This is a genomic window from Streptomyces eurythermus (genome assembly GCF_014649115.1).
Taxonomy (GTDB): domain Bacteria; phylum Actinomycetota; class Actinomycetes; order Streptomycetales; family Streptomycetaceae; genus Streptomyces; species Streptomyces eurythermus.
Map to the genome: position 1 here is coordinate 1 of NZ_BMSK01000013.1, position 112746 is coordinate 112746.

At 72.9% G+C, this 112746-nt stretch carries 103 protein-coding genes (1 of these 103 only partly in view); 50 read left to right on the plus strand and 53 right to left on the minus strand.

What is annotated here, in order from left to right; genetic code table 11:
• The 4 genes from IE251_RS24210 to IE251_RS24225 all read left to right on the plus strand — a co-directional run.
• The coding region (locus IE251_RS24210) for an alpha-glucosidase C-terminal domain-containing protein (RefSeq protein ID WP_189755108.1) at positions 1–678 on the plus strand (678 nt) is incomplete at its 5' end.
• A gap of 32 nt (positions 679–710) precedes the next feature.
• Positions 711–2075 (plus strand): maltokinase N-terminal cap-like domain-containing protein, encoded by a 1365-nt coding sequence (locus IE251_RS24215; protein WP_189755109.1) that lies wholly within the window; start codon positions 711–713, stop codon positions 2073–2075.
• Between the two features lie 3 nt (positions 2076–2078).
• Positions 2079–4280 (plus strand): 1,4-alpha-glucan branching enzyme, encoded by a 2202-nt coding sequence (gene glgB, locus IE251_RS24220; protein ID WP_189755110.1) that lies wholly within the window; start codon positions 2079–2081, stop codon positions 4278–4280.
• Positions 4281–4375: 95 nt separating this feature from the next.
• A complete protein-coding gene (locus IE251_RS24225) occupies positions 4376–5464 on the plus strand; it encodes a glutamate--cysteine ligase 2 (RefSeq protein WP_189755111.1) in 1089 nt (362 codons plus the stop codon).
• A gap of 19 nt (positions 5465–5483) precedes the next feature.
• Here IE251_RS24225 and IE251_RS24230 read toward each other — a convergent pair whose 3' ends face one another.
• Positions 5484–5717 (minus strand): DUF6480 family protein, encoded by a 234-nt coding sequence (locus IE251_RS24230; RefSeq protein WP_189755112.1) that lies wholly within the window; start codon positions 5715–5717, stop codon positions 5484–5486.
• 149 nt (positions 5718–5866) lie between these two features.
• Here IE251_RS24230 and IE251_RS24235 point away from each other — a divergent pair, with 149 nt between their 5' ends.
• The 5 genes from IE251_RS24235 (at position 5867) to IE251_RS24255 (ending at position 12530) form a co-directional block, all read left to right on the plus strand.
• The gene (locus IE251_RS24235; RefSeq protein ID WP_189755113.1) at positions 5867–7762 is read left to right on the plus strand and encodes an AMP-dependent synthetase/ligase; all 1896 of its coding nucleotides are present in this window, start codon (positions 5867–5869) and stop codon (positions 7760–7762) included.
• A gap of 132 nt (positions 7763–7894) precedes the next feature.
• A complete protein-coding gene (locus IE251_RS24240; RefSeq protein ID WP_189755114.1) occupies positions 7895–8329 on the plus strand; it encodes an ATP-binding protein in 435 nt (144 codons plus the stop codon).
• A gap of 213 nt (positions 8330–8542) precedes the next feature.
• Entirely contained in the window at positions 8543–9919 is a 1377-nt protein-coding gene (locus IE251_RS24245) for an NAD(P)/FAD-dependent oxidoreductase (RefSeq protein WP_189755115.1), read from the plus strand.
• A gap of 93 nt (positions 9920–10012) precedes the next feature.
• Complete coding sequence (locus tag IE251_RS24250) at positions 10013–10222, plus strand: DUF4287 domain-containing protein (RefSeq protein ID WP_030602646.1); 210 nt, start codon at positions 10013–10015, stop codon at positions 10220–10222.
• 64 nt (positions 10223–10286) lie between these two features.
• Positions 10287–12530, plus strand: coding sequence for an FUSC family protein (locus tag IE251_RS24255; protein WP_229896908.1), 2244 nt, complete (start codon positions 10287–10289; stop codon positions 12528–12530).
• A gap of 4 nt (positions 12531–12534) precedes the next feature.
• On the opposite strand, the gene IE251_RS24260 is transcribed toward IE251_RS24255, so the two are convergent.
• The gene (locus tag IE251_RS24260; protein WP_189755116.1) at positions 12535–13386 is read right to left on the minus strand and encodes an RNA polymerase sigma factor SigF; all 852 of its coding nucleotides are present in this window, start codon (positions 13384–13386) and stop codon (positions 12535–12537) included.
• Positions 13387–13714: 328 nt separating this feature from the next.
• On the opposite strand from IE251_RS24260, the gene IE251_RS24265 reads away from it, so the two are divergent.
• Positions 13715–13957, plus strand: coding sequence for a hypothetical protein (locus IE251_RS24265; RefSeq protein WP_189755117.1), 243 nt, complete (start codon positions 13715–13717; stop codon positions 13955–13957).
• 272 nt (positions 13958–14229) lie between these two features.
• Positions 14230–14688, plus strand: a complete 459-nt coding sequence (locus tag IE251_RS24270) for a cyclic nucleotide-binding domain-containing protein (RefSeq protein WP_030783714.1) — start codon at positions 14230–14232, stop codon at positions 14686–14688.
• Between the two features lie 23 nt (positions 14689–14711).
• Here the strand turns inward: IE251_RS24270 and IE251_RS24275 are convergent, their stop codons facing one another.
• Positions 14712–16013: an MFS transporter gene (locus tag IE251_RS24275; RefSeq protein ID WP_189755118.1), complete on the minus strand. Its 1302-nt coding sequence runs from the start codon at positions 16011–16013 to the stop codon at positions 14712–14714.
• Positions 16014–16121: 108 nt separating this feature from the next.
• Positions 16122–16736, minus strand: coding sequence for a LysE/ArgO family amino acid transporter (locus IE251_RS24280; protein WP_189755119.1), 615 nt, complete (start codon positions 16734–16736; stop codon positions 16122–16124).
• 66 nt (positions 16737–16802) lie between these two features.
• On the opposite strand from IE251_RS24280, the gene IE251_RS24285 reads away from it, so the two are divergent.
• Together IE251_RS24285 and IE251_RS24290 are read left to right on the plus strand one after the other, a co-directional pair.
• A complete protein-coding gene (locus IE251_RS24285; RefSeq protein ID WP_189755120.1) occupies positions 16803–17690 on the plus strand; it encodes a LysR family transcriptional regulator ArgP in 888 nt (295 codons plus the stop codon).
• A gap of 570 nt (positions 17691–18260) precedes the next feature.
• The gene (locus tag IE251_RS24290) at positions 18261–18515 is read left to right on the plus strand and encodes a WhiB family transcriptional regulator (protein ID WP_189755121.1); all 255 of its coding nucleotides are present in this window, start codon (positions 18261–18263) and stop codon (positions 18513–18515) included.
• Between the two features lie 75 nt (positions 18516–18590).
• Here IE251_RS24290 and IE251_RS24295 read toward each other — a convergent pair whose 3' ends face one another.
• Positions 18591–19040 (minus strand): DUF6098 family protein, encoded by a 450-nt coding sequence (locus IE251_RS24295; protein ID WP_189755122.1) that lies wholly within the window; start codon positions 19038–19040, stop codon positions 18591–18593.
• A 365-nt stretch (positions 19041–19405) separates the two neighbouring features.
• On the opposite strand from IE251_RS24295, the gene IE251_RS24300 reads away from it, so the two are divergent.
• Complete coding sequence (locus IE251_RS24300; RefSeq protein ID WP_189755123.1) at positions 19406–19756, plus strand: DUF488 domain-containing protein; 351 nt, start codon at positions 19406–19408, stop codon at positions 19754–19756.
• A 27-nt stretch (positions 19757–19783) separates the two neighbouring features.
• Here the strand turns inward: IE251_RS24300 and IE251_RS24305 are convergent, their stop codons facing one another.
• Complete coding sequence (locus tag IE251_RS24305) at positions 19784–21457, minus strand: FAD-binding dehydrogenase (RefSeq protein WP_189755124.1); 1674 nt, start codon at positions 21455–21457, stop codon at positions 19784–19786.
• 130 nt (positions 21458–21587) lie between these two features.
• Positions 21588–22217 (minus strand): TetR/AcrR family transcriptional regulator, encoded by a 630-nt coding sequence (locus IE251_RS24310; RefSeq protein ID WP_189755125.1) that lies wholly within the window; start codon positions 22215–22217, stop codon positions 21588–21590.
• A 117-nt stretch (positions 22218–22334) separates the two neighbouring features.
• Between IE251_RS24310 and IE251_RS24315 the strand changes: the two genes are divergently transcribed.
• From IE251_RS24315 to IE251_RS24325, 3 genes are all read left to right on the plus strand, one after another.
• Positions 22335–22964: an alpha-ketoglutarate-dependent dioxygenase AlkB gene (locus IE251_RS24315; RefSeq protein ID WP_189755126.1), complete on the plus strand. Its 630-nt coding sequence runs from the start codon at positions 22335–22337 to the stop codon at positions 22962–22964.
• Between the two features lie 84 nt (positions 22965–23048).
• Positions 23049–23801 (plus strand): MBL fold metallo-hydrolase, encoded by a 753-nt coding sequence (locus tag IE251_RS24320; protein WP_189755127.1) that lies wholly within the window; start codon positions 23049–23051, stop codon positions 23799–23801.
• A gap of 249 nt (positions 23802–24050) precedes the next feature.
• Positions 24051–25286 carry a DUF4032 domain-containing protein gene (locus IE251_RS24325; protein WP_189755128.1) on the plus strand — a complete coding sequence of 412 codons (1236 nt, stop codon included), beginning with the start codon at positions 24051–24053 and terminating at the stop codon, positions 25284–25286.
• A gap of 1 nt (position 25287) precedes the next feature.
• Here the strand turns inward: IE251_RS24325 and IE251_RS24330 are convergent, their stop codons facing one another.
• Positions 25288–26154, minus strand: coding sequence for a universal stress protein (locus tag IE251_RS24330; RefSeq protein ID WP_189755129.1), 867 nt, complete (start codon positions 26152–26154; stop codon positions 25288–25290).
• 147 nt (positions 26155–26301) lie between these two features.
• Here IE251_RS24330 and IE251_RS24335 point away from each other — a divergent pair, with 147 nt between their 5' ends.
• From IE251_RS24335 to IE251_RS24345, 3 genes are read left to right on the plus strand one after another with little or no spacing between them, the layout of a single operon-like run.
• Complete coding sequence (locus IE251_RS24335; RefSeq protein ID WP_189755130.1) at positions 26302–27978, plus strand: NAD(P)/FAD-dependent oxidoreductase; 1677 nt, start codon at positions 26302–26304, stop codon at positions 27976–27978.
• The gene (locus IE251_RS24340) at positions 27975–29426 is read left to right on the plus strand and encodes an ATP-binding protein (RefSeq protein ID WP_189755131.1); all 1452 of its coding nucleotides are present in this window, start codon (positions 27975–27977) and stop codon (positions 29424–29426) included. The genes IE251_RS24335 and IE251_RS24340 overlap by 4 nt, the downstream gene beginning before the upstream one ends.
• Positions 29423–29782, plus strand: a complete 360-nt coding sequence (locus IE251_RS24345; RefSeq protein WP_189755132.1) for a UBP-type zinc finger domain-containing protein — start codon at positions 29423–29425, stop codon at positions 29780–29782. The genes IE251_RS24340 and IE251_RS24345 overlap by 4 nt, the downstream gene beginning before the upstream one ends.
• Positions 29783–29854: 72 nt before the next feature.
• Here the strand turns inward: IE251_RS24345 and IE251_RS24350 are convergent, their stop codons facing one another.
• The gene (locus IE251_RS24350) at positions 29855–31642 is read right to left on the minus strand and encodes a M4 family metallopeptidase (RefSeq protein ID WP_189755133.1); all 1788 of its coding nucleotides are present in this window, start codon (positions 31640–31642) and stop codon (positions 29855–29857) included.
• A 309-nt stretch (positions 31643–31951) separates the two neighbouring features.
• Here IE251_RS24350 and IE251_RS24355 point away from each other — a divergent pair, with 309 nt between their 5' ends.
• The 6 genes from IE251_RS24355 (at position 31952) to IE251_RS24380 (ending at position 37498) form a co-directional block, all read left to right on the plus strand.
• Complete coding sequence (locus IE251_RS24355) at positions 31952–33235, plus strand: serine hydrolase domain-containing protein (RefSeq protein WP_229896909.1); 1284 nt, start codon at positions 31952–31954, stop codon at positions 33233–33235.
• A 71-nt stretch (positions 33236–33306) separates the two neighbouring features.
• Entirely contained in the window at positions 33307–33984 is a 678-nt protein-coding gene (locus tag IE251_RS24360) for an AIM24 family protein (RefSeq protein WP_189755134.1), read from the plus strand.
• Between the two features lie 145 nt (positions 33985–34129).
• Entirely contained in the window at positions 34130–35089 is a 960-nt protein-coding gene (locus tag IE251_RS24365) for a threonine/serine dehydratase family protein (RefSeq protein WP_189755352.1), read from the plus strand.
• 167 nt (positions 35090–35256) lie between these two features.
• A complete protein-coding gene (locus IE251_RS24370; protein ID WP_189755135.1) occupies positions 35257–36228 on the plus strand; it encodes an LLM class F420-dependent oxidoreductase in 972 nt (323 codons plus the stop codon).
• A gap of 106 nt (positions 36229–36334) precedes the next feature.
• A complete protein-coding gene (locus tag IE251_RS24375) occupies positions 36335–36763 on the plus strand; it encodes an SsgA family sporulation/cell division regulator (RefSeq protein WP_189755136.1) in 429 nt (142 codons plus the stop codon).
• Positions 36764–36880: 117 nt separating this feature from the next.
• Positions 36881–37498 (plus strand): DUF2238 domain-containing protein, encoded by a 618-nt coding sequence (locus IE251_RS24380; protein WP_189755353.1) that lies wholly within the window; start codon positions 36881–36883, stop codon positions 37496–37498.
• On the opposite strand, the gene IE251_RS24385 is transcribed toward IE251_RS24380, so the two are convergent.
• The 6 genes from IE251_RS24385 to IE251_RS24410 all read right to left on the minus strand — a co-directional run bounded on the left by IE251_RS24385 (position 37495) and on the right by IE251_RS24410 (position 43762).
• On the minus strand, positions 37495–37992 hold the full coding sequence (locus IE251_RS24385; RefSeq protein ID WP_189755137.1) for a DUF6328 family protein: 498 nt from the start codon (positions 37990–37992) through the stop codon (positions 37495–37497). The two genes, IE251_RS24380 and IE251_RS24385, sit on opposite strands and share 4 nt — an antisense overlap.
• Positions 37993–38038: 46 nt before the next feature.
• Complete coding sequence (locus IE251_RS24390; protein ID WP_189755138.1) at positions 38039–39022, minus strand: aldo/keto reductase; 984 nt, start codon at positions 39020–39022, stop codon at positions 38039–38041.
• 50 nt (positions 39023–39072) lie between these two features.
• Positions 39073–40617: an AMP-binding protein gene (locus tag IE251_RS24395; protein ID WP_189755139.1), complete on the minus strand. Its 1545-nt coding sequence runs from the start codon at positions 40615–40617 to the stop codon at positions 39073–39075.
• A gap of 88 nt (positions 40618–40705) precedes the next feature.
• Positions 40706–41593 (minus strand): LysR family transcriptional regulator, encoded by an 888-nt coding sequence (locus IE251_RS24400; protein ID WP_189755140.1) that lies wholly within the window; start codon positions 41591–41593, stop codon positions 40706–40708.
• A 92-nt stretch (positions 41594–41685) separates the two neighbouring features.
• The gene (locus IE251_RS24405; RefSeq protein WP_189755141.1) at positions 41686–42507 is read right to left on the minus strand and encodes a lipase family protein; all 822 of its coding nucleotides are present in this window, start codon (positions 42505–42507) and stop codon (positions 41686–41688) included.
• Between the two features lie 58 nt (positions 42508–42565).
• Positions 42566–43762 carry an FAD-dependent monooxygenase gene (locus tag IE251_RS24410; protein WP_189755142.1) on the minus strand — a complete coding sequence of 399 codons (1197 nt, stop codon included), beginning with the start codon at positions 43760–43762 and terminating at the stop codon, positions 42566–42568.
• A 330-nt stretch (positions 43763–44092) separates the two neighbouring features.
• On the opposite strand from IE251_RS24410, the gene melC1 reads away from it, so the two are divergent.
• Together melC1 and melC2 are read left to right on the plus strand one after the other, a co-directional pair.
• Complete coding sequence (melC1, locus tag IE251_RS24415) at positions 44093–44473, plus strand: apotyrosinase chaperone MelC1 (protein WP_189755143.1); 381 nt, start codon at positions 44093–44095, stop codon at positions 44471–44473.
• Positions 44474–44507: 34 nt separating this feature from the next.
• The gene (gene melC2 / locus IE251_RS24420) at positions 44508–45329 is read left to right on the plus strand and encodes a tyrosinase MelC2 (RefSeq protein WP_189755144.1); all 822 of its coding nucleotides are present in this window, start codon (positions 44508–44510) and stop codon (positions 45327–45329) included.
• Here the strand turns inward: melC2 and IE251_RS24425 are convergent, their stop codons facing one another.
• The 4 genes from IE251_RS24425 to IE251_RS24440 form a co-directional block, all read right to left on the minus strand.
• A complete protein-coding gene (locus IE251_RS24425; protein ID WP_189755354.1) occupies positions 45330–46043 on the minus strand; it encodes a ribonuclease H family protein in 714 nt (237 codons plus the stop codon).
• 34 nt (positions 46044–46077) lie between these two features.
• Complete coding sequence (locus tag IE251_RS24430; protein WP_189755145.1) at positions 46078–46872, minus strand: VOC family protein; 795 nt, start codon at positions 46870–46872, stop codon at positions 46078–46080.
• 104 nt (positions 46873–46976) lie between these two features.
• Positions 46977–47459 (minus strand): VOC family protein, encoded by a 483-nt coding sequence (locus IE251_RS24435; protein WP_189755146.1) that lies wholly within the window; start codon positions 47457–47459, stop codon positions 46977–46979.
• Between the two features lie 178 nt (positions 47460–47637).
• Positions 47638–48030 carry a helix-turn-helix domain-containing protein gene (locus IE251_RS24440; RefSeq protein WP_189755147.1) on the minus strand — a complete coding sequence of 131 codons (393 nt, stop codon included), beginning with the start codon at positions 48028–48030 and terminating at the stop codon, positions 47638–47640.
• 292 nt (positions 48031–48322) lie between these two features.
• Between IE251_RS24440 and IE251_RS24445 the strand changes: the two genes are divergently transcribed.
• Positions 48323–49213: an RNA polymerase sigma factor SigF gene (locus IE251_RS24445; protein ID WP_189755355.1), complete on the plus strand. Its 891-nt coding sequence runs from the start codon at positions 48323–48325 to the stop codon at positions 49211–49213.
• A 97-nt stretch (positions 49214–49310) separates the two neighbouring features.
• Here the strand turns inward: IE251_RS24445 and IE251_RS24450 are convergent, their stop codons facing one another.
• The 3 genes from IE251_RS24450 to mgrA all read right to left on the minus strand — a co-directional run bounded on the left by IE251_RS24450 (position 49311) and on the right by mgrA (position 51698).
• A complete protein-coding gene (locus IE251_RS24450; RefSeq protein ID WP_189755148.1) occupies positions 49311–49763 on the minus strand; it encodes an ATP-binding protein in 453 nt (150 codons plus the stop codon).
• 159 nt (positions 49764–49922) lie between these two features.
• Positions 49923–50333, minus strand: a complete 411-nt coding sequence (locus IE251_RS24455; RefSeq protein ID WP_189755149.1) for a hypothetical protein — start codon at positions 50331–50333, stop codon at positions 49923–49925.
• A gap of 372 nt (positions 50334–50705) precedes the next feature.
• Entirely contained in the window at positions 50706–51698 is a 993-nt protein-coding gene (gene mgrA / locus IE251_RS24460; RefSeq protein WP_189755150.1) for an L-glyceraldehyde 3-phosphate reductase, read from the minus strand.
• A 112-nt stretch (positions 51699–51810) separates the two neighbouring features.
• Here mgrA and IE251_RS24465 point away from each other — a divergent pair, with 112 nt between their 5' ends.
• Positions 51811–52692, plus strand: a complete 882-nt coding sequence (locus IE251_RS24465; protein ID WP_189755151.1) for a LysR family transcriptional regulator — start codon at positions 51811–51813, stop codon at positions 52690–52692.
• 58 nt (positions 52693–52750) lie between these two features.
• Positions 52751–53266 (plus strand): mycothiol transferase, encoded by a 516-nt coding sequence (locus tag IE251_RS24470; protein ID WP_189755152.1) that lies wholly within the window; start codon positions 52751–52753, stop codon positions 53264–53266.
• Here IE251_RS24470 and IE251_RS24475 read toward each other — a convergent pair.
• Positions 53248–54318, minus strand: a complete 1071-nt coding sequence (locus IE251_RS24475) for an adenosine deaminase (protein ID WP_189755153.1) — start codon at positions 54316–54318, stop codon at positions 53248–53250. The two genes, IE251_RS24470 and IE251_RS24475, sit on opposite strands and share 19 nt — an antisense overlap.
• A gap of 37 nt (positions 54319–54355) precedes the next feature.
• Positions 54356–54751 (minus strand): VOC family protein, encoded by a 396-nt coding sequence (locus IE251_RS24480; protein ID WP_189755154.1) that lies wholly within the window; start codon positions 54749–54751, stop codon positions 54356–54358.
• Between the two features lie 492 nt (positions 54752–55243).
• Here IE251_RS24480 and IE251_RS42325 point away from each other — a divergent pair, with 492 nt between their 5' ends.
• Together IE251_RS42325 and IE251_RS24490 are read left to right on the plus strand one after the other, a co-directional pair.
• Positions 55244–58135: an eCIS core domain-containing protein gene (locus tag IE251_RS42325; protein WP_200692160.1), complete on the plus strand. Its 2892-nt coding sequence runs from the start codon at positions 55244–55246 to the stop codon at positions 58133–58135.
• Positions 58136–58467: 332 nt separating this feature from the next.
• On the plus strand, positions 58468–58926 hold the full coding sequence (locus IE251_RS24490; protein WP_189755155.1) for a pyridoxamine 5'-phosphate oxidase family protein: 459 nt from the start codon (positions 58468–58470) through the stop codon (positions 58924–58926).
• Positions 58927–59076: 150 nt separating this feature from the next.
• Here the strand turns inward: IE251_RS24490 and IE251_RS24495 are convergent, their stop codons facing one another.
• The 3 genes from IE251_RS24495 to IE251_RS24505 all read right to left on the minus strand — a co-directional run bounded on the left by IE251_RS24495 (position 59077) and on the right by IE251_RS24505 (position 61100).
• Complete coding sequence (locus IE251_RS24495) at positions 59077–59610, minus strand: hypothetical protein (RefSeq protein ID WP_189755156.1); 534 nt, start codon at positions 59608–59610, stop codon at positions 59077–59079.
• Positions 59611–59742: 132 nt separating this feature from the next.
• The gene (locus IE251_RS24500) at positions 59743–60567 is read right to left on the minus strand and encodes a S1 family peptidase (protein ID WP_229896911.1); all 825 of its coding nucleotides are present in this window, start codon (positions 60565–60567) and stop codon (positions 59743–59745) included.
• Between the two features lie 308 nt (positions 60568–60875).
• On the minus strand, positions 60876–61100 hold the full coding sequence (locus IE251_RS24505) for a helix-turn-helix domain-containing protein (RefSeq protein ID WP_189755158.1): 225 nt from the start codon (positions 61098–61100) through the stop codon (positions 60876–60878).
• Between the two features lie 200 nt (positions 61101–61300).
• Here IE251_RS24505 and IE251_RS24510 point away from each other — a divergent pair, with 200 nt between their 5' ends.
• Positions 61301–62104, plus strand: a complete 804-nt coding sequence (locus tag IE251_RS24510) for an endonuclease I family protein (protein WP_189755159.1) — start codon at positions 61301–61303, stop codon at positions 62102–62104.
• Positions 62105–62317: 213 nt separating this feature from the next.
• Here the strand turns inward: IE251_RS24510 and IE251_RS24515 are convergent, their stop codons facing one another.
• From IE251_RS24515 to IE251_RS24525, 3 genes are all read right to left on the minus strand, one after another.
• Positions 62318–63223 carry an aldo/keto reductase gene (locus tag IE251_RS24515; protein WP_189755160.1) on the minus strand — a complete coding sequence of 302 codons (906 nt, stop codon included), beginning with the start codon at positions 63221–63223 and terminating at the stop codon, positions 62318–62320.
• 33 nt (positions 63224–63256) lie between these two features.
• Positions 63257–63922: a chitinase gene (locus IE251_RS24520; protein WP_229896929.1), complete on the minus strand. Its 666-nt coding sequence runs from the start codon at positions 63920–63922 to the stop codon at positions 63257–63259.
• 295 nt (positions 63923–64217) lie between these two features.
• Complete coding sequence (locus IE251_RS24525; RefSeq protein ID WP_189755162.1) at positions 64218–65540, minus strand: aldehyde dehydrogenase family protein; 1323 nt, start codon at positions 65538–65540, stop codon at positions 64218–64220.
• Positions 65541–65724: 184 nt separating this feature from the next.
• Between IE251_RS24525 and IE251_RS24530 the strand changes: the two genes are divergently transcribed.
• On the plus strand, positions 65725–66846 hold the full coding sequence (locus tag IE251_RS24530) for an acyl-CoA dehydrogenase family protein (RefSeq protein ID WP_189755163.1): 1122 nt from the start codon (positions 65725–65727) through the stop codon (positions 66844–66846).
• Positions 66847–66875: 29 nt separating this feature from the next.
• Here IE251_RS24530 and IE251_RS24535 read toward each other — a convergent pair whose 3' ends face one another.
• From IE251_RS24535 to IE251_RS42165, 3 genes are all read right to left on the minus strand, one after another.
• Positions 66876–68018 (minus strand): LLM class flavin-dependent oxidoreductase, encoded by a 1143-nt coding sequence (locus tag IE251_RS24535; RefSeq protein WP_189755164.1) that lies wholly within the window; start codon positions 68016–68018, stop codon positions 66876–66878.
• A 42-nt stretch (positions 68019–68060) separates the two neighbouring features.
• Positions 68061–68621: an NADPH-dependent FMN reductase gene (gene ssuE / locus IE251_RS24540; protein ID WP_189755165.1), complete on the minus strand. Its 561-nt coding sequence runs from the start codon at positions 68619–68621 to the stop codon at positions 68061–68063.
• A gap of 213 nt (positions 68622–68834) precedes the next feature.
• Positions 68835–68918: a putative leader peptide gene (locus IE251_RS42165; protein WP_350966843.1), complete on the minus strand. Its 84-nt coding sequence runs from the start codon at positions 68916–68918 to the stop codon at positions 68835–68837.
• Between the two features lie 366 nt (positions 68919–69284).
• On the opposite strand from IE251_RS42165, the gene IE251_RS24545 reads away from it, so the two are divergent.
• Complete coding sequence (locus tag IE251_RS24545; RefSeq protein WP_189755166.1) at positions 69285–69719, plus strand: SPW repeat protein; 435 nt, start codon at positions 69285–69287, stop codon at positions 69717–69719.
• Positions 69720–69835: 116 nt separating this feature from the next.
• Here IE251_RS24545 and IE251_RS24550 read toward each other — a convergent pair whose 3' ends face one another.
• Genes IE251_RS24550 through IE251_RS24560 form a run of 3 tightly spaced genes read right to left on the minus strand, consistent with a single transcriptional unit; the run spans position 69836 to position 72399 of the window.
• Positions 69836–70297 (minus strand): SRPBCC family protein, encoded by a 462-nt coding sequence (locus IE251_RS24550; protein WP_189755167.1) that lies wholly within the window; start codon positions 70295–70297, stop codon positions 69836–69838.
• A 33-nt stretch (positions 70298–70330) separates the two neighbouring features.
• Positions 70331–70897 (minus strand): GNAT family N-acetyltransferase, encoded by a 567-nt coding sequence (locus tag IE251_RS24555; protein WP_229896912.1) that lies wholly within the window; start codon positions 70895–70897, stop codon positions 70331–70333.
• A 56-nt stretch (positions 70898–70953) separates the two neighbouring features.
• Entirely contained in the window at positions 70954–72399 is a 1446-nt protein-coding gene (locus IE251_RS24560) for an APC family permease (protein ID WP_189755168.1), read from the minus strand.
• A 200-nt stretch (positions 72400–72599) separates the two neighbouring features.
• Here IE251_RS24560 and IE251_RS24565 point away from each other — a divergent pair, with 200 nt between their 5' ends.
• Positions 72600–75317 (plus strand): glycoside hydrolase family 2 protein, encoded by a 2718-nt coding sequence (locus tag IE251_RS24565; protein WP_189755169.1) that lies wholly within the window; start codon positions 72600–72602, stop codon positions 75315–75317.
• Between the two features lie 50 nt (positions 75318–75367).
• On the opposite strand, the gene IE251_RS24570 is transcribed toward IE251_RS24565, so the two are convergent.
• Positions 75368–76810, minus strand: coding sequence for a hydrolase (locus IE251_RS24570; RefSeq protein WP_189755170.1), 1443 nt, complete (start codon positions 76808–76810; stop codon positions 75368–75370).
• 212 nt (positions 76811–77022) lie between these two features.
• Positions 77023–77394, minus strand: coding sequence for a MerR family transcriptional regulator (locus IE251_RS24575; RefSeq protein WP_189755171.1), 372 nt, complete (start codon positions 77392–77394; stop codon positions 77023–77025).
• A gap of 60 nt (positions 77395–77454) precedes the next feature.
• Here IE251_RS24575 and IE251_RS24580 point away from each other — a divergent pair, with 60 nt between their 5' ends.
• Positions 77455–78720 (plus strand): MFS transporter, encoded by a 1266-nt coding sequence (locus IE251_RS24580; RefSeq protein WP_189755172.1) that lies wholly within the window; start codon positions 77455–77457, stop codon positions 78718–78720.
• Between the two features lie 4 nt (positions 78721–78724).
• A complete protein-coding gene (locus IE251_RS24585; protein ID WP_189755173.1) occupies positions 78725–79216 on the plus strand; it encodes a nucleoside deaminase in 492 nt (163 codons plus the stop codon).
• 4 nt (positions 79217–79220) lie between these two features.
• On the opposite strand, the gene IE251_RS24590 is transcribed toward IE251_RS24585, so the two are convergent.
• Entirely contained in the window at positions 79221–80075 is an 855-nt protein-coding gene (locus IE251_RS24590) for a GNAT family N-acetyltransferase (protein WP_189755174.1), read from the minus strand.
• Positions 80076–80471: 396 nt separating this feature from the next.
• Complete coding sequence (locus tag IE251_RS24595; protein ID WP_189755175.1) at positions 80472–81179, minus strand: chaplin; 708 nt, start codon at positions 81177–81179, stop codon at positions 80472–80474.
• A gap of 284 nt (positions 81180–81463) precedes the next feature.
• Between IE251_RS24595 and IE251_RS24600 the strand changes: the two genes are divergently transcribed.
• Both IE251_RS24600 and IE251_RS24605 read left to right on the plus strand, forming a co-directional pair.
• Positions 81464–83170: an alpha/beta hydrolase gene (locus IE251_RS24600; protein ID WP_189755176.1), complete on the plus strand. Its 1707-nt coding sequence runs from the start codon at positions 81464–81466 to the stop codon at positions 83168–83170.
• A gap of 206 nt (positions 83171–83376) precedes the next feature.
• The gene (locus IE251_RS24605) at positions 83377–83904 is read left to right on the plus strand and encodes a DUF4232 domain-containing protein (protein ID WP_189755177.1); all 528 of its coding nucleotides are present in this window, start codon (positions 83377–83379) and stop codon (positions 83902–83904) included.
• Between the two features lie 76 nt (positions 83905–83980).
• Here IE251_RS24605 and asnB read toward each other — a convergent pair whose 3' ends face one another.
• Positions 83981–85822, minus strand: coding sequence for an asparagine synthase (glutamine-hydrolyzing) (asnB, locus tag IE251_RS24610; RefSeq protein WP_189755178.1), 1842 nt, complete (start codon positions 85820–85822; stop codon positions 83981–83983).
• 414 nt (positions 85823–86236) lie between these two features.
• Between asnB and IE251_RS24615 the strand changes: the two genes are divergently transcribed.
• Positions 86237–87331, plus strand: a complete 1095-nt coding sequence (locus IE251_RS24615) for a baeRF3 domain-containing protein (protein ID WP_189755179.1) — start codon at positions 86237–86239, stop codon at positions 87329–87331.
• Between the two features lie 135 nt (positions 87332–87466).
• Positions 87467–88492 (plus strand): Gfo/Idh/MocA family protein, encoded by a 1026-nt coding sequence (locus IE251_RS24620; protein WP_189755180.1) that lies wholly within the window; start codon positions 87467–87469, stop codon positions 88490–88492.
• A 38-nt stretch (positions 88493–88530) separates the two neighbouring features.
• On the opposite strand, the gene IE251_RS24625 is transcribed toward IE251_RS24620, so the two are convergent.
• A complete protein-coding gene (locus tag IE251_RS24625; RefSeq protein ID WP_030783910.1) occupies positions 88531–88944 on the minus strand; it encodes an SsgA family sporulation/cell division regulator in 414 nt (137 codons plus the stop codon).
• A 349-nt stretch (positions 88945–89293) separates the two neighbouring features.
• Here IE251_RS24625 and IE251_RS24630 point away from each other — a divergent pair, with 349 nt between their 5' ends.
• On the plus strand, positions 89294–90703 hold the full coding sequence (locus IE251_RS24630) for a PP2C family protein-serine/threonine phosphatase (RefSeq protein ID WP_189755181.1): 1410 nt from the start codon (positions 89294–89296) through the stop codon (positions 90701–90703).
• A gap of 39 nt (positions 90704–90742) precedes the next feature.
• On the opposite strand, the gene IE251_RS24635 is transcribed toward IE251_RS24630, so the two are convergent.
• On the minus strand, positions 90743–92239 hold the full coding sequence (locus IE251_RS24635; protein ID WP_189755182.1) for a DNA-binding protein NsdB: 1497 nt from the start codon (positions 92237–92239) through the stop codon (positions 90743–90745).
• A gap of 334 nt (positions 92240–92573) precedes the next feature.
• Here IE251_RS24635 and IE251_RS24640 point away from each other — a divergent pair, with 334 nt between their 5' ends.
• The 4 genes from IE251_RS24640 to IE251_RS24655 all read left to right on the plus strand — a co-directional run bounded on the left by IE251_RS24640 (position 92574) and on the right by IE251_RS24655 (position 98766).
• Entirely contained in the window at positions 92574–93722 is a 1149-nt protein-coding gene (locus IE251_RS24640) for an aminoglycoside phosphotransferase family protein (protein WP_189755183.1), read from the plus strand.
• Between the two features lie 313 nt (positions 93723–94035).
• Positions 94036–95520, plus strand: a complete 1485-nt coding sequence (locus IE251_RS24645; protein ID WP_189755184.1) for an alpha/beta hydrolase — start codon at positions 94036–94038, stop codon at positions 95518–95520.
• Positions 95521–95726: 206 nt separating this feature from the next.
• Positions 95727–96452: a dienelactone hydrolase family protein gene (locus IE251_RS24650; RefSeq protein ID WP_189755185.1), complete on the plus strand. Its 726-nt coding sequence runs from the start codon at positions 95727–95729 to the stop codon at positions 96450–96452.
• A gap of 280 nt (positions 96453–96732) precedes the next feature.
• On the plus strand, positions 96733–98766 hold the full coding sequence (locus tag IE251_RS24655) for an N-acetylmuramoyl-L-alanine amidase (protein ID WP_189755186.1): 2034 nt from the start codon (positions 96733–96735) through the stop codon (positions 98764–98766).
• Between the two features lie 4 nt (positions 98767–98770).
• Here IE251_RS24655 and IE251_RS24660 read toward each other — a convergent pair whose 3' ends face one another.
• The 9 genes from IE251_RS24660 to IE251_RS24700 all read right to left on the minus strand — a co-directional run bounded on the left by IE251_RS24660 (position 98771) and on the right by IE251_RS24700 (position 107725).
• On the minus strand, positions 98771–99268 hold the full coding sequence (locus IE251_RS24660; RefSeq protein ID WP_189755187.1) for a hypothetical protein: 498 nt from the start codon (positions 99266–99268) through the stop codon (positions 98771–98773).
• 58 nt (positions 99269–99326) lie between these two features.
• The gene (locus IE251_RS24665; protein WP_189755188.1) at positions 99327–100757 is read right to left on the minus strand and encodes a 3-hydroxybutyrate oligomer hydrolase family protein; all 1431 of its coding nucleotides are present in this window, start codon (positions 100755–100757) and stop codon (positions 99327–99329) included.
• 133 nt (positions 100758–100890) lie between these two features.
• Complete coding sequence (locus tag IE251_RS24670; RefSeq protein ID WP_189755189.1) at positions 100891–102159, minus strand: extracellular catalytic domain type 1 short-chain-length polyhydroxyalkanoate depolymerase; 1269 nt, start codon at positions 102157–102159, stop codon at positions 100891–100893.
• A 194-nt stretch (positions 102160–102353) separates the two neighbouring features.
• Positions 102354–103256 carry a universal stress protein gene (locus IE251_RS24675; RefSeq protein WP_189755190.1) on the minus strand — a complete coding sequence of 301 codons (903 nt, stop codon included), beginning with the start codon at positions 103254–103256 and terminating at the stop codon, positions 102354–102356.
• A gap of 117 nt (positions 103257–103373) precedes the next feature.
• On the minus strand, positions 103374–103616 hold the full coding sequence (locus tag IE251_RS24680; RefSeq protein WP_030783943.1) for a DUF397 domain-containing protein: 243 nt from the start codon (positions 103614–103616) through the stop codon (positions 103374–103376).
• A 121-nt stretch (positions 103617–103737) separates the two neighbouring features.
• Positions 103738–104904 (minus strand): thiolase family protein, encoded by a 1167-nt coding sequence (locus IE251_RS24685; protein WP_189755191.1) that lies wholly within the window; start codon positions 104902–104904, stop codon positions 103738–103740.
• Entirely contained in the window at positions 104901–105971 is a 1071-nt protein-coding gene (locus IE251_RS24690) for a thiolase family protein (protein ID WP_189755192.1), read from the minus strand. Before IE251_RS24690 ends, IE251_RS24685 begins: the two co-directional genes overlap by 4 nt.
• Positions 105968–106909, minus strand: coding sequence for a Zn-ribbon domain-containing OB-fold protein (locus tag IE251_RS24695; RefSeq protein WP_189755193.1), 942 nt, complete (start codon positions 106907–106909; stop codon positions 105968–105970). Before IE251_RS24695 ends, IE251_RS24690 begins: the two co-directional genes overlap by 4 nt.
• Before the next feature lie 15 nt (positions 106910–106924).
• On the minus strand, positions 106925–107725 hold the full coding sequence (locus tag IE251_RS24700) for a crotonase/enoyl-CoA hydratase family protein (RefSeq protein ID WP_189755194.1): 801 nt from the start codon (positions 107723–107725) through the stop codon (positions 106925–106927).
• Between the two features lie 180 nt (positions 107726–107905).
• Here IE251_RS24700 and IE251_RS24705 point away from each other — a divergent pair, with 180 nt between their 5' ends.
• Both IE251_RS24705 and paaK read left to right on the plus strand, forming a co-directional pair.
• Entirely contained in the window at positions 107906–109522 is a 1617-nt protein-coding gene (locus IE251_RS24705; RefSeq protein ID WP_189755195.1) for an acyl-CoA synthetase, read from the plus strand.
• Positions 109523–109789: 267 nt separating this feature from the next.
• Positions 109790–111094, plus strand: coding sequence for a phenylacetate--CoA ligase PaaK (gene paaK / locus IE251_RS24710; RefSeq protein WP_189755196.1), 1305 nt, complete (start codon positions 109790–109792; stop codon positions 111092–111094).
• A gap of 681 nt (positions 111095–111775) precedes the next feature.
• Here the strand turns inward: paaK and IE251_RS24715 are convergent.
• Positions 111776–112746, minus strand: the 3' portion of a protein-coding gene (locus IE251_RS24715) for an acyl-CoA synthetase (RefSeq protein WP_189755197.1). Its footprint extends 547 nt past the window's final position; 971 of the gene's 1518 nt are visible here — the last part of the coding sequence; its start codon lies off the right edge, out of view; its stop codon occupies positions 111776–111778.

The following is a 112746-nucleotide window of genomic DNA, read 5'->3' on the forward strand; positions in this document are numbered from 1 at the left end:
GAGTACGCCAAAGACCCCCGCATGCGCGCCAACATCGGCATCCGCCGCCGCCTCGCCCCCCTGCTCGACAACGACCGCAACCAGATCGAGCTGTTCACCGCCCTACTGCTGTCCCTGCCCGGCTCCCCGATCCTCTACTACGGCGACGAGATCGGCATGGGCGACAACATCTGGCTCGGCGACCGCGACGCCGTCCGCACCCCCATGCAGTGGACCCCCGACCGCAACGCCGGCTTCTCGACGTGCGACCCCGGGCGGCTGTTCCTTCCCACGATCATGGACCCGGTCCACGGCTACCAGGTCACCAACGTCGAGGCGTCCATGTCCTCCCCCTCGTCGCTGCTGCACTGGACCCGCCGGATGATCGAGATCCGCAAACAGAACCCCGCCTTCGGACTGGGGTCGTTCACAGAACTGACGTCCTCCAACCCGGCGGTGCTGGCGTTCCTGCGCGAACACGGCGACGACCTGGTGCTGTGTGTGAACAACTTCTCCCGCTTCGCCCAGCCCACCGAACTCGACCTGCGGGCCTACGACGGACGGCACCCCGTCGAGCTGATCGGCGGGGTGCGCTTCCCCGCCATCGGCGAACTGCCCTACCTGCTCACCTTGCAGGGCCACGGTTTCTACTGGTTCCGGCTCACCCGAGTCGCATCCCGCATCGGCCGCCGCCGCTGACCCGTCCGGCGCCGAGGAAAGGACGCGTCACCATGCCGAAGACCATCACCCCCCGACCGCGTACCGCGACCGGGCTCGACGGGCCGCTGGACTCGCTCGGCGGGCTGCTGCGCGAATGGCTGCCGAGGCAACGCTGGTTCGCGGGCAAGGACCGGCCCGTCACCGAGCTGTCGGCGCTGTCCGTGACCGAGCTGTTCCCGGGCTGTCTGCACCTGCTGGTGCACGCCTCGCACGTGCCGGTGCCCACCCCCGGCGGCACACCCCCGCCCGGGGACTGCTACCAGCTGCTGCTGGGGCTGCGCCCGCACCTCGCGCCGCGCCTGGAACGGGCGTTCATCGGGCGGGCCGTGGACGGACCGCTGGCCGGCCTGGCGGTGTACGACGCGCTGCACGACCCGCGCTCGGCCCATCTGCTGCTGGAGCGGCTGCGGCACCCCGGGACGGTGGGCCCGCTGCGGTTCGAGGCGGACCCGGCCGCCCGGGTGCCCGGCGGACTGCCGCCGCGGCTGCTGGACGCCGAGCAGTCCAACTCCTCGATCGTGTACGGCGACGCGTACATCCTGAAGCTGTTCCGCCGGATCCAGCCGGGCGTCAACCCGGACCTGGAGGTGCCGGCGGCGCTGGCCGCCCTCGGCTGCGCCCGGGTGCCGGCGCCGGTGGCCTGGTTCACCACGGCCGATCCGCGCCCGGCCACCCTCGGGGTGCTCCAGCCGTTCCTGCCGGACGCCACCGACGGCTGGTCGCTGGCGCTGGGCGCGCTCGCGGCGGGCGACGACTTCACCGCCGAGGCCCGCGCGCTGGGCCGGGCCATGGCCGAGGTGCACCTGGCGCTGGCCGAGGCCTTCCCGCCGGCCGGGCCGGGCGAGAACGGCCGTACGGCCGAGGCGATGCGCGCGCGGCTGGACGCCGCCGCGCACGCCGTGCCCGGGCTGCTGCCCTTCGTGCCCGGTCTGCGGGCCGCGTTCGCGGCGCTGGCCACCTGCGACACCGGGCCGCCCGCCCAGCGGGTCCACGGCGACCTGCACCTGGGACAGGTGCTGCGGGCCGGCCGCGACTGGTTCGTCATCGACTTCGAGGGCGAGCCGTCCCGTCCGCTGGCCGAGCGGCGCACCCCGCAGTCCCCGGTGCGGGACGTCGCCGGGATGCTGCGCTCCTTCGACTACGCGGCCCGGCAGCGCCGCCCCTGGCGACCCGAGTGGGCGCGCCGCTGCCGGGAGGCGTTCTGCGCGGGCTACGCGGCCCGCGCGGGCTGGGATCCACGCAAGAAGCACGCGCTGCTGCGCGCGCACGAGACGGACAGGGCGGTGTACGAGGTGCTGTACGAGGCGAGACACCGGCCGGACTGGCTGCCGGTACCGATGGCGGCGATCAAGCGGCTCGCCGTGTGGGGAGGCTGACGCATGGCACTGCGCGACACCACGCGTCCCGAGGCCGCGGGCCCCGTGCCGCCCGTGGCCGCCCCCCTGGACCCGGCCGACCGCGGCCGGCTGCTGGCCGGGACGCACCACGATCCGCACGCCCTGCTGGGCGCGCACCCGGTCCCGGGCGGCACGCTGGTGCGGGCGCTGCGTCCGAACGCCCGCGCGGTGAGCGTCCTGGCCGGCGGTGACCGTACCGAGCTGCGCTCGGAGGGCGACGGGCTGTTCGCCGGCGTGCTGCCCTGCCCGGACGTCCCGTCGTACACCCTGCTGGTGGCGTACGACGACGGGGAGCGGGAGGTGCACGATCCGTACCGCTTCCTGCCCGCGCTGGGCGAGCTGGACCTGCATCTGATCCGGGAGGGCAGGCACGAGCAGCTGTGGCGGGCGCTCGGGGCGGAGCCGATGGTCCACCAGGGCGTGGCCGGCACCCGGTTCACGGTGTGGGCGCCCAACGCCCGGGGGGTGCGGGTGGCCGGGGACTTCACCTACTGGGACGGCACGCAGTACCCGATGCGCTCGCTCGGCGCGTCCGGGGTGTGGGAGCTGTTCCTGCCGGGGATCGGCGAGGGCACCCGGTACAAGTTCGAGATCACCTCCCGGTACGGCCACCGGTTCCTGAAGGCCGACCCGATGGCGCGGTGCACGGAGGTCCCGCCGGACACCGCGTCGGTGGTGACGGCCTCGCACTACGCCTGGGGCGACGCCGAGTGGATGGCGCACCGGGGTGACACCCCCGTGCACCAGGCGCCGTTCTCGGTGTACGAGGTGCATCTGCCGTCCTGGCGGCCCGGTGCCGGCTACCGGCAGCTCGCGGAGGAACTGCCCGCGTACGCGCGGGAGATGGGTTTCACGCACATCGAGCTGATGCCGGTGGCCGGGCATCCGTTCAGCGGCTCGTGGGGGTACCAGGTCACGTCGTACTACGCGCCGACGCCCCGGCTGGGTTCCCCGGACGACTTCCGCTACTTCGTGGACGCCTGTCACCGGGCCGGGCTCGGTGTGATCATGGACTGGGTGCCGGCGCACTTCCCGAAGGACGACTGGGCGCTGGCCCGGTTCGACGGGGACCCGCTGTACGAGCCCGGGAACGCCTCCCGTGCCGAGCACCCGGACTGGGGGACGTACGAGTTCGACTACGGCCGGACCGAGGTGCGCAACTTCCTGGTCGCCAACGCCGTCTACTGGTGCGAGGAGTTCCACATCGACGGGCTGCGGGTGGACGCCGTCGCCTCCATGCTCTACCTGGACTACTCACGCGACTCCGGGCAGTGGGAGCCGAACGTGTTCGGCGGCCGGGAGGACCTGGACGCGGTGGCCTTCCTCCAGGAGATGAACGCCACCGTGTACCGGCGCTGTCCCGGGGTGGTGACCATCGCCGAGGAGTCCACCGCCTGGGACGGGGTGACCCGGCCGACCGACGGCGGCGGGCTGGGTTTCGGGCTGAAGTGGAACATGGGCTGGATGCACGACTCACTGGAGTACATCCAGAAGGAGCCGGTGCACCGCAAGTACCACCACAACGAGATCACCTTCTCGATGGTGTACGCCTACAGCGAGAACTACGTGCTGCCGATCTCGCACGACGAGGTGGTGCACGGCAAGCGGGCGCTGGTGTCGAAGATGCCCGGCGACTGGTGGCAGCGGCGCGCCAATCACCGCGCCTATCTGGGGTTCATGTGGGCCCATCCCGGCAAACAGCTGTTGTTCATGGGGCAGGAGTTCGCGCAGGGGGCGGAGTGGTCGGAGGCGCACGGGCCGGAGTGGTGGCTGCTCGGTGACGACTACCACTCGGCGGGCGACCACCGGGGCGTGCAGTCGCTGGTCCGGGATCTGAACGCGGTGTACCGGGCGACGCCGGCGCTGTGGCAGCGGGACACCGACCCGGGCGGCTTCCGGTGGGTGCTGTGCGACGCGGCGGACGACAACGTGCTGGCGTTCCTGCGGTTCGCCGCGGACGGCGGCCCGCTGCTGGCCGTGTCGAACTTCTCCCCGGTCGTCCGGCACGACTACCGCCTGTGGGTGCCCGACGGCGCCGCGGTGTGGCGGGAGGAGCTGAACACCGACGAGGTGCGCTACGGCGGCGGCGGTGTCGGCGCCGGGGGGCCGGTCAAGGCCGAGGACGGGTTCCTCACCCTGACGCTGCCGCCGCTGGCCACGGTGTGGCTGGTGCCGGAGGGCTGAGGCGCCGCGCAGGTGTCGGTGGCCGTTCGAGGGGCATTCGGGGTCGTACAGAACCCGACTGCCCCTCGCGGCACGACATGGAAGGGCGGCACCACGTGCGCACCGTTGGAGTGGAGGAGGAACTCCTCCTGGTCGATCCGGACAGCGGCGACCCGAAGGCGCTGGCGGCGGCCGTCCTCGCCCGCGCCGCCCAGGACGATCCCGGACAGCAGGTCTTCGAGAAGGAGCTGTTCGGGCAGATGCTGGAGTTCGCCACGCATCCGCAGTCGGACATGGCCTTGCTCGGGGACGAGATCGTGCGCTGTCGCAAGGAGGCGGGCCGGCACGCCGGGGAGATCGGCTGCGGGGTCGCCGCGCTGGCCACCTCGCCGCTGCCGGTCAGCCCCTCGCTCAGTGTGAACGGGCGCTATCAGTGGCTGGCCGAGCGGTACGGGATACCGACCTGGGACCAGCTCACCTGCGGCTGCCACGTGCATGTTTCCGTGGCCTCGGACGAGGAGGGCGTCGCCGTCCTGGACCGGCTCCGCCCATGGCTTCCGGTGCTGCGGGCGATGAGCGCCAACTCCCCGTTCTGGCAGGGCCGCAACACCGACTACGCCAGCTATCGCAGCCGGGTGTGGAACCGCTGGCCGTCGGCCGGGCCGACCGAGCCGTTCGGCACCCCCGAGCGCTACCACCGGCGGGTGACCGACATGGTGGACACGGGGGTCGTGCTGGACGAGGGCATGGTCTACTTCGACGCGCGGCTGTCCGCCCGCTACCCGACGGTGGAGGTGCGGGTCGCGGACGTGTGCCTGTGCGCGGAGACCGCCGTCCTGATCGCGACGCTGGTCCGCGCCCTGGTGGACACGGCCGCGGCCGAGTGGCGGGCCGGCCGGCCGGTGCCCGACACCGGGGTGAGCCTGATCCGGCTGGCCGACTGGCAGGCCGCCCGGTTCGGCCTGGAGGAGAACCTGCTCGACCCGGTCACACTGCGCCCCCGGCCCGCCGCGCGGGTGCTGGAGTCCCTACTGGAGCACACCGGCGACGCGCTCAAGGCCAACGGCGACGCCGACCGCGCCGCCCGGGGCATGGAGGAACTGCTGCGCCGCGGCAACGGCGCGCGGGAACAGCGCCGGCTGCTGGAGCGCACCGGCAGCCTGCGGGGCGTCGTCACCGAGTGCGTGCGGCGCACCCAGGGCTGAGCGTCCCGCCCGGCGGCGGTCACAGGATCAGGCTCAGCGCGATGGCCAGGAAGAGCGCCGCGACCACGATCGTCAGGACCAGGATCACGGTCAGCGGCGCCTTCCCCCAGCCCTTCGGCGGATTGTGCGTCTCCTGGGGTCCGGCCTCGGGCATGCTGCTCTCGGCGGGCGGGGTCTCGCCGGGCGGGACCGAGCCGCCGGGTTCCAGCCCGGTGCTGCGCTCGGGCTCCGGATCGGGGTTCACATGACTCATGTCCCCCGAGTCCCCCGGACACGCCCACATCATCAGCCGATCACGACTTCTCCGATCCGGTCACCGAACGCTGCCCCCTGAGCTACATTCGAGCACCGCCGACACCGAGCCGTTCGGCGGAGTGACCCTCCGTACCCCGGGAGCAGCGCATGCGGAACGTCGCCCCCGCCCCGGCCGCCGCCCCGCCGCTCACCGGCGGCCTCGCCGACAGCGTCTTCGCCGCGGCGGAACGCGATCCCGCGCTGCCGGTGCTGGCGCGCCGGGCGGAGACCGCCGGCGGCTGGCTCACGGTGACGGCGGCCGGGCTGCGCGACGAGGTGGTGGCCGTGGCCAGGGGTCTGGTCGCCGCCGGGATCTCGCCCGGCCACCGGGTGGCCCTGATGGCCCGGACCCGGCACGAGTGGACGGTGCTGGCCCACGCGCTGTGGGCCGTCGGCGCCGAGCTGGTGCCCGTCCACCCGGCCTCCTCGCGCGACCAGGTCGAGTGGATCCTGCGGGAGACGGGCTGTGTCGCCGTCATGGTGGAGGACGAGCAGGGCGCCATGACCGTCGGCACGGTGTGCGCCCGGCTGCCCCGGCTGCGGTACGTCTGGCAGCTGGACGCGGGCGCCCTCGCCGATCTGGTCGCGGACGGCACGGCGGTGCCGTACACCACCGTGGAGTCGCTGCGCCGGCTCGTGCTGCCGGACGCCACGGCGGCCGTCGTGCACACCTCCGGCACCTCGGGCCGGCCGATGGGCTGCGCGCTCAGCCACCGCGGTCTGGCCTACCCGTGCGACACCCTGCTGGCCGGCTGGGCGCACACCGCCGCGCCCCCGGGGCAGCGGCCGTCCGTGCTGGCCTTCCTGCCGTTCTCCCATGTGTACGGCCTGATGATCATGCTGACGTGTGTGCGCGGCGGGGTGCTGCTGGCGCACGAGCCGGAGGTGACCGGGGCGGCGCCGGCGTCGGCACTGCGCACGTTCCGGCCGACGTACCTGTACGGCGTGCCGTCGGTGTTCGAGCGGCTCTACAAGACCTTCCTGCACACCGCCCGGCAGGCGGGCCGGGGCGCGCTGTTCGAGCGGGCCGCGCGCACGGCGCGGGAGTTCGCCGCGGCCGAGGAGCGCCGGCGGCTCGGTGCCGGGCCGGGTCCGGGGCTGGAGCTGAGACTGCAACACGCCCTGTACGAGCGGACGGTGTACCGGGGGCTGCGGGCGGCGCTCGGCGGCCGGGTGGTGCGCGGCGCCTCCGGCGGTTCCCCGCTCGGCCGCGAACTGGGCCTGTTCTACGAGGGCATCGGCGTGTTCGTGCACGACGGCTACGGACTCACCGAGACCGCCGGCGCGATCACCATGCAGCCGCTGGGCCGGGAGAAGGCGGGGACGGTGGGCACCGCGCTGCCGGGCACCGGGATCCGGGTGGCCGACGACGGGGAGATCCTGGTCCGCGGGCCCTCCGTGTTCCAGGGCTACACCGGCGACGAGCAGGCGACCCGGGCGGCGCTGCGGGACGGCTGGCTGGCCACCGGGGACCTCGGGCGGCTGGACGCCGACGGCTATCTGACGATCACCGGGCGCAAGAAGGACGTCATCGTCACCAGCGGGGGAAAGACCGTGGCGCCGGCCCTGCTGGAGGAGCGGCTGCGCGCGCATCCTCTCGTGCACGAGGCGGTGGTGATCGGCGACGGCCGGCCCTGCGTCGGCGCCCTGATCACCCTGGACCCGGACTTCCTCGCGCACTGGCGGACCGCGCTCGCGCTGCCCGGGGACGCGCGGGCCCGGGAGGCCCGGGAGGAGAACGCGCTGCGGGAGGAGATCGCGCGGGCGGTGGCCTGCGCCAACAGTGCGGTGTCCCGCGCGGAGTCCATCAGGGTCTACCGTGTCCTACCGGAACCGTTCGCGGCGGTCGCCGGGTTGCTCACGCCGTCCCTGAAGCCGCGCCGGGACGCCGTGGTACGGCACTACGCCGCCGAGATCGAGGCGATGTACGCGGCCCGGTCCCGGCCGCGGCCGGTGGTGCGGGGGCCGGCCGAGTGGGACGAGCCGGACGACGTGTTCCGCTGAGGAGGTCGCGCTCCCGGGGCGGGGAGGGCAGACGGATAGTCCGCGCGGGAGGGGGAACCCGCAGCGCAGCGAAGAGATCAGTTGACGACGACCGCCCGGACCGGCGGGGCCGGTCGGGGCCGGGGAAGCGAGATGGCGACGGAGCCGCGTTGGGACGACACACCACCGTCGGAGGAGAGGTACGAGCGTACGTTCTCCTTTCCCGGCGAACTGCGCAATGTCACGGGAGCGCGGCTCGCCGCGGAGCAGTTCCTGCGCGCCCTCTCCCGTGAGGCGCCGCCGGGCGCCCAGGAGTACTGGGACGACATCCTGCTGGTGGTGACCGAACTGGCCGCGAACGCCATCCAGTACGCGCCGGGCCCGTTCGACCTGCGGATGCGCCGCACCTTCGACGGGGTGCACGTGACGATGCGGGACACCAACCAGGCCCGCCCGGAGCCGCGGCCCTTCCATCCGCGCACCGGTGGCGGCGGGATCGGCTGGCACCTGGTGCACACGCTGTGCAGCCAGGTCAGCGTCGTCGTGCACGACAGCGGCAAGGACATCCACGCGTTCCTGCCCTGGTGACGCCGGGGACGGCGGACGGCCGTACGACGTGTAGGCGGGCCCGCACCGGTTACTCCACCGGGCAGCGGGGGCGAGGCCGCCCCCCACGCGTTCGTCTGCCTGCCGCACCCGGCTGGCGGGGTGCCCGCGGGCGCGGTGGGATCGGAATTGGCGCACGGCGATCCCGGGCATGCGAACAGCGTCGAGCCGGACCGCCCGGAGCCGCAGAAAGGGATGAACACCGTGACACGACCCAGGATCCTGGTGGTGGGCGCAGGCTTCGCCGGAGTCGAGTGCATCCGCCGCCTGGAACGGAAACTCGCCCCGGACGAGGCCGACGTCACACTGGTGACGCCGTTCTCCTACCAGCTGTACCTGCCTCTGCTGCCCCAGGTCGCCTCCGGCGTGCTCACGCCGCAGTCGATCGCCCTGTCGCTGCGCCGCAGCAAGAAGTACCGCACCCGGATCATCCCGGGCGGCGCGATCGGGGTGGACCTGAGGTCCAAGGTGTGCGTCGTGCGCACCATCACCGACAAGATCGTCAACGAGCCCTACGACTACATCGTGCTGGCCCCGGGCAGTGTGACCCGCACCTTCGACATCCCGGGCCTGACCGAGCACGCCTTCGGGATGAAGACGCTCGCCGAGGCCGCCTACATCCGCGACCACGTCATCTCCCAGCTGGATCTGGCGGACGCCAGCGACAATCCGGCCGAACGGGCCGCGCGGCTGCAGTTCGTGGTGGTCGGCGGCGGCTACGCGGGCACGGAGACCGCGGCCTGCCTCCAGCGCCTCACGCACGCCGCCGTGCAGCGCTACCCGCGCCTGGACCCGGGCCTGATCCGCTGGCACCTGATCGACATCGCGCCCAAGCTGATGCCGGAGCTGGGCGAGAAGCTGGGCCGCAGCGCGCAGGAGATCCTCGGGCGGCGCGGTATCGAGGTCTCGCTCGGGGTGTCGATCGACAAGGCCGGCGCCGAGGAGGTCACCTTCACCGACGGCCGGGTGGTGCCGACGCACACCCTGATCTGGACGGCCGGGGTGGTCGCCAGCCCGCTGATCGCCACGCTCGGCGCGGAGACGGTCAAGGGGCGGCTGGCGGTGACCGCCGAGATGTGCCTGCCGGGCCACGACGGGGTGTTCGCGCTCGGCGACTCGGCGGCCGTGCCGGACCTGGCCAAGGGCCAGGAGGGCGCGGTCTGCCCGCCCACCGCCCAGCACGCCATGCGGCAGGGCAAGGTGGTCGCCGACAACGTCATCGCGACGCTGCGCGGACAGCCGATGCGGCCCTACGAGCACAAGGACCTCGGTCTGGTCGTCGACCTCGGCGGCAAGGACGCGGTGTCCAAGCCGCTCGGTGTGGAGCTGCGCGGGGTGCCCGCCCAGGCGGTGGCCCGCGGCTACCACTGGTCGGCGCTGCGCACCAACGTCGCCAAGACCCGGGTGATGACCAACTGGCTGCTGAACGCGGTCGCGGGCGACGACTTCGTGCGCACCGGCTTCCAGGCCCGCAAGCCCGCCCGGCTGAAGGACTTCGAGTTCACCGACGCGTATCTGACACCGGAACAGGTGCGGGCCCGGGTGGAGGGCGCGGCCGTCGAACCGTCCTGATGTGACCGTGATCACCCGTGACCGCCGATGAGTCCGCCCGGGCCCGGCCGTCTACCAGGTGATCACGAACACTCCACGGAGGGACGCACCACCATGACCGAGAAGACCGTCAAGGGCCCGGCGAGCTACTTCCCCTCGATCGAGAAGAAGTACGGCCGCCCGGTCGGCGAGTGGCAGGAGCTGATCCGGTCCTCGCCGCTGACCCGGCACATGGAGCTGGTCGGCTGGCTGAAGTCGGCGCACGGGCTCGGCCACGGGCACGCGAACGCCCTCGTGGCCGCCACCCTGGCCGAGGGCAGGTAGTCCGGACGCGCGTGCGATGCTGGATCATGGAATCGATGGCTGGCACGGGAGAGAGCGCGGCTAAGTGAGGGCAGCGGGACGGTCGGGACGGGTACGGCTGTGGGACCGGCTCGCGGCGTCGGACCCCGGACTGCTCCGGCTGACGGCGGGACTGCGCACGGTCACCGCCATCGCCCTCACGCTCGCCGTCCTGGCCGCGATCGGCGTCCCGGTGCCCCGTCTGGTCGCCGGGGCCATGGCCGCGATGGTCGCCACCTTCGCCATCCGGGAGAAGCAGCCCGCCCGGCAGGCTGGCACGCTCGCGCTCGGCCTGCCGGTGGCGCTGGCCTCGGTGTCGCTGGGCGCGCTGCTCAACCAGCACGTCGTCGCCGGCGATCTGTTCTTCGTCGCCCTGATCTTCAGCGCCGTCTACGGACGCCGGTTCGGCGACCGCGGCACGGCGCTCGGGCTGATCGGGTTCCAGATCTACTTCCTGTCGCTGTTCGTGCAGGCCACGCCCGGCACGCTGCCCGCGCTGTACGGCGTCATCGGCGTGGCGTTCGCGGGCAGCGCCACCGCCCGGTTCGTGCTGCTGCCGCAGACCCCGGCGGGCACCCTGGACCGGCTGCGGCGGGCCTTCCGTGCCCGGCTCGCCCAGCTGATCGCCAGTCAGGCGAAGCTGCCGGACGCCGGGCCCGAGGAGGTGGAGAAGGTGCTGGAGGAGCTGCGCACCCGCACCGCCCGGCTGCACGAGACGGCACTGATGATCCAGGGCCGGCTGGAGGACGGCACCTCGGACCCGGCGGTGGCCCGGCTGCTCCAGCGCCGGGTCGCGGACGCGGAGATCGCGGCCGAGCGGCTGGGGCTGCTGCTGCTCACCGCGCGCAGCGCCGAGCGGACCGACACCCTCACCCTGCATCTGCCTGGCGCCCCGGTGCCCTCGGGGGTCGAGTCGCCGGTGCGGGACGGGGCGGCTTCCGCGCTGCGCCGGGACCTGCGGGCGCTGCGGGTGCTGATGCTGCGGCCGGCCGGAGAGGCGTCGGGGACCGCGCTCGCCCAGGTGCGCAACCGGCTGCTCGGCTATCGCGAGGAGGAGAATCTGCCCGAGGCGTCCCCGGCCGTGCAGGACGTCTTCCGGGGACTCGGCGAGGCGGCCCGCGCCTCGCTCGGTCTGCGGCTGGCCCTGGACGGCCCGCAGGACGAGTCCGCCGACACCCCGGCGACCACCCGCTCGCGCGAGGAGCTGGACGCGGAGGACGCCGCGATCGAGATCAGCGAGGAGCAGGAGCCGGAGGCGGAGCCGACCGGGCTGCGCCGGCCCACCACCCGGGCCGCCCTCCAGGTGGCCGTCGGCTCCTCGCTGGCCATCGCCGGCGGTGAGCTGCTGTCCAGCCAGCGCTGGTACTGGGCGGTGCTGACCTGCTGGATCGTCTTCCTGAACACCGCCTCCACCGGTGAGATCCTGGTGAAGGGCTACCGGCGGCTGCTGGGCACGGTGCTCGGCGTGGTGGCGGGCATCGGGCTCGCCGGGCTGGTCGGGCACCACACCTGGACGGCGTTCGCCCTGGTGCTGGTGTTCATCTTCGCGATGTTCTACAGCGCGCCGCTGTCGTACACCCTGATGTCGTTCTTCGTCACCGCGATGCTGGGGCTGCTGTACACGCTGCTGAACACCTACAGCGCGGAAGTGCTGGTGCTGCGGATCGAGGAGACGGCGCTGGGCGCGGCCTGCGGGGTGTTCGCCGCGGCGGTGGTGCTGCCGGTGCACACCGACCGCCGTACCAACGAGCTGCTGGTGGCGGTCCTGGACCGGCTCGCCGATGTCACGCGGGGCGCCGTCGACCAGCTGAGCGGCGGGACGGGCGGCGATCTGGTGGAGCGGGCGCGGGAACTGGACCAGGCGCTGGCGGACCTGAGGGCGGCCACCCAGCCGCTCACCCACCCGATCACGCCGCTGCGCTCGCGCCGGGACTCCGTGCGGTACGTGGTGGCGCTGCTGGAGACCTGCGCGTACCACGGGCGGTCCCTCGCGGCGACGGCGGAGCTGCTGCCGACGCATCCCTCGATCGCGGCCGATCCACGGCTGCGCGGGGCGTGCGGGCGGATCGTGCACAACATCGAGGCGATCGCGGCGCATGTCGCGGACCCGCGGGCCGCCGTGGAGATCGAGAGCGGCCCCAGCATCGCGTCGATGCTGGAGCCGGGAACCCTGCGCACCCCGCGCTACGGCCGGGTGACCGACCGGGTCCTGCGCCATCTGCAGCGGCTGGACGAGGCGGTCTCCGGCCTGGCGCGTCCGCTCGGCGTGACCGGGGGGCCGGCCCGATGAGCCGCTACCGCCGGGCCGGACCGGGCCGGCGGGTGCCGAGCGCCTCCTCGCGGATGCGGGCGCAGCTGCGGCTGATCAGCCGGGAGACGTGCATCTGCGAGATGCCGAGCCGGTCGGCGATGCGGCTCTGTGTCATGTCCTCGAAGAAGCGCATGTAGAGGATGGCCCGCTCGCGCTCGGGCAGCCGGCGCAGCCCCTCCTTCGCGGCCTCCCGGTCCACGACGACGTCGTAGGAGGTGTCCGTCTCGCCGAGGGTGTCGGCGAGGCTGTAGCCGTCGTCGCCGGCGGACAGCTCGGCGTCCAGGGAGAGGGTGCTGAAGCTCTCCAGCGCCTCCATGCCGGCGGCGACCTCCTCCTCGGTGAGCCCGGTGTGGGCGGCGATGTCGGCGACGGTGGGTTCGGGGCTGCCGGGGTTCTGGGTGAGTTCCCGCCGGGCCACCCGGACCCGGTTGCGCAGCTCCTGGACCCGGCGGGGCACCCGCAGGGCCCACATCCGGTCGCGGAAGTGCCGCTTGACCTCTCCCGTGATCGTCGGCACGGCGTAGCTCTCGAAGGCGCCGCGGGACGGGTCGAACCGGTCGATGGCCTTCACCAGTCCGAGCGCGGCCACCTGGCGCAGGTCCTCCACGGATTCGCCGCGGTCACGGAACCGCCCGGCGATCCGGTGGGCCATGGGCAGCCAGGCGGTGACGAGTTCGTCGCGCACGGCGTCCCGCTCGGGGCCGTCCTCCAGCTCCGCCAGCCGGGCGAACAGCGCCGCGGTGTCGGGGGCGTCGTCGTGGTTGCGGCGGGCGGACGTCCCGCCGGCGGCGGGGGCGGTCGTGCCGGGACGGCTTGTCGACATGTCGGTCAGCATGCGGAATCGCTCCTGAACGTGTTGCAGGGCACCTCCGGAAACAGGGGTTCCGGGTTCTGGCCCGAACGGTGGTGTCAGGGTTTCGCCGCGGGTTCGCCGCCGGGCCCGGCGGGAGGGGCCCAGGCAGCGGGTCTCTTCCCCGCTGGGCGCGCGCCTCCGGTCCGAAGCACGAGATTCCGCCTGCCCCCTCGCCCGGCGGGCAAACACCGCCGTGAGCGGAACTTCGCCGACCGCATCGCGCAAGCGGAACGCGGGCCGGGGCGCGTTCCGGGCCGGGAACGCTCGGTACGGGTGTCATCACCCGGCGGCTCGCGGGTACCCGCCGGACATGACGGATGTCGTGGACGCGGATGAGTTGTTGCGCCGCATCCGGCGCGGCCGGGAGCACGCGGCGGCGCAGGAGGAGGCATGGCGGGAGCGGGCCCGGAGCCTGGCGGCGAAGGATCCGGAGGGCGCCGCGGAGGCGGCCGACCGGGCGCGGGCCTTCGAGGCGGTGCTGCGGGTGCTGGAGGAGATCGTCAGCCCGGGCGGGGATCCCGTACGGGCGGACGGAGTGAAACAGGTCACCTGACCCGATATGGGCTATGGGGAGGCCCGGTAAATGGTTTATCGTTCATCCATACGTGATGCGGGAGCCGCGCGGGACCGCGCTGTGCTCCTCCTTGTGTCACCACATACGGCCCTGGCTGGTTTCCCCCGTCCAGCCAGGGCTTTTTCCTGCCCTCGTGCGGCCGGGGGACGGCGGGCGTCCCGCCTCGAGGTGCCCGGGGCGGCGGCAGCGGCTGAAATGGGGTTGAGCACAGCACCCGCACCGCAACCGCCGCCGGCGAGGAGCCCCGCGCCATGACCAAAGCGATCAAACTGCTCACCGCCCTCCCCCAGGCGCAGCGCGAGCGCCTGATGGAGGTGGCCGAGGAGGTCTCCTTCCCGGAGGACAGCCGCATCTTCGAGGCGGGCGGCACGGCCGACCGGTTCTGGGTGATCCGCTCGGGCGCGGTCCACCTGGACACCCAGGTCACCCCCCGGCAACGGGTGACCGTGGCCACGCTCGGCGCGGGCGACCTGCTCGGCTGGTCCTGGCTGTTCCCGCCGTACGAGTGGGACTTCGGCGCGGTGGCCTTCACCGACGTACGGGCCTACCAGTTCGACGGGCCGTCGGTGCTCGCGCTGTGCGTGGAGGACCCGCTGCTCGGGCTGTCGGTGGTGCGGACGGTGGCCGAGATCCTCGCCCACCGGCTGGAGACGACCCGCGGAAAACTGATGGAGCAGTACACGATGCGACGGCGGGTCGGCCCCCTCTAGGCCCTGGCGTCTAGGCCCTGGCGTCAGACGCGGTAGCGGCGCAGCGCCGGGACGGCGCCGGCCAGGGTCAGCATCGCCACCACGACCAGGGCACCGCCGCCCGCGACGGCGGCCCGCGGGCCGAAGGCGGCTCCGGCGGTGCCGTGCAGGACGTCGGCCAGCCTCGGCCCGCCCGCGACGACCACCGTGAACACCCCCTGCATCCGGCCGCGCATCTCGTCGGTCGCGGCCGACAGCAGGATGGCGCCGCGGAACACCATCGAGACCATGTCGGCGACCCCTGCCAAGGCGAGGAAGACCAGCGCGACCCACAGGTTGCCGCTCAGCCCGAACCCGGCGATGGCCACACCCCAGCCGACGACCGCACCGGTGACCATCCAGCCGTGCCGGCGGGCCCGCGAGAACGCGCCGGAGAACAGGCCGCCGAGCACCGCGCCGACCGGGATGCCGGCGAACAGCACACCGAGCGCCAGGCCCTCGCCGTAGGAGCCGTAGGTCTCCGCGGACAGCTGCGGGAAGAGGGCGCGGGGCATGCCGAACACCATGGCGACGATGTCGGCGAGGAAGGACAGCAGCAGCACCTTGTGCCGGGAGATGTACCGGAACCCGTCGGCGATCTCCCGCAGCCCGGCCCGGCGGGTGCCGCTCCCGCCGAGCGGCGGCAGGGCGGGCAGCCGGAAGACGGCCCACACGGTCACGCACAGCGCGAGCGCGTCGATCAGATACAGCTCCGGCAGCCCGAGGACCGGTATCAGCGCGCCGGCGAGCAGCGGGCCGGCCACCAGCGCGGTCTGCATCACGGTCGAGCCGAGCGCGTTCGCGGCCGGCAGTTGCTCGGCCGGGACCAGCCGGGCTATGGAGGCGCTGCGGGCGGGCGCGTTGAGCCCGAAGAACGCCTGTTGCAGCGCGAGCAGCACCATGAGCACGGGGACCGAGTCCAGGCCGGTGACGGCCTGCGCCCAGAACAGCAGCGAGGTCACCGCGATGCCGGTGTTGGTCACCAGCAGCAGCTTGCGCCGGTCGACGGCGTCGGCGACCGCCCCGCCCCACAGCGCGAAGGCGACCATGGGCACCAGCCCGGCCAGGCTCGCGTAGCCGACCCAGGCCGAGGAGTCGGTGATGTCGTAGATCTGCTTGGGTACGGCGACGGCGGTCAGCTGGCTGCCGACGGAGGTGACGATGGTCGACGACCACAGCCGCCGGTAGGCGGGGATGCGCAGGGGGCGGGTGTCCATCGCCCAGCGGCGCCAGCCGCGCCGGGGCGGTTCCCCGGCCGCCGGCGCGCCGGTCGTGGTCTCGGTGCTGCTGCTCTCGCTGGTGTCCACGGGTGTCCTGGTTGCTCGTTACATCTTTTCGCTTCGAGAGGCTAACTATCTCAGCGGCAACCGGCGGACATCGAACGGGTTCCGGTGTGGACGTCGAACGGGTTCCGGTCAGGCCCCGGCGACCAGGCTCACGCCGAGCACCAGCATGGTGGCGGCGACCAGCCCGTCGAGCACCCGCCAGGCACCGGGCCGGGCCAGGTACCGGCCGAGCAGCCGGGCGCCGAAGCCGAGGGCGGTGAACCAGCACAGGCTGGCGAGCGCGGCGCCGAGCCCGAACGTCCAGCGCAGCGGGCCCCGGTCGGCGGCCAGCGAGCCGAGCAGGAACACGGTGTCCAGATAGACGTGCGGATTCAGCCAGGTCATCACCAGGCAGGTGAGCACGGCCCGGCGCCGGGAGCCGGCCGTCTCGCCCTCCGTGGTGAGCCCGGCGCCCGGCCTGAGCACCCGGCGGGCGGCGAGGACGCCGTAGCACAGCAGGAACAGGCCGCCGACGACGCCGACCGCGCGGAGCGCGCCGGGCCAGGCCACGACCACCGCGCCGACCCCGCCGACGCCGAGCGCGATGAGCGCCGCGTCGGACAGGGCGCAGATGCCGACCACGGTGAGGACGGCGTGCCGGCGCACCCCCTGCCGCAGGACGAAGGCGTTCTGGGCGCCGATGGCGACGATCAGGGAGAGGCCGGTGCCGAATCCGGCGGCAGCGGCGGTCAGGGCGTGGTTCATGCCGAAGACGCTAGGGACAGCGCGGTCTCAAGTACAGCTAATGATTTTTACGTACCATTAGTACGTGTGATGACAGAGCTTCCCCTGGAACAGGTGCGGACCCTGCTGGCCGTGGTGGACGAGGGCACCTTCGACGCGGCCGCCGCCGCGCTGCATGTGACACCGTCGGCGGTCAGTCAGCGGGTCAAGGCGCTGGAACAGCGCACCGGCCGGGTGCTGCTCCAGCGCACCAGACCGGTGCGGCCCACGGAGTCCGGCGCGGTGCTGGTGCGGTTCGCCCGGCAGCTCGCCCGGCTGGAGCGGGACGCCTGGGGCGAGCTGGGGCTGGACGGCACCGGGGAGCCGACCCGGGTGTCGGTCGCGGTGAACGCGGACTCGCTGGCGACCTGGTTCCTGCCGGTCCTGACCCGGGTCGCGGACGTCTGCTTCGAACTGCACCGGGAGGACGAGGACCACACGGCGGCGCTGCTGCGCGAGGGCCTGGTGATGGCGGCGGTGACCTCCTTGCCCGACCCGGTCCCCGGCTGCGCGGTCCGCCCGCTGGGCCGGATGCGGTATCTGCCGGTGGCCGCGCCGGAGTTCGTCGCGGACCGGCTGGCGGGGCGGCCGCCGGCACAGGCACTGGCCGGGGCGCCCGTGGTGGTCTTCGACCGCAAGGACGACTTCCAGGACGGCTTCGCCCGCCGGCTCGGCCATGCCTCGGCGGGCCCGTTCCGGCATCAGGTGCCCACCTCGGAGGGGTTCCTCGACGCGGTCGCCGCGGGGCTGGGCTGGGGCATGCTCCCGGAGGCCCAGGCCGGGCCGCTGCTGGAGCGCGGCCGGCTGACCGTGCTCGTCCCGGGCGAGCACGTGGACATCGCCCTCTACTGGCAGCAGTGGAAACTCGACTCCCCCGCGCTGGCTGCCCTGGCCGACGCGGTGACGGCCGCGGCGGCGCGGGCGCTGCGCCACTGAGAGGCGCCGGGAGCCGTCCGAACCGCCTGGCGGAGGCTTCCGGCCAGGTCCGCCGGGAGTCGTCCGAACTGCCCGTCGGAGGCGGCCGGCCAGGTCCGCCGGAGGTCGTCCGAACTGCCCGTCGGAGGCGGCCGGTCACGTCCGCCGGGGGTCCTCCGAACTGCCCGGCAGGAGCGGCCAGTCACGTCCCCCGGGGGCGTCCGAACTGCCCGACGGGGGCGGCCGGTCACGTCCCCCGGGAGTCGTCCGAACTGCCCGGCGGAGGCCGCCGGCCAGGTCCGCGGGGGGCCTCCGAACTGCCCGGCGCAAGCGGCCGGTCACGTCCGCCGGAGGCCGTCCGAACTGCCCGGCGGGGGGCGACCCGTGGCGTCCGTCGGGCCCCGTCCGCCCCCGCCGCCCCGCCGGTCGGCCGCCAACGGCCGGACGCGCGGCCGGTGTCCAGGCCCCGGCAGGCCATCTTCCCCGGATCGTCCGGCGGTTGTGCCGTTTCACGTTCTCCCGACCGGTGACCCGGACGCGAGAACGCTTACGACAGGCACGGACGACTTCCACCGATCCAGGAGATTTCCGATGGAAAACTGGCGCGACCATGCCGCCTGCCGCCACGAGGATCCCGATCTCTTCTTCCCCGTCGGGACCACCGGCCCGGCGCAGGTCCAGACCGAGCGGGCGAAGGCGGTGTGCGGGCGCTGCCCGGTCCGCGAGCAGTGCCTGGACTGGGCGCTGGACACGAGCCAGACCATCGGCGTCTGGGGCGGCACCACGGAGCTGGAGCGCCGGGCGCTGCACCGGCGCCGGGCACGCTCCCGGCCCCGCTCCGGCTGACCCCCGGCCCGGCCGGTACCCGGCGGTGTCCGGGGGCGCCCGCGGCCTTCCCGCCGCGGGACCCCGCCGCGCGGCTCAGCTGCCCTTGCGGCGCAGGGTCCCCCACTCCCGCTCCTGGCGGGTCACCTCGTCCCGGGCCGCCTCGATCACGTTCTCGGCGATCCAGCACAGCGGCTCGACGTCGGCCACGAGCGGCTCGTTGTCGGGGCCCCGGCCGGTCTCCCGGCCTCTGAGGACCCAGGGCCGCACACCGGGCCCCTTGTCGTGCGGCAGGTGCGCGTAGTCGTAGAGCCGACGGGCCACCCACAGCTCGACCGACCGGCCGTTCCACCACTCCTCGACGTCGAGCGGATTGGCGGACAGCCCGGGCATGGGCACGCCGGTCAGCTCGTCGGTGCTGGACACCTTGTGGAGATCGGTGCCGGGCCCCTTGGACCACCGCACGTACAGGCCCTGGTGGCGTCGCACCAGACCCGCCGCGTCGGCGAGCGTGGTCACGACCGGCAGGTCGTCCGCTGCGCTCATGGCTTGACCTCCCTGTGCTGCGCGTACGCGACGCGACCGGAGTACCCCGGCCGGGCTCCGGAAATCGGACGTCGGCGTTCCGCCACGTCCCCGGGGCGCGCCGCCCGAAGCTCGCAGGGGTGGCGGAGCCGGTGCCGGTCCGGCTCTCGCAGGGGGTGCGGAACCGGTGCCGGTCCGGCTCTCAGGCGCCGTCCGGCTTGCCCGGCGCGTACAGCCAGGTCTGGGACAGCCCCTTCAGCCGCTTGCCCGGGGTCCGCTCGGCCGGCGTGACGAACTGGGCGGTGGTGCCGCGTCGCCGCCCGGTGGGCGGCGCGGTGCGCAGTACGCTCGCGGCACCGTCCCCGCCCCGGAAGGAGCCCCGTGCCGTGAGCGTGCGCCTGCGCCGGATCTACGAACCGCCCGAGCCCGACGACGGTCTGCGCGTGCTGGTGGACCGGCTGTGGCCGCGGGGCCTCGCCAAGGACGAGGCGCACGTGGACGAGTGGCCGAAGGGGCTGACGCCGTCGGCGGAGCTGCGCGAGTGGTACCACGCGGGCGAGGGGTCGTACGAGGAGTTCCGCCGCCGCTACGAGGCGGAGCTGGACGCGCCGGAGGCCGCCGGTCTGCTCGACGGCCTGCGCGCGTCGGCCCGAAAGGGGCACGTGACCCTGCTGACGGCGTCGAAGCGGCCGGAGGAGAGCCACGCGCGGGTCCTGCTGGAGCTGCTCAAGGGCTGACGGGCGGCCCCGGCGCGAGGCCGGGGGTCAGCCCGTGTGCCGGGCCGCGTGCCGGCCCGCCGCCCGGCCTGAGAACAGGCAGCCGCCGAGGAAGGTGCCCTCCAGGGCGTTGTAGCCGTGCACCCCGCCGCCGCCGAACCCGGCGACCTCGCCCGCCGCGTACAGTCCTTCGACGGGGGCGCCGTCGGTGCCGAGGGCCCGGGAGTCCAGGTCGGTCTGGATGCCGCCGAGGGTCTTGCGGGTCAGCACGTGCAGCCGGACGCCGATGAGGGGGCCCGCGGCCGGATCGAGGATGCGGTGCGGGGCGGCGACCCGGCCGAGCCGGTCGCCGATGTAGCGGCGGGCATTGCGGATGCCCTGGACCTGGGCGTCCTTGCTGTAGGGGTTGGCGATCTGCGCGTCCCGGGCCTCGATCTGGCGGCGCACCTCGGCGGCGTCCAGCAGCCGCTCGCCGGTCAGGCCGTTCATCTTCTCCACCAGCCGTTCCAGGCCGTCCGCGGTGACGAAGTCCTCGCCCTTGTCCAGGAAGGCGCGCACGGGCGCCGGGGCGCCCTTGCCGAGCAGCCGGTCGCGCAGCACGGCCTTGCGGTCCTTGGCGGTGATGTCGGGGTTCTGCTCGGAGCCGGAGAGCGCGAACTCCTTCTCGATGATCTTCCGGGTGAGGATGAACCAGGAGTGGTCGTAGCCGGCGATGTCCTCGGTGGTGCGCAGGTACTTCAGGGTGCCGAGCGTGTCGTAGCCGGGCAGGCAGGGGTCGGGCAGCCGGCGGCCGAGGGCGTCGAGCCAGATGGACGACGGGCCGGGCAGGATGCGGATGCCGTGGCCGGGCCAGATCGGGTCCCAGTTGCGCAGGCCCTCGGTGTAGTGCCACATGCGGTCGCGGTTGACGAGCCGTACCCCGGCCTCGGCACTGATGTCGAGCATGCGGCCGTCGACGTAGGCCGGGACGCCGGTGACCATCCGGGCGGGGGGCGTGCCGAGCCGCTCGGGCCAGTACCGGCGGACGATGTCGTGGTCCGCGCCGATGCCGCCGGTGGTCACGACGACGGCCTGGGCGGTCAGTTCGAAGTCGCCGGCGCGGTCGCGGCCGGAGGCGACGCCGCGCGGGGAGTCGTCGGGGGTGAGGAGGGTGCCGCGCACCCCGCGCGCCGTGCCTCCCTCGACGACCAGTTCGTCCACCCGGTGCCGGTGGTGGAAGGTCAGCAGTCCGTCCCGGGCGGCCTGCCGGGCGGAGCGGACGAAGGGCTCGACCACGCCGGTGCCGGTGCCCCAGGCGATGTGGAAGCGGGGCACGGAGTTGCCGTGCCCGTCGGCCCGCAGGTCGCCGCGCTCGGCCCAGCCGACGGTGGGCAGCAGCTCGATGCCGTGCCCGGCGAGCCAGGACCGCTTCTCCCCCGCCGCCCACTCGACGTACGCGCGGGCCCAGCGCACCGCCCAGGAGTCCTCGTCCGCGAGCCGGTCGAAGCGCGCGCTGCCCTGCCAGTCGCTCCAGGCGAGGCCGAAGGAGTCCTTGATGCCGAGGCGGCGCTGCTCGGGCGAGTCGACGAGGAAGAGCCCGCCGAGGGACCAGAACGCCTGGCCGCCGAGATTGGCGGCGTTCTCCTGGTCGACCAGGGCCACCCGGCGGCCCCGGCTGGTGAGTTCGTGCGCGGCGACGAGCCCGGCGAGGCCCGCTCCGACGACGATGACGTCGGCGTCCATGGTGTGTGTCCTTTCCTCGGGGGTGCTCGTCGGGGACCTACTCGTGGGGGACCTGGGGGCTCTTTCGGCGGGGCTCGGGGGCTGAGGCCGGCGGGCCTCGGGGGTGCTCGTCGGCGGGCTCGTTCCGGGGCTACGACGGGACGCGGCTGCCGTCCGTCAGCAGCGCGGTGAGCAGCCGTGCCAGCCAGACCCGGGCGGCCTCGACGTCCCGGTCCAGCAGCAGCTGGGTGGTGACGCCGTCGTAGGCGGCGACCACGGCGCGCGCGGCGGCGTCCGCGTCGCCGAGGACCGCGGGCAGCGCGGTGTGCCCCCGGGCCCGGGCGAGCCGGTCGGCGACGGCCGCGCGGAGCCGGGCCCGGTGGTCGAGCAGGGCGCGGGCGACGGCCGGGTCCCGGGCGGCGTGCACCAGGAAGTCGGTCTTCACCAGCAGCCAGTCCACGTCGAGCAGCAGCACCTCGGTGACCCGGTCCACGGAGGCGGGCACGTCCAGGTCCGGACCGTCCTGGGCGAGCGCGTCGGCGACCTGGCCGGCGATCAGGTCCGCGCGCTCCCGGTAGAGGGCGAAGAACAGCTCGTCCAGGGTGGCGAAGTTGGAGTAGAAGGCGCCCCGGCTGAATCCGGCCGCCTCGCAGACCTCCTCGATGGTGACCCGCCCGAATCCCTTCGCCGCGAACACGGCGAACGCGGCGTCGAGCAGCCGGGCCCGGGTGTGCGCCCGGCGCCGGGTGACGCGCGCGGGTGATGGTTCCGCCGGTTCCATCCGACCGTCCTCTCGTTCGATACGCGAATGTATCGAATACATCCATGTATCGAAAGGGCTCGAACGTCGCCGGTGACCGAATGGAACAGAGTTTCGATTACGGAGTAGGCTGGCCCCATGGCCACGCACCTCCAGGGCTCCCTGTTCGACCAGACCGACGAGCTGCGGCTCGGCCCGTTGGACGGGCTGCGCCGGACCGGGCTGGGCGCGGGGGCCTGGATCGACGTCCTGCCGGGCTGGCTGAGCGGGGCCGACGCGCTGTTCGAACGGCTCGCGGCCGAGGTGCCGTGGCGGGCGGAGCGCCGGAAGATGTACGACAACGTGGTCGCCGTACCCCGGCTGCTGGCCCACTACGGCGAGGGGGACCCGCTCCCCCACCCCGTGCTGGACGAGGCCCGCGCCACGCTCTCCCGGCACTACGCCGAGGAGCTGGGCGAGCCGTTCACGACCGCCGGGCTGTGCTTCTACCGGGACGGCCGGGACAGCGTGGCCTGGCACGGGGACCGCATCGGACGGGGCGCCCGCGAGGACACCATGGTCGCGATCCTCTCCGTCGGCGCGCCCCGCGACCTGCTGCTGCGCCCGGCGGGCGGTGGCGGCCCGACGGTGCGCCGGCCGCTCGGGCACGGCGACCTGATCGTGATGGGCGGCTCCTGCCAGCGCACCTGGGAGCACTGCGTGCCCAAGACCGGCCGGGCCGCCGGACCGCGCATCAGCGTCCAGTTCCGGCCGCACGGCGTACGGTGACCGGCCGGTGCCGCCCTTGCGCGGGGAGGCGGCCCGTCTGATTGGCTGTCCTTCCACCAACGATCACAGGGGCTCGGGGAGAACATGCGGGCAGAGGTACACCAAGTCGCCGACGGCACTTACCTGGTGCACGGCAACAACGTCAACTGGGTGATCCTCAAGGAGGGCGACGCCGTCACCCTCGTGGACACCGGCTATCCGGGGGACCGCCCGGCCCTGCTGGAATCGCTCGCGGAGGTGGGCGCCTCCCCGGAGGCGGTCGCCGCCGTGCTGATCACTCACGCGCACAACGACCACCTGGGCTCGGCCGAGTACCTGCGCGCGGCCCACGGCACACCGGTGTACCTGCACCCGGCCGAAGTGCCGCACGCGCGGCGGGACTTCCTCCAGCAGGCCACCATCGGCGACGTCATACGCAACGCCTGGCGGCCCGGGGTCGTGCCCTGGGCGGTGCACGTCATCAAGGCCGGCGGCACCGAGCAGCACCCGGTCACCGCGCCCGAGCCGTTCCCGGCGGCCGACGGAGCCCCGCTGGACCTGCCCGGCCGCCCCGTGCCCGTGCACACGCCCGGACACACCGACGGCCACTGCGTCTACCACCTGCCCGGAGCGGGCATCGTCATCTCCGGGGACGCGCTGGTCAGCGGGCACGCCACCTCGCGGATCAAGGGCCCGCAGATCCTGCCCGACTTCTTCCACCATGAACGCGCCCGGGTCGTGGCCTCCCTGGACCTGATCGGCGCGCTCGACGGGGACGTCCTGCTGCCGGGCCACGGACCTGTGCACCGGGGCCCGGTGCGCGCGGCGGCCGAGCGGGCCCGGGAACGGGCCTCGTAGAACAGCGCGAGCGGACCCCCTGGGAACCCGCGCGAGCGGGCCTCCTGGAAAAGCCGCGCGAGCGGGCGGCCCCGGAACGCCGGCGGGAGCGCGCCCCGGAGCCCCGGGAGCGCGCCCCTGGAACGCCCCCGGGGTGGGCTTCCGGACGCACCCGGGGCCGGGCTCCCGGCGCACCCGGGACGCGGCCTCCCGCGTCACCGGCGGCAGCGGCCTCCTGGAACACCCGTGCGGGGCCTTAGGGTTCGTGTCATGTCCTTGCAGATCAGCGCCACGAACCCGGAGCACCCCGCGCTCCTGCTCGCCCTGCCCTGGGACACCCCGCTGGAGGAGTGGCCCGAGGAATACCTCGTGCCGCTCCCGCGCGGCATCTCCCGCCACGTGGTGCGCTACGCGCACGCCGGTGACGAGGTGATCGCCGTCAAGGAGCTGGCCGAGCGGCCCGCGGTGCGCGAGTACGGGCTGCTGCGCGACCTGGACCGGCTCGGCATCCCGGCCGTCGACGCGCTCGCCGTGGTCACCGGCCGCACCGACCGCTCGGGCGCCCCGCTGGAGCCGGTCCTGATCACCCGGCATCTGCGCGGCTCGATGCCGTACCGGTCGATGTTCGAGACGACCATGCGCCCGGCGACCATGCACCGGCTGATGGACGCCCTCGCCGTGCTGCTGGTCCGCCTCCACCTGGCCGGGTTCGCCTGGGGCGACTGTTCGCTGTCCAACACCCTGTTCCGGCGCGACGCGGGCGCCTACGCGGCCTATCTGGTCGACGCCGAGACCGGCGAGCTGCACCCGCGGCTCAGCCCCGGGCAGCGGGACTACGACCTGGACCTCGCCCGCGTGAACATCAGCGGCGAGCTGCTGGACCTGGAGGCGTCCGGCGCGCTGCACCCGTCGGTGGACCCGGTGGAGTTCGGCCACGAGATCTGCACCCGCTACCAGGGGCTGTGGCGGGAGCTGACCCGCACCTCGGTGTACCCGGCGGGCAAGTACCACTACATCGAGCGCCGGATCCGCCGGCTGAACGACCTCGGTTTCGACGTGGCCGAGATGCAGATCGAGCACTCCTCCAACGGCGACACGGTCACCTTCGTGCCGAAGGTCGTGGACGCCGGCCACCACCAGCGGCAGCTGCTGCGGCTGACCGGCCTGGACACCGAGGAGAACCAGGCGCGGCGGCTGCTGAGCGACCTGGAGAGCTGGATGGCCACCCAGGACGACTACGCCCCGGACGATCCCCTCGCGGCCCGCCCGGAAGTACTGGCCCACCGCTGGGTCCGCGATGTGTTCCGGCCCACCGTGCGCGCCGTGCCCCCGGAGCTGCGCGGCACGATGGACCCCGCGGAGATCTACCACCAGCTGCTCGAACACCGCTGGTACCTGTCCGAGCGCGCCCAGCACGACATCGGGCTGGACACCGCCGTGAAGGACTACATCGAGAACGTCCTGCCCCGGGCCCGCGCCACGCTGGAGCCGGCCGAGCCCGAGTAGGTCAGTCGTGCGGGACGACGGCCACCGGGCAGCCGGCGTGGTGCAGCACCCCGTGCGCCACCGAGCCGATCCGGGCGCCGACGGCCGTACGGCGCGCCCGGCGGCCGACGACCATCAGCTGGGCCCGCTCCGCCGCCGCCAGCAGCACCTGCCCGGCGCTGCCCATCTCGACGTGCTCGGCGACGGGCACCTCGGGGAACCGCTCCCGCCAGGGCCGCACGGCGTCGGCCAGCGCCTGCTTCTCGTACGGTTCGAGCCCGCCCGCCTCGTCCAGCAGCCGCAGCGAACCCGGGCTGTAGGCGAAGACCGGCGGCAGGGTCCAGGCCCGGACGACCCGCACGGCGGCGCCCCGGGCCGCCGCCGCCTCGAACGCGAACCGCAGCGCCGCCGCGCTGTCCTCGGGGCCGCCCTGCTGGCCGACCACCACGTCCCGGCCGGCCGCCTCCGCCGCCGGTTCGTCCCCGGCCCGCACCAGCACCACGGGCCGGGCGGCCTCGGCGATCACCTGCTGACCCACCGAGCCGAGCAGGAACCCGACGACGGGCCCGTGCCCGCGCGAGCCGAGCACCAGCATCTCGGCCCCGGCCGCGGCCCCGGCCAGTGCGTCCGCGGCCCCGCCCTCCACCACGTCGGTGGTCACCGCGAGCCCCGGGTGCCGCTCCGCGACGGAGCGCACGGCGTCCTCCACGCCCTGCGCGACCCACCCGTGCTGGGTGTCCCGGTCGGCCGCGGCCAGCGCCTCGGCGTACCGCCAGGCGTGCACCACGCGCAGCGGCAGGCCCCGGCGCACGGCCTCCCTGGCCGCCCAGTCCAGTGCGGCCAGACTCTCCTGTGTACCGTCCACCCCTGCCGTGATCGGGCGTGTCATCCGTGGGCCTCCTCGTCGTCCCGCGCGCACGAGCCTGTCGTCGTGTGCTCATGATCATGGTGCCCGCTCCCGGCCCCGGTCACCGGAGCGGCCCGGGGCGATCGAACATACGATGGCCTGGTACCGGTGACATGGGTGGGGAGTCGTATGGCACAGGCCGCCGAGACCGCGCGGACCGTCATCCTGACCGTGGACGACGACCCGGGGGTCTCCCGTGCCGTCGCCCGCGACCTCAGGCGGCGCTACGGCGGGTCGTACCGCGTCGTGCGCGCCGAGTCCGGCGAGTCCGCGCTCGCCGCGCTGCGCGAGCTGAAGCTGCGCGGGGACCTGGTGGCGGTGATCCTGGCCGACTACCGCATGCCCCGGATGAACGGCATCGAGTTCCTGGAACAGGCCCTGGACGTGTACCCGGGCGCGCGCCGGGTGCTGCTGACCGCGTACGCGGACACGCACGCGGCGATCGACGCCATCAACGTCGTCGACCTCGACCACTATCTCCTCAAGCCCTGGGACCCGCCCGAGGAGAAGCTCTACCCGGTCCTCGACGACCTCCTCCAGGCCTGGCGCTCCAGCGCGTACAAGCCGGTGCCCAGCACCAAGGTCGTCGGGCACCGCTGGTCGGCGCGGTCCTCGGCGGTGCGCGAGTTCCTGGCCCGCAACCAGGTGCCGTACCGCTGGTACTCGGTGGAGGAGCCGGAGGGGCGGCGGCTGCTGGCCGCCGCCGGGCAGGACGGGCAGCGGCTGCCGCTGGTGGTGACCCCGGACGGCACGGCCCTGGTGGAGCCCGAGGCGCCCGAGCTGGCGGCGCGGGTGGGGCTCGCGACGACACCGGCGGCCGACTTCTACGACCTGGTGGTGATCGGCGGCGGCCCGGCCGGGCTCGGCGCGGCCGTGTACGGCGCCTCCGAGGGCCTGAGGACGGTGCTGGTGGAGCGGTCGGCGACCGGCGGGCAGGCCGGGCAGAGCTCCCGGATCGAGAACTACCTCGGCTTCCCCGACGGGGTCTCCGGCGCCCAGCTCACCGACCGGGCGCGGCGGCAGGCCGCCAAGTTCGGCGCCGAGCTGCTGACCGCCCGCGAGGTCACAGGACTCGAGGCGAACGGCGCCGCCCGGATCGTACGGTTCGCGGACGGCTCGGCGATCGCCGCGCACAGCGTGATCCTGGCGACCGGGGTGCAGTACCGGCAGCTGCCGGCCGCGGGCTGCGCGGACCTGACCGGGTGCGGGGTGTTCTACGGCTCGGCGCTGACCGAGGCCGCCTCCTGCGAGGGGCAGGACGTGTACATCGTCGGCGGCGCCAACTCGGCGGGCCAGGCGGCGATGTACCTGTCCCGGTTCGCCAAGTCGGTGACGCTGCTGGTGCGCGGTCCTGATCTGTCGGCGTCGATGTCGCACTACCTGATCCAGCAGATCGAGGACGCCCCGAACATCTCGGTGCGCTGCCACACGGTGGTCGACGAGGCGCACGGCACCGGCCGGCTGGAAGAGCTGACGCTGCGCCACACGGTGACCGGCGAGCGTGAACGGGTCGGCACCCGCTGGGTGTTCGTGTTCATCGGCGCCGCCCCACTGACCGACTGGCTGGGCGAGACGGTGCTGCGCGACGAGCGCGGGTTCATCCTGGCCGGGCCCGATCTGACCGCCGACGGACGGCCGCCGGCCGGCTGGGAGCTGGACCGGCCGCCGTACCACCTGGAGACCAGCGTGCCCGGCGTGTTCGTCGCCGGGGACGCGCGCGCCGAGTCCGCCAAGCGGGTCGCGTCCGCCGTCGGAGAGGGAGCCATGGCCGTGATGCTCGTCCACCGGTATCTGGAGCAGTCGTGAGCGGGCGGGCCCTGCCGTGCAGCCCCAGGGAGATCGGCTCCCTGTTCCTCTTCGAGAAGCTGAGCCCCGAGCAGCTCGGCCGGCTGTGCGCGGCGGGCCGGGTGGAGCTGTTCGAGCCCGGCCCGGTGTACACCGAGGGCGACCCCGCCACCTGCTTCTTCGTGATGATCGAGGGCACGGTGGTGCTGTCCCGGCGGGTCGGCGCCGACGAGGTGGAGGTCACCCGGACCTCGCAGCGCGGGGTGTACGCGGGCGCGATGCAGGCCTATCTCGGCGACCGGGTGCGGCAGGTGTACCGCAACTCGATGCGGGTCACCGAGCCGACGCGGTTCTTCGTGCTGCCGGCGGACACCTTCGCGGACGTGATGCGCGAGTGGTTCCCGATGGCCGTGCACCTGCTGGAGGGCCTGTTCTTCGGCTCGAAGAACCTCCAGGCGGTGATCGGCCAGCGGGAACGGCTGCTGGCGCTGGGCTCGTTGTCGGCCGGGCTCACGCACGAGCTGAACAACCCGGCGGCGGCAGCGGTCCGGGCGACGGCCACGCTGCGCGAGCGGGTCGCGAAGATGCGGCACAAACTCGGCCTGATCGCCGGGGGCCCCTTCTCCCGGGAGGTGCTGGCGAGCCTGGTGGAGATCCAGGAGCGGACCGCGGAGCGGGTGGCCAAGGCGCCGGCGCTCAGCCCGCTGGAGGCGTCCGACCGGGAGGACGCGCTCACCGACTGGCTGGAGGAGCACGGCATCGGCCACGGCTGGCAGCTGGCGCCCGCCTTCGTGCAGGCCGGACTCGACGTGGACTGGCTGGAGCGGGTCGCGGCGGCGGTGGGCGAGGAGATCCTGCCGAACGCGGTGGGCTGGCTCAACTACACCGTGGAGACCGAGTTGTTGATGAACGAGATCGAGGACTCCACCGCCCGCATCTCGCACCTGGTCGACGCGGCCAAGCAGTACGCGCAGCTGGACCGGGCGCCGTACCGGGTGGTGGACGTGCACGAACTCCTCGACAGCACGCTGCTGATGCTGTCCGGGAAGCTGGGGCCGGGCATCGAGGTCGTCAAGGACTACGACCGCGCGCTGCCGCCGGTGCCCGCCTATCCGGCGGAGCTGAACCAGGTGTGGACCAACCTCGTCGACAACGCGGTGTCCGCGATGAACGGCGCTGGCGGACAGGGCACCCTGACCGTGCGGACGGCACGCGACCACGAGCGGCTGCTGGTGGAGTTCCGGGACACCGGGCCCGGAATCCCGCCGGAGATCAAGGACCGGATCTTCGACCCCTTCTTCACCACCAAGCCGGTCGGCGAGGGCACCGGGCTGGGACTGGACATCTCCTGGCGGATCGTCGTCAACAAGCACCACGGCAGCCTGCGGGTGGAGTCGGTGCCCGGCGACACCCGCTTCCAGGTGCTGCTGCCGCTGACCGCCGAACCGCCCGAGGAGGAGCCGGTATGAACGACGCCGAGGGAGTAAGGGGAATCGACCCGGCCGTGCCGCCGAGCGGGCCGGGCTGCGTGGAGTGCGAGGAGGCGGGCGGCTGGTGGTTCCATCTGCGCCGTTGCGCGCTGTGCGGGCACATCGGCTGCTGCGACGACTCCCCGTCCCGGCACGCCACCGCCCACTTCCGGGCGACCGGGCACCCGGTGATCCGCAGTTTCGAGCCGGGCGAGGGCTGGTTCTGGAACTACGCCACCGAGGAGCTGTACACCTCCGGGCCCGTCCTCGCTCCCCCGGAGAGCCGGCCGGCCGGCCAGCCGGTGCCGGGTCCGGCGGGGCGGGTGCCCGACGACTGGGCGCGGAACCTGCGCTGACACGGGTGCGGACGGGCGGATGCCCCGCGCGGGGCGGGGCATCCGGTGGTGCTGGGGTTCCCGTGCCGTCCGTCAGTGGCGGGCGCGCGGGGTGTTGGCGGCGGTGACGTTCACCGCGGCCCAGGACTTGTCGACCGTCTTGTACTCGGTGCTGTTCGCGCCGTACAGGTCCTTGGCCGCCTTCAGCGTCGCGGTGCGCGCCTGGTGGAAGTCGGTGCTGGAGACCATGTAGCGGGTGAGCGCCCGGTAGTAGATGGCGGTCGCCTTGGCCCGGCCGATGCCCTTGACCTGGAGGTTGCCGTAGGTCGGCGAGTTGTACGTGACGTCGCCGATCTTCTTCTTGCCGCTGCCCTCGGCGAGCAGGTAGTAGGCGTGCGAGGAGACACCGGAACCGGCGTGCACCTCCATGTCGTAGAGCTTCGGCGACCAGTAGTCGACGGTGCCCTCGAGCTTGTCCAGCGACGGGCGGTCCAGGCGGCGCAGGAACTTCTGCGCGAGGCCCAGCTTCTCGCCGACCAGGTAGTCCGGGGTGTCCTTCGCGTTCTTGGCGTAGAACTCGACGTTCGAGCCGAAGATGTCCGCGAGCGACTCGTTCAGCGAGCCCGGCTCGCCGTACTGGTTGCCGTCGGCGTCGACGAAGGTCGGCTGGAGGTTGGCGGTCGCCTCCACCACGCCGTGGGTCAGCTCGTGACCCGTGACGTCGAGGACGACGAGCGGCTTCTTGAACATCTGGCCGTCGCCGTCGCCGTACAGCATGCAGTTGCAGGTGGGGTCCCAGAAGGCGTTGGCGACCTTCTTGCCCCAGTGGACCATCGCCTGGGCGGCCTTGCTGTTGTTGCGGATGCCCTTGCGCTGGAACGTGGACTTGTAGAAGTCCAGCGTCTTGGTGACGCCGTACTGGGCGTCGGCGGCGACCGTGACCCGGCTGCTGGTCGCGCCGTTGCCCCACACGTTGGTCGTGTTGGTGAACTTGGCGCCGGAGCCGAACTTCTCGGTGTACGAGCCCTTGGCGTCCCGGGTCTCGGTGCCGTACCGGCTGGGGTCCTTGAGCTGGTAGTGACCGCGCGAGGTCTGCGTCGTGGTGAGGCCGACGGTGCCCACGAAGAGGGTCTTGCCGGTTCCCTTGGCGGCCGACGGGTAGCTCGTGGCGCCGGTGGCGCCCGAGCCGGCCAGGCCGGAGGCGGCCGCCGCGGAAGCGGTGCCGGTGGCCGGGTCGAGGGTCTCGCCGCGCTCGCGCAGGGCGTCGAGCAGCTTCGGCGACAGGAACTCGTCCCGGGTGGGCGTGTTGCTGCGCACCTTGCCGGTGACCGCGTCGACGACGACCGTGCGGGCGGTGTCCTGGTCGGTGACGGTGACCTGGTAGGCCAGCGCGGAGGCGCCGGCCCGGGCGTCCACCACGAGCCGGGCGCCGCTCGCGTCGCCCTTCGCGGCCCGGGCGGCCGTGGCGGCGGCCTGGGCGGCCGTCAGCCTGGCCTTGGCGGCGGCGGGTTCGACCGGGTGGCCGGCCGCGCGGGTCACGCCGGTGTAGCCGAGCTTGCCGTCGAGGTGGACGACGAGGTCGCCGCCGAGCACCGGCAGGCCGTCGTGGGTGCGGGCGAAGCGGACGTGCCGCGCGCCCTCGGGGTCGAGCATGACGTCCTGGGCGTGCAGTTCGTCGCCCTTGGAGACGCCGGTCGCCGAGGCGTGCGCGAAGGCCGCGGTGCGCGCGGCCTCCACCACCACCGCGGCGTTCGAGGAGGCCGAGGCGGTGGCGTGCCGCTCCCCCGTGCCGGGACCCGCGAAGGCCGTACCGGCCAGGCCGGTGGCAGCCGTCGCCACCGCGACGGCCACCGCCACGGTGCGTATGTGCGGTCTACGCAATCTGATCAGGGTTCCTTCGTACGCAGGCGGCCGAGGTCGTCAACCGCCTTGAGACATGGCGCGGTTGCGCGCCACGGGGGCTGGTCTGGCCCCGGGGGTAACCCTTGCCGATCAGTCATGCGCACGTAAAGCCGGAATGATCCACTTCGTGAACCTCTATGGCAATCCTTTACACATGGGAGCCACAGAGTGATCACAACATGACCCCTCGTGTGTCGACTGGGGAGACGGGGTTCTTGTCGCCTAGGTTCCCAGGGCGGAATGTGACCGATATCGCATCAGGAACCGACCGGACGGAAGTGGGTAGGGATGGTCTCGGCAACTGTGGGGCGGGCAGGGGTACTCGGCGCGGTCGCGCTGTCGCTGCTCGCGGTCCCGGCGCGGGCGGCGACCGGGACGCCGGACGCACCGGCGACGGCGGCACGGCAGGCGGCGGCAACTCCCGCGACGGTGGGACGGCAAGCAGCGGTGACGTCGGCACGGCAGGCGGCGACGGCGGCGGCACGGCTGGCGGCGGCAACTCCGGCGACGGCGCCGCGCGGCCCGGCCGCGGCGGCGCTGCCGGCGCCCGACACCGCGGGCCTGGCCGCGGTGTTGCGCTCGGTGGTGGCCCAGGGGGCGCCGGGGGCGCTGGCCCGGATCGACGACCACGGACGGACCTACCGGGTCACCCGCGGTGTCGCCGACCGCGTCACCGGACGGGCCATCAGCACCGGTGACCGGTTCCGGATCGGCAGCGTCACCAAGACCTTCACGACGGTGGTGCTGCTCCAGCTCGTCGACGAACACCGGCTCGCGCTGGACGCGCCGGTCAACCGCTATCTGCCGGGCCTGCTGCCGGACGACCGGATCACCGTGCGCCATCTGCTGAGCCACCGCAGCGGGCTGTACGACTACAGCGACGACATGTTCGCCGCGAGCGTCTCCGGCTTCGAGGCCGTCCGTAAAAAGGTCTTCACCTACCGGCAGTTGGTCGCCCTCTCCCTGAAGAAGCCCCGCACCAACGCGCCCGGCGCCGCCTACTCCTACTCCAACACCAACTTCGTCGTCGCCGGGCTGCTCGTCGAGAAGCTCACCGGGCAGCCGGTGCGAACCGCCTACCGGAACCGGATCGTCAAGCCGCTGAAGCTGACCGACACCTTCTACGTCCACCCGGACACCGCGATCCCCGGCCGGCACACCCGCGGATATCTGACCCCGGACCGCGCGGGCGCCCCGCTGGTCGACGCGACCGCCCAGACCGTGTCCTGGGCGCAGAGCGCCGGGGCGGTCATCTCCAGCGCCCGGGACCTCGACGTCTTCTACGGCGCGCTGCTCAAGGGCAGGCTGCTGTCCGCCGCGCGGCTCGCCGACATGGAGCGGTTCACCAAGGTGAACAGCACGACGGCGTACGGCCTCGGGCTGCGGCGGCGCGATCTGTCCTGCGGGGTGTCGGTGTACGGGCACACGGGGGCGGTGCAGGGCTACTACACCTACGCGTTCGGCACGAAGGACGGCGGGCGGACCCTCACGGCCATGGCCAACACCTCGAACAACGCCAAGGTGCTCAACACCCTGGCCGGGGCGCTGGAGTCGGCGTTCTGCGGGAAGTGACCGGCGGGTGGCCCGACCGACACGCACGGTGATCTTGGCGGAACCAGGCCGTCCGGGACACCATGCCCTGCATGAAGGGTGATCTCTTTTCCAGTCAGCACGTGGTGCAGCCGGCCGTGGCGCCGGGAATGTCCGTCGAGAACGCCAAGTGCGTCAAGTACGCGGTGAACGGCGAGATGTACGCCCGGCAGGGCGCGATGGTCGCCTACCGCGGCGACTTGGTGTTCGAGCGCAAGGGGCAGGGCGTCGGCGGCATGCTCAAGCGTGCGGTGACCGGTGAGGGACTGCCCCTGATGGCGGTGCGCGGACAGGGCGAGGCATGGTTCGCGCACGAGGCGCAGAACTGCTTCATCGTCGACGTCGAGCCCGGTGACCAGTTCACCGTCAACGGCCGCAACGTGCTGTGTTTCGACGCGTCGCTGTCGTACGAGATCAAGACGGTGAAGGGGTCGGGCATCACCGGCGGCGGCCTGTTCAACAGCGTGTTCACCGGGCAGGGCCGGCTCGGTCTGGTCTGCGAGGGCAACCCGCTGGTCATCCCCGTGTCCGAACAGGCGCCGGTGTACGTCGACACGGACGCGGTGGTGGGCTGGACCACGCATCTGCGGACCTCGCTGCACCGTTCGCAGTCCATCGGCTCGATGCTGCGCGGCGGTTCCGGCGAGGCCGTGCAGCTGATGTTCCAGGGCGAGGGGTTCGTGGTGGTCCGCCCGAGCGAGCTGACGCCCCAGAAGAGCCAGCAGCACTGAGTCCGCCGGCACCGGGACGCCGGAGGCGGCCATGATCCGGAACGGCGTTGACCGCCGCCCTCCCGGCGGGTCAAGGTGCGAGCGGTACGGCTCCCGACCCGTGCCGGAAGGATGAAGCGCCTTGAACGACATCTCGGACAGCACCCTGATCGGCCTGGCGGACATCGAAGCCGCCGCCCGGCACATCGCCGGCCACGTCGTCCGCACGCCGACGGTGCCGAGCCCGGGGCTCACCGCCCTGCTCGGCGCCCCCGTCACGGCCAAGCTCGAACTGCTCCAGCGCACCGGCTCGTTCAAGGCGCGCGGGGCCACGGCGAAGCTGCTGTCGCTGAGCGCGGCCGAGCGGGCGGCGGGCGTGGTCGCGGTCAGCGGCGGCAACCACGGGATCGCGCTCGCGGTGATGGCGGCGGCCCTCGATGTGAAGGCGACCGTCGTCATGCCGCGCACCGCGCCCGCCCGCTCCCTCGCGCTCGTCGAGGAGGCCGGGGCGTCGGTGCGCCTGACCGACGGCATGGACAGCGCCTTCGACCTGGTGACGCGGTTGCGGGACGAGGGGCTGACCCTGGTCCACCCGTTCGACGACCCGGCCGTGATCGCCGGACAGGGCACCGTGGGGCTGGAGCTGGCCGAGGACGCCGGGGAGCTGACCGATGTCGTCGTCAGCGTGGGCGGCGGCGGTCTGATCGCCGGGGTCGCGGCGGCCCTGCGCGCGCGGCGGCCGGGGGTACGGGTGTGGGGCGTGGAGACCGGCGGCGCGGAGGCGATGTCCGGCGCGCTCCGGGCGGGCGGTCCGGTGCGGGTGCCGTTGTCGTCCCTGGTCACCACGTTGAGCGCGCCCTCGGTGTCACGGCTGACGTACGACCATGTCTCGGCCCTCGTCGAGGAGGTCCTGGTGGTGCCGGACCGGGACGCGGTGCGCGGCTGTCTGGATCTCGCCGACCACGCCAAGGTGTGGGCCGAGCCGGCGGCGGGCTGTCTGCTGCCCGCGGCCCGGCAGGTGGTGGAGCGGGTCGGTGACGGCGCCCGGATCGGGCTCGTGGTGTGCGGCGGCAACACCACCCCGTCGGAAATCATGGGCTGGGCCAACCGGTTCGGGCTGCTGTGAGCGGCCGCCGGAGATCCACGCCGACCGCCTCCGCCTCCCCCACCCCACGCTGTCGGCCGGCTACCGCCCGTACGCGAACGCGCGCTCCCTGACCCCGTTCCGGGTGCCGCGGGGACGACCCGCGCCGTGGGCCGTTTTCCGGACGCCGAGCCGGGGACTCGCTGGATATGGTGCAAATCGGATACACGATGATGACCGAGCAGGCAGGTCCCCGGGACCTGGTGGAGCACGTGGTGGGGGCCGAGGAGGCGGGGTTCGACTTCTCGGTGATCTCGGACCACTACTTCCCGTGGCTGCGCGCGCAGGGGCACTCCTCGTACGCGTGGAGCGTGCTGGGCGCCGCCGCGCAGGCCACCTCGCGGATCCCACTGATGACCTACGTCACCTGTCCCATCCTGCGCTACCACCCGGCGGTCGTGGCGCAGAAGGCGGCGACCGTGCAGTTGCTGTCGGAGGGCAGGTTCCGGCTCGGCCTCGGCGCCGGCGAGAACCTGAACGAGCATGTCGTGGGCGGCGGCTGGCCCCCGGTGGACGTCCGCCACGAGATGCTGGAGGAGGCCGTGGGGATCATCCGCGCGCTGTTCGAGGGCGGCCATGTCACCCACCACGGGCAGCACTACGACGTGGAGTCGGCCCGGCTGTGGGATCTCCCGGAGCAGGCGCCGCCGATCGGCATCGCCGTCTCCGGCGAACAGTCCTGCGAACTGGCCGGGCACCTGGCCGATCTGGTGATCGCGACCGAGCCGAAGGCGGGCCTGCTGGAGGCCTTCGACCGGCACGGCGGCAGCGGCAAGCCCCGGGTGGGCCAGCTGCCGGTGAGCTACGACCCCGACCGGGACACGGCGGTCAAGCGCGCCCACTCCCAGTTCCGCTGGTTCGGCCTGGGCTGGAAGGTGAACGCCGAACTGCCGCACCCCGACTCGTTCGAGGCGGCGACGCAGTTCGTCACCGAGGACGACGTGGCCTCCTCCATCCCGTGCGGTGACGACCCGGAGGCCTTCGTGGAGGCCGTACGGCCGTACGCGGAGGCCGGGTTCGGGGAGATCGCGCTGGTGCAGATCGGTGGTGACGCTCAGCGGGAGTTCCTGGACTGGTCGGCGAAGACCCTGCTGCCGGCGCTGCGGGAGGCGTTCGGCTGACGGGCCGTCCAGCGGTGCGGCGCGGGAATCAGCCACACGGGTGAGCATTCTGGGCGGTGCCGGGGTACTAGGTGTCTCTACGCCGATCGTCTGCCGGAGGCCCCGCGTGAACCCGTTCGTGCACAAGACCCTGGTGGTGCAGCTTCTCGCGCCCGGCACCGGGCGGTGTCCGGTGCTGGCCCATCTCGGCTACGCCGCCGACGACCCGTTCGCCGTCACCGCCGCCTTCGCCCACGACGGACGGGTGCTGGCCTGCTGGCGGCTGGACCGGGAGATGCTCTCCGCGGGCCTGGCCGGTCCGGTCGGCATGGGCGATGTACGGCTGCGGCCGCAGGGCAGCGGGCCGTGCCACGAGCTGCGGCTGGAGTTCCTCGGGGACAGCCGGCCGGACGGCAGCCGGCACCGGGCGGTGGTGCTGGCGTGGGCACCCGCGGTGGCGGCCTTTCTGCGCGAGACGCACCAGGTCGTGCCGCCGGGCCGGGAGCGGGTCGACGTGGACGAGCTGCTGGCGGAGATCCTCTCCGGGGCTGAGTAGCCGTACTCATGCCCGCGGGCCCGGCCCGGCACCACCATGGGGGCTCTACAACGCCTCAGGCAAGGAGCCCCCGCCGTGACCGCAGTGCATCCCGCCCCGCTCCGGGCGCCGCGCCGTGTGCCGCCCGCCGTCTTCGCCGGCGTGGTGGCCACGGCGCTGGCCGTGTCGGCGATCGGCGCGCACGACCGCACCACCTGGTTCCTGGAGACGGTGTGGGCGCTCGTGGGGCTGCCGCTGGTGGTGCTGGCCTGGCGGCGCTTCCCGCTGACCGGGCTGCTGTGCGGGCTGCTCACCGCGCACGCGCTGGTCCTGGCGGTCGGCGGGCACTACACGTACGCGCAGGTGCCGCTGGGCGACTGGGTGCGCGACACCTTCGGCCTGAACCGCAACCCGTACGACCGTTTCGGGCACCTCGTGCAGGGCTTCGTCCCCGCCGTGCTGGTCCGCGAACTGCTGTCCCGCACCTCACCGTTGCGCGGCAGCCGCTGGCTGGCACCGCTCGCCGTGTGCGCCTGCATGGCCTTCAGCGCCTGCTTCGAACTGCTGGAGTGGCTGGCGGCCGAGATCGGCGGCCACGACGCGGACGCCTTCCTCGCGACCCAGGGCGACGTCTGGGACACCCAGTGGGACATGTTCTGCGCCCTGACCGGCGCCCTGCTGTCCCTGACCCTGCTGAGCCGCCTCCACGACCGCCAACTACGCACCTTGCGAACCCCCGCGACCGCCCGCGGCTAGTCCTCGGAACCGCCCGTGCTCCGTCGGTTGCGGGCCCACAGGGGCAGGGCGTACCAGCACAGGACGTACCAGGCCACGACGGCCGTCACCAGGTAGGGCACATAGCCGTCGTGGGTGGCCACGCGGAGGATCAGGAGGAGGGACGAGGTCATCGTGGCGAGCAGGAGGGCGAGGCCGACCAGGGTCATCCGGGAGGCCAGCCGTACCGCCCGCGGTTTGACGCGGTGGCCGGAGACCAGGCGGTGCAGGGACACCGGTCCGATGAGGGCGCCGGTGGCGCAGGCGCCCATGACGACGGTCACGATGTAGATCGCCTGGTCGGTGTCGGCCAGGCGGCCGTACTTCGGCTGGAAGACCACGGTCAGCAGGAAGCCGAACAGGATCTGTACGCCCGTCTGTGCGACGCGGACCTCTTGGATGAGTTCGCCCCACATCCGGTCGGCCCGCTCCTCCTCGGTCTCGTCGCGCCCTCTGCGCCGCCCATCACGCGTCATGCGGTGCCGTGTAACCGTCCGTCCGTTCGCCAAACGGACGAAGCCGCTACCAGCGGTGTTCGACCTGGTCCTTGATCCGGCGGTCGTACAAGTCGCGGATCGCGGTGAGGGTCTGCGGCGGCAGCGGCGGCAGCTTGGCCGCGGCGGCGTTGGCACGGGCCTGCTCCGGGTTGCGGGCGCCGGGGATCACGGTGGTGACACCCTCCTGCTCGATGATCCAGCGCAGCGCGAGCTGGGCCGGGGTGTACCCCTCGGGGGCCAGCGCGGCGAACTCGGCGGCGGCCTCCACACCGGTGGCGTAGTCGACCCCGGAGAAGGTCTCGCCCTGGTCGAACGCCTCGCCGTGCCGGTTGTAGGTGCGGTGGTCGTCGGCCGCGAACACCGTGTCCTTGGTGTACTTCCCGGACAGCAGCCCGGAGGCGAGCGGCACCCGCGCGATGATGCCGACGCCGGCCTCGCGGGCGGCGGGCACCACCTCGTGCAGCGGCTTCATGCGGAACGGGTTGAGGATGATCTGCACACTGGCCACGCCCGGCCGGGCGATCGCGGTGAGCGCCTGCTCGCAGGTCTCCACGCTCACCCCGTAGGCGGCGACGCGCTCCTCCGCCACCAGGGTGTCCAGGGCGTCGAACACCTCGTCGGAGGAGTAGACCGGGGTGGGCGGGCAGTGCAGCTGCACCAGGTCGATGCGGTCGACACCGAGGTTGCGGCGCGAACGGTCGTTCCAGGCGCGGAAGTTGTCCAGGACGTAGTTCTGCGGGATCTGCTCCACCCGGCGGCCCATCTTGGTGGCCACGAGGACGTGCAGGTCGGGCCGGCCGCGCAGGAAGGAGGCGATGGTCTGTTCGCTGCGCCCGTCGCCGTACACGTCCGCGGTGTCGAAGAAGGTCACCCCGGCCTCGGCCGCCGCCTCGAGGACGGACAGGGCCACCTTGTCGTCCACGTCGCCCCAGTCGGCGCCCAGCTGCCATGTGCCGAGCCCGACCACCGATGCCCACTGACCCGACCTGCCGATCACACGTTCGTCCATGGCCTCAGTCTGGCATCCGGTACGGCGTCCCGTGCACCTGGCAGGCCCGTTCAGCCGGTCAGCAGGGTACGCAGCTGCCGCTTGTCCGGTTTGCCCGCCGCCGTCAGCGGGATGTCCGGCACCAGGTGCAGGGTCTCGGGGGCGTAGAGGCGCCCCTTGCGGGCGGTGACGAAGTCCCGGATCTCCTCCAGCGTGGGCCGCTGCCCCGCGGCGGGCACCACGGCGGCGTGGACGTGTTCCACCGCGTCGTCGTCCCGGCTGCCGAACACCGCGCACCGGCCGACGGCGGGGTGGCTCAGCAGCAGTTCCTCCAGCTCCGCCGGGTAGACATGGCCGCCGACGACCACGATCTTCTCCTTGATCCGGTCCACCAGGTAGAGGTAGCCGTCCTCGTCGAGGTAGCCGACGTCGCCGGTGTGCACCCAGCCGTCCCGCAGCACCTCGGCGGTCAGCTCCGGCTGCTTCCAGTAGCCGCCCATCACATACGGCGAGCGCACCCGCACCTCGCCCCACTCCCCGGGCGGCAGGGTGGCGCCGTCGGCGTCCCGGATCGCGATCTCCACGCCGGGCAGGGCCCGGCCGACCGTCAGCTGGCCGCCGCGGCCGGTCACCTCCTGCTCCTCGGGGCCCGTCTGGGTGATGAGCTGCGTCTCGGCCTGCCCGTACATGCCGTGCAGCACCGGCCCGAGGACCCGGGCGGCCTGCCGCATCCGGGCCGGTGAGGCGGGCGTGCCGCCGTAGCTGATCCGGCGCAGCGTGGACAGATCGGTGCGGGGCAGGTCGGGGTGGTCCAGCAGCCGGTGGAGCAGGGGCGGCAGCAGCCAGGTGTGGGTGACGCGTTCGCGCTGGATCGTGGCCAGCACGTCCCCGGGTTCGAAGCCGTGCCGCAGCACCACCGAGCCGCCCTGGTACAGCGCCAGATCGGCGAAGATCCCGGCGAGATGGGCGAGGGCGGTGCAGGCCAGGAAGCGGGGCGGGTCACCGGCGACCGCGAGACCCTGGTCCATGCTCAGCCGGTAGGCGCCGTGGGTCATGCGGATGCCCTTGGGAATGCCGGTGGTTCCGCCGGTGTGCCGGACGCACCAGTCGTCGTCGGGTCCCACCCGGCCGCCCATCGGCCGGGCCGGGCGCCGGGCCGCCGCGGCGAGCAGGTCCTCCGCGTCACCGTCCGGCCCCAGCCAGAGGAGTTCGGGGGTGCCGGGAATCCGGGACAGCCGCCGGGCCGCCTCGCGCTGCCGGTCGTCCGCCAGCAGCAGGGAGCAGTCCACGCTCGCCATCACCCGCGCCATGACCGGCGGGCTCATGCCCTCGTAGAGGACGACCACGCGGGCGCCGGTCAGGTTGGCGGCGTAGCGGGCCACGAGGGCCTCGACGGTGTTGCCGGTGAGCAGGGTGACCGTGGTCCCGCGGCCGACCCCGCGCCCGGCGAGTTCCCAGGCGAGCCGGTGCACCTGGTCCCTGAACTCGCCGGCGCCGACCACCCGTCCCTCGGCGGTGGTGACCACCGCCCGTGCCGGCCGGGCGGACAGCGCGTCGAGGACGGCCTCCGCGTAGCTGCGGAACCCGGCCTGCGCGGGGGCGTGTTGCTCGCTCATCGCTGATCTCCCTCGTCCGGAGCGGTGGGCACGGTGCGACGCTAACGGGGAGGCGCTCATGCCTTCCACGACCGGTTCGGCCATGTGTTCATGACGCGAGGGGCATGAGCCGTTCCCGGGCCAGCCGGCGGAAGTCCCGTGCGGCGGGCGAGAGATAGGCGTTCTGCCGCCACACCAGGGTCAGCGTGCGGTGGCAGTCCGGGGCGTCCAGCCGCAGCCAGGCCACCGGTCCGTCCTCGCCGATGGCCCGCCGGGCGACGGCCGGCAGCAGGCAGAGGCCGAGTCCGGCGCCGACCAGCTCGGGGGTGGCGGCCGCCTCGTCCCCCTCGCAGACCACCCTCGGGGTGAGGCCCTCGCGGGCGAACAGCCGCTCCAGCAGGGCCCGTTGCCAGTGGCCGGCGCGGGTGCTGACGAAGTCCTCGCCGGCCAGCTCGGCCACCGCGACGCTTCCCCGGCCGGCCAGGGGGTGCCCGGTGGGTACGGCCAACAGCACCTCTTCGCGGGCCAGTCGCAGCGTGGACAGCCCGGGTCCGGCGAGCGGCTGGGAGGCGATGGCGAAGTCCACCTCGCCCGCGCGAAGATGCCGGTGCATGGCGTCCGCCGGGGCCTGGAACAGGCGCACCCGCACCCCGGGCCGCAGCGCGCGGAAGGCGGACAGCACGCCGGACAGCTGGAGCAGGGTCTCGGCGGCCACGGCGACACGTCCGGGGCCGGGCCCGGCGGCGTCGGCCAACTCCCGCCGCGCGTCGTCGAGTTCCGCCAGCGCGCGGTCGACCCGGGCCAGGAAGGCGGCACCGTGGTCGTTGAGCCGTATGCGGCGGCCCTGGCGGTCGAACAGCGGGGCGCCGAGTTCGGTTTCGAGCCGGAGGATGGTCCGGCTCACCGACGGCTGGGCGACCCGTAGTTCCTCGGCGGCCCGGCTGATGTGCTGGTGCCGGGCGACGGTCTGGAAATAGCGCAGGGACAGCAGATCCATGCCGGTAGTGTCGCCGGATCCCGCGCGGTCGCGCCGCCGGGCACCGGCCCGGTACACCGGTACCCGATCCCCCGGTCGCCCCGCCGGGCGGCTCAGGCCAGGTTGTGTTCCAGGGCGGCGAGGTAGTGGCGCATGAGGTGGTCGCGGACACCGTCGGCGGCGGGTGCGAAGGGGTCCGCGGTCAGGTCCCGGGCCCGGTCGCCCAGCGCCGACAGCAGCGGCATGGTCTCGTGCAGCCTGCCCTTGGAGTCGAAGTAGCGCAGCGCCCTGACGTGGGTGTAGACCGGCTCCGGCGGGAGCTGCGGAACGATGTCGTTGTTGTTGACGAAGCGGTACATCCGGCCGCCGAAGCCCTGGTGGAAGGCCTCCGCCAGCAGCCGGTCGCAGGTGCGGGGCTGGCCGTAGGTGTAGACGCCGTCGGCGGCCAGGTACGGCTCCTCCAGGTACAGCCGCGCGCCGGCCAGCATCGCGAGGGCGCCGCCGAGGCTGTGTCCGGTGAAGTAGACGGCCTGCCCATCGGTGCGCAGCTCGGCGAGCGCGTCGTGGACGGCCGGGTGGACGGAGTCCAGGGCCTGGGCGAAGCCGTGGTGGACGTAGCCGGTGCCGCCGGGGCCGGGCAGCGGCGGGGTGGTGGCGTCGGAGAGCCAGTCCTTGATCTGCGTGGGTTCGGTGCCGCGGAAGGCGGTGATGATCATCCGGTCGCTCGCCATCGTGTACGCCTGGGTGTCCTGGAGCGGGAACGGCGGGGTGAAGCGGGTGTGGTGGTGGCGGACCTCCTCGAAGCCCCACCGGGCGGCCTGTTCCTCGATGGCGGCCTCGTCCTTGTAGGCCAGCTCGGCGGCGCGGGCCAGCCAGTAGGCGCGCTGGAGGCTGTAGCCGGTCGAGGTGTGGTCGAACCGGGCGGGTACGGCCATGGTGGCTCCTTGTCGGTGTGCGCGGGCTCCGCGTGGGGAGGGGGCCGTGGGGAGGCGGTCAGCGGGGGCGCTCGGTGCGGGCCTGCAGGGCGCGGGCGGCGCGGGGGCCGAGCCAGCGCTTGAACCTGCGCAGCGGCTCCAGCCGTCCGGCCGCCTTGTCCAGCCCGTAGTACAGCTGCGGCGGGACGTACGGCAGCAGGGGTGAGTGGCGCTGGCCGAGCAGGGCGAACATCCGGTGCGGGGGCAGGTGGATGTAGCGGGGCAGGTCCTCGTACCAGCGGGCGCTGTGGCGGGCGGCGCTCTGCGCGGACAGCAGCGCGGTCCGGCGCCGGCGCTCGTAGACGGCGAGGGCCTCGGGCAGGGGGTGCGCGCGCAGGGCGTCGGCCAGGCACATGGCGTCCTCCAGGGCGAGGGTGGTGCCGGCGCCGATGGAGTAGTGGGTGGTGTGGGCGGCGTCGCCGAGCAGGACCACGTTGCCGTCGTGCCAGGTGCGGTTGGTGAGGGTGCGGAAGGTCGTCCAGGAGGCGCCGGGGCGGGCGACGAGGGGGTGGCCGTCCAGGACGCGGGCGAAGAGCTTCTCCAGCAGGGGGAGGCCCTCGCCGGGGCCGGTGCGGTCCAGCCCGAGTCCGGTGAGGGTCTTCGGGGAGCACTCGACGACGCAGGTGCTGTGGTCGCCGCTGTAGCCGTAGCCGTAGGCCCAGATCCAGCCGTGCGCGGTCTCGGTGAAGGCGAAGGTGAAGGCGTCGAAGACCTTGGTGGTGCCGAGCCAGAGGTAGGGGTTGCGGCCCGGGGTGACGTGGGTGCCGAAGTGCTCGGCGCGGCGGGTGCGCAGGGCGCTGTGGACGCCGTCGGCCGCGACGACGAGGTCGGCGTCGGCGGGCGGCCGGGTCTGCGTGCTCCCGTACTCCAGGCGGACGCCGAGGGCGCGGGCCCGGGCGGCGAGCAGCCCGAGCAGCCGGTGCCGTCCGATGCCGAAGCCCTCGTCGCCGTGGTGCCGGGTGGTCAGGTCGCCGACGTGGGCGACGCCGTCCGTCCACCGGACGGAGTGTGCCTCGACGGCGTGGGCGGTCTCGGGGTCGTAGGCGCGGAGCCGGTCGAGCAGGCCGCGCCAGTACGTCACGCCCCAGCCGTAGGTGGAGCCCTCGGGGTCGCGTTCGTGGACGGTGATGTCGTGGGCCGGGTCCTGCCGCTTGAGCAGGAGGGCGAGGCAGAGGCCGGCGGGCCCGCCTCCGACGCAGACGACCTTCACACGCACACCCCTGTCAGTGACCGCTCGCATCCGAACGGCACCGGAGAGTAGCAGGGTGGCGTCACATGATCGCGTCAGTCTGGAGTGGTGAGCCGCGCCACTCGGCGGGACCGCCGCCGGAAAGGATCAAGGAAAACCGGGGCGCTCCAGCAAGGAATTCCCCGTTCCGGTGCGGATCGGAGCACTGCCCCAGCAAGATCATCTTTGTTGAACTCTGTATGACATGTGGTTAATTGTCCGGATCGCAGCCAACCGGTTCCGGCGGATTTCTTCCGCTCCGGGTGCTGTCGATAGGCATGCGTCGTCACCAAATCTTCACTCTTCCGGAGGACACGCATGCCCGAGATCACCCGGCGCCGCGCGCTCACCGCGGCAGCCGCCGTCGCCGCGACCGCCTCGGCGGCCGTCACCTTCGCCGCCCCCGCCGCGTCGGCCGCCGGCCACCACGAGCCCGCCGCGCCCGAGTCCTTCGACGAGGTCTACAAGGGCCGCCGGATACAGGGCCGTCCGGCGGCCGGCGGCGCACACCACCACGAACACGGCGGCGGATACGAGGTGTTCATCGACGGCGTGCGGCTGCACGTGATGCGCAACGCCGACGGCAGCTGGATCAGCGTCGTCAGCCACTACGACCCGGTGCCCACCCCGCGCGCCGCCGCCCGTGCCGCGGTGGACGAGCTGCAGGGCGCCCCGCTGCTGCCGTTCCCCGCCAACTGACCACCCCAGCAAGGACTTCGGAGCACCGCGCACCATGACCGTACGCAAGAACCAGGCCACCCTGACCGCCGACGAGAAGCGCAGGTTCGTCGCCGCCGTCCTCGAACTCAAGCGCAGCGGGCGCTACGACGAGTTCGTCCGCACGCACAACGAGTTCATCATGTCGGACACCGACAGCGGGGAGCGGACGGGCCACCGCTCCCCCTCGTTCCTGCCCTGGCACCGCAGATTCCTGCTCGACTTCGAGCAGGCGCTGCAGTCCGTCGACTCCTCCGTCACACTGCCGTACTGGGACTGGAGCACCGACCGCACCGTGCGGGCCTCGCTGTGGGCGCCGGACTTCCTCGGCGGCACCGGGCGCAGCACCGACGGCCGGGTGATGGACGGGCCGTTCGCCGCGTCCACGGGCAACTGGCCGATCAACGTGCGCGTCGACAGCCGGACGTTCCTGCGCCGCTCGCTCGGCACCAGCGTGGCCGAACTGCCCACGCGCGCCGAGGTGGAGTCGGTGCTGACGATATCGTCCTACGACCTGCCGCCGTACAACAGCGCCTCGGAGGGCTTCCGCAACCACCTGGAGGGCTGGCGCGGGGTCAATCTGCACAACAGGGTCCATGTGTGGGTCGGCGGGCAGATGGCCACCGGGGTCTCCCCCAACGACCCGGTGTTCTGGCTGCACCACGCCTACGTCGACAAGCTGTGGGCCGAGTGGCAGCGGCGGCACCCGGACTCCGCGTATGTGCCGACGGGCGGCACGCCGGACGTGGTGGACCTGAACGAGACCATGAAGCCGTGGAACACCGTGCGCCCGGCGGATCTGCTGGACCACACCGCGTACTACACGTTCGACGCCTGATCAGGCCTCGGCGGTACGGCACTCCGGGTGGCCCCAGCCCTGCGCGTTCTTGGCGATCTTCTCGCCGGCCGCGTAGGACCGGCCGCACAGGCAGCGGCCGGGGAACTTGGCCTTGATGGTCCGGGAGGACGACGAGGACGAGGACGCGCCGGCGCCGGCGCGGCGGGGTGCCTTCCGGCGCGGCGCCCCGGCCGCCGCCGGGGTGTCGGGCGACGGCGGGGGCTCCGGGGAGCCCAGTTCGCTGCCGGCGGACTCCTGGACGGACGCCGCCTGGCTGGCCGCGCGGTCGGCGAAGTCGTTCAGCGGGTCGCCGTCGACCTGGTGGGCGGGCACGTAGCGGAACTCGACGGACCGGCCGCCGAGGAGTTCGTCGATGCGGACCACCAGGTCCTGGTTGGCGACGGGCTTGCCGGCGGCGGTCTTCCAGCCGTTGCGCTTCCAGCCGGGCAGCCAGGTGGTGACGGCCTTCATCGCGTACTGGGAGTCCATCCGGATCTCCAGCGGCACATCCGGGTCGACGGCCGTGAGCAGCCGCTCCAGCGCCGTCAGTTCCGCGACGTTGTTGGTGGCCCGGCCGAGCGGGCCCGCCGCCCAGCGGGCGGGGGTCCGCTCGTCGCCGTCCGAGACCACCCACGCCCATCCGGCCGGTCCGGGGTTTCCCTTCGAAGCCCCGTCGCACGCGGCCACCACACGTTCACGCATGCGCTCGATGATGCCATGGCCGCGGGCGGGGCCGTGCCGGGGCCGGTCAGACGTCCCTGATCGCGGGCATCTGTCCCTCGGTGGTGGTGATGTCGATCACCGAGAAGTCGGCGCCCTGCGGGTCGCTGAGCGCCGCGAACCGTCCGAAGGGGCTGCTCATCGGCCCGAAGCGGAGGATGCCGCCGAGTTCGACGGCACGCGCGACGGCCGCGTCGCAGTCGTCGACGGCGAAGTAGACGTTGATGTACGAGGGCACCTCGGGCGGGAAGTCCTCGGTCATCCGCATCCGGCCGAGGACGGTGTCCTCGCCGATGTCGAACATCCGGTAGTCCACCGCGTCGTCCTCGATCTCCTTCATCCGGTAGGGGAAGACGGAGGCGAGGAAGGCGTCCGCCTGCTCCGGCTCCCTGGTGAAGACCTCGGCCCAGCAGTAGGCGCCGGGCGTGGCCGTCGCCTCGAAGCCCTCGTGGGCGCCGGCCTGCCACACGCCGAACACGGCGCCGCTGGGCTCACGAGCCAGGCACATCGTGCCGAAGTCGCCGACCCGCATCGGTTCCAGCAGCACCTCGCCGCCGGCCTCCCGGATCCTGCGGGCGGTGGCCGCGGCGTCCGGCGAGGCGAAGTACAGGCACCACTGCGACTGGCCCTCCTGGCCGGGCATGGGCGGGACGACGGCGGCCACGGCCTTGCCGTCGGCGTAGGCCTGGGTGTAGTTGCCGTACTCCGACGAGGACTCGCCGAAGGTCCAGCCGAGGACATCGCCGTAGAACCGCTTGGCTCCCTCGACGTCGCTGAACATCGCGTCGGCCCAACAGGGCGTTCCTTCGGGTTGTACGGCCATGCCGACGGCCCTCCTGGAGTGATGTGTCCCCGTTTGTTCACGCTAGCCATCGGGGGTCCGGCCCGCGCGCCGAGCCGGGACCCGTGACGGGCGCCGGGCGGCCGCTACTCCCCCGCGTACGCCCGTTCCAGCCCGGCCGCGTCCAGCTTGCCCATGCCCATCATGGCGCGCAGGGCGCGTCCGGCCCGCTCCGGGTCCGGGTCGGCGATCATGTCGGGCAGCGGGGCGTAGACGACCTGCCAGGACAGGCCGTACCGGTCCTTGCGCCAGCCGCAGGGGCCGCCCTCGCCGCCGCCCTCGGTCAGCTTCGTCCAGTAGTGGTCGATCTCCTGCTGGTCGGCGCAGAGGATCTGGAAGGAGACGGCCTCGTCGAACGTGAACTCGGGGCCGGCGTCGAGCGCGACGAACCTCTGGCCGTTGGCCGTGAACTCCACGGACAGCACGGAACCGGCCGGGCCGGGCCCGGACTCGGGCCACCGCACGACACGCTCGACGGCGGAGTTCTTGAACACGGACACGTAGAAGTGCGCGGCCTCCTCCGCCTTGCCGTCGAACCAGAGACAGGTGGTGAACGCGTCGGCGGTCATGAGCGCCTCCCGGGGCGTGGAACGGGACGGGGAACGTCGGGGAACACGGTCATGGAGGCAGACCGTGCCACGCCGCGGAACTCATCGGCCCGGCCACCGGTTCATTCGAACAGGTGAAAGATTCCGGCCACCGGGGCCCGGCCGGCCGGGCAGGGCCCCGGTACGCCCGGTGCCGGGCTCAGGCGGCGAGGCAGAGACCGCGGTACGAGCCGGGCCGCGGGGCCGCCGCCCGGTGGTGGCCGGCCGTACGGCGGGACAGCTCGCCGTGCGCCCGCGCCAGCAGGTCGCCGAGGCTCAGGCCGAGGGCGTGCGCGGCGGCCGCGAGGACCTCGGACGACGCCTCCTTGCGGCCCCGCTCGATCTCCGACAGATACGGCAGTGAGATCCGGGCCGCGTCGGCCACCTCCTTCAGGGTGCGTTCCTGCTCCCGCCGCTCGCTGCGCAGCACCTCGCCGACCAGATCACGCCACAGGGGCTCCCTGGGGGCGGGCTCGGTCCGAGGCGCCCGAGGGCGGGCCGGGGCCGGTCGCAGGGGGATCACTCGGGCTTCGTCGCTCACCGGGTTGCTCATCCCGTCAGCCTAGGAGTGATGCCGTCCGGGGCAAGGACCGGAGTTGCGCCCTGAGGGAAATCCCGGGCCGGACCACGCCCGACCGGCTGTTTCGCGCCACTGCGGCGCGGCGGGGGCATGCGATGCGTCACCATGGGTACCCGCGCCGTGAGCGGCTCCGCGAGCAGGCATGACCCGCCGCGCAGCGGGTACTCGCTGGAGACGCTGCCTGCACACTGGAGCCGGCCCCACCGGGTGCCGGCCCGGAGGCCGTACAGGGAGACGTCGAACCGTGACTTTCGTGGGAGAGGCAATGAACACCGCCGCCGGGATCCGGTCGGAAGCCGAGGTCGTCGAGCAGACCGAGCAGGACAGAACGGCCGAGGGGTCACTGCCTGGCATCACGGACCCGGCGTCCGTCGCGCCGCGCGACGCTCGGGAGCTGTCCCGCCAGTTCTTCCGCCGTCTGGCGGAGCTGGAAGAGGGAACGCACGAGTACCAATACGCGCGCAACACACTCATCGAGATGAACATGTCGCTCGTGCGGTTCGCGGCCGGACGGTTCCGGGGCCGTGGCGACGACATGGAGGACATCGTCCAGACCGGCGTGATCGGCCTGATCAAGGCCATCGACCGGTTCGAGCTGTCGCGCGAGGTGGAGTTCACGTCGTTCGCGCTGCCGTACATCGTCGGCGAGATCAAGCGGTTCTTCCGGGACACCACCTGGGCCGTCCATGTGCCGCGCCGGCTCCAGGAGCTGCGGGTGGAGCTGGCCAAGGCGCGCGAGGAGCTGTCCAGCCGGCTGGACCGGGACCCGACGGTCGCGGAGCTGGCCACGCTGATGAACCTGCCCGAGAAGGAGGTGGTCGAGGCCCAGCTGGCCTCGAACGGCTACAACTCCGCCTCCCTGGACGCCGCGCTCACCGGTGACGGCCCCGAGGACGGCGAGGCGGTGCTCGCCGACTTCATCGGCGTGGAGGAGGAGGGGCTGCGGCTCGTCGAGGACTTCCACGCGCTGGCCCCGCTGATGGCGGAGCTGAGCGAACGCGACCGGCAGATCATCCATCTGCGGTTCGTGGAGGAGGCCACCCAGGCCGAGATCGGGGAGCGGCTGGGGTGCTCCCAGATGCACGTCTCCCGGCTGATCAAGCGGATCATCACCCGGCTGCGCCAGGGGATGCTCGGCGAACTGGGCTGCGCCTGACGTCCGGGGACCGAGTCAGGGTCCCGGCCGGATCAGGTGCGGCCGGGACCGACGGGCCACGTAGTGACACCGGCCCGCTCACACGGGTCACACGGGCTCAGCGGCTCAAAGGAAAGACGGCCCGTACCCGCTTGCCCACGGGAACGCGTTCCACGGTGACCTCGGTGGCCAGCGCGTGCACGATCTCCAGTCCGTGCCGCCCGACGCGCTCGGGGTTCTTCGGGAAACGGCGGGGCAGAGCCGTGCTGCTGTCGTACACGGACACCACGACCGAGCTGTCCGTGCCCTCCAGCTCCAGGATGTAGGGGCCGTTGCTGTGCTGGTCGGCGTTGGTGACCAGTTCGCTCACCACCAGCAGCAGCTCGCCGCCGGCCCGGTCGTCGACGTCGGCGCACCACTCGGTCCGCAGCTGCTCGAGGAACCGGTCGGCGAAGGCGCGTGCCTCGGCGATGCAGCCGGGTGCGCCGGTGTAGTGTGCCGCGCGCCGCAGCGGCTCCACGGGTACGTCGAAGCCAGTCGGTATCACTTCCCCGCCCAGGTGCTCGGTCATGCTGTTCTCTCTCGAAAAGGGCCCGGTGCGGCCGGTCGCCGTCGCTCCAGTCCTGGTACCCCGTGCCCGGCCCCGCAGTCCCTCCGGCGCGTTCGCCGACCGCGCACAGGGGCACCGCTCACGGCGGGGCCCTCGACGGGGCACCCGGCGACCCGGAGGTCAGGCGACGGGGACGATCAGCGCCGGTATGGTCCGCTGCATGCGCACCGCGTCGACGGACTCCGCGAGCAGTTCGTACTCGGTGGTGTCGTCGCCGGTCGCGATCCGCACCAGCCGGCCCGCGGCCAGCTCGTCGGCGACCAGTTCCTGCCGGTCCGGGTCGCCGCACCACGCGCGCAGGACGGCCGGTACGTCGGGCACGGTGTCCGCGACGGGGACCAGCGCGCCGGGCGGGAAGTACGCGGCCTCCGGGCGGGGGTCGAGCCGGTCGGCGATCCAGCTCGCCCGGTCGCGCAGCCACCACAGGGCGAGCGCGAGCGTGGGGGCCCGGTAGGTGCCGAGCGGTACCCCGATGCGCTGTCCGCCGCAGGTGCCGTACGCGGTGACATGGCACAGGAACTCGTCGTGCATGCGCACTCCCCCGTCGCGTCGTCCGCCTGCGGGCCGGCCTCGCTTTCGCTGCGGCTCGTGTGCGGTGCGTGATCGGGGCCTCGCTGGAAGTGAAGCCCGCACAGTCGAGTATGTTCACTGCTGAACCACTGTCACCATGTTTTCCGGCCAGTCTCCCGGTATATTCCGCACCCGCTCTGACCGGAATCCAGCGGTGCGGCAGCGTCGTGGTCCGGTGTGCTGCCCGCGGCCTGAGAGGGCCGGCGTACACGGCGAGCCCGGCCGCCGGGGCGGGCGGCCGGGCTCGTACGGTTCGGTGGGGCGGGCGTCCCGGTCCGTGCGGTGCCGCCGGGGCGGGCGGCCGGACTCGTGCGGTGCCGGTGGGTCAGGCCGTCAGGGCTTGACGATGGCGTCGATCCGCGCCAGCTCCTCGGGGTCGAACTCCAGGTTCCGGACGGCCGCGACGCTGTCCTCGACCTGGCGGGCGCTGCTCGCGCCGACCAGCGCGGACGTCACCCGGCCGCCGCGCAGCACCCACGCCAGCGCCAGCTGGGCCAGCGTCTGGCCGCGGGACTTGGCCAGCTCGTCCAGCGCGCGCAGCCGGGCGACCAGGTCCTCGGTCACCGCGTCCGAGTTCAGGAACGGGCTGTCGCTCGCGGCCCGGGAGTCCTCGGGGATGCCGTCGAGGTAGCGGCCGGTGAGCAAGCCCTGCTCCAACGGGGAGTAGACGATGGAGCCGACCTGGAGTTCGTCCAGGGCGTCGAGCAGGCCCTCGTCCTCGGGGCGCCGGTCGAGCATCGAGTAGCGCGGCTGGTGGATGAGGAGCGGGGTGCCGAGGCCGGCGAGGATGCGGGCGGCCTCGCGGGTCTGCTCGGCGGAGTAGTTGGAGACGCCGACGTAGAGGGCCTTGCCCTGCTGCACCGCCGAGTGCAGGGCGCCCATCGTCTCCTCCAGCGGAGTGTCCGGGTCGGGGCGGTGCGAGTAGAAGATGTCGACGTAGTCCAGGCCCATCCGCTTCAGGCTCTGGTCGAGCGAGCCGAGCAGGTACTTGCGCGAGCCCCACTCGCCGTACGGGCCGGGCCACATCAGGTAGCCGGCCTTGGTGGAGATCACCAGCTCGTCGCGGTAGCGGGCGAAGTCGTCCTTCAGGGCCGCGCCGAAGGCGGACTCGGCGGCGCCGGGCGGCGGGCCGTAGTTGTTCGCCAGGTCGAAGTGCGTGATGCCGAGGTCGAAGGCGCGGCGCAGGATGGCCCGCTGGGTCTCCACCGGCCGGTCGGGGCCGAAGTTGTGCCACAGGCCGAGGGACAGGGCGGGGAGCTTCAGGCCGCTGCGTCCGGTGCGCCGGTAGGGCATGTCGGCGTAGCGGTCGGGGTGTGCGGTGTACAACGCGACTCCATGAGGGGTGGGCACAGGATCTACCGGTTCCACTGTTGCCCGGGCGGTGGGCAGCGGTCCAACAGAAGAATCCGATGAGATTCAGCGGCTAGGCTGCTCAATCATGGAACTGCGCCATCTCCAGCACTTCGTGGCGGTCGCCGAGGACAGGCATTTCACCCGGGCCGCCGAACGCCTGATGGTGTCCCAGTCGGGCCTGTCGGCGTCCATCCGGGCGCTGGAGCGGGAGTTGCGGGCGCCGCTGTTCGTGCGGACCACGCGCCGGGTGACGCTGACGGAGGCGGGGCGGGCCCTGCTGGTGGAGGCCGAGCGGATCCTGGCCCAGGTACGGGCGGCGCACGACGCGGTGGCGGCGGTGCAGGGGGTGCTGCGCGGCACGCTCGCCCTCGGCACCGAGCAGTGCATCGCCGGGGTGCGGGTGGCCGAGCTGCTGGCGGCCTTCCGGGGCCGGCACCCCGATGTGGAGATCCGGCTGCGGCAGGCCGGTTCGGGCGAGCTGGCGGAGGAGGTCGCGGCCGGGCGGCTGGACCTGGCCTTCGCCTATCGCACCCGGGCCGACAGCGACCAGCTGCGCTCGGTGTCGCTGGCCGACGAGCCGATGACGGTGCTGTGCCATCCCGACCACCGGCTCGCCGCCGCGCCGGCCGTGCTCGGCCCGGGCGACCTCACCGGTGAGGTGTTCGTGGACTTCCACCCGGACTGGGGTCCGCGCCGCACCACCGACGCCGCGTTCGCCGCGGCCGGGGTCCGGCGCACGGTCGCGCTGGAGGTCAACGACGTGCACAGTCTGCTGGACCTGGTGGACGAGAACCTGGGGATCGCGGTCGTGCCCCGGCACTTCCGGCACAAGCGGCCGGCGCTCACGGCGCTGCCGCTGAAGGGCACGGGCGAGACGCGGTACGAGACGGTGGCCCTGTTGCCGCCGGAGCGGGCCACGAGCCCGGCCGCCCGGGCACTGGTCACCCTGCTCGAGACGGGAACCTGACGCACCGGCCACCGCGTTCCGGGCGCGGGAGCGGCGCCGGTTTGCGATGGTGGTCGGTATGCATGCCAAGGACATCCTCATCGACGGCTACGGCCGTATCCGGGAAGAAGTCCACGCCGTACTCGACGGCCTCGGTCCCGACGAGCTGCACCACCGCCCGGCCCCCGACGCCAACACCATCGCCTGGCTGGTCTGGCACCTCACCCGGGTGCAGGACGATCACATCGCCGACGCCTTCGACCTCGACCAGGTGTGGCTCGCCCAGGACTGGCAGAAGCGGTTCGGGCTCGGCCTGCCCCGGCACGACACGGGCTACGGGCACACCCCGGCCCAGGTCGCGAAGGTGCGGGTGGAGTCGGCCGGCCTGCTCACCGGGTACTACGACGCCGTCCACGAGCAGACCCTCGGAGTGCTGCGCACCCTGGCCGCCAAGGACCTGGAACGCATCGTGGACGAGCGCTGGGATCCCCCGGTCAGCCTGGGCGTGCGCCTGGTGAGCGTCCTGTCCGACGATCTCCAGCACGTCGGACAGGCCGCCTATCTCAGGGGGCTGGTTCAGAGCGCGGCGGCGTAACCCGGCAGGACCACGTCCTCGATCAGGGCCGTGCGCTCGTCGAACGGGACGAACGCGCTCTTGAGGGCGTTCACGGTGACCGTGCGCAGGTCCTCCACCGTCCAGCCGGCCTGCTCCACCAGCAGGGACATCTCACGGGTCATCGTCGTCCCCGACACCAGACGGTTGTCGGTGTTCAGGGTGACCCGGAAGCCCAGGTCCTTCAGGGCGGTGATGGGGTGCTCGGCGATGGAGGTGGCGCAGCCGGTCTGGAGGTTGGAGGTGGGGCACATCTCCAGGGCGATCCGGCGGTCGCGCACCCAGGAGGCGAGCCGGCCGAGCTTGCCGTCCACGATGTCCTCGGTCAGGCGCACTCCGTGGCCGATGCGCTGGGCGCCGCACACCTGGAGCGCCTGGTGGATGCTGGGCAGGCCGTACGCCTCGCCGGCGTGGATGGTGAAGGGCATGCTCTCGGAGCGCAGGTACGCGAAGGCGTCGAGGTGGTCGGCGGGCGGGAAGCCGTCCTCGGCGCCGGCGATGTCGAAGCCGACGACACCGGCGTCCCGGTAGGCGACGGCCAGTCCGGCGGCCTCGCGGACCCGGTCGAACATGCGCATCCCGCACAGCAGGGTGCCGACCCGGACGGGGGTGCCGGCCGCCGCGGCCTTCGCCATGCCGGCGGCCAGGCCCTCCTGGACGGCCTCGACGACCTCGGGCAGGGTGAGACCGCCCTTGAGCATCAGCTCGGGGGCGTAGCGGACCTCCGCGTAGACGACTCCGTCGGCGGCGAGGTCGAGGACGTACTCCTCGGCGGTGCGCAGCAGGCCCTCGCGGGTCTGCATGACGGCGAGGGTGTGCTCGAAGGTGGCGATGTAGCGGACCAGGTCGCCGGAGTTGGCGGCCTCGACGTACCAGGCGGCCAGCTCGTCGGGGTCGGTGGTGGGCAGGGTGTGGCCGACCGCGGCGGCGAGTTCCACCACGGTGGCGGGGCGCAGGCCGCCGTCGAGGTGGTCGTGCAGGACGGCCTTGGGAAGCCGGCGGAGGGTCTCGGTGTCGATGCGGGACGCGGTCATGGGCGTGTCGTTTCCTCGGCTGGTGCTGTGGGTCGGGTCAGTGGGCGGCGGGCTGGAGCAGGTCCCAGCGGTTGCCGTACAGGTCCTGGAAGACGGCGACCGTGCCGTACGGCTCGTGGCGCGGCTCCTCCAGGAAGGTCACGCCGGCGGCGGTCATCCGGGCGTGGTCGCGGGCGAAGTCGTCGGTGTGCAGGAAGAAGCCCACGCGTCCGCCGGTCTGGTCGCCGACCCGGACGCTCTGGCCGGCGTCCTTGGCGCGGGCCAGCAGCAGCCCGGTGCCGGGCCCCTCACCGCCGGGCTCGACGACGACCCAGCGCGAGCCGTCGGGCCGCGGGCTGTCCTCGGCGAGGCGGAAACCCAGGGCCTCGGTGTAGTAGCGGATCGCCTCGTCGTAGTCGTGGACGACGAGGGTGACCAGGGCGACGCGGCGCATGGCTACCTTCCGGCGGGGAGTGGTTAGCCGGTGAGGTTATACGTAAAACTAGGTGGACGCCAGTCCGATTTCTACGCGCGTCACTCCGGGGCGGTCGCCGCCCCGTACCCCACCGCCCGCATCCGCCTGGTGCCCCGGCCCGCCGAGGCGCTCGACGGGCCCGCCCCGCCGTACGCGAGCCCGGCGCGCCGCCTGGATCGCGCTGCTACGGTCGCGGGCCCCCGGCGCCGGGCCGGCCACATCCGCCGCCGCGCACGCGCCTCCGATCGCCGCCAGGCTCGTCATCACCACCGGCAAGAAGAACGGGCCGGCACGCTTCATCCGCGGCTGTGACGCGGACGAAGCGTGCCGCGGGATCACGATGACGCCGCCAAGGCGGCGCCGTTGCCCCCACTCTGCCCTCAGGTGCCTGGCGCGACCGCCCGCGCCTCGGATATCCAGAGGGGAGTCGTTCGCCTGCGAAGTCGTTCGCCTGTGAAAGGGAGAGGCCGCATGCGCTCCGAAGCCCAGGCCGGGCCGGCACGGGAACACAAGGGCAGGGAACCGGACCGTCCTCCCCGGACGGCGAGCCGGCCGCCGCTCCCAGGCCTCCTCACGTTGCAGAGCAGCGTCGGCAACGCGGCAGTCGTTCAGATGCTCCTCCAGGCCGGACACCCAGGAGTCCAGGAAGAGCACCGGCATGACGCCGACCGCGACCACCGGCGGACAGCGCACCCGGTACAGCGCTCCACCGTCCACGACGTCCTGCGCACTCCGGGCCGTCCCCTCGACGACGACACACGCGAGGACATGGAAACCCGGCTCGGCACGGACTTCTCGGATGTCCGCATCCACACGGACGCGGCCGCGCGAGCCTCGGCGGCGGAGGTAGGCGCCCGCGCCTACACCTCCGGCAGCCATGTCGTCATCGGCGACGGCGGCGCCGACAAGCACACCCTCGCACACGAGCTGACGCACGTGATACAGCAGCGCCGGGGCCGTGTGGCAGGGACCGACAACGGTGCGGGCCTGAAGGTCTCCGACCCGTCCGACCGCTTCGAACGCGAGGCGGAAGCCACCGCCTCGCGGGCACTGCGTGGACCGGCGCCGGGCGGACAGCGGCCGTCGGGGCCCGGGGCGAGCACGGTCGCCACCACCCAGCCGTTTTCCGTGCAGCGGGTGAAGTACGACTCGGCCGACGATGCCTTGGGGACCGAGCAGCCGGCCCACGCTTCAGGAGAGCAGTCCACCATCGCCGGGACGCCGGGCGAGAACCAGGCGCAGGCGCCCGGCCAGGCCCGGTCGAGCTCGGGCGCCGGGAACCTGCGGACCTACGCTCCCGAGGACTTCCGGTTCGTCACCGAGCTCAAGGGCGGATCCAGCAGTCCGTGGCACGTCCGGGTGGACGGGGTCGACAAGGTCTTCAAATTCAGCCAGCCACGGGGCCGGACGCCGCGGACGCCCGCCGGGGTTCCGGGACCGATCACGGTGCCGGAGCCCGACGACGCCGCCGAGAGCTCGGCCGCAGGAGCCAAGCAGGCCAAGAAGAGCAACTCCCTGCCGGCCGAGGAGATCATGCTGGCCGAGATGCTGACCGGCAAGATCTACCAGGCGGCCGGGGCCAAGGTGCTCCCGGCCGAGTTCGCCTGGGTGGCGACCGGCGACGAGACGGCGGCGGAGTGGACCCTGGCCCAGGTCACCGACTTCCGGACGGTGGATGAGGACCGGCCGGACGCGGCGAAGATCGCCTCCATGGCGGACTTCCTGCCGTTCGTCGGCCTGGACGTGGTGCTTGCCATCTTCGACCTGCGCAAACCGCCCAACTGGATGAAGATCGGCGCCGACCTGTACCGCCAGGACCTGGGCGGAGCCATGTACGTCAGCGCCCAGGGCGCACCCAAGAAGCCGGGTGACTTCATGGAATCCACGGACGTCACCCAGACGATCGACAGCATGTCCACCGGGCCGCACAGCAGCGGCTCGCCCTATGCCGGCGTGCCGCCGGAGAGGTTCGCCGAGTCCCTCGTCGACCTGGACAAGCGGCTGCCCCCGGCGACGATCGAGCGGCTGGTGAACGCGAGCGGCCTGCCCGAGGCCAAGCGCTCGGGGCTCATCGCGGCCCTCAACGGCCGGATCAGCTCGGGCGTCCAGTGGGCCCGCGGCTACGCGGAGCCGGTGGCCATGTTCGGCCGGCCGGTGAGTCACGGCCTGGAACCGGACCCCGAACCGGCGACGGAGTCCGACTGGCCGAACACTCTGGCCTATGACGCGCTGGAGTACCGGGACATCCACCGGCTCGTCGGCGAACAGCGCGCCCGGATCGCGAGCGTGGTCACCGGCCTGGGGAAGAAGTTGTCCGATGCCGCCGAAGGTTCCCACCTGGCCACGACGTTGCAGCAGCTGAAAGATCTGATCGACGCCAAAAGGCAGCCGATGGGGTCGGACCGGGAACTGGCCCGCACCGCGCGCAGGCTGTACGGCCAGATCATGGGCTGGCCGATGGAGGTCGCCCCCGAGCCGCTGCGGACCCTCGCCCGAGTACTGCCCGGATTCGCCGGCCTCGTCAGCGCCGAGGAGAAGGCCCTGGCCAGGATGACCGACTTCGAGCGGTCGCAGCAGCGTTCCGACGACCCGTATGCCGCACCGCCGTCGGTCGGCCCGGAAGAGCTGCTGAACCCGGACCAGTACACGGCCGAGATGGCCAGGAAGCTGCACGACGATCTCCAGCGCCTGCGGGGCAGACATCTCGTCCGCCGGGTGAGTCGGGCGGAGGAGGCCAACTACCGGATCGCGGCGAAGGAACAGGACGTCGGCAAGGCGGTCGAGGCCCTGTTCGACACCAAGGGCCACGAACGCGGTGAGATCGTCTTCTCCGTGGAGGACGCGTTCATCCTTTCCCGGGAGAGCGCCTGGGCCAAGGCGGTCGAGATCGAGGTCGAGCGGAGATTCGCCGGTGAACCCCCGGTGCGGGAGGTGCCCGACCTGGGTCCCGGGTACGCGCGCGTGGTCGAGATCCCGATCACTCCCGAGCTGTTGGGTTTCCTGGAGAACTACGCGTACTTCAGCACCCCCGTGACGGCCAAGCCCAACGCGTTCATGCCCAACCCCAACGTCAAGTACGAGGGCGCGGCGGGCGGGACCGGCGACGCCGGGGGCATCCCCAACGTCGTGGTGAAGAAGCAGGGCTTCGGCCAGTTCCTGGCCGCCACCCGGGCGATCACGTTCATCGACGCCGCCACGAGCGCGACGATGAAGAGGCTGTGGGAGAAAGAAGTGACGAAAGGCGTGGACCGCCTCCGAGAGCACGCGCGACTGCGGGCGAAGAACGCGGAGAAGGCGCCCGCCAAGGCCAACAACGGCCTCGAACTCGACGACGACGACTTCTTCGCCGGCCTGCCATTCTGACGGTCCCCGGCCGGACGACGTCCGGCCGGGGCTCACACCCCTCGCTCGGCCCGGATCTCACCGCGCTCGACGCCGCGCACCGCGCCACTTGTCACTTCGCCCTAGCTTGCGGAGAACAGGGCCTTCACCTGCGGCTGTGACGCGCATGGGCTTCGTGGGGCAGTCCGCAAGGCCGTCCACGCGTCGTGGTCAGCGGGGTGCCGTCCCCCGCCGGGACAGGTGGACCACGGCGTCGGGGACGTGCGGGGCCGTGGACCTACGCCCGGAGTCGGAGGTGCGCACGGACCCGGGCCTCAGGCGCCGGTGGGCGGGGCCCGGTAGCGTCACCGGGCATGACGATCGACGAACGGGTCCGCACCCCGGCCCGGCGCAAGAGCGACCTGCTGGCACGGCTGGAGCGGGAGACCGACATCTGGGTGGCGACGGCGGACGCGCACGGTGTGCCGTGTCTCGTACCGCTGTGGTTCGTCTGGCACGAGGAGTCGTTCTGGCTGTGCACACGCGGCACCAACCCCACCGGCCGCAATCTGCGCGACGGCGGCCGCACCCGGCTCGCCCTCGGTCACACCCGGGACGTCGTGCTGGTCGACGGTGAGGTACGGGCCTTCGGCGCCGGGGAGGTGCCGGAGGCGGCGGCTCACGCGTTCACGGCGAAGACGGGCTGGGATCCGCGCACGGACAGCCCGGCGTACGAGTTCTTCCAGGTGCGGCCGGTCGCGGTGCAGGCGTGGCACGAGGAACGCGAGCTGCGCGGCCGGCATCTGATGCGGGAGGGCGCCTGGATCGTGTGAATCCGGCCGCCGGCGCGCGGACGTCACAGCCTTTCGGAAACGGCCGACAGGGCCTCGCACGGCAGCACCAGCCGGTGGTGGAAATCGCCGGCGGCCGGCCGGGAACGGGCGAGACAGAGCGGCAAGCGAGAGCCCGGACGGCCACCGGGATCAACTGCCTTGCGAGCCCTGCTCGGAAACCTTGAGGTCAAGTTCGCAGTCCAGTGTCTGCGTATACGCCCGGCCGCCCTGCTCATATGCGAAGCGGCACTCTCGAACTGTATCTTTCGGCGGTGCAGTGATCTCCATCTTGGCCAGGTAGAAAACGTTGCTTTCTTTTCCGGCCGCAACCTTTACAGGATGCTTGACATAATTCTTCAGTTTCGCGAATTCGGGCGTGTACGACTCGCCTTCTTTGGCGAGAAGCGGAAGGCCCTCGGTGTCGTTCAGATCATAGGCACCATACTCAAGAACCCTGATGCCGGAGGGGATGTGCTCGACCGCGACACCCTTGATCTCGATGGGCTTCGACGAGGTGTTGTACGGCACGGGGAGAGCGAAGTACCAGATCTCCCCCACCCGGGTGTGCTCGTTGCCCACGGTGCCGCTTGACTGAGCCCCGTCGGTCGCCAGCGCGTTTCCAGCAGCTGCCCGACCCCCCTCATGCGCCGGTGAGCATCCGGCCGGCGCGAGAACGGCGAGCACGATGAGCGCCCCAGTACGAGTAGAAGACGCCCGGCTTGCCGGAGACCCAGTCATTCTTTCCCCAGATGTCATGGTGCTCGATGCGGCTACGACCAGTGCGTACCGGCGCCACCACCGGGTCGGCATCCCGAATCAGCCGTTGTGGCCTATCACCTCATGGATCCAGCCCGTGTAGGCGGGCGCGCTGGTGTAGAGCCCCGGGCCCTCGCTGCAGCGCACGCCCGGGGCGCCGGGGCCCGAGGTGACACCGATGAGTTCCCAGCGCCCCTTGCGGCCCTGCCGGAGCTGGGGGCCGCCCGAGTCACCGTTGCACGCCATGGCCTCGGGCACCTGGCTGATCGTGCACAAGCGGGTGCTGTCCGCGTAGCCCGGAGCGCACTCGGAGACCGCACCCCTGCGCGTGTCGAGTTCCTGGAGTCGGTCGGGGAAGACCCACTTGGCGGGGTCGGGCGCGTCGTCGATGGTGCCGAAACCCAAGACCCGGGTCGGGGCGCCGGGCCGCCCCGGGTCGTCGGCGACGCGGAGGGGCTTCTCGGCGACCGGGCGGTCCAGGCGGATCAGAGCGACGTCGTCGCGGTTGGGGCCGACGCCCTCGCCGTTCCGGTAGCCCGGGTGGGACACCTTCTGCGCGACGGAGCGGACCGTGCCCCCGGAGTCCTTCCACTCACTGCCGATCCGGACGGTGCCGTCCAGGGTGACGAGCCTCGTGTCCACGCAGTGGGCAGCTGTGAGCACCCACTTCGAGTCGATCAACGATCCCCCGCAGACACCCTTGAAATCAGGGTCGTCCGCACCCGTCACCGGGATCGACACCATGAACGGGTAACGCTGCGTGGAATCCTTCCCGTTGACGATGGCTTCGGCGTTGCCGGTCATCACGGCGGCACACGCCGCTCCCGCCAGGACCACCGCGGCGGTGCGCGCCACCGTACGGCGCGAGGACTTCGAGCTGAACACTGATTCTCCGATCGGACGAACATGTGCGATGTGTCCAGCCTGCGCGATCAGCGGGAAGTGATCCATCCGGCCAGCGGGCCTGTGCGGGGTGGGGAGGGCCCCACCCCGGGATCCGGCGTTGGTCGCCTCACGAGGACGACGGGGTTGATCGGCGTGCAGTCGATCGCGGCGGACTCACCCGTCGCGCGGTACACGGCCGAGCAGTTCGTGCCGTTGTAGCCCAGGCATTCCTGGAAACCCGCCCCGCCGGTCTGGTTGTTGACGACCACACGCCATCCGGTGACGTTCGACAGGTTGTGGTAGCCGTGCTACCGGCCTGAGTGGGCGGCCGTGCCGAGGCGCCGCTGCGGTTGCTCCCCGCCCCGGCCGCGCAGGGAGACGTCCGTCTCGGTGAGGACGCGGTGGACGAATCCGTACGACCGGCCGTATGCCTCGGCGATGGCCCGTATGGACCTGCCGGCCTCGTACTGCTCCTTCATCTCCCGCGCGAGCTTCTCGCGCGCCGCACCCGTGATCTGTTCGCCCTTCCGCACGGCTCGTCTCCTTCCGTGACCGGCTCCGGTTGTGATCGTCGTCTACCCCGGAAAGGACGCGATGTTCCCGGCCGCCGCAATCTTCCGCGGTTGCCCACTCCCGTCATCCAACCGACATTCACCCGTCACCCATTTGACTGCATGTCCATGCCACTCTCCCGGATGCCGCCCCCGTTCAACCCGCGTAGATGGGACCCCACATGCCGGCGATACGCACCGCCCGCTGGAAGTCAGTGGCATTCGCCACGGCCGCCGTCCTGGTCGGCCTCACCTCCCCCGCCCTCACCGCGACCCCCGCCGCGGCCACCACGACGGCGTACGACTCGACGTACTACAAGAACGCCGTGGGCAAGACGGGCACCAGCCTCAAGTCCTCGCTGCACACCATCATCAGCAGCCAGACCAAGCTGTCCTACTCGGCGCTCTGGGAGGCGCTGAAGGTCACCGACCAGGACCCGGCCAACAGCAACAACGTCAAGCTGCTGTACTCGGGCATCTCCCGCAGCAAGACGCTCAACGGCGGTGACGTCGGCGACTGGAACCGCGAGCACGTGTGGGCCATCTCGCACGGCGACCTGACGACCTCCACCGGTCCGGGCACCGACCTGCACCACATCCGTCCGGAGGACGTCCAGGTCAACGGTGTCCGGGGCAACAAGGACTTCGACAACGGCGGCAGCGGCTTCACCAACTCCGGTGGCAGCCTCACCGATTCCAACTCCTTCGAGCCGCGCGACGCCGTCAAGGGCGACGTGGCGCGCATGATCTTCTACATGATCGTCCGCTACGAGGGCGGCGACGGCTGGGCCGACCTGGAGGGCAACGACAGCGTCAGCAACGGCAGCAACCCCTGCATGGGCCGGCTGTCGGTGCTCAAGCAGTGGAACGACGAGGACCCGCCGGACACCTTCGAGGAGCGCCGCAACCAGGTCATCTACGACACCTATCAGAAGAACCGGAACCCGTTCATCGACCACCCCGAGTGGGTCGAGGCGATCTGGTAGGACGGGCCGGTCACTCCCGGACAGATCCGTTCCGGCACGGCCGCCGCGGGCAGGGCACGCCGCTCCTCCTCGGTCAGGTCGGGGCGGGCCGGTGTCCACCCGACCCGGGCGGTACGGCCGGACGCCCACCCACCGGGCCGCCCGGCTCGCCCACCAGAGCCGGCCGGCCGGACCGCCTCGTCCCCGCGCCTTGTCCAGCCCTGCCCACGCCCGTCAGGTCGCCTGTCCGCGGACCTGGTCGAGGCTGGTCAGCTCGGCGGCGGTGAGCCGCAGCGCTCCGGCGGCGACGTTCTCGGTCAGGTGGCCGGGGTTGCCGGTGCCGGGGATGGCGAGTACGTGCGGGCCCTGGTGCAGCGTCCAGGCGATGCGGACCTGCGCGGGAGTCGCGTCGTGGGCACGGGCCACGGAGAGCACCGCGTCGTCGTGCACGGCCGTCGCACCGCGTTCTCCGGCCTCTCCGGCCACGGCGTAGAACGGGACGAAGGCGATGCCGTGCTCGCCGCACAGCCGCAGCAGCTCGTCGCCGACCGGGTCGGGCCGGTCCAGGGCGTACCGGTTCTGGACGGAGACCACCGGGGCGATCCGCAGCGCCTCGGTGAGGTGCCGGGGTTCCACGGCGGAGATCCCGAGGTGCCGGATCAGTCCCGCCGTGCGCAACTCGGCGAGGGCGCCGAAGTGTTCGGCGATGGAGTCCTGGCGCATCCGGCGCAGGTGGACGAGGTCGAGATGGTCCCGTCCGAGCTGGCGCAGGTTCTCCTCGACATGGCCGCGCAGCTCGTCGGGGCGGGCGGAGGTGCCCCACGCGCCGTGGTAGTCGCGGTAGGGGCCGACCTCGGTGGCGATGACGAGGTCGTCGGGGTACGGGGACAGCGCGGTGTTGACGAGTTCGTTGGCGGAACGCAGCGAGGAGAAGTAGAAGGCCGCCGTGTCGATGTGGTTCACCCCGAGTTCGACGGCCTTGCGCAGCACCGCCAGCGACCGTTCCCGGTCGCTCGGGGTGCCGTGGTGGAAGGCGGCGCTGCCCGTCAGCCGCATGGTGCCGAAGCCGATGCGGCGGACGGGCAGATCACCCAGCCCGAAGGTGCCGGAGGCGTCCGCGGTGATCGTTTCCGTGGTCATCGGCGGAGTCTCGCACACGGCGCCCGCGCCACGTCAGCAGTACAGGTTGGCTCCCGGCGCGACCCCGAGGATCTGGGCGAAGCGCTGGTAGGCGGAGACCCGGCTCTGCACCTGTGCGGGGTTCTTGCCGTCGCACTCCAGGGAGCCGTTGATGCTGCGGATGGTCTGGCCGAAGCCGGCGCCGTTCACCATGGCGTTGTGCGGGGTCATGGTGCCGGGCCCGGACTGTGTGTTCCAGTACCACAGGCCGGTCTTCCAGGCGACGGACGCGTTGTTCTGCACCAGGTTGGGGTTGTTGAGCAGGTCGATGCCGAGCGCGTCGCCGGCGGCCTTGTAGTTGAAGTTCCAGGACAGCTGGATGGGGCCGCGCCCGTAGTACGCCGCCTGGCCCGCCGGGCAGCCGTAGGGGCGGCTCTGGTCGCAGTAGTGCGGGTAGTTGGCGGTGTTCTGTTCGACGACGTACACCAGTCCGCCGGTCTCGTGGCTGACGTTGGCGAGGAAGGCGGCGGCCTCCTGCTTCCGCACGGTGTCGCTGCCGGTGTTCGCGAAGGCGGGGTAGGCGCCGAGCGCGGCGGTCAGACCGCTGTAGGTGTAGAAGGAATTCCGGTTCGGGAACATCTGGTTGAACTGCGACTCGCTCACCACGAAACCGGCGGCGGAGGCCGGGGACGCCTGGAACGCCAGGGCGGAGCCGCCGATCGCGAGCGAGGCCAGGAGCGCGGCGATGCGGTGTTTCGACACGGACCAACTCCTTTGTACGGCACGGCCGCGCCCGCCGGAGTCGGGAGCGGCCGTGGTGGGGGGTTGGGCACACTCAACCGCTTTGGTATGTACCAGTCAAGGGTTTAGACCAGTCGATCACGTACGACCGGGACGGTGAACTTCCGTCCGGCGCAGGCCAGTCGGGCCCGGCCGCACGCACGGCCGGGCCCGAGGGGCGTGCACGGCCAGGCCCGAGAGGTCGCGCGGCCGGGCCCGAGAGGCGTGCGGGCGGTCAGCTCAGCGGCTTCGCCAGGACGGCCTTGCGGTGGCTGAACGTCTCGATGGAGTAGCGGCCGTGGTAGTTGCCCATGCCGCTCTCCCCCACCCCGCCGAACGGCAGGTCGGAGACGGTGAGATGGGCGACGGGCAGGCCGTGTCCGAGGCCGCCCGAGGAGGTCTCGGCGGCGACGCGCGCCCGGGTCTCGTCCGACTCGCTGAAGACGTACAGGGCCAGGGGCTTGTCGCGGTCGTTGATGAACCCGATGGCCTCGTCCAGGCCGGACACGGTGACGATCGGCAGGATCGGACCGAAGATCTCCTCCCGCATGACGGGCGAGGCGGGGTCGACATCGGCGAGGACGGTCGGCGCGAGGTACTTCGTCGCCCGGTCTCCGACACCGCCGACGGCGACCCGGCCGGAGCCGAGCAGGCCGGACAGCCGGTCGAAGTGCCGTTCGTTGACGATCCGGCCGTACTCCGGCGAGCGCGCCGGATCGGTGCCGAACAGCCTCTCGACCGCGCGGACCAGCGCGGCCTCCAGGGCCGGTGCGGTCTCCGGGTCGGTCAGGACGTAGTCGGGGGCGACGCAGGTCTGGCCCGCGTTGAGGAACTTGCCGCGGGCGAGCCGGTCCGCGACCACCTCCAGGTCGGTGCCGCGGTCCACGAACACCGGGGACTTTCCGCCCAGTTCGAGGGTGACCGGGGTGAGGTGCTCGGCGGCGGCCCGCATGACGATACGGCCGACGGTGCCGTTGCCGGTGTAGAAGATGTGGTCGAAGCGCTCGGCCAGCAGGGCCGTGGTCTCCGGGACACCGCCCTCGACCACCGCGACCGCGTCCGGGTCCAGGTAGGCGGGGATCAGCTCGGCCAGCGCGGCGGAGGTGGCCGGGGCCAGCTCGCTCGGCTTGGCGACGACCGCGTTGCCGGAGGCCAGCGCGCCGACCATGGGCGCGAGCAGGAGCTGCGCCGGGTAGTTCCAGGGCGCGATGACGAGGACGACGCCGAGCGGGTCGTACTGCGTCCAGGCCGTGGCGTCGGCGCCCAGGTGCGGCGGGACGGGCGCGGGCTCGGGGCGCAGCCAGTCCGCCAGGCGCTCCAGTGTGTGGTCGATCTCGCGGACGGTGAAGTCGATCTCGGTGCGATAGGCCTCGGTGTCGCTCTTGCCGAGGTCGGCGCGGAGGGCGGCGGCGAGGTCGGCGCCGCGTTCCGTGAGCAGGGCGCGCATCCGGCGCAGCTGGTCGGTACGCCAGTCGACGGACTTCGTACGGCCGGTGGCGAAGGTGGCGCGCAGCCGGGCCACGACGTCGGCGGGCCGCTCGGGCAGGGAGTGGTTCACGGTGCCTCGGATGGATCACATGGGAACAGTCGGATGCATTTAGCAACCTTTCATGTCCTCAAGTTCATTCCGGCGGGGCCGGTGGAGTGACGAGGGTCACGCCAGTCCTCCCGCGTCGACGACGCCCGGCGCCGCGGGCGGGGCTCGCGGTCATACCGCCCGATGGCCCGGAAGAATCTCCCGCATGGATCTCACCGCGCATCCGCTCGTCGTCCGCGCCCGCCGCCTCGCCGAGGACCTGCTCGCCCCCGAGGCCGAGCGGGTCGACCAGGAGGGGGTGCCCCCGGGGCACATCGAGGCGGTGAAGCGGTCGGGCCTGCTCGGGGTGACCGCGCCGGCGGACCACGGGGGCGCGGGGGTGCCGCCCGCCGTGGCGCGGGAGGTCGCGGAGATCCTGGCCGGGGCGTGCGGTGCGACCTGGTTCGTGCAGACCCAGCACCACACGCCGGTGCAGACCCTGGCGCGCAGCGAACACCCGGCACGGGAAAGGCTGTTGGGCCCCTTGTCCCGCGGGGAGCTGCTGTCCGGGGTGGCGTACGCGCAGCTGCGGTCGTATCCGCGCCGCCCGGTACGGGTCCGGCCGGAGCGCGGCGGCTGGCGGTTCGACGGGACGGTGCCCTGGTACACCGGCTGGGGTCTGAACGACGTGATGCTGCTGGCCGGGGTCACCGACTCCGGCGAGGCCCTGTTCGCCTTCGCCGAGGCCCGGGAGCAGCCGGGGCTGCGGGCCTCGGAGCCGATGCGGCTGGCCGCCCTCACCGCCGCGCGCACGGTGTCGCTGGAGCTGGACGGACTGTGGCTGCCCGCGGAGGCGGTGGCCCTGCGCACGCCGTACGACCGCTGGGCCGCCGGCGACCGGGTCAGGACGCTGCACACCAGCCCGGCGGTCTTCGGCGTGACACAGACCGCGCTCTCCCTGCTGGACACGGGCACGGCCGCCCCGCTCCGCGCCCGCCTCGCCGGGATCCGCCGCAGGGCGTACGAGCTGGCGGACGAGCCGCCGCCCAAGGGGTGGACGGGGCGTCCGGCCACGGCGATGCGCGCCAGCGGGGCGGAGTCGGAGGCGGAGGCGAGGACGGTGGACGCGTGGGTGGGGGAACGGCTGGCGGTGCGCGCGGACGCCCACGAGCTGCTGCGTACGGCCACCACGGCGGCGGTGGTGGCCGGCGGCGGCCGCGCGATGGCCGTGACCGCCCGCGCCCAACGCCTCGCCCGGGAGGGGCTGTTCCTGCTGGTACAGGGCCAGACCGCCGAGTCACGCGCGGCACATCTGCGGGCCTTGAGCGGGGCGCCGGCGGACACCTGAGCCTGCCCGCCGGAACGCGCTCCGCCGGGTCAGCCGGCGACCGGTACCTCCTGGGCAGCGGCAGGTGCCCGCCCGTCGGGGTGGGTCCACAGTCCCTGCGCGGCGAGCCGGGGCAGCACGCCCTCGCCGAACCAGTACGCCTCCTCCAGGTGCGGATAGCCGGAGAGGACGAACTCGTCGATGCCGAGGGCGTGGTACTCCTTGATGCGCTCGGCCACCTCCTCGTGACTGCCGACCAGCGCCGTCCCCGCGCCGCCCCGCACCAGCCCGATCCCGGCCCACAGGTTGGGGTGGATCTCCAGGCCGTCCCGGCTGCCGCCGTGCAGCGCGAGCATGCGCCGCTGCCCCTCCGACTCGCTGCGGCCGAGCCCCTCCTGCACGGCCCGTACGGTCTCCGGGTCGAAGCCGTCGAGCAGCCGGTCCGCCTCCGCCCATGCCTGCGCCGCCGTGTCCCGCGTGATGACGTGCAACCGGATGCCGAAGCGCGGGGTACGGCCGTGCGCGGCGGCGAGCCCGCGGATCCAGGCGATCTTCTCGGCGACCTGCGCGGGCGGCTCGCCCCAGGTGAGGTACACATCGGCGTAGCGGGCCGCGACCTCGCCGGCGGCCGGTGAGGAGCCGCCGAAGTACACCTCGGGCACCGGGTCGGGCACCCGGCTGAGCCGCGCCTCCTCGACCCGCAGGTGCTCCCCGTCCAGGTCGACGCTCTTGCCCTCCCACAATTCCCGTACCACGTGCAGGAATTCGCCGGTACGGCGGTACCTGGCGTCCTTGTCGAGGAAATCGCCGTAGGCCCGCTGTTCCCGGCTCTCCCCGCCGGTGACGACGTTGAGCAGCAGCCGTCCCCCGGTCTGCCGCTGGAACGTGGCCGCCATCTGCGCGGCGAGCGTCGGGGAGACGAAGCCGGGCCGGAAGGCCACGAGGAACTTCAGCCGTTCGGTGTGCTGGCTGACCATGGCGGTGGTCAGCCACGCGTCCTCGCACCAGGCGCCGGTCGGGGTGAGCGCGGCCACGAAGCCCAACTCCTCCGCGGCGCGCGCGATCTGGCTCAGATAGGCGACCGTCGGGGGCCGGTCCCGGCCGGACACGGTCGCCGGGCTGCCGTGACCGCCGCCGACGACATCACGGCTGTCGCCGTTGGTGGGCAGGAACCAGTGGAAGGTGAGGGACACGGAGGTCTCCGATCGCTTGTGTCCGTGGGGTGGGCGGGCCGATCAGCTCGCGGTCGCCGCCGCCAGTACGGGCGTGCGGTCCAGGGCGGCGGCGAACTGGTCCACCACGTGCCCCAGGGCCTCGGCGGTGGCCGGTGCGACGGCCACGGAGCCGTCCTCCCGCACGGTGATGTCCTTGTCGAGGGTGAACCAGCCCTGGACTATGTGGGCGGCACCCATGGAGTTCAGCACCGGCCGCAGGGCGTAGTCGATGGCGAGAACATGCGCGGTGGAGCCGCCGGTGGCCAGCGGGAGCACGGTTTTGCCGGTGAGCGCGAACTGCGGGAGCAGGTCCAGGAGCGCCTTGAGGACGCCGGAGTACGACGCCTTGTAGACGGGCGTGCCGACCACGACGCCGTCGGCGCGGGCGAACAGCTCCGCGGCCTCGACGATGGCGGGGTGCCGGAAGTCCGCGCCGAGCAGGGCCTTTGCCGGGATGGTGCGGACATCGAGCGGGATCACCTCGTGGCCCTGGGCGATGAGCCGCTGGTCCAGGTGGCGCAGCAGGAGGCTGGTGCGCGAGGAGGCGGAGGGGCTTCCGGAGACGGACAGGACGGTGGCCATGGGTGTCTCGATTCTGGGGTGCGCCGGACGGCCGTACGCGAGTGGGACGCCCGGGAGAAGACGGTCGGGAGCACCGCGTCCCGAGCCGGAGCGGGCACGCGGAACCCCTGTCGCGGAATCGCTCGACGGGACGCCGGGCACACCGAATCCGGTGAAGGACGGAGGGGGTTCAGTCGCGCCGGACGCCCGGAGGAGAGGGAAGAGGAGGGCGGATCAGCCCGCGGCGCGACAGGAGGCGCTGGAGACGCGTGCGAGATCGACATGGCGTCGCCGCGTGAGATCCAGTCGCGTGGTCATGCCATCGATCGTGGCAGCAGCCTGCGACGACCGTCAAGGAGATCACGGCCGTTCTCGCATCGCGGACCCCTGGGTTCCACAGCCGCCGCACGGGAGGCGCGCGGCGGCCGGGTGCCGACGGCCGGCTCTCAGGCCCCGCCTCCCACCTCCCGCCCCCGGCCACCACGAGGAAGGCGTCCGGCTTCGGATCCCTCACCACGGTCGCCGGCTCACCCTCGGCACGTCGGGCGGCGACGTGCCGGCCATCGCCCATCCTGCTCACCCTCTACACATAAGCTGGAAGTAAGGGCAAAATGGTCCATATGGCGCACTAGCCCCGCACCGGACCGGACCCGGTCCGGCCTGCGAAGTCGAAGGAGACGAGTCATGGCCGACTTGCACAGGGGTGACATCTCGAGCCACCCCGATGTCTCCGAGATGCGGGACCGCTACGCCCGCGTACTCGGTGGTCGTGATGTGGCGCTCGTGGACGGGCCGGTGTTCCTGCTCGGCCTGTACTGTGCCGCGTCCCCGTGGATCCTGCACTACACGGCGAGCCAGCCCGCCCTCGTCACCCACAATCTGATCGTGGGCATTGCGATCGGCCTGCTGGCCCTGGGATTCACCCGGGCGCCCGAGCGCATGTACGGCCTGAGCTGGGCCATGTGTGCCATGGGCATCTGGATGATCATCGCCCCGTGGATCGTGGGCAGCCGCCCGGACACGGGCGTCATCGTCAACAACATCGTCATCGGAGCCCTGGCCCTCGTCCTCGGCCTGGTGTGCGCCGGCACGGCCGCGAAGAGCACTCCCAGGCCGTAGCACGCGGGCCCCCGGACCACGGAAGAGAAGACCGAGGAAAGGAGACGGGAACATCGGAAACGAAGAAGAACATCGAGGCCGGTCCGCCGGACGGACCGGCCTCCCCTTGTCCCCGGTCAGCCGGCCGGCACCCGCCACGGCTCCTGTGGCAGGGGCCGGCCGGTCTCCAGCAGCGACTTGAGGTTGGACAGCACGGCCGGCCAGCCGGACGCGACGGCGGAACGCTCGCCCTCGTCGGCCAGGTCGTCGTGCGTGACGGTCAGCCGGACGATGTCCTCGTACGGCCGGATCTCGTAGGTGACCCTGGAGTGCCGGTCCTCGCGGCCCTCCTCACCGGGCTCGGCCCAGGTGGTCACCAGCCGGGCCGGCGGCTCGCTCTCCACCACCCGGCCGACCACGTCGGCGACGCCGGAGCCGTCGGCGCGCACATGCTCCCAGCGGGAACCGGGCCGCCAGTCGGAGACGTTCCGGTGCCCCCAGTAGACGGCCGTCAGATCGGCGTCGGTGAGCGCCTCCCAGAGCTTCTCGGGAGTGCTCGCGATGTAGGTGACGTACACGAAGCAGGGTTGCTCGGTCATGGTCGCTCAAGCTGTCGAGGTGATCGTCCGCTGTCAAAGGTCCGCGTCGGGCAGGGCCGGCACGGTGAAGGAGATCCACACGTCCGGCGGCAGCTCCGGCCGGCCCGGCACCGGGCGCGGCTCGCGGGTCCAGGCGTCGCCGGCGAGTTCCGTGGCGACCCTGGCCCAGAAGCGCGCCGCGGCCGGGTTGTCCTGCTGGTAGGCGATCTCCCACGGCCCGGGGTGCCGGGTGAGCACCTCGCGCGCGGCCCGCAGCCCGACGCCCCGGCGCCGGGCACCGCGCACCACGAAGAAGCTGTTCAGCACGCGTACCGGGCCGTCGAGCCCGCGGACGAACGCCAGCCCGGCGAGGCGGTCGCCGTACGTCAGCAGGTACGGCGCCCAGCCGGGCCCGGTGAAGGCGGAGGTCACCCACTCGCTCCGGAAGCCGCCGTCGGCGGCGGGCAGGCTGCCCTGGAACTCGGACAGATCGTGGCGGAACATCAGCCACAGCCGCTCCACGGCGGGCCGGTCGTCGGGGGTCGCGGGGCGGACGGCGAGGTCCGCGGCCATGTTCTCGGCGGTGCTCCCGGCCGTGTTCTCGTTCGTGTTCTGGGTCATGAACGAGAGCGTCCCCGGCGGATCGTGGTCCGGCCGGGGAGGTGGTGTCCGTAACTCTAGCTCATCTCAAGGGCGTTGCGGGTCTCGCCGATGTCCTCGCCGGTCTCCTTCGGGCCGAACGGCCAGACCCTCTCGTGCCGCGCCCACCCCAGGAAGGCCACGCAGCCGAGGGCCAGCCAGACCAGGGACCACTCGACGGGGTGGCGGCCCGGGGAGTTGTGGTCGGCGTAGCCGTAGATCACGCACCAGCCGGTGAAGGCGAGGACGCTCGGCAGCGGGTACAGCCACATGCGGTAGGGGCGGTGCAGGTCCGGGCGGCGTCGGCGCAGGACCGTCAGCGCCACGATCTGGGCCAGCGCCTGCACGATCACCATCACCGTGGTGAGCAGCTGGATCAGGGTGGCGAGGTCGGTGTGGCGGCCGACCAGGAAGCCGACGGCGGTGATCACGCCCATGGTGGCGAGGCCGGACACCGGGAACCGGTGCCTGGGGTGCAGCTTGCCGTAGGCGCGGAAGAAGACCCGGTCGCGGGCGGCGTCGTAGGGCACCCGGGAGCCGCCGAGCAGGCCGGTGAAGACGGAGGCGAACGCGGTGACGAGGATCAGCGCGGTCACGGTGTCCGCCGCCGCCCTGCCCCAGGTGTCCTCCAGCACCGCGGAGGCCACCGAAGTGGAGGCGATGTCGTGCGGGTCGGTCATCCGGTGCCAGTCGACCACGCCGAGCGTGCCGATCTGGAGCAGCAGGTAGATCGCCATGACACCGAGGATCGAGAAGAGCACGGAGCGCGGGAGGGTCCGGCCGGGGTCCTTGATCTCGGCGCCCATGTAGGCGGTGGTGTTGTAGCCGAGGTAGTCGTAGATGCCGATGGTCAGGCCCGCGGCGAACCCGGGCCAGTAGTGGTCGCTCATCACATTGAACGCGCCCTGTGGGTAGGTGAAGGCCATATGTGGGCTGAAGTGAGTGGCCGCGGCGATGATGACCAGCAGCACGGAGGCGATCATCACGGTCCACAGGACGGCCGTGATCCGGGCGATGTGCTCGATGCCGCGCCAGAGCAGGAGCACCACGAGGGCGATGACGCCGAGGCCGGTCAGGTCGCCGGCCGTCCGCCCGAGGCCGGGGGCGAGATAGCCGAGGTACTGGACGAAGCCGACCACGCCCGTGGACATGATCAGCGGGATGAACAGCATGGCCGTCCACACGAACAGAAACGGCATCAGACGCCCGGTGCGGTGCCGGAAGGCCTGGCGCAGATAGACGTAGCTGCCGCCGGAGCCGGGCAGGGCGGCACCCAGTTCGGCCCAGACGAGCCCGTCGCACAGGGCCAGGACCGCGCCCGCGAGGAACCCGGTGACCGCCTGCGGGCCGCCGAACGCGGCGACCATCAGCGGGATGGTGACGAACGGGCCGATGCCGCACATCTGGCTCATGTTGATCGCCGTGGCCTGGAACAGGCCGACGCGGCGGACGAAACCACCCGTGGGTGGCGGGCTACCGGACAATGGGGCCTCCTGACACGGCGGGCATCCGACGCACCCGGCAGCGGCTGATCTACCGTCAGACTCACGACGGCGAAACGATCCTGCCCAAGCCGGCGGCGTCCCGTGCCGGTCTCCGCGAGGCTCGTTGACAGTGTCCGGGGCGCGACCTAGCGTGACCCAGGTTAGTAAAGTTTCCTAACTTTACGAGGCTGGAGACCGCCGTGTTCCCTCGCCACACCCGCCGGCTCCCCCTGGCCGCCGCGGCGCTGCTCGCCCTCGGCGGCGCCCTGACCACCGGCGCCTGGGCCGGCCGCGGGGAGGCGACCGAGCCCCACCGGCCGGAGCGGCTCACCCCCGTCCCCTCCGCCGCGGGCACCAGCACCCCGCTGTCCCGCTTCGCCATCCAGTCCGCCGCGAAGGTGGGCGACTCGGCGGCGGCCGTGTCCTCCCCCGGCTATCCGGCGCGAAACTGGTATCCGGCCGGTCCCCGCTCCACCGTGCTGGCCGCGCTGCTGGCGAACGGCGTGTACCCCGACCCGTTCCGCTCCACCAACCAACGGCAGATCCCGCGGGCCGACTTCGACGTGCCGTGGTGGTACCGCTCGGACTTCACGGTCGAGGACACCGAGCGGCGCACCTTCCTGGACTTCAGCGGCGTCGTCTCGGCGGCCGACGTCTATGTGAACGGCCGGCTGGTGGCGCCGGCCTCCCGGATCACCGGCGCCTACACCCGCCATGAGCTGGACATCACCTCGCTGGTCCGGCCGGGCACGAACACGGTCGCCTTCCGGGTGCGGCCCAACGACCCGAACCGGGACCTGACCATGGGCTGGCTCGACTGGCTCCAGCCGCCGCCCGACCGGAACATGGGCCTGGTCCGGGACGTCCTGGTCCGCCGGGAAGGCCCGGTCGCGCTGCGCGACGCGCACGTGGTCACGAGGCTGGCCGTGCCCTCGCTCGCCACCGCCGACCTGACGGTCAGGGCCCAGGTCCGCAACGACACGGGCTCCGCGGTCACCACGGAGGTCACCGGCAGGGTCGGCGGCATCCGGTTCGCCCGGACGGTGACGCTCGGCGCGCACGAGTCGAAGGCGCTGTCCTTCTCCCCCGCCGACGTCCCCGGTCTGCGCCTCACCCGCCCCAAGGTATGGTGGCCGGCCGGCATGGGCGGGCAGCCGCTGTACGACCTGGACCTCACCGCCACCGTGGCCGGCACACCGTCGGACACCGCGCACGAGAGCTTCGGCATCCGGGACGTGCGGGCCCCGCTGAACGCCGACGGCGCCCGCCAGTACCGCGTCAACGGCCGTCCCCTTCTGATCAGGGGCGGCGGCTGGTCCCCGGACGAGTTCCTGCGCTGGGACCGCGCCTATACCGAGGACCGTCTGAAGTACGCCCTCGACCTGGGCCTGAACACCATCCGCCTGGAAGGCCACCTGGAGCCCGACGAGTTCTTCGACCTCGCCGACCGCTACGGCGTGCTCGCCCTGCCGGGCTGGGAGTGCTGCGACAAGTGGGAGGGCGACGTCAATCCCAACGGCTCGGGCGAGCCGTGGTCCGCAGCGGACCACACCGTGGCGCGGGCGTCCATGGCCGCCGAGGCCGCCCGGCTGCGCGGCCACCCGAGCGTGCTGTCGTTCCTGATCGGCAGCGACGCCGCGCCGGACGCCACGATCGAGAAGGGCTACCTGGACGCGCTGGAAGCGGCCGACTGGCCCGTCCCCGTGGTCCCCGCCGCGTCCGCCACCTCCTCCCCGCGGCTCGGTGACTCGGGCATGAAGATGACGGGCCCCTACGACTGGGTGCCGCCCGGCTACTGGTACGCCAAGCGGGAGGGCGGGGCCACCGGCTTCAACTCCGAGACCAGCGCGGGCCCGAGCATCCCCACCCTGGACACGCTGCGCCGGATGATGACACCGGCCGAACTGGACACCCTCTGGAAGGACCCGGAAGCCCGGCAGTACCACCGTTCGCCGTCCGTCACCTTCGGCACGCTCAAGATCTACGACGAGGCGCTCACCGGCCGCTACGGCCCTCCCACGGGCCTCGCCGACTATGTACGCAAGGCCCAGCTGGCCCAGTACGAAACCGTGCGCGCCCAGTTCGAGTCGTACCGGCGCAACGCGACCGACAGCGACCGGCCCGCCACCGGTGTCGTGCACTGGATGTTCAACAGCGGCTGGCCCTCGCTGCACTGGCAGCTGACGGACCGTTACCTCGACCAGAACGGCGCCTACTTCGGCGCGAAGAAGGCCAACGAGCCGCTGCACGTGCAGTTCTCCTACGACGACCGCTCCGTCGTGGTGGTGAACAACCGCACCGCTGCGGTCCGGGGGCTCACCGCGCGGGCCACGCTGTTCGATCCCGACGGCACGCGCCGCTTCGACCAGAGCGCCGGCGCGGTGGCGGTGAACGGCGGCGGCGCGCATGCCACCGCGCTCACGCTGCCGCCGGCGGTGGACGGGCCGGCGCGCACCCAGCTGCTGCGGCTGGTGCTGACGGACGCGGCCGGCAAGGAGGTGAGCCGGAACGTGTACTGGCTCTCCACCCGGCCCGACACCCTCGACTGGGACGGCACCACCTGGTACTACACCCCGACGACGGAGTACGCCGACCTGACCGGGCTGGCCTCGATGGCCCGGGTGCCGGTGTCGGCGGAGGCGGTCACCCGCGCGTCGGACGGGGTGTCGACCACGACGGTGACCCTGCGCCACCACGGGAGCGGGACGACTCCGGCGCTGCTGACGGACGTCGACGTGATGGGCGCGGAGGGCAGGCCGGTGCTGCCGGTGCGCTGGTCGGACAACCAGGTGAGCCTGTGGCCGGGCGAGTCGGTGACGCTGACCGCCACCTACCGGACGGCGGACCTGCGCGGGTCGGCACCGGCCGTGCGCGTCTCCGGCTGGAACACACCGGAGACGACGGTCCCGGCGGGCTGACGGGGCGGGGCGGAGCCGCACGACGGCCCGCGCCGCCGCCCCGGCCCGGTTCAGCTCACGTCGAGCGCGGTGTCGTCCACGACGAACGAGGTCTGGTACTTGGAGCCCTCGGTGCCGGTGAACTTCAGGGTGACGGTCTGCCCGGCGTAGCCGCCGAGGTCGAAGGCGCGCTGGGTGTAGCCGGTGGCGGCGTCGAGGTTGGAGTACGTCGCCAGGGTGCGCAGCACGGTGCCGGAGCCGTTCAGGAGCTGGACCTTGAGGGTGTCGTAGGCCGTGCTGGTGGTGGTCTCGGCGGTGTCCACGTGGAGTTGGAAGGTCAGCCTGGCCGCGCAGCCGGACGGGAGGGTCACCGACTGGGCGAGGGTGTCGGTGGTGGCGGTGCCGTTGCCGTCGAGCCAGGCGTAGTACGAACCCGAACGGGCCGCCCTGCTGGTGGAGTTGGTGATGACGCCGCTGGTCGTGGTCCAGACGGTGCTGCCGGACTCGAAGCCGTTGTTGCCGAGGAGCTGGGCGGCGGCGCAGGTCGTCGAGCCGCCGCCGGTGCCCGTGCCGCTCGCGCCGGACAGCCATGCGGTGGCGTTGAGCGCGAGGGCGGCGTTGGTGGCGGTGGTGTCGTTCCAGCCGTCGTAGAGGGTGTTGCCGGACTGGCCGGTGCCGTCGTCGGCCGGGGAGCTGTCGCCCCAGAAGGCCACCCGGCCGCTGCCGAAGGTGCTGGTGGCGAAGAAGGCGCCGGTGTTCCCGGAGTAACCGGTGCGGTAGAGCAGGCCCTTGACGCCGGGGTTGTCGGCGGGCTTGAGGGTGGCGGTCGTACCGCTGGCGATCAGGCTCTTGGTGACGGTGCCGAAGGAGCCGTGCAGCACCGGGTCGGTGCTGTCACCGATCGCGGCCGGGTGGTCGGAGCCGATGCTCAGCGAGTCGACGGAGAAGCCGAACGGGTCGGTGGAGTCGACGCCGTTGTTCGTCATCAGGTCGTTGAAGATCTCGACCGCGTCGTAGCCGTCGTTGTCGCGGTCGGCTCCGGTGTGGTCGGAGATCATGAACAGTCCGCCGCCGTTCTTGACGAAGTTCATGATCGCCGTTTTTTCGGCGCTGGTGAGAGGGGTGTTGGGTTCGGGCAGGACCAGCGTGTCGAAGTTCGACAGATCGGTGGCGGAGGTGCCGCCGTAGCCGAGGCTCGAGCCCGGCGGCAGGGTCTTCAGGCTGTAGCCACCGGTCTTCTGCAGTGCGACGCCCCAGGAGGACAGGGCCCCGGTCCAGTCGGTCTCGGCGGACGGGGAGGCGTCCTGGCCGAGCGGGTCGGGCTGGCTGGTGGAGATGATCCAGTCGGCGTTGCCGGCCGTCTCGGCATGGGCGTTGTCGAACAGGACGCGGTGGGTGTCCGCCGCGTGGGCGGGGGTGCCGGTGCCGGTCTGTACGGCGACCGAGGCCAGCAGCAGCGCCGCGCCGGCCAGGGCGGTGGTGCCGCCGCGGCGGGATCTTTTCCGTCCGAGCATCCGTCGAACCTCCGTGAAGGGCTGGGGAGAGGCGGTGCGGGCGCCGAGTCTGCGCGCGTAGAACCGGCTTGGGGTGTCCTCCGCGCGTCGGTTGGCTGAAATGTACATGGCGATCCGGGCGGGTGAACAGAGGGTTCCGGTGCCGACGGGAGCGCGCCGGATCACCACCGGAGGCGCATGGACGACGCGACGCGCCGGCCGCGCCGGGAGGTTCAGCCGCCGTCCGGCCGTACCGACGCCAGGTAGGCGGCGAGCCGGTCGCGGTTGCGGGCCAGGCAGTCGATGCGGGCCTGGATGCGGTCGATGTGCTCCTGGAGCAGGGCGGCCGTCCCGGGCGGCACGTTCCCGGGGGACGGCACCAGACGGCCGGGTCCGCACAGGTACGGCAGGATCGCGCGGATCATCTCGGTGGTCAGCCCGGAGTCCAGCAGGCCCCGGATCTGCCGCACCCGCGCGACCGCGGACTCCGGGTAGCTGCGGTAGCCGTTGCCGGCGCGGTCGGGGTGCAGCAGGTCCTGTTCCTCGTAGTAGCGCAGCAGCCGGGTGGCGACGCCCGTGCGCCGGGACAGCTCACCGATGCGCATCGCGCCTCCCGGGTTCCGCGCTTGACCTTCACACTGATGTGAAGCTTCCACCATGGTCGCATGACCCCGTCCTCCCAGGTCAAGGGCGGTCGCCTGCCGTGGTCCGGGCTGCTCGCCCTGTCCTCGGCCGCGTTCACCGCCGTACTGACCGAACTCCTCCCGGCCGGCCTGCTGCCCGCCATGGCGCCCCCGCTCGGGGTCGCCGGGTCCCGGATCGGCTTCCTCGTCACCGCGTATGCCGCGGCCTCCTTCGTCGCCGCGGTCCCGGTCACCGCGGCGCTGCGCGGACTGCCCCGGCGGCCGGTGCTGTGCGGTGCGCTGCTGGGGTTCGCCCTGAGCAACACGGTGGTGGCGCTGTCGTCGTCGTACCCGCTCACCGTCGCGGCCCGGCTGCTGGCCGGGGCGATGGGCGGCACGCTGTGGGCGATGCTGGCCGGTTACGCGGCCCGCATGGTGCCCGCCGAGCGGCGCGGCCGGGCCATCGCGGTGGTCCTCGCCGGGATCACCCTGGCCCTGGCGCTCGGCGTGCCCGCCGGTACCGCGCTGGCCGGCGCGGTGGGCTGGCGGGCCGCGTTCGCCGTCCTGGCCGTGCTCGCGGTGCTGCTCGCGGGCTGGGTACGGCTGCGGGTGCCCGGTTTCCCCGGCGAGCCGCCGCACGCGCGCGTGCCCCTGGTCCGGGTCGCCCTCCGCCCCGGGATCCGCCCGGTGCTGTGCGTGACGTTCTTCCTGCTGCTGGGACACCAGGTGATGTACACATACATCGGCCCGTTCGCCGCGCATGCCGGGTACGGCCGTACGGGCGTCCTGCTCGCGGTGTTCGGGGCGGCCACGGTGGCGGGGATCTGGCTCACCGGGGTGCTGGCCGACCGCCGTCCCCGGGCCGCTCTGCTCGGGGCGCTGGCGCTGGTCGCGGCCGTGCTGCTGGCGCTGGGGCCGGCCGGCCGGGCGCACGCGTTGCTGTTGGGCGCGGTCGCGCTGTGGGGCGTGGCCTTCGGCGGGGCGCCGACGCTGATCCAGACCGCGCTGGTCGACGCCGCCGGACCCGGCGAGGCCGATCTGGCGACCTCGTTGCAGACCACGGTGTACAACGCGGGGATCGCGGCCGGTTCGCTCACCGGCGGCCTGGCACTGGACGCGCTGGGCGCGGGGGCACTGCCGTGGACCGCGCTCCCGCCGGTGCTGCTGGCGCTCGGCACGGTCGCGCTGGGGCGGCGCCACGCCTTCCCGGCCGGGCGGCGCTCGGTTGCCCTGGAGGCAAAGCCGTCGGCCCGGCCGGGTGCGGTGGCCGTAACGTGCCCGGCCGGAGATCATGACGTACGGAGGTGAACCGATGGTCCGGGACGATGAGCTGCGGTATCTGCGCCGCTGTGTCGAGCTGGCCGAGGAGGCGCTGGACGCCGGTGACGAGCCCTTCGGGTCGGTCCTGGTGGCCGGGGACGGGACCGTGCTGGCGGAGGACCGCAACCGGGTGGCGGGCGGGGACCACACCCGGCATCCCGAGTTCGAGCTGGCCCGCTGGTCGGCCGCGCGTCTGACGCCCGAGGAGCGGGCGAAGGCGACCGTCTACACCTCCGGCGAGCACTGCCCGATGTGCGCGGCGGCGCACGCCTGGGTCGGGCTCGGCCGGATCGTGTACATCGTCTCGTCCGTGCAACTGTCCGGCATCCTGGCCGAGTTGGGCGTGCCCGCTCCGCCCGTACGGACCCTGCCGGTGCGGGACATCGCGCCCGGGGTGGCCGTGGCGGGACCGGTGCCGGAGCTGCTGGACGAGGTACGGGAGCTGCACCGGCGCTTCCACTCCGGGCGGACCCGACTCGGCTGAGGGATCAGCCGAGTTCGAGCGTGGTGACGCCGAACACCCGTTCCTGGGCGTGTGCGCGCACCGAGCCGGTGTACATGCGGGCGGTCTCGAACGAGGGCCGCAGTCCCGCCTGTTCGGCGAGGGCGACGCCCGCCGCGTTCGGCTCGGGCACGTCGATCGCGACCTCCCGGCCGGCCACGTCGGCGGTGAGGGCGGCGAACAGGGCCCGGGCGTCGGCGGCGGTGTCGGCGAAGAGGGGGCCGATGCGCAGCGTGTCCCGGCCGGGGCGGATCACGCCGTAGCCGGTCAGGTGCCCGCCGTTGTCGCGGACGACGGCGCGGTGGCCGGGTGTGGTGAGCCACTCGGCGAGGAACCGGGGGCGGTCGGCGGGGTGGCAGGCGCTGTCGTAGGCGGTGATCGCGGCGAGGTCGGCGGGGCCGGCCGGGCGGACGCCGGCGGGCGGCTCGGCCTCGGGAGCGGGGCCGCTGAACCGGATGGTGCGGTGGGCGAGCCGGAAGCCGGACTGGCGGTAGTTGTCCTGCTGGGCGACCACCCCGTCCAGGCCGATCGTACGGTTCCCGGCGTGCGCCAGCGCGGTCTTCCAGGTGGTCAGGCCGTGTCCCCGGCCGCGCAGGCCGGGGCGGACCAGATAGCAGCCGAGGAAGGAGTAGTCGGGTCCGTGGTTGACCACGGAGACGGCGGAGACCGGCTCCCCGTCGATCCGGCCGAGGAAGAACCCCTCGGGGTCCTGGGCGAAGAAGGCGGGGCCGTCGGACAGTCCGGGGTTCCAGCCCTCCGCCGCCGCCCACCCGCTGATCACCGGCCAGTCGGCGAGGGTGGCCTGGGTGACGACGAGGTCCTGGGGGGCCGCAGAGGTCATCGGTGCGCTCCGTATCCGTCGGGGTCGGGCTGTTGTCGTACGGCACGGCCCTCGGCCGGCCGCCCGCAGCATCCTTCCGGATCAACGCGGGCCGCGCCACGGGGAGATCGGTCGGCGCGCACCTGAGTGCCCGTCCGGGCCGGGGTTCGCGCGGGCCGGGGCTCACCCGGGCCGGGGCCCGTCCGACCTGGGGCCCGTCCGGCCCGGGGCTCCGGCGCCGTTGGGGTGTGTGCGTACGGGCCCGTCCGGCTGGGGGTCGCTGTCATGGGGCGTCGCCGCGCCGTCGGCGCGGGAGGTGGTGCCCGGAGCGGAGGTCGCGTCCCGGTGCCGTAGCCGGCCCGGGACTTGCCGCCGCGCCCCGGGCGTCCCGGGTCCGGTCCGTGTCGGGGCGGTGGGTCAGTGGTGGCGGGCCGGGCGGAAGCGGCGGTAGAGGAGGGCGCCCGCGGCGATGAGCGCGGCGCTGCCGGCCGCCGCGGGGGCGGTGGCGTCCGCTCCGGTGTGGGCCAGTGCGGACACGGCCGGGCGCGGAGCGTGCGGGGTGGGGTGGGTCCGGGTGGGGGGCTGCGGCTGAGGGGCCCGGGGCTTCGGGGCCGGGGTGTGCCGGGCAGGGGTGTGCGGGGCCGGTCGGTGGGTGTCACCGGGGCCGTTGACCGACTGGTTGCCGAAGACCGGGTTGCCGACGCCGACCACATCGACGCTGTTGCCGGTGATGTTCACCGGCAGGTCGACGGGGAGCTGGATGCCGTTGCCCGAGACCACGCCGGGCGAGTTCGTGGTCGCGCCGTGGGCGGACGCCCCGCCGGGCCGGGACGGCGCCCCGCCGTGTCCGGCGCCGTCGGCCCGCGCCTTGCCGGTGTTCGCGCAGGCGTTGCCCGCGGCCGGGTTGAGCAGCCCCACGATGTCGACCGTGTTGCCGCAGACGTTCACCGGCACGTCCACGGGGAGCTGGACGCCGTTGCCGGAGATCAGTCCGGGCGAGCCGGCCGCCGTGCCCCGGGTACCGGCCCCGTCGGCCGCGAAGGCGGCGGACACCGGGAACGCCACGGCCATCGCACCGGATGCGGCGGCGACGGCGATCACACCGTTTCGGGTAGCGCGTCTCATGGGTTCCCTGCCTTCCGGACATCGCGCGGGCACTCACCCGCACCACCTAAAACGCCGGTGAACCATCCGGGTTATGGCTTATCGGTCTTTCACCCCATCGAGCGGCACTGTTGTCGAACCGCGCGCAAAGCCATCGAATGATCACCAACGGGCACGGAGGGTGCGCAGGATACGACGGCGGGTGCCGTCCCGCTCGCCGGGAGGCGGGCCGGGAGGGGGCCGCTTATGGTGATCCGAGGGCGCCGCCCCCCGGCCCGTGGCGGGCGTGCCCCGGGAGGCGATCGATGCTGGCCATGCTGTCCACACGGCCCTTCGTGCGGCGCTGCGCGGGCGCCTCGGTGCTCGCCCTGGCGCTGCTCGGGTCCGGGCTGCCCGCGGCCGCCGCCGGCCGGCCGCAGCCCGACCTGACCCGCTTCTACCAGCAGCGGGTCGCCTGGGCCGCCTGCCCGGGCCCGGACATGCCCGAGGACCTCGAGTGCGCCGAGGTCACCGTCCCGCTCGACTACGCGAGGCCGGGCGCGGGCACCCTCGAGCTCGCGCTGGCCCGCTACCGCGCGACGGGTCCGTCCCACGGTTCGGTGGTGCTGAACTTCGGCGGCCCGGGCGGCGCCGGCGTCCCCGGACTGGCCGCCGAGGGAAGAGAGTTCATGGATCTCACCGACGGCTACGACGTGGTCACCTTCGACCCGCGCGGCGTCGGCCGCTCCTCCCCCGTCAGCTGCGGCGAGGGCGGCGTCACGGTCCCCGCGGTGCCCAAACAGGACCCGGGGGCCGGGCAGCCGAAGGCGCTGCTCCAGCAGTTGCGGCAGGTGGCCGAGGAGTGCGCCCGCAACTCCGGTCCGGTGCTGCCCCACATCGGCACCGTGAACGCCTCGCGCGACCTGGACGTCATCCGCCAGGCGCTCGGCGACAAGAAGCTCAACTACCTCGGCTTCTCCTACGGCTCCCGGCTCGGCGCGGTGTACGCGGCGCAGTTCCCGGACCGGGTCGGCCGGCTCGCCCTGGACGGCGTGGACACGCTGACCGAGTCGACGGCCGAGCAGGGCCTGGCGGGCGCCGAGGGGCAGCAGCAGGCACTGGACGACTTCCTGGACTGGTGTACGACGGACGTCGGCTGTCCGTTCGGGCAGGACCGGCGCCGGGCCGGGGACGAGGTGCTGCGGCTGGTGCGCTCGCTCGACCAAGACCCCGTGCCCACGGAGTCCGGCGCCTCGTTCACCGGACAGGATCTGGTGGGTGCCCTGGCGCAGGGCCTGTACAGCAAGCGGGCATGGCCCCCGCTGGAGCGCGCGCTGGCGTCCCTGGTGGAGGACGGCGACACCCGTCGGCTCCTCGGCTTCTCCCCGAGCGGCGTCGGCCTTCCCCGCGCCGGCTACGGCACGGAGCGCACCGGCCTGCCCCGGGAGCTCGACCGCACGGACCGCATCGGTGCCTCCCACGACCGCGAGCGCACCGACCGCGCGGACGCGTCCCCTGCCCGGCGTCGCGAGGACGGCGGGCTGGTGGACATCGCCGACGTCCCCGTGGACAACCTGCCGGCCGCGCTGATGGCGATCAACTGCGCGGACGACCCCGACCGGCCCGACGCGGCGCGGCTCACCGAGGAGCTGAGCACGCTCCGGGCCGCGTACGACCACGCCTCACCGGTCTTCGGCCGCTACCGGCTCACCCAGCTGCTGCTGTGTTACGGCCGGCCCAAGGGCACCGACTTCATCCGCGAGCGGGTCAAGGACGTGCACACGGCGAAGATGCTGCTCGTGGGCACGCGCGGTGACCCGGCGACGCCGTACCGGTGGACCGTGGAGACCGCCCGCCGGCTGGGCCCCTCGGCGGTGGTGCTGGACAACAAGGGTGAGGGCCACACCGGGTACTCCTCTTCCATGTGCGTGCACCACACGGTCAACGACTTCCTGCTCTACGGCACCCTGCCGGCCAACGGCTCCTGTCCGGCGGACTCCCCCGCGGCCGTCGGCCCGGAGGACGCCGGCTGACGGCCGGGGGCCCGCCGCCGGTGCCGGACGTGACACGACCGGGTGAGGGCCGCGGACCGGGGCAACCTCCCGGCCGCGCCGGCCGTCACACAGGGCAGGCGGGTTCCGGCCGCCGATCGCCTACGGCGTGCGGCCCGGGGCCGTCGTCCAGTTCCGCGAGCGCGGGCGCAGCGTCCCGCTCCCGACCACGACAGGGGGACACCCCAATGCCCATCCGCGCCGCCATCGCCGTATCCACCGCCGTCTCGGCCGCCGCGACGGCCCTGCTGCTGACCGCGCCGCCCAGCCAGGCCGCCGCCGGCCAGGAGCGGGCCGACCACTGCGCCGCGCGGGCACTGACGCTGCGGGCGAAGGCCGCCACCGGCCACCCGACCGTGCTGCGGGTCAGCGTCACCAACCGCACCGCCCGCGCCTGTGTCGTCGACCGCGTGCCCACGGTGACCTTCGGCGACCTGGACGGGGCCGCGCTGCCGGTGCCCGAGGGCGGCACCGGCGGTTACCGGCTGGCGGCGGGCGGCACCGCCTACGCCGCCGTGCGGACCATCGGCGACCCGGCGGACCCCGAGGCCCGCCGGGCGGACTCGGTCACGGTGGCGGCGTCGGCCGCGCACTGGGGCCGGTCCTTCCAGCCCTGGGAGCTCGGCACCGGCCGGCAGGTGCTGGTCTGGGAGCCGGTGACCACCTGGTGGCAGCCGACGGCCCGGGCCGCGGACCGGATCATCGGGCTGGACTGAGCACCGGGCCAGGACCCCGCCGCACGCGATCCGCCCCCTCCCACCGGGCACCGGGCACCGGGCACCGGGCACCGGCTCAGCCGAGCACCAGCTCCGGCGAGTACAGGTCCAGCCACCCGGCCAGGTCCAGGGTGCGTTCCAGTCCGCGCCGGGCGGCCTGGGTGCTGACCGGTGTGTCGCGTTCGGAGGCCGCCCGCACCCGGTCCCGGTCGAGCAGGTCGAACACGGGGTGGGAGGGCCGGGCCAGCAGCTCCTTGACCTGGTTCTGGAGCGCGCGGGCGTACCCGGGGTCCTGGGTGGACGGGTACGGGCTCTTGACCCGGTCGTACACGGACTTCGGCAGGACATCCGCCGTCGCCTCCCGGAGCAGGCTCTTCTCCCGGCCGTCGAAGGACTTCAGCGCCCAGGGCGTGTTGTAGACGTACTCGACCAGCCGGTGGTCGCAGAACGGCACCCGGACCTCCAGGCCGACGGCCATGCTCATGCGGTCCTTGCGGTCGAGCAGCATGCGTACGAAGCGGGTCAGGTGCAGATGGCTCATCCGCCGCATGCGGTACTCGAAGTCGCTCTCGCCGTCCAGCCGGTCGATGCCGGCGACGGCCGAGCGGTAGCCGTCGGCCACATAGCCTTCGAGGTCCAGGGACTTGGCTATATCGGCACGCACCACATCGGCGTCCTCCCCGAAGTGGCGGTTCATGGTGGCCAGCCACGGGAAGGTGTCGGCGCGGCGCGCCTCCTCGTCGAAGAACTGCAGATAGCCGCCGAAGACCTCGTCGGCGGACTCGCCGGACAGGGCCACCGTGGACTTCTCCCGGATCGCGCGGAAGAGCAGCAGCAGCGAACTGTCCATGTCGCCGAGGCCGGACGGCAGATCGCGGGCCCGGATCACCCGCTCGCGCACAGCGGGGTCGGAGAGGGCGTCGGAGTCGAGCACGATGTCCTGGTGCTCGGTGCCGGCGAGCCGGGCCACGTCGTGCACGAAGGGCGTGTCGGGCGTGCCGCGCAGCTCGTCGGCCACGAAGTTGTCGGTCTGTCCGGCGAAGTCGACGGCGAAGCTGCGCACCTTCTCGCCGTGGACGGCGAGCTGCCGGGCGGCGAGCGCGGTCATGGCCGAGGAGTCGAGTCCGCCGGAGAGCAGGGTGCAGCGCGGCACGTCGGCGACCAGCTGGCGGCGCACGATGTCGTCGAGGAGCGAGCGCACGGTGGCGATCGTGGTGTCACGGTCGTCGGTGTGCGGGCGGGTCTCCAGGCGCCAGTACACGCGGGTGGACAGGCCCGAGCGGTCGACGGTGACGACGGTGCCGGGTTCCACCTCGGCCATGCCGTCCCAGACGGCGTGTCCCGGCGTCTTGATCATGACGAACAGCTCGCGCAGGCCGTCCAGGGTGACGCGGGCCCGGGCCAGCGGGTTGGCGAGGATCGCCTTGGGCTCGGAGCCGAACAGAACGCCGTCGGGGGTCCGGTAGTAGTAGAAGGGCTTGATGCCCATGCGGTCGCGGATCATCACCAGCTTGTCGTGCCGGCCGTCCCAGACGGCGAACGCGTACATGCCGTTGAGCCGTTCGGCGACCGCGTCGCCCCACTCCAGATAGCCGTGCAGCACCACCTCGGTGTCGGAGTCGGTGGTGAACCGGTGGCCACGGTCGGTGAGCTCCCGGCGCAGTTCGGTGAAGTTGTACGCCTCGCCGGAGTAGACCATGGCCACGGTGCCCTCGGGAGTGGGCACCGACATCGGCTGACGGCCGCCGGGCAGGTCGATGATGGCGAGCCGGCGGTGCCCCAGGGCGGCGGGCCCCTCGCTCCAGGTGCCGCGGTCGTCCGGGCCCCGGCAGGCCATCGTCTCGGTCATCGCCTCCAAGGCGGCGGCCTCGGTGGTCAGATCACGGTCGAAGGAGACCCATCCGGTGATGCCGCACATGCGCTACCTCCTGCCTCCGGCCGCCGACGGGCCCCCGCTCACCTGCGTTTTCCTCGGGAACGGGAGGCCGGCCGGGCAAACCAGTTGTATCGAGCATCTATATCGAGCGTCCGTCAGACGTCCGGCCGAGTCAACGTGCCGGAAACACGGGACGGGTATCCGGATCCACGGTTTCGGCCGCGTTTTGCCTCAGCAAAATCGACGGATCCGCGCGTTCTCGCAGACCGACCGACAGGAACCGGCCACAGGCAAAAACTTCCTCAAGTAAACGGCGTGTTACGTCTTCGCGATCAGAAACCCGGCGGACAGACCCCGGAGGGCGCGCGGCGGTGAGGCGCGGGCACGGACGGGGCCGCCGCGAAGGTCCTGATTACCCCGAATGCCGTAATGGTGATTCCGCCCTATCGTGCTGTCATGGAGCACGCACTGAGTCCCGCGACCCTCGCCGAACTGCGCCGCCCGCGCCCCTATCCGGCGGTCTCCGTGCTGACCCCGACGCACCGCCGGCAACGCGGGAACGGCCAGGACCAGGTCCGGCTGCGCAACGCGCTGACCGAGGCGCGCCGGCGGCTGGAGTCCGACCCCGCCGTCACCCGTGAGCGCCGCGCGGATGTCGAGGCGCAACTCGACCGGGCCCTGTCCGAGGTCGATCTTTCACACCCCGAGGACGGCCTGGTGATCTTCGCCGCGCCGGGTGAGCACCAGGTGTGGTCCCTGGCCCGGCCCGTACCCGAGCGGGTGGTGCTGTCGGACACCTTCCTGACCCGCAACCTGGTGTCGGCCCACGCCGCCGAGCGGCCCTTCTGGGTGCTGTCGCTCTCCGCCGACCGCGTCACGCTGTGGAACGGCGGGGCCGGCCGCGTCGTGGAGGAGCACTGGGGCGGCTTCCCGCTGACGCGCGCCCGGGAGAACTTCGACGCCGAGCGGCTCATGCGGATCGGCGACCAGCCGAGCACCTTCCGCGACGAGGGCACGCGCCGGTTCCTGCGCGAGGCGGACACCGCCATGAGCAGGGTCCTGCGCGCGGCGCCCCGGTCGCTGTACATCACCGGCGAGCAGGCGGCGCTGTCCCTGATGGAGGAGGCCGGCACCGTCGCGCGCCACGCCGTGCCGATACCGCGGGGCGGACTCGCCCACGCCGGTCCGGAGGCGGTGTGGCAGGCCATCCGGCCGGTCCTGGAGGAGGAGTCCCGCAAGAACGCCGCGTCCGTCATGCGGGAGCTCACCTCGGCGCGCGGGCGCCGGGCCTACGCCGCCGGGGTGGACGAGCTGTGGCAGAGCGCCCGTGACGGCCGCGTCCGGCTGCTCGCCGTGGAGGAGAACTACCGTACGACCGTCCGCGAGACCGGCGACCACCTGGAACCGGCCCGGCCCGGCGACCTGGACGCCCGCGACGACATCGTGGACGAGATCGTCGAGCGGTGCCTGGAGACCGGGGCCGACGTGCGCTTCGTCCCGGACGGCACGCTGGGCGACGCGGACGGCATCGCCGGGGTGCTGCGGTACTGAGCCGGGAGGCCCCCTGCCCTCCGGCACCGGCACCGGCACCCCCGGCTTTCCCGCTCCCCGCCCGCTGACCAGACCTCAGCCCTCAGCCCTCCCGCGTACGCTACGGCGTGATCGTCGGCGTGAGGGAGCGTGCGCATGGGTGAGTTGCTGGGCGTGGCCGTACTGGGTGCCGGGCACATGGGCGCGGACCACATACAGCGCCTCGATCGCGTGGTGAGCGGCGCCAGGGTCGCGGCCGTCGCCGATCCCGACCTCGCCCGGGCCGAGGCGGCGGTGGCCGGTCTGACCGGGGTCACCGTGCACACCGACCCGCTGGCCGCGCTGGACGCGCCCGGGGTGGCGGCCGTCCTGATCGCGTCCCCCGGTCCCGCGCACGAGGAGGCCCTGCTCGCCGCCTTCGCCCGCCGGCTGCCGGTGCTGTGCGAGAAGCCCATGGTGCCGGACTCCACCGGCGCCCTGCGGGTCATGGAGGCCGAGGCCGCGCTCGGCCGCCGGCTGGCGCAGATCGGCTTCATGCGCCGCTACGACGTCGAGTACCGGCGGCTGAAGGCGCTGCTGGACGGCGGCGGTCTGGGCCGGCCCCTGATGCTGCACTGCACCCACCGCAACGTCTCCTCACCCGACGGCTTCACCAGCGCCATGCTGATCAACAGCTCGGTGTCGCACGAGATCGACGCGGCCCGCTGGCTGCTCGGGCAGGAACTGACGGCGGTCACCGTGCTGCGGCCCACGCCTTCCTCGCGCGCGCCCGAGGGCCTGTCCGACCCGCAGTTCGTGCTGTTCGAGACCGAGTCGGGGGCCCTGGTGGACGTCGAGGTCTTCGTCAACTGCGGTTTCGGCTACCAGGTGCGCTGCGAGGCGGTGTGCGAGGCGGGCAGCGCGCGGATCGGCGAGGCGCACACCATGGTGGTCACCACCCGGGACGGCGCCCGCGAGGAGGTGGCGCGGGACTATCTCGTCCGCTTCGCCGACGCCTACGACCGCGAGGTGCAGGCCTGGGTGGACGCCACCCGGCGCGGCGAGGTCACCGGTCCGAGCGCCTGGGACGGGTACGCGGCGTCCGTGGTCGCCGAGGCGGGCGTACGGTCCCTGGAGACCGGTGCCCGGGTGACCGTCGAACCGGCCCCCCGCCCGGCGCTGTACGCCCGGCCCGGCGGCTGACACCCCGACCGGCGCGGCCGAGGTCCCGCCGCGCCGGCTCACACACCGCCGAACAGCGCGCTCAGCCCCCGTTCCACCACCCCCGTCACGTCCTCCGCACCGCCCGCCACCACCTCGTACGTGCGCCGCAGGAAGCCGCGCAGCGCCGGGGCCGGGAAGAGCAGCAGGGCCATGCCGTGCGGCGAGTGGAGTTCCAGGACGGTCCCGGTGCGGCCGTAGGGCCATATCCGCACGTCCCCCTGGCCGGCCGGGGCCCCGAGCCCCTCGTCGAGCAGGGAGCGCGCGAAGGTCCAGGTGACCTCCTCGCCGTGCAGGGCGGCCTCGGCGGGGAAGTCCAGGTACACCGCGAGCGGGTCGTCCGCGGTGTAGCGCAGCGTGGCGGGCACCGGGACCTCATGGTCCCCGGCGGCGACGAGACGGGCGTGGGCGAGCTGTGCGACGGTGGTCTCCATGCTCATAAGGAGTCCCTGCGGGCCGGTCGCATGCCGTCAATTCCGGTCAGAGTTCGGCGGGTACCGGCCGCTCCGCCACTCGCTTGAACACAGCAGTGTCGAACGTCCGCCCGAACGCCGGGCCCAGACCGCTCGCCTCGCCCAACACACGTACGATTCCTACGACTTGGGCACCGCGACGGGTACGCCTTTCGTCCCCATGGATCCCTCCTGAAGGACTCTGGCATATGCCTGAGGCACCACCGTAACGTGTGTTGCCAAATCCCTTACAGGCGGTCGCGGGCTGTGCGAGAGTCGTAACGGTCCCCGCCTTCGCCCGCCGTACCGTCCCCCCATTCCGGAGTGCGTCATGCCGTCCCCTGTCTCCGCGGACCGCCCAGCCGCCCAGCCGCCCGGCCGTGGGTCGGTCGAGGCGCTGATAAGGCAGACGCGGCGGCTCAAGGGCGACGTGGACGCCGTACGGCGTGACACCCGCGGCGACGGTGCGGACCCCGAGGAACGCTGGCAGCGCGCCCTGTACGACCTCGCCCTGCGCCAACTCAACGACATCGACGCCCACTTGGCCCAGCTCCGGGACGGCCCGCCGCCCGGTCCCGCCCGGCCCGCACCGCCGCCCACCGCCCCGGACGGCTCGCTGCTCGCCCGCGTCGGCAGCGCCGAGTGGAACCTGCTGACGGACCAGGCCACCTGGTCCGCGGAGCTGTACCGGATCCTCGGCCTCGACCCGGCCGACCCCGCCCTCACCCTGGACGAGCTGCCCGGTCTGGTCCTGCCGGAGGACCGGCCGAAACTCACCGAGATGGTCACGTCCTGCCTGGTCGACGCCAAGCCGATCGACGGCGAGTTCCGCGTCGTACGGCCCGACGGCACCGTACGGACCGTGCACATGATGGGCGAACCCGTGCTCGGCGCCGACGGCGGCACGACCTCCATGTGGGCCGTGCTGCGCGACGTCAGCGAACTGCGCCGCAGCCAGCGGACGGTGTCCGAGACCCGTGACTCGCTGCACCGGAACCGCCGGCGGGAGCAGACCGAGCGCCCGATCGCGGGCGAGTGGCAGGAAACCGTGCTGCCGCCCTGGCACGGCTCCCTGCGGCTGCCGGACCAGGGGCCGGCGGCCCTGGACCTGGCCGCCCAGCGCCTCCCCGCCGCGACCGCCACCCTGATCGGCGCGGACTGGCACGACGCGCTGGAACTGGCCGACGGCCAGACCCAGCTCACCGTGGGCGGCCTCACCGGACAGGACGTGGCCGCCGCCTCCGGCGTGGCGATGCTGCTCGGTGCCGTACGCGGTATGGCGATGGCCGGCACCCGGCCCGGCCGGCTCCTCACCCTGCTGAACCGGTTGCTCGGCACCGCCGCGCAGCCCGCCCTCGGCAGCGCCGTCTGCTGCCGCTACCTGCCCTCGACCCGCACCCTCCTGTGGGCGCGCGCCGGACACCCCGCCCCGCTGCTGTACCGCGACGGGGCGGGGCGCCCGCTGGACGCCCCGGACGGCGCCCCCCTCGGCACCTCCTCGGGCACCCGCTACGAAGAGTGCGCCGTCACCCTGCGTCCGGGCGATCTGCTCCTGCTGCACACCGGCGCACTGCTGCCGGAACACGACGGGACGGCGACCGTGGACCGGTTGCTCGGTCTCGCCCCCCGGTTCGGCCCCGCGCGGACCGCACGGGACTGTGTGCGCACGGTCGTCGAGGAGTTCGGCGGCCCCGGACGCGAGGACGACGCGTGCGTGCTCGCCGCCAGGGTCACCCCATGACGACCACCGGCCCCTCGGGCCGGGCGGCGCGCAGGTCCCCTACACCTGCGCGCCGGCACCGTCCTTCTTGGTCTGCTGCTTGGGCAGGGCGGTTCTGATCTCCTCACGCAGTTCCTGGATCCCGGGATAGCCGGCGTACTGCGCGGTCAGCCGGTACATCTGCCGCAGCCGGTCCCAGGTGCGGCGCGAGGAGTTGGAGCCCATCGCCATCAGGGCCAGTCGCGCGTAGCGGTCGGCCTGCTCGGGGTCGTCGGCGATGAAGCAGGCCGACGCCATGGAGAGATGGTCGAAGATCTTCGACCGCTCCCGTCCGTCCACCCGCAGGGCGAGGGCCTTCTGCGCGTAGTGCTGGGCGGGCCCGGCCGCGTTCGGGTCGAACTCCGCCAGGGTGCGGTAGGCGAGCGCCTGCATGCCGTACAGGTCCTCGTCCTTGAAGGTCTGCATCCAGTCCGGTGTCGCCGCGTCCTGCCGGTCGCTGACGAACAGGTCCTCCGCCCGGCCGAGCGTGCGGCGCATCGCCTGCCCCTTGCCCATCGCCGCCTGCGCCCAGGCCTCGATGGTGTGGAACATCGCCTTCGTACGCGGCTGGAGACGGTCCCCGGCGCCGGACTGGGCCAGCTTCATCAGGTCCAGGGCCTCGTCCGGGCGGCCGAGGTGCACCATCTGCCGGGCCGCCCGGGACAGCGCCTCGCCCGCGCGCGGCCGGTCACCTCCCTCCCGGGCGGCGTGGGCGGCGATCACGAAGTACTTCTGCGCCGTGGGTTCCAGGCCGACGTCGTGCGACATCCAGCCCGCGAGGACGGCCAGGTTGGCGGCGACGCCCCACAGGCGCCGCTGGAGGTGGGCGGGATGGTGGTAGGCGAGCATGCCGCCCACCTCGTTGAGCTGGCCCACCACCGCCTTGCGCTGGAGGCCGCCGCCGCGGGCCGCGTCCCAGGCCCGGAACACCTCGACCGAGCGCTCCAGCGCCTCGATCTCCTGGGATCCGACGGGAGCGGCCTCGTACCGGTCGAACCCGGCCGGGTCGACGTGCAAAGGGTCGTCGAGAACAGGGGCATCGGCCCTGAGGGCCGGATCGGTGTGCAGCCATTCGTACATGGCACCGCTGAGTGTGGATCCCGTGGCGAGCGCGGCACCCGCGCCCACCAAGCCGCGTCGGTTGAGCATGAGGTCCATTCCCGTGAATTCGGTGAGGACCGCGGCGGTCCGCTCGGGCGGCCAGGGCAGGCCGTCGGGGTGTTCCTCGATCCCGTCGCCCTGCCGTTTCCCCGCACGCCCCTGCCGTACCAGACCGAGGTCCTCGATGGTCACGACACGGCCGAGACGCTCGGTGAACAGGGCCGCCAGCACCCGCGGCACGGGATCGCGCGGGATCTCTCCCATGTCGATCCACCGCCGCACCCGGGAGGTGTCGGTCGCCAGCTGGGGGTGGCCCATGGCCGCCGCCTGCCGGTTGACCAGTCTCGCGAGTTCGCCCTTCGACCAGCCGGCCAGGCCGAACAGGTCCGCAAGGCGGGTGTTGGGTCGTCCGCTCACGTCAAGCCCCCAGGTTCTCGGCTGAGTTGACAGTAGCCGGGTGCGGGTTGCCGGGCGACTATTCGCCACGGTTCGCCAGGGTGCGCCAGATGGTGTGCCACCACTCATCGGGTGTCAGGTAGGAACGCGCCACCCCGACCTGGTCCGCCACCTCCCGGTGACGGCCATCCGGTCGCACATGCCGGGCACATTCCCCAGGGTGTGCCCGGAGGGCCGGGTCGGGTGGGCGTACGCTCCCGAAACCACGCTCACGGGGCACGCACCCGCGAGCACGGGTTCGGGGTGCGGACGTACAGGCAGGCACAGCAGGCACACGAAGGGATCTGTCTTTCCCATGTACGCAGCATCGTCCTCCGTGTCCGCCCCGGCCCGGCCGCTGCGCACCCGTCCCGCGGGTGGCGGGCCGTACCTGGACCCGGTGGCGCGTCCCGGCGTCCCGGTACCGGGGGTGGGCCGGCCGCGGCGGGTCCCTGGCCGGCCCGGGACCCAGCCGCTCAGCGGGCGGCTGGACCTGTCCGGCCCGCAGGGCGCGCGGCTGCGGACCGCACTCGCCTCGGTGCAGCGGATCTGCCCCGAGTTCGTCCCGGTGCAGGTGCTGCGGCAGGGCGGACGGTCGGTCCTTCTGGTCGGGACGACAGGGCGCGGTACGGCGGTCGCCAAGTGTCTGCTCGACCACTCGCCGGCGTGGGCGGAGCGGAGCCGTCAGGAAATAGCCGCATACCGCTCGTTCGTCCGGCACCGGCCGCCGGTGCGGGTGCCGAGGCTGATCGCGGCGGACCCGGACAACTGCACGCTGGTGATCGAACGGCTGCCGGGCCGTCCGGTGGCGTTCCAGCGGCATCCGATGGAGGCACCGCCACGCGCGGACATCCGGGCGGCGCTCGGCGCGATCTGCCGGGTGAACGCCTGGCGGCCCCCGGCGGGCACCTTCGACATGCCGCTGGACTACGCGGCCCGGATCTCCCGGTACCACGAGTTGGGCCTGCTCACCGACCGGGACCTCGGCGACCTGCAGAAGCTGCTGCACGGCATCGCCCACGAGGTGGGCCGGCAGGGCATGCTCCAGTTCTGTCACGGCGACGCCCTGCTGTCGAACATCCTGCTGTCCCCGGCCGGTCCGGTGCTGGTGGACTGGGAGCACGCGGGCTGGTACCTGCCCGGGTACGACCTGGCGACGCTGTGGCTGGTCCTCGGGGACTCCGCTCCGGTGGCCCGGCGTCACATCAGCCAGCTCGCCCAGTCGGCGGGCCCGGCCTCCCGGGACGCCTTCCTGGTGAACCTGATGCTGCTGCTGACCCGTGAGATCCGCACGTACGAGACGGCGGTGCAGCGTTCGATGCAGGAGTCGGCGCCGGTGCCCCCCGGCACGACGCCGCCCGGTGCCGTGCCGTCCGGCGAGGAACAGCGGCTGCTGCTGCGCCGGTTGCACGACGACTGCCAGATGGCCCGCAGGGCGGTGCGCGCGGCGGTCGGCACCCGCTGACGACGGAAGGACAGCTCGCGGTGCGCCTCCAGCGACGGCGCACCGCGACCCTTCGCGCCGAGTGAGGACTTTTGTCGAGGTCGGCGTCGGCCGACGGGACGACCGGCCGACCGCGATTGCGGCAGAGCCCCTTCCCTGACTCGGCCCGGAGCTTTTTCGTCCTGGGGCCCCGAACGCCCCTGAGCGATCCCGGAGCGGACCCGGAGAAGCCCCTGACAGGGACTCCGCATGGTGGACAGAGCGCATAACGTGACGACGGTGCCCGGCCGGGTCCGCGCGTCTGACACACCCGCTCTCTTCACAAGGAGACCCCATGCCGTCAAGGGGCAGATCCGCACTGCGGCGCATTGCCGCGCGAGGCACGGCCATGGTCGTGGCAGCCGGCACGGCCGTCCTCACCCCTCTCGCCGCCGCTCCCGCGGTCCACGCGTCGCCGTCTGCCAGCGGGACCCTGCGGTGGGCACCGTGCGATGCCCCGGAGAAGCCGGGAGCCGAGTGCGCCACCCTTTCGGTGCCGGTCGACTGGGCGCACCCGGGCGGGCCGAGGCTCGACCTGGCCGTGGCCCGCCGCAAGGCCACCGACCCCGGCGCACGCGTCGGCGCGATGGTGTTCGGCCCCGGCGGACCGGGCGACTCGGGTGTGGAGATGGTGGTGGGCCGTATCAGCCGGTTCAGCCCCGAGGTCCGCCGCAGGTTCGACATCGTCGGCTTCGACCCGCGCGGCGTGGGCGGCAGCAACCCGGTGACCTGCTCCGGCGCCCTGCTTGCCGAGCGGCCGTCACCGGAGCTGAAGAGCCAGGCCGACTTCGACGCCACCATGGCGTACAACAGGCGGCTCCGTGCCGACTGCCGGGCGCGTACGGGACCGGTGTTCGACCACCTTGACACCGGTCAGACGGTCCGGGACGTGGACGCCCTCCGGGCCGCCCTCGGCGAACGCGCACTGACCTTCCACGGCAGCTCGTACGGCACGCTGCTCGGGGCGCAGTACGCCGAGACCTACCCGCGCCGGGTGCGCGCGATGGTGCTGGAGAGCGTCATGGACCACAGCGTGCGGGCCACCCGTGACTTCCTGCGGTCCGAGGCGGCCGCGGCAGAGGATTCCTTCCAGGAGTTCGTGAAGTGGTGCGACGGTGCCGCAGACTGCGCGCTGCACGGCCGCGACGTCCGAGCCGTCTGGCAGGGCCTGTTGGCACGGGCCGGGCGCGGCGAGCTGGCGCACCCGGAGAAACCGGGCACCTCGCTGTCGTCTTCGGACCTGGTCAACAAGATCGCGTTCCAGCAGTTCTACAAGGCCGACTACGCGGGTCTGGCCACGACGATCGCGAGGATGGAGGCGAGCGAGCCGCTCCCGGCATCACCCACCTCGATCGCGCCACTGCCCCCGGCCACCCCGGTCTTCTGCTCGGACTGGCACCTTCCGGTGCGCGACTACGAGGAGTACGCCTCGCTGGTCGCCCTGATGAACACGACGGCGCCTGACCTGCCTTACCTGCTGCCGATCCACATGGCAGCGGCGTGTCTCGGCGCGCCGGCCGCCAACCCGCAGCACCGCCTGGACGTACACGGTGCCCCGCCGGTCCTGGTGTCCAACGCGCTGCACGACCCCGCCACCGGCTACCCGTGGGCGGTCTCGGTGGCCCGGCAGCTCGGCCGCAGAGGTGTGCTCCTCACCTACGAGGGCCACGGCCACGGCAGCGTCACCAGCGGCCCGTGTATGGAGAACGCCGTGGACAGCTACCTCACCGACCTGACGGTCCCCGCCCGGGGCACCCGCTGCCCCGCCGTGCCGTCCTGACGACTCGCCGGTCCGGATCCGCTGGGAACTGGGCATCAGCCTCCGCCGGGCACGGCCGACGGTCCGCTCGTAGGCCGAAACGGTGCGGGCGTTCCGCCACTTCATCCCTGCCCCTCCACACGAGTGGACGGCGACCTGCAGCCTGCCTTCTGCCGGCGGCAGAACACCGGTCCGGCCGGGCTCGGCGATCACTACAGTCCAGGCTCATGACGACGGTTACCACGCGCACGATCGAATACGCGGCCGACGGCCTGACGATGATCGGGCACCTCGCGCTCCCGGCCGGTACGGACCGGCGGCCCGCGGTCCTGGTCGGGCCCGAGGGGGTGGGGCTCAGCGATGTCGAGCGCCGCCGGGCCGACGCGCTCGCCGAGCTGGGATACGTGGCCCTGGCCTTCGACCTCCACGGCGGGCGCTATCTGGGCGACCCCGAGGAGATGCTGGCCCGTTGCATGCCGCTGCTCGCCGACCCCGACCGGATGCGAGGCATCGGCCACGCGGCGCTCGACGTGCTCCGCGCCGAGCCGCGGACCGACCCGGACCGGATCGCCGCCGTCGGCTACGGCACCGGGGGCGCGATCGCGCTGGAACTCGGGCGTGACGGCGTCGACCTGCGCGCGATCGCCACGGTCAACGGGCTGACCACGGGCCGGCCGGGCGAGACGGCGCGCATTCACTGTCCGGTGTGGGCCGGGGTCGGTTCGGAAGACCCGATCATGCCGCCCGCGCAACGGGACGCGTTCACCGCCGAGATGCAGGCTGCGGGAGTCGACTGGCGCCTCGTGGTCTACGGCGGCGCCTTGCACGCCTTCCATCACCCGACGGTCGACCACATCGTGCGTCCTGGGGTCGGCTTTCACCCTCGGCACGCGGCGCGGGCTTGGCGGGACGTCGTCGGCCTGCTCGCCGAGTGCCTGCCCATGACGGAGTGATCGCGACCCGCGGGCGTGCGTGCCGGACGCCGCTGCGCAGGTGGGGGTTTGTTCACGAACTGTCAGGCGGTCACAACGGGACGCCGTCCTGGGTGTGATGGACGGCCTCGGTCACTCGGCAGGGCTCAGGAGGACTCACGGGATGTCGCACGGAGGCGTCATCCGGGTCCTCCGTGACGTGGGAAGTCGCCTTTCTGACGGCGTCATTGACGGGTCGTCGGTGAACCGGTACGACTGATCCACCCGGCGCCGCACGCCCCGCCCTTCACTGGAGGCCGCCTTGCGAAGACACGCCACCGCTCCCCCGGCACCGGCCCGCCCCGGACGCCCGCTGCGGACCGCCGTCCCGCTCGCCTCCGCGGCCCTGCTGCTGTCCCTGCTCGGCGCGGCCCCCGCCCATCCCGCCCCGGACTCCTCCGCGCGCCGTCTGCAGCAGGCGTTCGCCGCCGCGGCGGCCGACTACCACGTGCCGCAGAGCGTGCTGCTGGCCGTCTCCTACCTCCAGTCCCGCTGGGACAGCCACGGCGGTGCGCCCAGTGTGTCGGGCGGCTACGGCCCGATGCACCTCACCGATGCGCGTGCCGCGCTCGCCACCGCCGCGCGGTCCGCCCCGGAACGCTTCTCCGGGGAGCACTTCGCCGGGGGCGCGGAGGACCCCCGCGGCGACACCGCCCGTACCGCACTGCGCCCCGCGGCGTCACACCCCGCTGCCGGGGCTCCGGTGCCCTCGGCGGTGCCGGCCCGGCTGCGGACCCTGCCGAAGGCCGCGGAACTGAGCGGAATCCCGGCCGCGCGGCTGCGCTCGGACCCGGCGGCGAACGTGGCCGGCGGGGCCGCGCTGCTCGCCGCCGCGCAGAAGGAGCTGGGCGGGCCGGCGAGCGCCGACCCGGCCGACTGGTACGGCGCGGTGGCCCGGTTCTCCGGCGCCGACGACACGGCGACCGCCGCCGCGTACGCCGACGACGTGTACGAGGTGCTGCGCACCGGCGAGGAGCGGGTCACGGACGACGGCCAGCGGGTGACGCTGGCCGCCCGGCCCGGGCCGGCCCCCGACACCGGGTGGCTGCGGCGGGCGGGCCTGCGCACGCTGCCGGCGGACGGCACCGAGTGTCCCCGGTCGGTCTCGTGCGTCTCGGTCCCGGCGCCGTACGAGGAGTTCGGGGACAACGACTACGGCAACCACGACCTCGGCGACCGCGCGGCCTCCCAGCAGATCAAGTACATCGTCATCCATGACACGGAGGGCGCCTGGGAAGGGGTCATGAACCTGATCCAGGACCCCACGTATGTGTCGTGGAACTACACGATTCGCTCGACCGATGGGTTGATCGCCCAGCATGTGAAGGCGAAGGACGTGGCCTGGCACGCGGGCAACTGGGATGTCAACGCCCGGTCGATCGGCATCGAGCACGAGGGTTTCCTGGCCGCTCCGGACGCCTGGTACACGGAGGAGATGTACCGTTCCTCGGCGCGGCTGGTGCGGTACCTGGCCAGGACGTACGGCATCCCGCTGGACCGGCAGCACATCCTGGGCCACGACAACGTTCCCGGGCCGACCGCCTCCACCGTCCCCGGTATGCACACGGACCCGGGCCCGTACTGGGACTGGCGGCACTACTTCCGGCTGCTGGGCCGGCCACTGGGGCGCACGGCCGGACCGCACTCGGGCGTGCTGACGGTGCTGCCGGACTACGACGCGAACCAGCCCGTGTACACCGGCTGCACCGCCAAGGGCCGGCCGTGCCCGGCGCACGGCTCGGGCGAGGTGCGGCTGTACACGGACCACGACGAGAGCGCGCCGCTGGTCAGGGACATCGGGCTGAGGACGGACCCGACCGACGGGGTGAACGACCTGTCCTCGCGGGTCTCCACCGGCCAGCAGTACGCGGTGGCCGGCCGCTGGGGCGACTGGACGGCCATCTGGTACCTCGGGCAGAAGGCATGGTTCCGCGACCCGGCCGGAGAGCGGACGGCAGTACCCGCGAGGGGCCTGGTGGTGACCCCGCGCGCGGGCCTGGCGAGTGTCCCGGTGTACGGCCGTGCCTATCCGGAGAAGGCGGCTTATCCGGCGGGCGTCCCCGCCCAGTCGGTGGTGCCGCTGCCCTACACGGTCCCGGCCGGGCAGCGCTATGTGGTCGGTGACGAGATGCCGGGCGAGTACTACTACGCGGTCACCTTCACCCCCGACGCGCACCGGGTGGTGGTGGGCGAGGACCGGTACTACGAGATCCAGTACGGCCACCGGGTCGCCTTCGTCCGGGCCGCGGACGTGACGGTCGAGGACGGTGCCGCGGCCGGCCGAGCGGGCCGGTGAGACCTCAGCCCTGCTGGAACAGTTCCGCCGGGAGCGGCTTCAGCAGGGCGTACAGGTCGTCGGTGATGGGCCGGTCCCAGGCGGCGATGGTCACCAGCACGCCGTCGCTGCGGTCGAACTGGACGCAGGAGATCCGGCTCTCGGAGAGCTTCAGCCGCCGCACGATGAGGAGGTTGTCGCCCTGGAGCACCGGGGTGTCCTCGGTGCCGACGACGGTGACCTCCTCGTCGTTCTCCAGCGCCAGCAGCAGTTGCCCCACCTCGAAGGGGATCTCATCCTCGTCGACGTCACGGGCCGGGGAGCCCTCCGGGAGATTGCCGATGATCATGGCGGGGCCGCGTCCGCCGAACAGGTCGTAGCGCAGGAAGACACCCTGGCAGGTGCCGTCGGGGGCGGGCAGCAGGCCCGCGCCGAGATTGCCCGGCCAGTCGCCCGGGTCCATGGCCAGCACGTCGAAGTCGGGTCCGGCGGGGGTCGCGCTGCGGCGGCGGAGGAACGACATGCGGCCATGGTACGTGTCCGTGCCCCGCCAGGTGACCTGTGGGCGCCCGGGAGACGGGCTATCCCAGCGGGCAGCTGGTGAGCAGGGTAGCGGGGGTCGCGCCGGGCGGGCGGACGACCGTGTGGTCCGCCGGGGGACGGCCCGCTCCGGCGATCCAGCGTTCCAGGGCGGTGAACGCGGCACGATGGCAGGGCACCATCGGGCGCAGCCGGTCCGGGAAGGTGTCGGCCAGGGCGTCGGTGTGGGTGCCGTCCTCGATGCGGTAGTAGCGCAGCAGGGAGCCGCGGCCGGCCGCGCGGACCATGCGGGCGTAGACGTCGGAGTCCTGGCTGATGGGGAGCAGCACGTCGAGGGTGCCCTGGAGGGTGATCAGGGGTTTGCCGATGCGGCCGGTCAGGGCGATGCGGGCGACCGCCCGGTGGACGGCGGCGGGGCGGGCCGGGTAGGCGTAGTCGGCGTCGCAGCCGGGGGTGCCGGAGGCGCAGTACGGGGTGCCCGCCTCGGTGTCGCCGTCGTAGCCGGGGTCGAGTTCCTCGCGGTAGAGGCGCTGGGTGAGGTCCCAGTAGACCTGGTGGTGGTACGGCCACAGGAACTCGGAGCCGGCCGGGTAGCCGGCCCGGTGCATCGCCGCCGTGGCCTCGGCGGCCCGGGGTCCGCCGGCGGCGTGGTCGGGGTAGTGGCGCAGGGCGGCCGGCAGGAACGTGAGCGGGTTGGGGCCGTCGGCACGCCACAGGGTGCCCTCCCAGTCGACCCCGCCGTCGTACAGCTCGGGGTGGTGCTCCAGCTGCCAGCGCACCAGGTAGCCGCCGTTGGACAGGCCGGTGGCGAGGGTGCGGGCCGGGGGCCGGTGGTAGCGCCGGGTGACGACGGTGCGGGCGGCCCGGGTGAGCTGGGTGAGGCGGGTGTTCCATTCGGCGATGGCGTCGCCGGGCCGGCGGCCGTCGCGGAAGAAGGCCGTGCCGGTGTTGCCCTTGTCGGTGGCGGCGTAGGCGTAGCCGCGGGCGAGGACCCAGTCGGCGATGGCCCGGTCGCCGGCGTACTGCTCGCGGTTGCCGGGGGTGCCCGCGACGACCAGGCCGCCGTTCCAGTGGTCGGGCAGCCGGATCACGAACTGGGAGTCGTGGTGCCAGCCGTGGTTGGTGTTGGTGGTGGAGGTGTCCGGGAAGTAGCCGTCGATCTGGATGCCGGGGACGCCCGTGGGGGTGGGCAGGTCCTTGGGGGTGAGGCCCGCGTAGTCGGCCGGGTCGGTGTGGCCGGAGGCGACGGTTCCGGCGGTGGTCAGCTCGTCGAGGCAGTCGGCCCGCTGACGGGCGGCGCCGGGTACGCGCGGCAGGGCGCGTCCGGCGCAGTGGGCGTCCGGGTTTCCGGGGCCGGCGGTCGTGGCGCCGGCCGGGGTGACCGGGAGGGCCAGGAGCGCGCAGACGGTCGCGAGCGACAGGGCGCCGAGCGGGGTGCGTCGGGCGCGGTGTTCTCTTCGGTGCGGAAACATACGCTCCTCCGGCGGGTTGGGGACGCGCTGGAGGCTAGAGGCGGTGTGGGGGTTCGGGACATGTGCGGGGCCGCCATGATGGCGGCCCGTTCGGCGGTGTCGGCCACCATGGCGGCGCATGTGACCGCCGACGTCAGGGGCATCCGCTGTCGGCGAGGGTGAAGTAGCCCGTGGGTGATTCCTTCAGGGTGTGGGTGACGAACGTGTTGTACAGACCCATGTTCTGGCCGGAGCCGACGGCGTAGGTGGAGCCGCCGCTGGTGGTGGCCCGTCCCGCCTGGACGTGGGTGTAGTTGCTCGCCGTCCAGCAGGCGGCGGAGCCGGGGTCGCCCGGGCCGGGGCCGCCCGGGTCCGGGTCACCGGGTCCGGTGGTGTCCAGGCCGAAGAACCGGGCGATCCAGCGGCTGGAGCAGATCGAGTCGAGGAAGTACGGGGCGCCGGTGCCGCCGCACTGCTCGGCGCCGGTACCGGGGTCGACCGGGGTGCCGTGGCCGATGCCGGGGACCCGGTCGACCTCGACGGCCACGGTGCCGTCGGCGGCCAGGTACTGGTCCTGCCGGGTGGCGTCCGGCCCGATGACCGTGGTCCGGGCGGGCGTCTGGGACAGGCCGTGCAGGGCGGTCCACTGGTCGCGCAGTTCGGTGGCGTTGCGCGGTACGACGGTGGTGTCCTGGTCGCCGTACCAGATGGCCGTACGCGGCCAGGGCCCGGTGTACGACGGGTAGGCGTCCCGCACCCGCCGGGCCCAGTCGGCGGGGCTCCGGTCGACGCCGGGGTTCATGCAGAGGTAGGGGCTGCTGTCCTTGGTGCAGTCGTAGGGCAGGCCGGCGACGACCGCGCCCGCGGAGAAGACATCGGGGTAGGTGGCGAGCATGACGGCGGTCATGGCGCCGCCGGCGGACAGACCGGTGACGTAGACGCGGCCCGGGTCGGCGCCGTAGGCGGTGACGGCGTGGCCGACCATCTGCCGGACGGACAGGGCCTCTCCCTGGCCGCGCCGGTTGTCGCCGGACTGGAACCAGTTGAAGCACTTGCTCACGTTGTTGGCGGTGCCGGTCTCGGCGAGCACCAGCAGGAAGCCGTCCTCGTCGGCGAGCCGGGGCAGTCCGGAGTTGTCGGCGTAGAGCTGGGCGTTCTGGGTGCAGCCGTGCAGGGCCACCACCACCGCGGGGTGGGCCGGCAGGGTGGCGGGCCGGTACACGTACATGGTGAGGGCGCCCGGGTTGGACCCGAAGTCGCCCACTCTGGTGAGGGTGACGGCGGCGCGGGCCTGGGGGGCGGGGGCGGCGAGCGCGGTGCCGAGGACGACGGCGAGGACGGCGAGCAGGCGGGGCAGGAAGCGGGACAGCGGCCGGATGCGGGGGCGCGCTGCGGGGGTCGCGCGCAACGGGGGCAGGGGCATGGCGGCTCCTTCGGCGGACACACGGACCCCGGCCGCTCCGGCGCGGGCGGCGCCGGAAGCGGCGGGGGTGGCGGAACCGTAGGCGCGGGTGTGCCCGGACACCATGGCGTCGCACCCCACAACCGGCTGAGCGCCGGTCGGCTCCGGGGGGATTGCGGAGCGCGGTGCGGCCTGCTAGGCCGCCTCCCCTGGTCTCATTCCTGGTGCGGGGCCGGTGGTACCACCGTGACGGGGCTTGCCGCGTGCAGCAGTACGGCCTGGGTCACCGAGCCCATCATGCGGGCCGGGGCGAGCAGCCGTCGCCGGTGCCGGCCGACGACCACGAGTTCGGCGTCCTTGGAGGCGGCGACCAGGTGGCCGGCCGCGTCGCCGGGCAGCGCCTCGGCGGCGGCGCGGACTTCGGGGTGGCGCTCGCGGTGCGGGGCGAGGAAGCCGTCGGCGAGGGTGCGGGTCTCGGCCGCCACGGCGTCCTGGTCGGCCGGCGGCGGCACCGGCTGGCCGGGCGCGGACCAGGTCTGCGCCGGCCACGGGTAGGCGGCGATCACCTGGAGCCGGGCGTGGCGCCGGGCGGCCTCGGCGAAGGCGAAGGCGAGGACGTCCTCGTCGGGGCTGTCGGCGTGCAGTCCGACGACCACCCGGGGCCCGGCCTCGGCGTGGCCCTCCCCGTGCACCTCGCGGCCCGGTGGGGGCACGACGACCACGGGGCACCGGGCGTCCCGGGCGGCGGCGAGGCCGTTGGAGCCGAGCAGCAGGCTGGCGAAGCCGCCGCGGCCCCGCGAGCCGAGCACCAACAGCTGGGCGTCGTCGCCGAGTTGCGGCAGGACGGCACCGGGTACGCCCTCCAGGGCGACGTACTCCACGGCCGGTGCCCCGGTGTGGTCCCCGAGCCGGGTGCGCACCTCGTCGAGCACCGGGTCGTCCTCGGTGTCGGGCGGTCCGGCGACCAGTACGCCCGCCTGGCCCCAGGCCGCGTACTGCCGTACGTGCACCACACGCAGCGGTGCCGCGCGGCGGCGGGCGGCGTCCAGGGCCCAGTCCAGGGCGCGCAGGCTGTCGGCGGAACCGTCGACCGCGGCGATGACCGGCGTGGCGTTCATCCTTCTCACCTCCGGAACACGTCGTTCCCCTTTGCTGGGGCCAGCCTGGCTCAGGTCCGGCCCCGGCGGGGGTGCTACCGGTCGCGTGTCCGGAAATCCGGGGGTGACACCCCCGGTTCAGGTGAGATCGAACTCTCCTTCGCGGGCGCCGGAGACGAAGGCGCCCCATTCCGCGGGGGTGAAGATCAGGGACGGGCTCTCCGGCCGGTCGCTGTTGCGCATCGCGATGAAGCCCTCGACGAAGGCGATCTGGACATCGCCCAGCCCTCGGCTGCTGGACTGCCACTCTGCCTTGCTGAGGTCCAGCTCCGGCTTGTCCCAGCCCGCGAGCGGCTTGTGCTGGGTGGTGCTCTCGGCCACGTCCGTGCTCCTCCCGGTTCGTCATCCGCGGGCCAGCCTAGCGACCGGTCGCTACGGCGCACAGGGCGCGCGAGGGCGATCTTCGCGGCGGTGCGGCCCCGGTGGTGTCCGGCCGGGGCCGTCAGGAGTCGGGGGGCTCGGAGCCGACGAGCCACATGGCGAAGAACTGCGAGCCGCCGCCGTAGGCGTGTCCGAGCGCCCGGCGGGCCCCGTCCACCTGGTGGTCACCGGCCCGGCCGCGCACCTGGAGGGCGGCCTCGGCGAAACGGATCATGCCGGAGGCGCCGATGGGGTTGGCGCTGAGCACGCCGCCGGACATGTTGACGGGCAGGTCACCGTCGAGCGCCGTCACCCCGGCCTCGGTGAGTTTCCAGCCCTCACCCGCCGCGGCGAAGCCGAGGTTCTCCAGCCACATGGGCTCGTACCAGGAGAACGGCACGTACATCTCGACGGCGTCGATGTCACGGCGCGGGTCGGTGATCCCGGCCTGCCGGTAGACGTCGGCGGCGCAGTCCCGGCCGGCCCGCGGGGAGACGAAGTCCTTGCCTGCGAAGAGGGTGGGTTCGCTGCGCATGGCGCCGCCGTGCAGCCAGGCGGGCGGCCGGGGCGCGCGGGCGGCTCCGGCCCGGTCGGTGAGGACCATGGCGCAGGCGCCGTCGGAGGACGGGCAGGTCTCGGAGTAGCGGATGGGGTCCCACAACATGGGTGACGCCACCACCTTTTCCAGGGTGATGTCGTGTTCGTGGAGGTGGGCGTAGGGGTTCTTCAGGGCGTTGCGGCGGTCTTTGTAGGCGACGAGGGCGCCGATGGTGTCGGGGGCGCCGCTGCGCCGCATGTAGGCGCGCACATGCGGGGCGAAGAAGCCGCCGGCTCCGGCGAGCAGCGGCTGCTGGAAGGGGATGGGCAGGGACAGGCCCCACATGGCGTTGGACTCGGACTGTTTTTCGAAGGCGAGGGTGAGGACCGTGCGGTGGACGCGGGCGGCGATCAGGTTCGCAGCGACGAGCGCGGTGGACCCGCCGACGGAGCCGGCGGTGTGCACGCGCAGCAGGGGTTTGCCGACCGCGCCGAGGGCGTCGGCGAGGTACAGCTCGGGCATCATCACGCCCTCGAAGAAGTCGGGTGCCTTGCCGATGACGACGGCGTCGATGTCGGCCCAGGTCTGCTCGGCGTCCTGGAGGGCGCGCGTGGCGGCCTCGCGGACGAGTCCGGCGATCGAGACGTCCCGGCGGGCGGCGACGTGTCTGGTCTGGCCGATCCCGGTGACGGCCACGGGCTCCTTGCTCATCGTGGATCCCCTTCGAGTACGGCGACCAGGTTCTGCTGGAGGCAGGGGCCTGAGGTGGCGTGGGCGAGGGCCCGGTCGGACTCGCCCCGGTGGACGCGGGCGGCGGCCTCGCCGATGCGGACGAGTCCGGCGGCCATGACCGGGTTGGCGGCGAGGGCGCCGCCGGAGGGGTTGACGCGCACGCTGTCGTCCAGGCGCAGGGCCCGGCGCAGGACCACCTCCTGGGAGCTGAAGGGGGCGTGCAGCTCGGCGGTGTCGACGGGCCGTTCGAAGGCGCCCGCCCGCTCGGCGGCGAGCCGGGTGGAGGGCGAGTCGGTGAGGTCGCGTACACCGAGGGAGTGGGCCTCGACCCGGTGGTCGATGCCCCGGATCCAGGCGGGCCGTTCGCACAGGTCGCGGGCCCGCTCCCCGGCCGCGAGGAGCACGGCGGCGGCGCCGTCGCCGACGGGCGGGCAGTCGCCGGTGCGCAGCGGCCGTACGACGTAGTCGCCGTGCGGGATGCGGCCCTTGAGCTGGGCGTGCGGGTTGGCGGCGGCGTCGGCCCTGCTGCGGGCGCCGACGGCGGCGAGCGCGGCTTCGTCGGTGTGTCCGGCGTCCATGAGTGCCTGGGCCTGGAGGGCGGCGAGGGCTATGGAGTCGGGCCACAGGGGGGCGACGTAGTAGGGGTCGAGCTGGCGGGTGAGGACGTCCCGTACCGAGCCGGGTGAGCACTTGCCGTAGGAGTAGACGAGCGCGGTGTCGGCGTCCCCGGTGAGGAGTTTGGTCCATGCCTCGTACAGCGCCCAGGCTCCGTCCATCTCGACATGCGACTCGGAGATGGGCGGCCAGGCGCCGACGCCGTCGAGGGCGAGGGTGAAGGAGAAGGCGCGGCCGGCCAGGTAGTCGCTGGAGCCGGAGCAGGTGAAGCCGATGTCGGCGGTCTTCAGGCCGGTCCGGGCCAGGACCTCGTGCAGGACCGGCATCAGCATCTCGACCTCGGAGGAGTCCTCGGTGGAGCGCCGGTGGCCGGTCTGGGCGAAGGCGACGACGGCGATGTCCCGGGGGCCGGGCGCGTGGCGGCTGGTCACAGCAGCTCCTTGTACGTCTCGTAGGGGGCGTCGGGTTCGCCGCTGGGCCGGTAGTGGTCGGGGTGGCGGGCCCCCTCGGTCCACACGGGCTCCACCCGCAGTCCCATGCGGACCCGGTCGTAGGGGATGCCGCCGATCCGGGCGTGCAGGGCGAGGTCGGCGCCGTCCAGGGCGATGTGGGCGTAGACGTACGGCACCTCGATGTCGAGGTTCTTCGCTTTGATGTTGACGATGCAGAAGGTGGTGACCGTGCCCCGGGGACCCACGTCGACCTGTTCCCCTGTGGCGACGCCACATGTGGGGCAGGCACCCCTGGGCGGCACGTACACCTTGCGGCAGGAGGGGCAGCGTTCGCCGACGATGCGCCGGGCGGAGAGGGCGTTGATGTAGGCGGACTGGGCACGGCCGGGCGAGTAGGTGTAGTCGAGGCGGGCGGGGGTGACGATGCCGGTGAGCGGGTGTGCGAAGGCGCCGGTGTGGCCGCCCGGTCGCGCGGGTCCGCCGTCGTGGGGCTCGAAGCAGGCGATGTCGGTGATGGCTCCGGTGCGTTCGGCCGCCCAGCGGACGCGCACCCGCATGCCGGTGCGGACGGCGTCGGGGCCGGGGGCGTCCAGGGCGTGCAGCAGGGCGGTGTCGGCGCCGTCGAGCCGGACCAGGACCCAGGCGAAGGGGGTGGTGAGGGGCTGGCCGCGGCGGGGGGCGTGGTTCCAGGCCCAGGTGGTGACGGTGCCGGTGGGGGCGACCTCCACCAGGTCGCGCAGTTCGGCGGCGGTGGCGGGGTCGTACTCGACGGGCGGGACGAGGGTGCGGCCGTCGGTGGTGCGTACGCCGAGGACGACGCGTTCGCGCAGGCCGGTGAGGAAGGCGCTCTGGACGGGGCCGAGGGAGCGGGTGAACGGGAACTCCACGACGAGCGGCGCGGAGAGGGCTTCGGGCATGGGGGGCTCCTCGGGTCAGGCGCGTTTGTAGAGGGGGGGCCGTTTCTCGGCGAAGGCGCGGGCGCCCTCCTTGGCGTCGGCGGTGCCGAAGACGGGCCAGCCGCGGGCGAGTTCGGCGGCGAGCCCGTCGGCCTCGGTCATGTCCGCGGTCTCGTACACGGACGCCTTGACGGCCTCCACGGCGAGCGGGGCGCAGGCATTGATCCGCTCGGCGATCTCCAGGGCCTTGGCGAGGGCGGTGCCGTCGGGCACGACATGGCCGATCAGACCGATGCCGGCGGCTTCCCGGGCGGTGTAGGGGCGTCCGGTGAGCAGCATCTCCAGGGCGTGGGTGCGCGGGATCTGGCGCTGGAGGCGGACGGTGGAGCCGCCGATGGGGAACAGGCCGCGGCGTACCTCGAACAGCCCGAAGGTCGCGGACTCGCCGGCCACCCGGATGTCGGTGCCCTGGAGGATCTCGGTACCGCCCGCGACACAGTGGCCCTCGACAGCGGCGATCACCGGTTTGCGCGGGCGGTGGTGGCGCAGCATCGCCTTCCAGTGCAGGTCGGGGTCGGCCTCGAGCCGGTCGCGGTACTGCTGTCCGGCCATGCCGTTCCCGGCCAGCGCCTTCAGGTCCATCCCGGCGCAGAAGACGCCCCGGGCCCCGGTGAGCACGATGGAGCGGACCGCGTCGTCGGCGTCGGCCTCAAGCCAGCCGTCGTACAGGCCGACGAGCATCGCGAGGGACAGCGCGTTGCGGGCGTCGGGCCGGTTGAGCGTGAGCACCAGTGTGGCGCCCTCGCGCCGCACGGTGAGGTGTTCGGTACCGGTCATGGGCCAACTCCCCTCGGTCAGAACGAGAACAGGTTGCAGTAGGCGGGAAGGCACTTCAAGGGTTTTCTGACATGCAGTCAGATTCTTTGGTGCCGAGCCTTCACAGTTGCGCCGTCCTTTGCTCTGATGACCGGCGAGCCGGCGGATGCCGGGCACGGGCGCCCGGGGTCAGGAGGAGCGGTGGAGTACAACCTTGCCGATCTGTTCGAGTCGGTCGTCGACGCGGTGCCGGACCGCGAGGCGCTGGTCTTCCTCGACCACCCCGGTACGGGCGCCGGGCGCAGACTGACGTACGCCGAGCTGGACGCCGCCGCCAACCGCGTCGCGCACCATCTGGCCGACAGCGGTGTACGCCCCGGGGAGCACCTCGGCCTCCACCTGTACAACGGGGTCGAGTACCTGCAGACGGTGCTGGCCTGCCTGAAGGCCAGGATCGTGCCCGTGAACGTCAACTACCGCTACGTAGAGGAGGAGTTGGAGTACCTCTACCGGGACGCGGACCTGGTCGCGCTGGTCTTCGACGCGGAGTTCGAGGACCGGGTGGCGGGGGTGCTGCCGCGGACGCCGCGGCTGCGGCATCTGCTGCGGGTGGGGGAAGGGACGGGCGGGGTGCCGGGGGCGGTGCCGTTCGCCCGGGCCGAGGCGTCCGGGTGGCCCGGGCGCGGCTTCCCGGCCCGCTCCGGTGACGACCTGTTCATCATCTACACCGGCGGCACCACGGGTATGCCCAAGGGGGTGATGTGGCGTCAGGAGGACCTGTTCTTCGCCGGACTGGGCGGCGGGGCGCCGACCGGGGAGCCGGTGAGGGCACCGGAGGAACTGGCCGAGCGGGTCGCCGCGGGCGGTGCCGGGATCACCTTCTTCCCCACTCCCCCGCTGATGCACGGCACGTCGACGCTCACCGCGTTCATCGGGTTCGACTTCGGCCAACGCGTGGTGCTGCACCGCAGGTTCGCCCCCGAGGAGGTACTGCGGACCGTGCAGCGCGAGCGGGTCACCAGCATGTCGCTGGTCGGCGACGCGATGCTGCGACCACTGCTCGACGCGCTCGCCGGGCCGCTGAAGGGCACGGACTGCTCGTCCCTGTTCAGTGTCTCCTCCTCGGGCGCGATCCTGTCGGAGACGGTCCGCCGGCAGTTCCGCGAACTGCTGCCGAACACCCTGCTGCTGAACAACTTCGGCTCCTCCGAGTCCGGCTTCAACGGCACCGCCACCGAGGACGCGGGGCCCGGACGGGGTTTTCGCATCCGGGTCAACTCCCGTACCCGGGTGGTGGATCCGGTGACGCGGGAGCCGGTCGCGGCCGGTGCGACGGGCCGGGTCGCACAGTGCGGGCACGTGCCGCTCGGCTACTACAACGACCCGGTGACGACGGCGGAGACGTTCTTCGAACGGGACGGGCAGCGCTGGGTGCTGCTGGGCGACATGGCGACCGTCGGCGCGGACGGCGTGGTCACCGTGCTGGGCCGGGGCTCCCAGTGCATCAACACCGGCGGCGAGAAGGTGTACCCGGAGGAGGTGGAGCAGGCGCTCAAGGCGCATCCGGATGTGTACGACGCGCTGGTGGCCGGTGTGCCGGACGCCCACTGGGGCAATCACGTGGCCGCCGTGGTCCAGCTGCGCGCCGGCGCGCCGCGGCCCTCGCTGGCCGACATCCAGCGCCACTGCCGCACCCGCCTGGCCGGGTACAAGGTGCCACGCCGGCTGGTGATCACGGACACCATCCGGCGCTCCCCGAGCGGCAAGGCCGACTACCGGTGGGCCCGGGAGGTGGCCACGGCGGTCGAGCGGCCGTGACCGGCGGGGCCGCACCGGCAGGCACCGGACCGTTTCAGTCGGCACCGGGCCGTGCCCGTGGACACCGCTCCGTCTCGGTCGGCACCGGGCCGGTCGGCGGGAAAGGTCCGCCGGGGCCGTCCGGCGTCCGCCCGGCGTCCGTCCGCCGCCGGGAAAATTCCGCAGACCCCTTGCCCGGAGGCCCGGTGGCCTGAATTACTTGCCCCAGCAGCGACGACCGAATGATCGGTCGTCCGGAATGTACGGTGGGCAGGGAGAACGTTTCCGATGACGGATGCTGCGGATCCGCTCGACGCGGGCGAACGGCTCGGGACCGAGGAGCTGCGGGCGCTCCAGCTGGAACGGCTGCGTGCCTCGCTGCGGCACGCGTACGAGCACGTGCCGTTCTACCGGGAGTCCTTCGACAAGGCGGGCGTCCGCCCGGAAGACTGCCGTACGCTCGCCGACCTCTCCCGTTTCCCCTTCACGACGAAGGCCGACCTCCGGGCGAACTACCCGTACGGCATGTTCGCCGTCCCCCGGGAGCGGATCCGCCGGCTGCACGCCTCCAGCGGCACCACGGGACAGCCCACGGTGGTCGGCTACACCGACCGTGACCTCTCCGTGTGGGCCGACCTGGTGGCGCGGTCCCTCCGGGCGGCCGGCGGCCGACCCGGCGATGTCGTCCATGTGGCCTACGGCTATGGGCTGTTCACCGGCGGTCTGGGCGCCCACTATGGTGCCGAGCGCCTGGGCTGTACGGTCGTCCCCGCGTCCGGCGGCATGACGGCCCGGCAGGTGCGGCTGATCCTGGACCTGGAACCGTCCGTCATCATGGTGACCCCCTCCTACATGCTCACGCTGCTGGACGAGTTCGAGCGGCAGGGCGTGGAGCCGCGCGGCACCTCGCTGCGGGTGGGTGTCTTCGGGGCTGAGCCGTGGACCGAGCCGATGCGGCGGGAGATCGAGGAGCGGTTCGCGATCGACGCCGTCGACATCTACGGGCTGTCCGAGGTGATCGGCCCCGGCGTCGCCCAGGAGTGCGTGGAGACCAAGGACGGGCTCCATGTGTGGGAGGACCACTTCTACCCGGAGATCGTGGATCCGGTCACGGGCGAGGTGCTGCCGGAGGGCGAGCGGGGTGAGCTGGTGTTCACCTCGCTGACCAAGGAGGCCATGCCGGTCGTCCGGTACCGGACGCGGGACCTGACCAGGCTGCTGCCCGGCACGGCCCGGGTGTTCCGGCGGATGGAGAAGATCACCGGGCGCAGCGACGACATGGTGATCCTGCGCGGGGTGAATCTCTTCCCTACGCAGATCGAGGAGATCGTGCTGCGCACGCCCGGGGTGGCGCCGCACTTCCAGCTGCGCCTGACCCGGGAGGGCCGCCTCGACGCCCTGACCGTCCGGGCCGAGGCGCGCCCGGACGCGCCGCCGGAGGTGCGTCAGGCGGCGGCCCGGTCCATCGTCGCGGCGGTCAAGGACGGCATCGGGGTGTCGGTCCGGGCGGAGATCGTGGAACCGGAGTCGCTGGAGCGGTCGGTGGGCAAGATCCGCCGGATCGTGGACCTGCGGTCCGGGGGTGACGGGTAGGCGGTTTCCACCGGGGGCGAGCAGAGTCGGCCGCGCCTCACGGCAACCCGGCTCGGCGCCACCGCGCCCTCGACCTGTGCACCCGGTTCACGGCCCGGCCGGACGCCGGGCCGTGAACCGGGTGCACGACCGCACGGGGGCCGGACGTCCACCCGCCGGGGGAACAGTCGGTCAGCCGTTGCCCTGGTCCCTTCTGTCCGGCCCGAGCGGGCGGCCGAGGCAGAGCCCGGCAGCCGGAGAGGGGGCAGGACGCCCCGGAGGGGCGGCCGCGGCCTGTGTACGGGAACCAGAAGAGCCCGGTGCCGTGAGGGCGGCCTGGACCAGAGGGAAGAGCTCGTACGGGCCGTCACCCGTGAGGCTGTGCGCCGCACCCGGTTCGAAGCGTTCGCTCTGCCGGCCGTCCTGCCGTCCGCCGACGTTTCGCATGCCGTCCCGGCCGCTGAACACGTACACGGTCTCGGTCCCCTCGGAGAGGCGGCCCAGGACATCGCACCGGTGACCCGGCGGCCGGCGGGGAAGGCGTCGAGCGCCGCCGCCAGGTCGAGCATGCGCGTGCCGGCGACGTCCGCTCCGTAACCGACGAGTACGTCCTCGGTGCTCTCGGCCCGGGTGAGGGTGAGACACATGGCGGGCCATCGACCGCTGACCGCCCGATCCCGGCCGCGCTGCCCGCTGTTCATCTCATCCTCGCCCGTAGTCCCGCGATGCGCCGAAGCGGTCGCGCAGTTCGCGTTTGAGGATCTTGCCGCTGGCGTTGCGTGGCAGCTCGGGGACGAACAGCACTCGTTTGGGCGCCTTGAACGGGGCGATCCTCTCCTTCACATGGGCGATGAGCTGCTCCTCCGTCACCTCGGCGCGCGGGACGACGACCGCGGTGACGGCCTCGATCCACCGTTCGTCGGGCAGGCCGATCACGGCGGCCTCGGCGACCGCCTCGTGGGTGTAGAGCACGTCCTCGACCTGGCGTGAAGCCACCAGTACGCCACCGGAGTTGATGACGTCCTTCACCCGGTCCACGATGGTGAGGTAGCCCTCGGCGTCCCGCACCGCGAGGTCCCCGGAGTGGAACCAGCCGCCGCGGAAGGCCTCGGCGGTCTCCTCGGGCCGCTCCCAGTAACCGTCGCACAACTGCGGGGAGCGGTAGACGATCTCGCCCGGGACCCCCGCGGGGACGTCCTCGCCGTCCGCGTCGACCACCCGGGCGTCGACGAACAGGACGGGACGTCCGCAGGAGTCCGGCCGCGCGTCGTGCTCCTCGGGGCCGAGGACGGTGGCCAGCGGGCCGATCTCGCTCTGGCCGAAGCAGTTGTAGAAGGCGAGGTGCGGCAGCCGTGCGCCCAGGCGCCGCAGCACCGGGACGGGCATGACCGACGCGCCGTAGTAGGCCTTGCGCAGCCCGGACAGGTCCCGGGTCGCGAAGTCCGGGCGGCCCGCGAGGCCGATCCAGACGGTCGGCGGGGCGAACAGGCTGTCCACGCGGCCGGTCTCGATCAGGTCGAACAGCCGGTCCCCGTCGGGCGCGTCCAGGATGAGGTTCGTCGTGCCGACCGCCAGGTACGGCAGCAGGAACACATGCGTCTGCGCCGAGTGGTACAGCGGCAGCGCGTGCACGGGCCGGTCGCCGGCCCCGAGGTCGAGGGCCGTGATGGCGC

What these genes read in the sequence shown, in the direction of transcription:
- IE251_RS24215 (WP_189755109.1), top strand. Translation starts at nt 711, where the DNA reads ATGCCGAAGACCATCACCCCCCGACCGCGTACCGCGACCGGGCTCGAC.
- glgB (WP_189755110.1), top strand. Translation starts at nt 2,079, where the DNA reads ATGGCACTGCGCGACACCACGCGTCCCGAGGCCGCGGGCCCCGTGCCG.
- IE251_RS24230 (WP_189755112.1), bottom strand. Translation starts at nt 5,717, where the DNA reads ATGAGTCATGTGAACCCCGATCCGGAGCCCGAGCGCAGCACCGGGCTG.
- IE251_RS24235 (WP_189755113.1), top strand. Translation starts at nt 5,867, where the DNA reads ATGCGGAACGTCGCCCCCGCCCCGGCCGCCGCCCCGCCGCTCACCGGC.
- IE251_RS24240 (WP_189755114.1), top strand. Translation starts at nt 7,895, where the DNA reads ATGGCGACGGAGCCGCGTTGGGACGACACACCACCGTCGGAGGAGAGG.
- IE251_RS24245 (WP_189755115.1), top strand. Translation starts at nt 8,543, where the DNA reads ATGAACACCGTGACACGACCCAGGATCCTGGTGGTGGGCGCAGGCTTC.
- IE251_RS24250 (WP_030602646.1), top strand. Translation starts at nt 10,013, where the DNA reads ATGACCGAGAAGACCGTCAAGGGCCCGGCGAGCTACTTCCCCTCGATC.
- IE251_RS24260 (WP_189755116.1), bottom strand. Translation starts at nt 13,386, where the DNA reads ATGCTGACCGACATGTCGACAAGCCGTCCCGGCACGACCGCCCCCGCC.
- IE251_RS24265 (WP_189755117.1), top strand. Translation starts at nt 13,715, where the DNA reads ATGACGGATGTCGTGGACGCGGATGAGTTGTTGCGCCGCATCCGGCGC.
- IE251_RS24270 (WP_030783714.1), top strand. Translation starts at nt 14,230, where the DNA reads ATGACCAAAGCGATCAAACTGCTCACCGCCCTCCCCCAGGCGCAGCGC.
- IE251_RS24280 (WP_189755119.1), bottom strand. Translation starts at nt 16,736, where the DNA reads ATGAACCACGCCCTGACCGCCGCTGCCGCCGGATTCGGCACCGGCCTC.
- IE251_RS24290 (WP_189755121.1), top strand. Translation starts at nt 18,261, where the DNA reads ATGGAAAACTGGCGCGACCATGCCGCCTGCCGCCACGAGGATCCCGAT.
- IE251_RS24295 (WP_189755122.1), bottom strand. Translation starts at nt 19,040, where the DNA reads ATGAGCGCAGCGGACGACCTGCCGGTCGTGACCACGCTCGCCGACGCG.
- IE251_RS24305 (WP_189755124.1), bottom strand. Translation starts at nt 21,457, where the DNA reads ATGGACGCCGACGTCATCGTCGTCGGAGCGGGCCTCGCCGGGCTCGTC.
- IE251_RS24310 (WP_189755125.1), bottom strand. Translation starts at nt 22,217, where the DNA reads ATGGAACCGGCGGAACCATCACCCGCGCGCGTCACCCGGCGCCGGGCG.
- IE251_RS24315 (WP_189755126.1), top strand. Translation starts at nt 22,335, where the DNA reads ATGGCCACGCACCTCCAGGGCTCCCTGTTCGACCAGACCGACGAGCTG.
- IE251_RS24320 (WP_189755127.1), top strand. Translation starts at nt 23,049, where the DNA reads ATGCGGGCAGAGGTACACCAAGTCGCCGACGGCACTTACCTGGTGCAC.
- IE251_RS24325 (WP_189755128.1), top strand. Translation starts at nt 24,051, where the DNA reads ATGTCCTTGCAGATCAGCGCCACGAACCCGGAGCACCCCGCGCTCCTG.
- IE251_RS24330 (WP_189755129.1), bottom strand. Translation starts at nt 26,154, where the DNA reads ATGACACGCCCGATCACGGCAGGGGTGGACGGTACACAGGAGAGTCTG.
- IE251_RS24335 (WP_189755130.1), top strand. Translation starts at nt 26,302, where the DNA reads ATGGCACAGGCCGCCGAGACCGCGCGGACCGTCATCCTGACCGTGGAC.
- IE251_RS24345 (WP_189755132.1), top strand. Translation starts at nt 29,423, where the DNA reads ATGAACGACGCCGAGGGAGTAAGGGGAATCGACCCGGCCGTGCCGCCG.
- IE251_RS24355 (WP_229896909.1), top strand. Translation starts at nt 31,952, where the DNA reads ATGGTCTCGGCAACTGTGGGGCGGGCAGGGGTACTCGGCGCGGTCGCG.
- IE251_RS24360 (WP_189755134.1), top strand. Translation starts at nt 33,307, where the DNA reads ATGAAGGGTGATCTCTTTTCCAGTCAGCACGTGGTGCAGCCGGCCGTG.
- IE251_RS24370 (WP_189755135.1), top strand. Translation starts at nt 35,257, where the DNA reads ATGGTGCAAATCGGATACACGATGATGACCGAGCAGGCAGGTCCCCGG.
- IE251_RS24385 (WP_189755137.1), bottom strand. Translation starts at nt 37,992, where the DNA reads ATGACGCGTGATGGGCGGCGCAGAGGGCGCGACGAGACCGAGGAGGAG.
- IE251_RS24390 (WP_189755138.1), bottom strand. Translation starts at nt 39,022, where the DNA reads ATGGACGAACGTGTGATCGGCAGGTCGGGTCAGTGGGCATCGGTGGTC.
- IE251_RS24395 (WP_189755139.1), bottom strand. Translation starts at nt 40,617, where the DNA reads ATGAGCGAGCAACACGCCCCCGCGCAGGCCGGGTTCCGCAGCTACGCG.
- IE251_RS24400 (WP_189755140.1), bottom strand. Translation starts at nt 41,593, where the DNA reads ATGGATCTGCTGTCCCTGCGCTATTTCCAGACCGTCGCCCGGCACCAG.
- IE251_RS24405 (WP_189755141.1), bottom strand. Translation starts at nt 42,507, where the DNA reads ATGGCCGTACCCGCCCGGTTCGACCACACCTCGACCGGCTACAGCCTC.
- melC1 (WP_189755143.1), top strand. Translation starts at nt 44,093, where the DNA reads ATGCCCGAGATCACCCGGCGCCGCGCGCTCACCGCGGCAGCCGCCGTC.
- melC2 (WP_189755144.1), top strand. Translation starts at nt 44,508, where the DNA reads ATGACCGTACGCAAGAACCAGGCCACCCTGACCGCCGACGAGAAGCGC.
- IE251_RS24430 (WP_189755145.1), bottom strand. Translation starts at nt 46,872, where the DNA reads ATGGCCGTACAACCCGAAGGAACGCCCTGTTGGGCCGACGCGATGTTC.
- IE251_RS24435 (WP_189755146.1), bottom strand. Translation starts at nt 47,459, where the DNA reads ATGACCGCCGACGCGTTCACCACCTGTCTCTGGTTCGACGGCAAGGCG.
- IE251_RS24440 (WP_189755147.1), bottom strand. Translation starts at nt 48,030, where the DNA reads ATGAGCAACCCGGTGAGCGACGAAGCCCGAGTGATCCCCCTGCGACCG.
- IE251_RS24445 (WP_189755355.1), top strand. Translation starts at nt 48,323, where the DNA reads ATGAACACCGCCGCCGGGATCCGGTCGGAAGCCGAGGTCGTCGAGCAG.
- IE251_RS24450 (WP_189755148.1), bottom strand. Translation starts at nt 49,763, where the DNA reads ATGACCGAGCACCTGGGCGGGGAAGTGATACCGACTGGCTTCGACGTA.
- IE251_RS24455 (WP_189755149.1), bottom strand. Translation starts at nt 50,333, where the DNA reads ATGCACGACGAGTTCCTGTGCCATGTCACCGCGTACGGCACCTGCGGC.
- IE251_RS24465 (WP_189755151.1), top strand. Translation starts at nt 51,811, where the DNA reads ATGGAACTGCGCCATCTCCAGCACTTCGTGGCGGTCGCCGAGGACAGG.
- IE251_RS24470 (WP_189755152.1), top strand. Translation starts at nt 52,751, where the DNA reads ATGCATGCCAAGGACATCCTCATCGACGGCTACGGCCGTATCCGGGAA.
- IE251_RS24475 (WP_189755153.1), bottom strand. Translation starts at nt 54,318, where the DNA reads ATGACCGCGTCCCGCATCGACACCGAGACCCTCCGCCGGCTTCCCAAG.
- IE251_RS24480 (WP_189755154.1), bottom strand. Translation starts at nt 54,751, where the DNA reads ATGCGCCGCGTCGCCCTGGTCACCCTCGTCGTCCACGACTACGACGAG.
- IE251_RS42325 (WP_200692160.1), top strand. Translation starts at nt 55,244, where the DNA reads ATGCGCTCCGAAGCCCAGGCCGGGCCGGCACGGGAACACAAGGGCAGG.
- IE251_RS24490 (WP_189755155.1), top strand. Translation starts at nt 58,468, where the DNA reads ATGACGATCGACGAACGGGTCCGCACCCCGGCCCGGCGCAAGAGCGAC.
- IE251_RS24510 (WP_189755159.1), top strand. Translation starts at nt 61,301, where the DNA reads ATGCCGGCGATACGCACCGCCCGCTGGAAGTCAGTGGCATTCGCCACG.
- IE251_RS24515 (WP_189755160.1), bottom strand. Translation starts at nt 63,223, where the DNA reads ATGACCACGGAAACGATCACCGCGGACGCCTCCGGCACCTTCGGGCTG.
- IE251_RS24530 (WP_189755163.1), top strand. Translation starts at nt 65,725, where the DNA reads ATGGATCTCACCGCGCATCCGCTCGTCGTCCGCGCCCGCCGCCTCGCC.
- ssuE (WP_189755165.1), bottom strand. Translation starts at nt 68,621, where the DNA reads ATGGCCACCGTCCTGTCCGTCTCCGGAAGCCCCTCCGCCTCCTCGCGC.
- IE251_RS42165 (WP_350966843.1), bottom strand. Translation starts at nt 68,918, where the DNA reads ATGACCACGCGACTGGATCTCACGCGGCGACGCCATGTCGATCTCGCA.
- IE251_RS24545 (WP_189755166.1), top strand. Translation starts at nt 69,285, where the DNA reads ATGGCCGACTTGCACAGGGGTGACATCTCGAGCCACCCCGATGTCTCC.
- IE251_RS24550 (WP_189755167.1), bottom strand. Translation starts at nt 70,297, where the DNA reads ATGACCGAGCAACCCTGCTTCGTGTACGTCACCTACATCGCGAGCACT.
- IE251_RS24555 (WP_229896912.1), bottom strand. Translation starts at nt 70,897, where the DNA reads ATGACCCAGAACACGAACGAGAACACGGCCGGGAGCACCGCCGAGAAC.
- IE251_RS24570 (WP_189755170.1), bottom strand. Translation starts at nt 76,810, where the DNA reads ATGCTCGGACGGAAAAGATCCCGCCGCGGCGGCACCACCGCCCTGGCC.
- IE251_RS24575 (WP_189755171.1), bottom strand. Translation starts at nt 77,394, where the DNA reads ATGCGCATCGGTGAGCTGTCCCGGCGCACGGGCGTCGCCACCCGGCTG.
- IE251_RS24580 (WP_189755172.1), top strand. Translation starts at nt 77,455, where the DNA reads ATGACCCCGTCCTCCCAGGTCAAGGGCGGTCGCCTGCCGTGGTCCGGG.
- IE251_RS24585 (WP_189755173.1), top strand. Translation starts at nt 78,725, where the DNA reads ATGGTCCGGGACGATGAGCTGCGGTATCTGCGCCGCTGTGTCGAGCTG.
- IE251_RS24590 (WP_189755174.1), bottom strand. Translation starts at nt 80,075, where the DNA reads ATGACCTCTGCGGCCCCCCAGGACCTCGTCGTCACCCAGGCCACCCTC.
- IE251_RS24595 (WP_189755175.1), bottom strand. Translation starts at nt 81,179, where the DNA reads ATGAGACGCGCTACCCGAAACGGTGTGATCGCCGTCGCCGCCGCATCC.
- IE251_RS24600 (WP_189755176.1), top strand. Translation starts at nt 81,464, where the DNA reads ATGCTGGCCATGCTGTCCACACGGCCCTTCGTGCGGCGCTGCGCGGGC.
- IE251_RS24605 (WP_189755177.1), top strand. Translation starts at nt 83,377, where the DNA reads ATGCCCATCCGCGCCGCCATCGCCGTATCCACCGCCGTCTCGGCCGCC.
- asnB (WP_189755178.1), bottom strand. Translation starts at nt 85,822, where the DNA reads ATGTGCGGCATCACCGGATGGGTCTCCTTCGACCGTGATCTGACCACC.
- IE251_RS24615 (WP_189755179.1), top strand. Translation starts at nt 86,237, where the DNA reads ATGGAGCACGCACTGAGTCCCGCGACCCTCGCCGAACTGCGCCGCCCG.
- IE251_RS24620 (WP_189755180.1), top strand. Translation starts at nt 87,467, where the DNA reads ATGGGTGAGTTGCTGGGCGTGGCCGTACTGGGTGCCGGGCACATGGGC.
- IE251_RS24625 (WP_030783910.1), bottom strand. Translation starts at nt 88,944, where the DNA reads ATGGAGACCACCGTCGCACAGCTCGCCCACGCCCGTCTCGTCGCCGCC.
- IE251_RS24630 (WP_189755181.1), top strand. Translation starts at nt 89,294, where the DNA reads ATGCCGTCCCCTGTCTCCGCGGACCGCCCAGCCGCCCAGCCGCCCGGC.
- IE251_RS24640 (WP_189755183.1), top strand. Translation starts at nt 92,574, where the DNA reads ATGTACGCAGCATCGTCCTCCGTGTCCGCCCCGGCCCGGCCGCTGCGC.
- IE251_RS24645 (WP_189755184.1), top strand. Translation starts at nt 94,036, where the DNA reads ATGCCGTCAAGGGGCAGATCCGCACTGCGGCGCATTGCCGCGCGAGGC.
- IE251_RS24650 (WP_189755185.1), top strand. Translation starts at nt 95,727, where the DNA reads ATGACGACGGTTACCACGCGCACGATCGAATACGCGGCCGACGGCCTG.
- IE251_RS24660 (WP_189755187.1), bottom strand. Translation starts at nt 99,268, where the DNA reads ATGTCGTTCCTCCGCCGCCGCAGCGCGACCCCCGCCGGACCCGACTTC.
- IE251_RS24665 (WP_189755188.1), bottom strand. Translation starts at nt 100,757, where the DNA reads ATGTTTCCGCACCGAAGAGAACACCGCGCCCGACGCACCCCGCTCGGC.
- IE251_RS24670 (WP_189755189.1), bottom strand. Translation starts at nt 102,159, where the DNA reads ATGCCCCTGCCCCCGTTGCGCGCGACCCCCGCAGCGCGCCCCCGCATC.
- IE251_RS24675 (WP_189755190.1), bottom strand. Translation starts at nt 103,256, where the DNA reads ATGAACGCCACGCCGGTCATCGCCGCGGTCGACGGTTCCGCCGACAGC.
- IE251_RS24685 (WP_189755191.1), bottom strand. Translation starts at nt 104,904, where the DNA reads ATGAGCAAGGAGCCCGTGGCCGTCACCGGGATCGGCCAGACCAGACAC.
- IE251_RS24695 (WP_189755193.1), bottom strand. Translation starts at nt 106,909, where the DNA reads ATGCCCGAAGCCCTCTCCGCGCCGCTCGTCGTGGAGTTCCCGTTCACC.
- IE251_RS24700 (WP_189755194.1), bottom strand. Translation starts at nt 107,725, where the DNA reads ATGACCGGTACCGAACACCTCACCGTGCGGCGCGAGGGCGCCACACTG.
- paaK (WP_189755196.1), top strand. Translation starts at nt 109,790, where the DNA reads ATGACGGATGCTGCGGATCCGCTCGACGCGGGCGAACGGCTCGGGACC.